Consider the following 115,343-nt stretch of genomic DNA (forward strand, 5'->3'; position numbering starts at 1 on the left):
GTGCGATCACCTAGAGCGTGCCCAGGTGCACAGGGCGTCGGGTGCTCCCCGCAGCGAAATAAAGGAGGAGGGCGAAGCCCGGGGGACATTCGCGGAGGGGAGTACCCGGCGGCCTGTGCACACGCCCTGAACAACGGCGCCAACAAGCGCCAACAAGCGCCAAAAAATTCAACGCGTACGCTGCGGACGAAATCGATACTGCCCGGCGGAAGGACCAACCTCGATCGTCACCCGCCGCAACTTGTCGTCATGCCCCGAATCCGCCTTCGCGGTGACCACGATCCCGCGAGGAGTTGCACGACACGTGAGGTCCGACAGCGAAATCTCCGCATGGTCGTTGTCCAGCTCGGCAATCGCGACCGTGTGCTCCGCGTTCAGGCCTCCGTTGGCATCGCGGGACATCCATTGCACGTACAGGAACGACTGCGCGTACCGCTCGGCATGCACCACACGGTACGTGCCCTGATGGTCCTTGCCCCACGTGCCGCAGAGTTGAACCCAACTGACCGCGTCGGGCGTCTTGAAAGTTTCGTAGCTGTAGTCGGCGCCCAGCGCCTGCGCGTTCGCGCCGCACAGTGCGAGCCATGCGGCACACACGGCACCGCGCGCGGTGGTCGTGAAGGTAAAGGTCATCGTCATCGTTCTCCCTTGCGGTACGGCTTCATCAGCGCCTGCGGATAGCTCGCCTTGCGCGCCACCAGCACCAGCGCCAGGATCGACAACAGGTACGGCAACATCAGGTACAGCTGATACGGCAACACAGCGTCGCCCGATTGTTGCAGCCGCAGTTGCAGCGCATCGAAAAAAGCGAACAGCAGCGCACCCAGCAACGCCTTGCCCGGCCGCCAAGACGCAAACACCACCAGCGCCACGCAGATCCAGCCGCGGCCGTTCACCATGTTGAAAAAGAAGGCGTTGAAGGCCGACAACGTGAGGAACGAGCCCGCCATGCCCATCAGCGCCGAGCCCGCGACGATGGCGCCCGTGCGCGTGGCCGCCACCGACACGCCCTGGCTTTCGGCCGCCTGCGGGTTTTCGCCGACCATGCGCAGCGCCAGGCCGAGCGGCGTGCGGTACAGCACCCAGCCGACGACGGGCACCAGCAGCAGCGCGAACAGGGTGAGCGCGGTCTGCGCGTTGAGCACGGGTATCGGCAACCAGTCCATCGGCGCGAAGGGCGTGATGGTGGGCGGCGTGTTCACCTTCGGAAAGCTCACGCGGTAACCGAAGTAGCTGAGCGCGGTGGCCAGCAGCGTGATGCCCAGGCCGGACACATGCTGCGACAGCGCCAGGCCCACGGTGAGAAAGGCGTGCAGCAGGCCGAACACCATGCCCGTGAGCGCGGCCACGCCCACGCCCACCCACAGCGGCGCGCCGGCGTACACCGCTAGCCAGCCGGTGAAGGCGCCCGCGACCATGATCCCCTCGATGCCGAGGTTGAGCACGCCCGCGCGCTCGCACAGCAGCACGCCCAGCGTGCCCAGGATGAGCGGCGTGGCAATGCGCAACACCGCGACCCAGAAGGAGGGGTTGGCGAGGATGTCGAGGAGGTCGGTCATGCGGTATTTCTCCCTCCCCTTCCGGGGGAGGGTTGGGGTGGGGGCTTGCGGCTTCCACCGCCGCGCAGCTTCGAAGGCCACGTGCCCGCATCCCAGCCTTCCCCCGGGAGGGGAAGGGGCAAGGCAGAAGAGGCAAAAGCGCTTGTCATTTCTTCACCCGCACGCGGTATTGCGTGAGCAACGTCGCCACCAGCACCGCGATCAGCGAGGCCGCGACGATCACGTCGGCGATGTACGTCGGCACGCCGACCGCGCGGCTCATGGTGTCCGCGCCGACCAGCACGCCCGCCACGAACACGCCAGCCGCAATCACGCCCAGCGGATGCAGCCCGGCCAGCATCGCGATCACGATGCCCGTGTAGCCATAGCCCGGCGACATGTCGAGCGTGACGTAGCTGGTGCGGCCCGCCACCTCGATGGCGCCCGCCAGCCCGGCCAGCGCGCCCGACAGCAGCGCCACCATGACGACCGTGCGCGTCACCGGCACGCCCGCGAAGGCGGCGGCGCGTGCGTTGGCGCCCACGGCGCGAATGTCGAAACCCAGCACGGTGTATTTGAAGACGGCCCACACCATCACCGCGAGCGACACCGCCCACAAGAGGCCGGTGTGCACGCGGGTCTGCGCGATGAGCTTGCCCAGCTCCAGGTCGGGCTGCAGCGACACGCTCTGCGGCCAGCCCATGGCGCTCGGGTCTTTCATGGGACCGTCGAGCAGCGCCGACACGCCCAGCAGCACGATGAAGTTGAACAGCAGCGTGGTCACGACCTCGTCGACGCCCAGCTTGTTCTTCATGAGCGCCGGGCCCAGCAGCATCAGCGCGCCGGCCACGGCGGCGGCCAGCATCATCAGCGGAAACAGCAGCCAGGGCGACAGTTCGAAGCCCGTGCCGCCATGCATGCCGCCCACCGCGACAGCCGCCAGGGCGCCCGCATAAAGCTGACCTTCGGCGCCGATGTTGAACAGCCGCGCCTTGAAGGCGACGGTGGCGGCCAGGCCGGTAAGGATCAGCGGAATCGCTCGGGTCAGCGTTTCGCTCCACGCGAACACCGAGCCGAAGCCGCCCTGCAGCAGCAGCGCGTAGGTGCGCGCTACCGGCGCGCCGGCCCACAGCACCAGCAGCGCGCTTACCGCCATGGTGAAGAGCACTGCGCCGATGGGCGCCAGCACCAGCGCGGCGCGCGATGTCTGGTGGCGTCGTTCGAGCCGCATCATGCCGCGCCCCCCTTGGCGTGCGGCGCGCTCGCGCCGGCCATGGCCAGGCCGATGGCTTCGCGCGTCCAGGCCGCGGCCGGGCGCGCGTCGCCCAGGTGGCCGCCGTGCATCACGGCCACGCGGTCGCCCAGCGTGAGCACTTCGTCGAGGTCGTCGGAAATCACCAGCACCGCCGCGCCGGCGTCGCGCGCGGCAATGAGCTGCTGCTGCACATAGGCCACCGCGCCAATGTCCAGGCCCCAGGTCGGCTGGTGCGCCACGATGAGGCGCGGCGTGCGGTTGGGGTACTTCTTGTGGTCGTCGCCCTTGGCCTGTTCAGGCTGCTCGGGCGCCAGCAGGGCGCGGCCCAGAATCAGTTTTTGCATGTTCCCACCGGAGAGCGAGCGGGCCGGCGCCATGAGGCCGGCGCCGCGCACGTCGAAGGCTTTTTCGATGCGCCTCGCGTGCAGGCGGGCGGCGGCGCGCTTCACGAAGAACGACCAGCGCGAGAACACCGGGCTGCGCAGCCGCTCCGACACCGCGTTCTCCCACACCGGCAAATCGCCGACCACGCCCACCGCATGCCGGTCTTCCGGAATGCGTGCCACGCCGCGCTGCACCAGCCGGGCGGGCGAGGGCGGCAGGGCGCGGCCCATCAGCTGCGCGGTGCCGGCGGTGGCGCGGCGCGTGCCGCAGAGCAGCTCGGCCAGCGCCACCTGGCCGTTGCCGGAGACGCCCGCGATGGCGGTGATTTCACCGGCGCGCAGCGTCAGCGACACCTCGCGCAGGCGGTCCTGCCCGCCGTTCTTCTCGGCCGTGGTGCTCACGTGGTCTAGCACGCAGACCGCGTCGCCGACCGATTTGGCGGGCCGGCGCCGCGGCGCTTCGAGCGCATGGCCGACCATCCACAGCGCCAGCTGCGCCTGCGTGGTGTCGGCGGTGCGTGCCTCGGCCACCAGCTTGCCGCCCCGCAGCACGGCCACGCGTTGCGACACGCGCAGCACCTCGCCGAGCTTGTGGCTGATGAAGATCACCGACAGGCCCTGCGCCACCATTTGCGCGAGCGTGGCGAACAGCGCCTCGCTTTCCTGCGGCGTGAGCACGGCCGTGGGTTCGTCCAGGATGAGGATGCGCGCGCCGCGGTACAGCGCCTTGAGAATTTCCACGCGCTGGCGTTCGCCGACCGACAGACTGCCGATCTTGGCGTCGGGCTGCACCGGCAGGCCGAAGCGCTGCGCCACCGCCAGCAGCCGCTCGCGCGCGGCGGCGCGGCGCGACACCAGGCGCCACAGCGGCTCGGTGCCCATCATCACGTTGTCGAGCACGCTGAGGTTGTCGGCCAGCGTGAAGTGCTGGTGCACCATGCCCACGCCGGCCGCCAGCGCGGCCTTGGGGTTGCCCGCGGGCAGCGGCGCGCCGAAGACTTCGATGCGGCCTTCGTCGGCGACGTAGTGGCCGAACAAAATGGACATGAGCGTAGATTTGCCCGCGCCGTTTTCACCGAGCAGCGCGAGCACCTCGCCGGACTGCAGGTCGAGGGAAATGGCATCGTTGGCCACCAGGCTGCCGAAGCGCTTGGTGATGCCTGCTAGGCGAAGCATGGTGGAGTTCATGGCATGGAGAACATGGAGGGCACGGGGTCGCCGGGCTCGTGGCAAGGAATGTCGATGAGGCTGTCGATGAAGGTCTGAATGACGTTGGCCGAGGCGACCGGTGCGGCCTGCAGCAGGCCGTGGGGGCCATCGAGCCGCACGACCTGCAGGCCAGGCAGCGCCTGCTGCAAAACGCGGAGCGCCTGCGGCGGAACCATGCGGTCCTGCAAGGCCTGCAGGTACATCGAGGGTATGCGCACCTGCGCCAGCTTGTCGACCACGTTCACCCGCTGCACCTCCTTCAAGCGGTGCGCCATGACCGCGCCCGACACCTTGCGCAGGGACCCGTGCAGCAGCGCGGCCAGTTGCGCATTGGCAAAGCGTCCCAGCAGCATGTGGCGCATGGGCGCGCGCATGGCGGTCAGGTGCAGCAACTTCATCGACAGTTCGAGCAGCCCGCCGCGCAGCAATGCCAGCGCCGGCGAAGGGCTGCGCGCAAAGCTGCAGCACAGGACAAGCCCACACAGGCCGGGCGGCGGCGCGGCCGCAATGGAGATGGCCAGCGGGCCGGAGAACGATTCGCCCAGCAGCACGAAGGGCTCGGTTGCAGGCAACTGCGCGCGAACCAGCGGCTCCAGTTCGGCATAGCCTTGCGGTTGGGTGCTGGAGTAGCGCACGACATCGATCGGTGCATCCGCGCCCATGGCTGCCGTCAGTGGCTCGAACATATCGCCCGTGCCGTCCATGCCCGGCAGCAAAACAAGGCGCACGGGCCTCGCGTGGCCAGCGTGCGCCGGCTTCACTTCCAGGCGGCGAGGAAGGCCAGCATGACCTTCGCGGAGTTGTCCGCCGCAATGCTCATGAAGGTGCCCATTTCGTTCTCGCCGTCGCCGCCGCCCGCCAGGTCGCTGAGCGAGCGAAAGGCGATGTAGGGCACGCCGTTGCTGTACGCGACCATGCCAACGGCCGCGGTTTCCATGTCGAGCACATTGGCCTGAAAGCTCTTGTAGGTGTATTCGCGGTAGGCCTTGTTGTCCATGAAGGCCTGGCCCGACACGCCGTTGCCGCCCACCACCAGCTGCGGCTTGCGCGGCAGGCACTTGCCGGCGCCGCAGTTGGCCAGCTCGACGTTGCGGATGCTGCGTGCCACCTCGAGCATCTTCGGGTCGGCCTCGAACCAGAACTTGCGCGCAATCTCCGGCCTGGCCGCCGAGCGCACCTCGACCGGTCGCGGAAACATCATGCCGAAATTGGGCAGCGTGGCGTCGGTGATGAAAGGCGGCACGCTGTATTTGCCCGGCGCGGTTTCGCGTGCCATCAGCACTTCGAGGTACTGGCCCCACTGCGCCGGCACCGTCACGTCGCCCACGTGCAGCTGCGGGTTCACGCCGCCCGCGATGCCGCTGAACACGATGTGGGTGATGCGAAAGCGGTTGAGCACCAGCTGGGTGTTCATGGTCGCGTTGGTCATGCTGATGCCCGACAGGAACACCACCACCGCCTTGCCTTCGAGCGTGCCGGTGGTGAACACCACGCCGTTCACGCTGTGCTTCACCGGGCCTTGCAGGCGCGCGAGCAGCAGCGTCAGCTCGGGCTCGAAGGCCGACATCACCGCGATGCGCGGCGTGTCGTCCAGCCGCGTGCTGCTGTTGATGCTGACCACGTCCGACCGGTACACGCCGGCGCAGCCCGCCAGCAAAGTGCCCAGCACCGCGGCAATGAAAGGACCGCGCAGGCGCTGGAGCAGTGAGGTGTTCATCATGAGTTGGTGGCCGGTAGTGGAGGGCGGTGCGCGGCGTCGGGCGTGGCAATCCACGCCTGCAGCGTTGCGGTGCGAGGGTGCTTCGGCGCCAGACCGACGAAGGTGGTGTAAGCCGCGAGCGCCTTGGCGTCGTTGCCGGCCTGCAGGTGCGCGTCGCCCAGGTTCAGGTAGGCCAGCGCACGGCTGCCGTCCATGTCGATCGCCTGTTCGAACCAGCGCGCCGCCTCCACCGGCTTGCCGCGCTTGAAGTACACGAAGCCGAGGTTGTTGGCGGCCAGCGCAAAGCGCGGCTGCAGCTTCAAGGCCTCGGTGAACGCGGCTTCGGCCTCGTCGTAGCGGCGCTCGCGGTACAGCTGCAGGCCGCGGTCGTTGGCGCGCTGCGCGGCCACGCGGGGCGTGAGCGGTGCGGCGGCCGGCAGGGTTAGCTTGGCGTCGGCGCCGTCGAGGTTCTTGACCATCACTTCGACGGCCGGGGCAGCGGCGGTAGAACCGGTCGACCCCGCTGCGCCTGCCTTGGGCGCGGCCGCGGCATGCACTGCCTGCTGGTTGGCCTCGTCGATGCGCTTGTTGACCTGGCTGGCGGCGGCGTCGAGCTGCAGGCTGTCGCCGCTCAGGCCTTCGCGCTCGGCGGGCAGCTCGAACACAAACTCGCCCCCCTCGGAGCCCGGCAGGCTGCCGAAGGCCGGCGTTTGCCGCGCAATGGCCGACACGGCGGGCGCCACGTAGGCCGCGAGCTCGGTGCCGGTGATGACGCCGTCACCGTTCAGATCGGCCTTGCCCGACAGCGCCTGCAGCATCGTCCAGGTGAACACCGAATGGCCGCCGGGGCCGTCGTCGGCCACCTGCTGGTCGGCGCCGCCGGCGGTGATCATCTGGCGGCCGATGCGACGTGCGTTGTCGCTCAGGAAGTTCTTGCTGCCGCGCGGCCCGCCGCCGCGCGTAAGGCCCAGGCCCGAGTAGCAGGCGTCCACCATGAACAGCACATGCTTGGCCGAAAGGGCCTCGGCCACTTCCTGAAGCTGCGGCATGGAAATGGCGTCGGCCGCCAGGTCGTCGAGCGCGGCGTCGACCGGAATGATGTAGCCCACGTCGCGCCCGCTTGCCAGCTTGCGGGTGCTGCCGTGGCCGGCGAAGAACACCAGCACGCGGTCGTCGCGCTTCACGCGCTTGGGGTCGGTGAGCTTGTCGTTCAGCACGCGCAGGATGTTGGTGCGCGTGGCCTGGCCGTCGTACAGCGCGGTCACGTTCTCGGGCTTGAAGCCCAGCCGCGTGACGAGCAACTGCTCCATCGCCTTGCCGTCGGTCACCGCATGGTGCAGGCCGGGCCACTGGGCGTATTTGTCGATGCCGATCACCAGCGCATGGCTTTCGCGGTAGAGCGTGTCGCCGGCGGTGGCGGCCACGCCGTCGTCGGCGGCAGGGCGCTTGGCCGCGTTCACGATGAACTTGCCCTCGCGCCAGGTGGCGAAGCGGTAGCCGTCGGCCACCAGCTGGTCGAGCACCGTGGGCAGGGCCTGCACGGTGCGGCCCTGGATGTCGTGGAACAGGATCACGCCGCGCTTGGCCTTGTCGACCTCGGCCAGCACGCGGTCGGCAATGGACTTGGGCACGGGGTCGGCCCAGTCCATGGAGTCGACGGTCCAGAGCATGGAGCGCAGCTTGAGCGCCTCCACCGTGCTGAGCTTGGCCTCGTTGCGCGCGCCATAGGGAAAGCGGAACAGCGTCGACTGCGGCCGGCCGGTGGCGTCGAGCAGGGCCTCGGTCTCTGTGGCCTCGGTGCGCACCGCGTCGTCGCTCATCTTGGCCATCATGCCGTGGCTGAAGCTGTGGTTGGCCAGCGTGTGGCCGGCGGCCAGCACGCGCTTGGCGACCGCGCCATTGGCGCCGAGCTGGGCCTTGCCTTGGGCATCGAGCTTGCCAAGGTTCTGGCCCAGCTCGAAGAAGATGGCGGGCGCGTCGTAGCGCTTCAATATTTCGAGAATTTCGTCGGTGTGCCTGGCGTGCGGGCCGTCGTCGAAGGTCAGCACCACGGTCTTGGGCGGCAGCGAGGTGCCGAAGATTTCGCGCGTGTCGGCGCCTTCCTTCTCCTTGGGCTCCTTGCCGCTGGCGGAGGCGGGTGCCTGGGTGTACGGCACGATGGCGCCGAAGTCTTTCAGGATCTGCTCGCGCGAGTACAGGCCCTGCAGCTTGGCCACGTAGTCGGCCCACTTCTCGCGCTTGGGCTCGATGCCGCGCTGCGCGAAGCGGCCGAAGACGTCTTTCAGCTCACGGTCGTAGGCCTGCTCTATGTCGGCCAGCACGGCCAGGTCTTCGCTGGCGCGGCGGCCCAGCTTCAGGCCGGACAGCGACTGCGCCTGGCTGTAGCGCGTGCTCAGCTCGCCCAGAAACTCCTTGAAGGCCAGCCGGTCGGCGTCGAACCAGCTCGGCTCGCTCTCGATGCGGTCCAGCAGCGCGTTCAGCGCCGGCACCGTGGCCGGGTCGGAGAGCTCGCCAGCCTGCGCGACCAGCGCGCGCTGGCGCTCCTGCATGTCGTGAAAGAGCTGCTGGCCGACCGCGCTCACGGCGCGCTTCTCGGCCGCGTCTAGCGCGCGCTCGCCGGTCATCAGCACGATCATCTGGCGGTGCGCGGCGAGCAGGGCGTCGGCGCGTTCCTGCAGCGCGGCCGGAATGCCGACCGGGGCCGCGGCCACGGTCGGTACGGGCGCTGAAGCTGCTGAAGCCGATGAAGCGGCTGAAACGGGTGCGGCAGGAGGCGCCGCCGCACCGGTAGGCGCCGTACCCTCCGCCGCGCGCTGGCAAGCCGCCAGCCCCATTGCCAACACCGCTGCGGCCACGGCATGGCCTGCGAATTGCCATCGCACACGCTTCATGAACATTCGGGCGCTTTTCTTTTATTTGGCAGTGGACTTGGGCTGCCCATCGTCCACCTTCACGGTGAACTTGCCCGCCAGGATGTCGGCCTGCCTGGCCTTCACCTTGGCGACGATGTCGGCGGGCACCTTCTTCTCGAAGGTGCCCAGCGGCGCCAGCTCGGAGCCCTTGTTCTTCATCTGCGCGTACACGCCGTAGTCTTCGGCCGCGAACTTGCCTTCCTTCACGAGCTTGATGGCGCGGTCGGCGGCGGGCTCGAAGTTCCATAGGGCCGAGGCCACCACCGTGTCGGGGTACTGGCTTTGCGTGTCGATCACGTTGCCGATGGCGAGCTTGCCCTTTTCCTTGGCCGCGTCGGACACGCCGAAGCGCTCTGCGTACATCACGTCGGCGCCCTTGTCGATCATGGCGAAGGCCGCTTCCTTGGCCTTGGGTGGGTCGAACCAGCTGTTGATGAAGCTCACGCTGAACTCCACCTTCGGGTTGGTTTCCTTGGCGCCGGCCATGAAAGCGTTCATCAGCCGGTTGACCTCCGGAATCGGAAAGCCGCCGACCATGCCGATGCGGTTGCTCTTGGTCATCCCGCCCGCCACCATGCCGCTCAGGTACGCCGGCTCCTGGATGTAGTTGTCGAACACGCTGAAGTTGGGCGCCTGCGGCTTGAGCGACGAGCCCATGAGGAAAGCGACCTTGGGAAAGTCCTTGGCCACCTTGCGCGCCGCCGCTTCCACGCCGAACACCTCGCCAAGAATGAGCTGGTTGCCGCCCGTGGCGTACTCGCGCATCACGCGCTCGTAGTCGGCGTTGCTCACGTTCTCGGTGGCCTTGTATTCGATCTCCCCGCGCGCCTCGGCCGCCTTCAGCGCCTTGTGGATGCGGCCCACCCATTGCTGCTCGAACGGCACGGTGTAAACCGCCGCCACCTTCAACTTGGCCTGCGCAAACGCCAGGCCCGGCGCGCCCGCCGCAAGTGCTGCGGCAATGGCTGCGGAACGAATGATCAACTGACGGCGTGCTGTCACGGTGCTTCTCCTCGGTTTATGGAAATCATCGGCTCGCAAAAAACGCGCCGCCCCTTCCAGAAACACCGAGGAACCGGCTTTGCCGGGCCTCAGGTGTTGCCCCCGGTAGGGGGAAGGAGAAGCGGACACGAAGTGCCGCGAAGCCTGGGGGCGAGCCTTACTTCGTGCCGAAGATGCGGTCGCCCGCGTCGCCCAGCCCGGGCAGGATGTAGCCGTGGCTGTCCAGCTCGCGGTCGATAGCGGCGGTGTAGATCGGCACATCGGGATGCGCCTTCTGCATGGTCGCCACACCTTCGGGGCAGGTCAGCAGGCAGACGAACTTGATCGACTTGGGGTTGAGCTCCTTCAGGCGCTCGACCGCGGCCACGGCCGAGTTGCCCGTGGCCAGCATCGGGTCGACCACGATCACGTCGCGGCTGTCCATTTCGCCGGGCATCTTGAAGTAGTACTCCACGGCCGTCAGCGTCTTGGGGTCGCGGTACAGGCCGATGTGGCCCACGCGCGCACCGGGCACCACGGTGAGCATGCCGTCCAGAATGCCCGTGCCGGCGCGAAGAATGGACACCAGCACCAGCTTCTTGCCGTCGATGACCTTGGCCTGCATGGTCTCCAGCGGGGTCTCGACCTCGATGTCCTGCATGGGCATGTCGCGCGTGACCTCGTAGGCCATCAGCATGCTGATTTCATTGAGGAGCCGGCGAAAGCTGTTGGTCGATGCGTCCTTGCGGCGCATCAGCGTGAGCTTGTGCTGGACGAGGGGGTGGCTGACGAGGTGGACGTTGCTCATTGGAATTGTGTGTAGCGTTGCTGGGAGAACCGGAGAGTCTAAAAGACGGTGCCGTCGCTCTCGATCATCAGAGGCGGCGCACCGTTGCGCAGGCGCTGTGCCAGTGCCCGGCCCGCGGCCCAGGTGCCGCCTTCGAGCACGCAGGCCAGCGGCAGCTCTTCGGCGCTGCGGTCGAGCACCTTGCGCACGCGCGGCGCCACTTCGTCGAGCAGCGCCACCGTGAGCGCGCGCCATTCGACGATGAATTCGTCGCTGGCCTTCCAGCGCCGGGTCAGAAAGGCCGGGTCGCGCGGCACGATCACTCCGCTGTCGATCAGCAGGCCGCCGTTGCGGTACTCGGGCAGGGCCGTGAGCGCGTCAAGATGGCGCACCTTCACGCCGGCCCACTCGAAGGGTTCGAGCAGCGAATAGGTGAGCCACTGCGACAGTTTGTGGAAGGGCATCCAGCCGTTGGTGAGGCCGGGGCCGCTCACCGCGCTGTGGCGCCAGCAGTCGCCCAGCGCGAGTGCCGGGTCGCCCGAGCCGATGCCGCCCGCGCTGTCGCTGCCGTCCGCCGCGATGCTGTCCACGGCATTGGCCGACGGCCAGATGCGCGAAAGCGACTCCAGCAGCAAAGACAGAATCTGGTGCGCCGTGACCTCCGCCGTGGGCGGCGCGGCCGGGCCGTAGGGGCCGACCAGCGCGTCGAACAGGCGCCCGGGGCGGCCGTCGTCGCCAAAGGTTTCGGGCTGCTCGTTCATGGCTTCGCCCAGGCGGCGCAGCAGCATGGCGCGCCCGGCCAGGCCGACCAGCGGGTTCACCTCGCTCACCTGAAAAGCGTCGCCCAGCCGGTCGGCCACCAGCCCGCGCAGGCCGGCCGCATCGACCTGGTAGGGGTGGTCGGGGTCGGACGAAAACAGCCCGCCCATGAACGCGTGGTAGCTCGCCACGCCCAGGCCTTCGGAGCGCGTGAAGCGCTCGCCGGTGGCCGACTCGGTGTAGTGCCAATCGGGCCCGGCGCCGGCGTCGAGCAGCACGCTGACCAGCACCAGGTCGATGTGCGCGCGGGCGCGCTGGCGGGCATCGCAGTCGCCGAGCAGGGTGTTCAGTTCTTCCAGCCGGTTGACGCCACCAGCCTCGAAATGGCGCCAGCGGCTGTGGTACGGAATGGTGTCCCACGGGTAGCGCTCGCGCGTGACCTCGGCCACGGTGCGCGCCGCGTCTTCCAGCGTGCTGTCGGCGCCGATGCGAAACCACTGCGATTCACCGCTGCGCGCGCGCGCCAGCAGGGCACTCGCGCGCTGGCGAATGGCCGCGGTGGTGCGCAGCAGCGTGGCGGCGCCGGCCGGGCGGCTGGTGTCGGCGGTGAATTCGATCGATGGGTCGACCTTGCCCGCGCCGCCGGGCGGCAGGCTGCCGGAGCCGTCGACGGGCATGTTGGGGTCGGTGTTGTGGCTGGTGGTCATTCAGTGAGTCCGCGGCCCTTGGCCTTCTTGAGTTCTTCGGCGTCCGGCACCGGGCCGGGTGTGAAGTAGCCGGCGGCCATCTTCGCGTCCATTTCGACGCGGGCGTCCGCCGGAATCAGTTCATCGGGAATGTTCACGCGCTCGCCAATCTCTATGCCCGAGCCGGTGATCGCGTCGAACTTCAGGTTGCTCATCGACACGAGGCGATGGATCTTTTTGATGCCGAGCCAGTGAAAGACGTCGGGCATCAGCTCCTGGAAGCGCATGTCCTGCACGCCGGCCACGCACTCGGTGCGCGCGAAATACTGGTCGGCCGTGTCGCCGCCCACCTGGCGCTTGCGCGCGTTGTAGACCAGAAACTTTGTCACCTCGCCGAGCGCGCGGCCCTCCTTGCGCGAATAGGCGATGAGGCCCACGCCGCCGCGCTGCGCCCCTTGAATGCACTCTTCGATGGCGTGCGTGAGGTAGGGGCGGCAGGTGCAGATGTCGGAGCCGAACACGTCGGAGCCGTTGCATTCGTCGTGGATGCGCGCGGTGAGTTCCACCTCTGGGTTGGCCAGGTCGCGCGGGTTGCCGAAGATGTAGAGCGTCTGGCCGCCGATGGGGGGCAGAAACACTTCCAGGTCGGAGCGCGTCACCAGCTCGGGGTACATGCCGCCGGTTTCCTCGAACAGGGTGCGGCGCAGGTCGGTTTCGGAGCAGCCGAAGCGGCGCGCCACTTCGGGCAGGTACCACACCGGCTCGATGGCTGCCTTGGTGACCATGGCCGCGCCGCCGGTCGTGAGGAAATGGCCGTCGGCCTTCAGGCGGCCGCTTTGCAGCGCCTCGATCACCTCGGGCAGGATCACGTGGGCCTTGGTGATGGCGATGGTGGGGCGAATGTCGTAGCCGGCCGCCAGCTCGGTGGAGAACACGTCGGCCACCAGCGCGCCCCACGGGTCGAGCGACACGATGCGCCCGGGCTCGCTCCACTGCGGGTAGGGGCCGATCACGTCGGTGGGCGCGGTGTTGGTGAGGTCTGCCTTGTGCTCGCGCTTGAGCGCCCCGGCCGCCACGGCCAGCGCGCGGTACACGCTGTAGGAGCCGCTGTGCGTGCCGATCACGTTGCGGTGCGCCCGCTTGGTGGTGGTGCCGACCACCGGGCCGCGCTCGGTGGCCGTGGCCGCGCCCCAGTGGATGGGCAGTGCGCCAAAGCCGCCGGCGTGCGAGGTCAGGCGGATGTGCCCGGTCGACGAGGAAGGGTGCAGTGGTGGAGCCAGGGGGAGGGGGGCGGAAGGGAGCGTTGTGCTGTCTGCAGACATTGGTGGCCCTCAAAAAACACAATGTACCGATGGCCTGTGCGGCTTGCAAGCGGACGGCTTCGGCACAATCGAGCGGAATCTTTTTTCGACGAGGCTGTAACCAGCCGACCGGATGGCACGAAACACCATAGGCAGCAGGACGAACTTGAGCGACGCGGAAGCGGCGCTGCGCAGCCTGTTCCTTCGCGGCCTGAACGGCGACGCGAAGGCCTACCGCGACTTCCTGCAGCAACTCAGCGCGCACCTGCGCGCCTTTCTGGGCAAGCGCCTCTTTGGCTGGCCCGATGAAGTGGAAGACCTCGTCCAGGAATGCCTGCTCGCCATGCACAACCAGCGCCACACCTACCAGAGCGACCAGCCGTTGACGGCCTGGGTGCACGCGATTGCGCGCTACAAGATGATCGATCTGCTGCGCGCCAAGTCGGTCCGCGAGGCCCTGCATGACCCGCTGGACGACGACCTGGCGGTGTTCGCGGCGTCGGCCGAAGAGGCCAGCGACGCCAGGCGCGACCTGGGCGGCCTGCTCGACACGCTGCCGGAGCGCCAGCGCTTGCCGATCGTGCACGTGAAGATCGAGGGCCTCTCGGTGGCCGAGACGGCCAGCCTCACGGGCATGTCGGAGTCGGCGGTGAAGGTGGGCATTCACCGGGGCCTGAAGGCGCTGGCCGCCCGCTTCGGTCATGCGTGGGGAGGTGCGGCATGAGAACGGACGATCTGGTGGCGATGCTGGCCACGGGCGACGTGTCGGTGCCGCGCCGCAGCGCGAGCCGGCGCATCGGGCTGGCGGTGCTGGCGGGGTTGCCGGTGTCGTTCCTTGTTCTGTTTTTCGAGTACGACGGCTTCAGGCGCGACATCGTGCAAGCGATGTTCTGGCCGATGTTCTGGGTCAAGGTGCTGTTCCCGTTGTGCATTGCGGGGGCCGGGTTCGTGGCGGTGCAGCGGCTTGCGCGGCCGGGTGTAGCGCCGCGCCAAGCGTGGGTGGGGGCGGCGGTGCCGGTGCTGGGCATCTGGGTGCTGGCGGTGGTGGCCTGGTTTGCCTCGCCAATGGAAGAGCGCATGCCTTCGTTGATGGGGCAGTCGTGGCAGATCTGCGCGTTCAGCATCTCGCTGATGGCGTTGCCGGTGTTCGTCACCACTTTGTTGGCGCTGAAGGGGCTGGCACCGACGCGGCCCGCGCTGGCGGGTGCGGCGGCGGGGGCGTTGGCGGGGGGCGTGGGGGCAGCTGTGTACGCGCTGCACTGCGCTGAACTTACCGCGCCGTTTTTGGCTGTCTGGTATGTGAGCGGGATCGCTGTTCCGGTGCTGGTGGGGGCTTTGTTGGGGCCTCGGCTGTTGCGCTGGTAACTCGTTTGTTCGTTTGTTCGTTTGTTCGGGGCGGGTGCACAGGCCGCCGGGTGCTCCCCTCCGCGAATGTCCCCCGCTTCGCTCCTCCTTTATTTCGCTGCGGGGAGCACCCGACGCCCTGTGCACCTGGGCACGCTCTGGGTGATCGCGCGATCAACCCCGGCTCTGAAAACGCTCACGTCGATGGGGTGCCTTGCGCAGCGAAATAAAGGAGGAGGGCGAAGCCCGGGGGACATTCGCGGAGCAAGGTACCCCGTCGGCGTGAGCGCCGCCCTGAATGAATCTGCCTCAGCGCTTTTTAGACCCGAAGATCCCACCCAGCACGCCGCGCAAGATCTCCTTGCCCACCGACGTGCCCATGGTGCGCACCGCCGACTTGGCCATGGTCTGGACCAGACCGTCGTGCTTCGCGCCTCTCGGTCCCGTGGTGCCGAACAGCATGTCGTTGAGCATGCCGCCCATGCCCGAGCCCGACGATTCCGCTGCCGGCTTGGTACCGGGGAGCGTGGTAGCTGGCGTACCCGGCGCGCTGTCGGCGCGGCCCTTGAGCTTTTCGTAGGCCGACTCGCGGTCGACGGTCTTCTCGTACACGCCCGCCACCAGCGAACCCTCGAGCAACGCCTTGCGCTGGTCGGGCGTGATGGGGCCCAGCTGGCTGCCCGGTGGCAGCACGAACACGCGCTCGGTCACGCTCGGGCGGCCCTTGTCGTCGAGCATGCTCACCAGCGCCTCGCCGACCGCAAGCTCGGTGATGGCCGTCTCTATGTCCAGGCCCGGCTTCTGGCGCATGGTGCTGGCCGCGGCCTTCACGGCCTTCTGGTCGCGCGGGGTGAACGCGCGCAGCGCGTGCTGCACGCGGTTGCCGAGCTGGGCCAGCACGGAATCGGGAATGTCCAGCGGGTTCTGCGTGACGAAATAAACGCCCACGCCCTTTGAACGCACCAGGCGCACCACCAACTCGATGCGCTCCACCAGCGCCTTGGGAGCTTCGTTGAACAGCAGGTGGGCCTCGTCGAAGAAGAAGACCAGCTTGGGCTGCTCGGGGTCGCCAATTTCAGGCAGTTGCTCGAACAGCTCCGACAGCATCCACAACAGAAAGGTGGCGTACAGCCGCGGCGAATTCATGAGCTTGTCGGCCGCCAGGATGTTGATGACACCCTTGCCGCCCACGGTCTGCATGAAGTCGGCGATGTTGAGCATCGGCTCGCCGAAAAATTTGTCGCCGCCCTGGGTCTCGATCTGCAGCAGACCGCGCTGGATGGCGCCCACGCTGGCGGCGCTGATGTTGCCGTACTGCGTGGTGAACTGGCTGCTGTTCTCGCCCACGTACTGCAGCATGGCGCGCAGGTCTTTCAGGTCGAGCAGCAGCAGGCCGTTGTCGTCGGCGATCTTGAACACCAGGTTCAGCACGCCGGCCTGCGTTTCGTTCAGGTCGAGCATGCGGCCCAGCAGCAGCGGGCCCATGTCCGAAATGGTGGCGCGCACCGGGTGGCCCTGCTCGCCGAACACGTCCCACAGGGTGACGGGGCAGGCCGAGGGCTCGGGCACGTCGATGCCGCGTTCCTTCAGGGTGGCGGCCAGCTTGACGCTGGTGGCGCCTTTCTGGCTGATGCCGGTCAGGTCGCCCTTCACGTCGGCCATGAACACCGGCACGCCGATGCTCGACAGCTTCTCGGCCATGGTCTGCAGCGTGACGGTCTTGCCCGTGCCCGTGGCGCCCGTGATGAGGCCGTGGCGGTTGGCCAGGGCGGGAAGAAGGGCACACTCGATGCTGTCGTGCCGTGCGATCAGGAGAGGGTCGGCCATAAGGGTGCTCCGGGTCGTATCGAAACGGGCAGTCTAATCAAGCGGCACTCCTATAATCCACGGCCGCACGATAGTTCCGGAAAAGTTTTCAGGAGGTTTTTTTGTCATCGACTGCTCAGCCCCCCATTCCCGCCACTGGCGATACCTCCGAACAGTCGCCCATTGAAAAAGAGCTGGCCGTGCTGCTCGTAAATGCGCTGAACCTCGAGGTCGCACCCGAGGCCATCGTGCCCACCGACCCGCTGTACGGCGACGGCCTGGGACTCGACTCCATCGACATCCTCGAAGTGGCGCTTGAAGTCTCTCGCCGCTACGGCTTTCAGCTGCGTTCGGACGACGAACGCAACCAGCAGATTTTTCAGTCGCTGCGCACGCTCGCGACCCACGTCGCCGAGCACCGCGTCGCCTCCTGAGCCCCATGTCGCGATGGCGAATAGCACTCCTGCTGGTGTCGGGGGTGGCTTATGCCGGTCTCTCTCACTGGATGACGCTGTTCCACCCCACGGCCCCCTGGGCGGTGGTGGTGTTGCTCGGTCCGCTGTGGCTGGCCGCCATGGGTTTTGCCGCCAGCTGGTTCGGCCGCTGGGGCTTTGCCGCCGCGGCCGCGCTGGGCGTGGGCGGCTTTGCGCTCGTCTTCCTCGGTGAAGCCGGCGACCCCAACCGCCTTTACGTGCTGCAGCATGTGGCCATCAACAGCGTGCTCTGCGGCTGGTTCGGCTCCACGTTGCGCGGCAAGGGCCTGCCGCTGATCACGCAGTTCGCGCAGCGCGTGCACCCGCTCAAGGGCGACATGCTGTCGTACACCACGCAACTGACGCGCATCTGGACCGCCTTCTTCGCACTGGTGGTGGCGGTGTCGGCGGCGCTTTATCTCACCCGGCCGTTTGCCGACTGGTCGCTGTTCGCGAACCTGCTGTGCCCCGTGCTGGTGGGCGTGCTGTTCGTGGGCGAGCACCTGTTGCGCTACCGGCTGCATCCCGAATTCGAACGCACCCGGCTGGTCGATGCCGTGCGTGCGTTCTACGGCACATCGTCGGTGGACTCCAACGCCGGCGGCCAATGACACAGGCGTGGCCCGCGTGACGACAGACACCCCAGACACCGACGGCTTGCTGCCGCTGCTCGCGCACCGCGACCTCGATGCCCCCCTGGCCTGGCGCGCCGGCGTGCCCGTCAGTGGGCGGCAGTTTCTGGCCGACGTGGCCCGCTTCGCGCCCACGCTGCCCGACGAAGGCCCCGCCGTGAACGTGTGCGGCGACCGCTACGCCTTTGCCGTGAGCCTGTGCGCGGCGCTGGTGCGCGGCCATGCCAGCCTGCTGCCGCCCGATGCGCGCGCCGACACGCTCGCGCGCCTGCTCGTGGCCGGCGGCCCACGGCTCTTTGCGCTGGCCGACGACGCGAGCCTGCAAACCCCCGGCATGCACCGCGTGCTGATCGAAGACCGCTCCAGCCCCGAAGGCGACGCCACCGCCGTGGTGCCGCGTGTCGACGGTGCGATGCACGCGGTCAGCCTGCTCACCTCCGGATCCACGGGCGTGCCGCAGCCGCATGCCAAGAGCTGGCGCACGCTGGTGGGCGACGTCGCGGTGGCCGTGCAGCGGCTGTGCCGCGTGCTCGGGCGCCCCACGCTGGAAGGCGTGACGCTGGTGGCCACGGTGCCGGTGCAGCACAGCTACGGGCTGGAATCGTCCGCGCTGCTGGCCATGCTGGGCGGCGCGGCGTTCGAGAGCGGCCGGCCGTTTTTTCCGGCCGACGTGGCGCAAACGCTGGCCTCCGTGCCGCGCCCGCGCGCGCTGGTGACCACGCCGTTCCATCTGAAAACCTTGCTGCTGTCGGGCATCGAACTGCCGCCAGTCGACCTCATTCTGTCGGCCACCGCGCCGCTGTCGCCCCAGCTCGCGCTGCAGGCGGAGCAGGCCATGGGCGGCGTGCTGCTCGAAATTTACGGCAGCACCGAGTCGGGCCAGGTGGCCACGCGCCGCACCACGGACAGCGAAATCTGGGAGACCTTCGGCGAGATCGAAGTGCATGCCGAGCCCGCCGCCAACGGCGGCCCCGAGCGCTTCATCTTCTCCGGCGACTTCATGCCCGAGCCCACGCCCATGGCCGACGTGCTCGAGCTGCTCGACACGCGCCGTTTCCGGCTGTTCGGCCGGGCCAACGACCTGATTCATGTGGCCGGCCGGCGCAGTTCGCTGGCGCACCTGAACTTTCACCTCAACAGCATTCCCGGCGTGGTCGACGGTGCGTTCTGGCTGCCCGACGAAGTGGCCGACGGCGTGGTGCGCCCGGTGGCCTTCGTGGTCGCCCCCACGCTGGCGGCCGGCGAGATCATTGCCGCGCTGCGACAGCGCCTCGAGCCCGTGTTCGTACCGCGCCGCGTGGTGCAGGTCGCGTCGTTCCCGCGCGAAGGCACGGGCAAGCTCACCGTGCGGGCGCTGCGCGAATTTGCGCTGGCCCAGCTCGCGGAAGACGACACGCCGGTGCAGATGGACCACGTGGTGCCGCCCGATCACCCCGCCTTTGCCGGCCATTTTCCGGGGCAGCCGCTGCTGCCGGGCGCGCTGGTGCTGGCCGAGGTGATGGAAGCCATTCGCCGCGTGCCGGCGCTGACGGCACGCCTGGGCGCCAGCCCCACGCTGGCCGCGGCCAAGTTCTTGTCGCCGGTGCGCCCGGGCAGCACGCTGTCGATCGGGCTGCACCCAGAAGCCGGCCCCGGTCGCGGCGTGCGCTTCGACGTGCGTTGCAACGGCGTGGTGGCTGTCACGGGCCGGTGGACGGCCGTGCAAGAGTCTGTGTGATGAAGCACACCGACGTCGAGGCGCGCGCCGTGAATGAGGCGGCCCGCACGGGGCAGGGCGGAGATGCGGGCCCCAAAAACGAAAAGTGCGAAAAGGGCGAGTGGGCTCACGCCCCCGAGCGCAGCAACATGCTCGCGCTGCGCTTCATCGTGTTCATGGCGCTGGTTTGCGGGCGCCACGTCACGCGGCTGCTGCTTCCGCCCATCGCGCTGTACTTCTTGCTGTTCGCGCCCACGCAACGCAGACACATCAAGCGCTACCTGTTCAGGGCCGTCGGGCCCAAGGCCGGCTGGATCGATGGCTTCAGGCTGCTCCACGCCTTTGCCTCGACCGTGCTCGACCGCGTGTACTTCCTGCGCGGTCGCATGAACCTGTTCGATATCACGGTGCAGGGCAACGAGCCGCTCGAAGGCGAAGCCATCGCGGGGCGCGGCGCTTTCATGCTGGGCGCCCATGTCGGCAGCTTCGAGGTGATGGGTGCCTGCAAGCAACACACATCGCAGCACCAGTTGCGCCTGGCGATGCTGATGTTCCCGGACAACGCGCAGCGCATCACCGCCATCCTCAATGCGATTGCGCTGCCCGAACTGCGCCCGCACGTCATTGCGCTGGGCCGGCCGCATTCCATGCTCGCGCTGCGCGACTGGCTCGACGGCGGCGGCCTGGGCGGCATGCTGGCCGACCGCACGCTGCCGGGCAGCGAAGACCAGCCCGCCTCGCAACGCGGCAACAGCATCGTGCTGCCTTTCCTGGGCCAGCCCGCCAGCTTCAACGACGGGCCGTTCCGGCTCGCGGCCCTGCTGCGTCGCAAGGTGTTCTTCATGGCCGGCCTCTACGGCGGAGGCGCGCGCTACGATATTCGGTTCGACCTGCTGGCCGACTTCGGCGAACGGCTCACCGACCCCGTGGAGCGGGAACGCCGCATTCGCGCCGCTGTCGAAGCCTATGTCGCGCGCCTTGAAGCCATCTGCCGCGCCTACCCCTACAACTGGTTCAACTTTCATGATTTCTGGCTCGAAGATGCGACTTGAATCGCTGCTCAAGGCATGCGTGCTGGCGCTGACGATGGCCTTGTGCGCCACACCGGCCTGGGCGGCCTTCGACCTGCCCGAACTGATGAGCCTGCTGGCCAAGCAGAAGAGCGGCGAGGCCCGCTTCACCGAACAACGCTTCGTGCACGGCCTTGAAGGCCCGCTCGACGCCAGCGGCACGCTGAGCTTTGATGCACCCGACAAGCTGGTGCGCCGCACGCTGTCGCCGCGCATCGAGACCATGGCGGTCGAAGGCAACACGTTGACGCTGTCGCGCGGCGGACGCAACCGCACGCTGGCGCTCGACAGCATGCCTGAGCTGCTGGGCCTGGTCGAGGCGATGCGCGGCACGCTGACCGGCGACGGCGCCACCCTGCAGCGCTACTTCAAGAACACGGTGACGGGCTCGGCGGCCAAGTGGACGCTCGACCTGGTTCCCATGGACAGCCGGCTGGCCGCACAGGTGCGCAGCATCCGCATCAGCGGCCGCGCGAGCGAGGTGCTGGGCGTGGACATGGAGTTTGTCGGCGGTGACCGCTCGTCGATGAATATCACCCCGGCCGCCCCAGGCGCCGCGGCCCCCGCGGCACCGGTCCCTCCGGCAGCCGCGGCCCCGTCCGGCGCCACCGGACGCACCGCGCCGTGACGACGCTGCGCACCGACGGCCCGCCGAGCTGGTCGCGCCGGGCGGTCGTGCTGCTGGCATGGCTGCTGATTCTTTTGTGCGGCGCGGTGGTCATTTCCCGCACGCAGATCGGCGCCGACCTGTCGGCGTTTTTGCCCAAGAGCCCGGATGCGCGCCAGCGCGTGCTCATCGAGCAGCTGCAAAGCGGCGTGGCGTCGCGCACGCTGATGCTGGGCATCGAGGGCGGCAGCGTGGAACAGCGCGCCGCCGTGTCGCGCGCCGTGGCCAAGGACATGCGCGAGAGCAAGCTGTTCGACCTGGTGCAGAACGGCGACGTGGGCGACTGGAGCGAAGCCGGTACCTGGGTGTTTCAGCACCGCTATCAGCTGTCGCCCGGCGTCACGCCCGGCCAGTTCACCGCCGCCGGGCTGCGCGACGCCATCATCGAAACCTTGTCGATGCTGGGCACGCCGGCCGGCAACGTCATCAAACCCTTGCTCGACCGCGACCCGACCGGCGAGACCCAGCGCATCGCCATGGAGCTGGTGCCCGCGAGCGCGCCGCGCAGCGAAGACGGCGTGTGGATGTCGCGCACCGCACCGCGCGCTCTCATGATTTCCACCACCCGTGCCGCCGGCAGCGACCTCGACGCGCAGGCCGTGGCCATCGCGCGCGTGCATGCCGCGTACGAAACCGCGGTACGAGAGATGGGTGCCACGGCGCCCAAGCTGCTGCTCAGCGGCCCGCCGGTGTTCTCGGTGATGAGCCGCGACAAGATCAAGTCGGAGGCCCTCCACCTCGCCGTGGTCGGCGGCATCGTGATGGGCGGGCTGCTGCTGCTGGCCTTCGCGTCGCCGCGCGCGCTGGTCATCGCCTTTTTGCCGGTGGCCACGGGCGTGGTGATCGGCACCGCGAGCGTGAGCCTGGTGTTCGGCTCGGTGCACGGGCTCACGCTGGGCTTCGGCAGCACGCTGATCGGCGAGACGGTGGACTACGCCATCTATTACCTCATTCAGGCGCGCGGCGCCACCGTGACAGGCACCGGCTGGCAGCGCTGGCGCGACCTGAACTGGCCGACCGTGCGGCTCGGTCTGCTGACTTCGGTGTGCGGCTTTGCGGCGCTGGTGTTCTCGGGCTTTCCGGGGCTGGCGCAGCTGGGCGTGTTCTCCATTGCCGGCCTGGTGTCCGCCGCGCTGGCCACGCGCTATGTGCTGCCGATGCTGGCCCCCGACGGTGCCACCGGCATGGGCATGCGCAAATACATGGCGCGGCTGGCCGGTGCGCTGGTGCGCGGCCTGCCGCGCCTGCGCTGGCCGCTGGCGGCGCTGGGCGTGGCCGCGCTGGTGCTGGTGCTGTGGCAGGGCGGCCATCTGTGGCGCGCCGACCTGGGCGCGATGAGCCCGGTGCCCAAGGCCGCGCAGCAGCTCGACGAAATGCTGCGCAACGACATCGGCACGGGTGACGGCGGCGTGCTGGTGGTCGCCTACGGCAACGACGAGCAGGCCGCTCTGCGCAACACCGAAGCCGCCGCGGCGCGGCTCGACGCGCTGGTCGACAAGGGCGAGCTGGTCGGCTACGAAGCCGTTACCCGCGTGCTGCCGAGCGTGGCGACGCAGGCCGCCCGCATCGCTAGCCTGCCGAGCGACGATGTGCTGCGCGCCAACCTGGCCGACGCCACCAAGGGCCTGGCACTTCCGGCCTCGCGCCTCGGCCCGTTCGTGGAAGACGTGGATGCGGCGCGCAAGCTGGTGCCCGTGCAACGCGCCGACTTGGCCGAGGGGCCGCTCGCGTCCGTCGTCAACACCCTGATGTACCAGCGCCCGGGCGGCGGCTGGGGCACGCTGGTGGTGCTGCACCCCGGCACCACCTTCGACCAGGGCCGCCTTGAAACCGCGCTCGCGGGCCTGCCTGAAGTGCAGGTGGTGGACGTGGGCCGCGAACTCGCGGGGCTGTACCAGCGCTACCTGCATGAAGCTTTCGTGCAGGTGCTGCTGGGCGCGCTGGCGGTGGTGGTGCTGCTGGGCGTCTACCTGCGCTCGTGGCGCCGCCTGCTGGCCGTGTGCCAGCCGCTGCTGTTCGCGGTGGTGCTCACGCTCGGCGGCATGGCCGTGCTGCAGTCGGCGCTGGGCATCCTGCACCTGGTGGGGCTGCTGCTGATCGTGGCGGTGGGCTCCAACTACGCGCTGTTCTTCGACCAGTTGCGCACCACGGGGCGGGCCGACGAGGACACGCTGGCGTCGCTGATGCTGGCCAACCTGACGACCGTGGTGTCGTTCGGGCTGATCGCGATCTCCGACATTCCCGCGCTGTCGTCCATCGGCCGCGTGGTGGCGCCGGGGGCGCTGCTGGCGCTGCTGCTGTCGGCGGCGTTTGCGCGCAGCGTGGCGCCGTCTTCCAAACCGTCCCCCGAGCCATCTGTCGAGCCGCCGGCCCCGCGCGGCTGATGGGAAAATTCGCCGCCATGTCTTCCGCACCCGTACCGACCACCGAATCCTGGCCCTGGCCGCCGGCCATCCGCGCCAGCGCGGCATGGCACGTGGCGGCCATCGGTGCAGGCGTGCTGGTGCCGGGCGCCTTGCCGTGGGCCATTGGCGCCATCGTGCTGAACCATGCGCTGATCACTGGTGCCGGCCTGACGCCGCGCAGCAACCTGCTCGGACCCAACGTCACGCGGCTGCCTGAGGCGTCCACGGCACGGCGGGAAGTGGCCATCACCATCGACGACGGGCCCGAGCCCGAGGTGACACCGCGCGTGCTCGACCTGCTGGACGCGCACGGCCAGCGCGCCACCTTCTTCTGCATTGCCGAGCGCGTGCTGACGCACCCCGAACTGGCGCGCGACATCGTGGCGCGCGGCCACAGCATCCAGAACCACACGTCGCGGCACCGGCACAATTTTTCGTTTCTGGGTCCGCGCGGTTTTGCGGCCGAGATCGCACGCGCGCAGGACATCGTGAGCGACGTCACCGGCCAGCGCCCCACCTGCTTTCGTGCGCCGGCCGGCCTGCGCAACCCGTTTCTGGAGCCGGTGCTGCACCGCCTGGGCCTGTCGCTCGTGAGCTGGACGCGCCGTGGCTTCGACACCCGCGAGGGCGACGCCACCAAGGTGATGGCGCGCCTGAGCCGCAACCTGCAGGCCCGCGACATCCTGTTGCTGCACGACGGCAACGCCGCGCGCACGGCCGAAGGACAACCCGTTTTGCTGGAGGTATTGCCCTTGTTGCTCGAACGCCTGCGCGCCGATGGACTGCGCGCCGTGACCCTGCCCGAAGGCCTCAAGCCATGAGCGCGACGATGCCGTCGACCGTAGCCGACAGGGCATGGCGCGAACTGCACGAGGCCGCTACCGCGCCCTACAAAAAGGGCGGCAGCTTCGCCTGGCACTTTGCGCGCGGCAAGCTCGGGCGCGACCCGGTGTTTCGCGGGCTGCTGGAACGCGGGCTGATCGAGGTCGAGCATGAGCGCGTGGTCGACATCGGTTGCGGGCAGGGCCTGTTCGCCAGCCTGCTGGCGTCGATGAGCGCCATGCAGAAGCAGGGCCGCTGGCCGTCGACGTGGTTTCCCACGGCGCCGCGCCCCGCGTACACCGGCATCGAGCTGATGCCCAAGGACGTGGCGCGTGCCCAGGCCTCCATCGGGCATCTGGAGCCCAAGCCCACGCTGCTCTGCGCAGACATGTGCTCCGCCGAGCTGCCCGACTGCGACCTGGTCGTGATCCTGGACGTGCTGCACTACGTCGACCTGCAGGCGCAGGAAGCCGTGCTGGTGCGCGTGCGCGATGCGCTGCGGCGCGGCGGCAACTTCAGGGCGCGGCTGCTGCTGCGCGTGGGCGATGCGTCGAGCCGACGCGGCTTTGCCATCAGCCAGTGGGTCGACCGCACGGTCACGCGCATTCGCGGCCACAAGGTCTCGCCGACCTGGGGCCGGCCGCTGTCGGAGTGGACCGCGCTGCTCGAGAGCCTGGGCTTTCGCGTGCGCAGCATGCCGATGAGCGAGGGCACGCCCTTTGCCAACGTGCTGCTGGTGGCCGACCTGGAACAGAACGAGGCCGCATGACCGCGCCGCAAACACTCGACCGCGCCGGCATTGCCCAGCGCATTCCGCACAGCGGCAGCATGTGCCTGCTGGAGCGGCTGGAAAGCTGGGACACCGAGGCCATCCACTGCAGCACCACCACGCATGCGCTGGCCGACAACCCGCTGCGCACTTACGGCGGCTTGCTCGCGCCCAATGCCATCGAATACGCCGCCCAAGCCATGGCGCTGCATGGCGGCCTGCTGGCCGCCGAGGGCAGCACGCCGTCGGCCGGTTTTTTGGCAAGCGCGCGCAACGTGAAGCTGGCCGTGGCCCGGCTCGACGATGTGCCCGGTGCGCTGCAGGTGCGCGCGCAGCGCCTGTCGGGCGACGAGCGCCAGGTTCTCTATGCGTTCACGGTGGCGGCCGACGACGGCCGCCTGCTGGCCGAAGGCCGCGCCGTGGTCGTTCTCAACACGCCGCTGGCCACAGAAAGCACCCCATCGCCATGAGTCTCGAAGGAAAACGCGCACTGATCACTGGCGCCAGCGGCGCGCTGGGCGCGGCCATGGCCGAACGCCTGGCGCGCGACGGCGCCACCGTGCTGCTGCATGCAAATTCGCGGCCCGAGGCGGTCGAGCAACTCGCCGCGTCGATCACGGCCGCGGGCGGCAAGGCCGAATGCCATGTGTTCGACCTGTGCAGCGACGAGGCCTGCGCGGCCGCGACCGCGCGCATCCTGGAAGCGGGGCCGGTGCAGATTCTGGTCAACAACGCGGGCGTGCACGACGACGCCGTGCTGCCGGGCATGCGCCCGGCGCAGTGGCACAAGGTGATCGACGTGTCGCTGAACGGCTTCTTCCGCGTCACCCAGCCCTTGCTGCTGCCGATGATGCGCACGCGCTGGGGGCGCATTCTGAACATTTCTTCGGTGGCCGCCATTGCGGGCAACAAGGGTCAGGTCAATTACGCCGCGGCCAAGGGTGCGCTGAACAGCGCCACCAAGGCGCTGTCGCTGGAAGTGGCCTCGCGCGGCGTCACGGTGAATGCGATTGCGCCCGGCATCATTGCGTCGCCGATGGCGGACGCGGTGTTCGAGCAGGCGGTCATCAACCAGATGGTGCCGGTGAAGCGCGCCGGCACGCCGCAGGAAGTGGCCGCGCTGGCCGCGTTTCTGGCGAGCAATGAAGCCGCCTACATCACGGGCCAGATCATTTCCATCAACGGCGGAATGATCTGAACTTCTCCCTCTCTCTCTCCGGGAGAGGGTTGGGGCGGGGGCCGACGGCATTAACTCGGCATTCACGCGGGCTTAGCGCCACATTGGCGCTAAGCCGCCCGTCGAAGACTCAAAGCGGCAAGGTGTCGAACGCCGCGTAAGCCGTGGCCAGCCACGACTTCACCCGCTGGCGCTCCAGCAGCCCCAGGGCATGCACGCCTTCCCTGTCGTTCACGGCCTTCCAGAAGCTCGTGTTCTGCGCGTCGATCTTGCGCATGCTTGCGTCATGCAGGCGGGGCAGGGCGATCACGCGGGCACCGTTGGCCGTTGCCTTGGAGAGCGACTGCGAAGCCAGCAACATGCCGAAGTCGCTGCCACGCCCGTAGTTCTGCACCACGATGTAGTTGGGTCGGTTGCCGAAGGTGTCGATCAGCGAGCCGAGCAGGTCGGTGGAGTCCTTGCCATCGTCCAGCACATGCCAGAAGTTGACGGTGACGCCGATCTCGGCGAACACGTCGAACAGGTCCGACTCCTTGATCCAGCGCGACAGCGGCGCCAGCGTTTGCGCCGCCAGGTCGACGATCACGCTTTGCTGCGGGTTGCTCTCGAAGCCGTTGACCACCGTGTCCAGGCCTTCGAAGCTGTCGACCACCACGGGCGAGGCAAAGCCTTCGTAGAAGCGGGTGAACGAGCTGTGCGAGCGGTCGGTGTCGAAGCCCACGAACGGGCGGCTGTGGTCGATGAAGTACTGCGCCAGCACGCGTGCCGTGACCGACTTGCCGACACCGCCTTTTTCGCCGCCGATGAAATTGATGGAGCTCATGAGTTGCTGCTGCCTCGGATGGGTTGAGGAGTGTGGGATGTGAAGGGCGGGTTCATTCTAGGGGCGCGATTTTGCGGTTACTTGGGCACCAGAGTGAAGAAAGGCATGACCACGCCCATGACCCAGTTCTGCCCGAAGTCGAGCGCCGCGCGGCGGTATTTCTCGTCGGCCTGGGCGGCCAGCAGGTCGAGCCGCGCCACCACCTTCGACAGTTCACGGTCGGCCACCAGGTTGCGGCCGCGCTCGCTGATTTCGGTGGCCAGCAGCAGCGGCTGGCCGTCGGGGCCGGTCTTGGAGGAAATGAGCCAGAGCGAAATTTCGAAGTTGCGCGCGGCGCGGAAGCTGTTCTCGGCGTTCACGCCGTCGATCATGGTCTGGCCCCAGGTGTCGCCGTTGGCCTGCTTGAGCAGGCTGGCCCAGCCCACCACCAGTGCCGCCACACGGTCGCCCTGGTAGCCCTGCGGGCCGGTGTCGAAGGCCAGGCGAATTGCATCGATGCCGGTGGCGCCCTTCAGCTCGGGCAGGGGCTGGCCCTTTAGCACGGCGTCCCAGGTGCGCTGGGTGGCGTCTTCCAGGCTGGCGGCCGACTTGTGCCATTCACGCGGGTTGCGCTTGTACAGCGTGCTCTGCACGCGGCGCACCGACTGCAGGTTGTCGCGCAGCGACAGGTTGGCAATGCGGTTGGCGCCGGACTGCAGCCATTCCTGGTTGCCGTAGGGTTCGGCGCGCTGGGTGTCGCGAACGGAGGAACAGCCTGAAAGACCGAGCACGCCAACGACCATGGCGGCAAGCACCGCGGGGTGCCAGCGTCGTCTGGCGGTCAGGGGGGAAACCGGGGAATCGCTCATGCCCTGACGTTATCATCCACGGCTGGGGCGGCGGCCTGCTGCAAGCTGCGGGCCCGTGCAATTTTCCTTACAAATCAATACCTTGGCGCTACAGCCAAGCCAGGCCGACAAGTCGTGCGTCTTAATTCCATCAAGCTCTCGGGCTTCAAGTCGTTCGCCGAACCCACCAACTTTCTGCTGCCGGGCCAACTGGTCGGCGTGGTCGGGCCCAACGGTTGCGGCAAGTCGAACATCATGGATGCGGTGCGCTGGGTGCTTGGCGAATCGCGTGCGTCGGAGCTGCGCGGCGAGTCGATGCAGGACGTGATCTTCAACGGCACGACCACCCGCAAGCAGGCGAGCCGTTCGAGCGTGGAGCTGGTGTTCGACAACGCCGACCACCGCGCCGGCGGCCAGTGGAACCAGTTCAGCGAAATCGCGGTGCGCCGCGTGCTCACGCGCGACGGCACCAGCAGCTACTACATCAACAACCAGCCGGTGCGCCGCCGCGACGTGCAGGACGTGTTCCTGGGCACCGGCCTGGGGCCGCGCGCCTACGCCATCATCGGCCAGGGCACGATCAGCCGGATCATCGAGTCCAAGCCCGAAGAGCTGCGCTTGTTTCTCGAAGAAGCCGCGGGCGTCTCCAAGTACAAGGAGCGCCGCCGCGAAACCGAAAACCGCTTGGGCGACACGCGCGAGAACCTCACGCGCGTGGAAGACATTCTTCGCGAGCTCAACGCCAACCTCGAAAAGCTGGAGAAGCAGGCCGAGGTGGCCGCGCGCTACAACACGCTGCAGGGCGACGCCACCAAGAAGCAGCACCAGCTGTGGTTTTTGAAGCGCAGCGAAAGCAACGCCGACCAGGCCAAGATCAAGACCGATTCCGAAAAGGCCATCAACGACCTGGAGTCGCGCACGGCCGACCTGCGCCACATCGAGGCAGAGCTGGAAACCGTGCGCCAGGCCCACTACGGCGCCGGCGACACCGTCAACCAGGCGCAGGGCAAGCTCTACGAGGCCAGCGCCGAAGTCGGCCGGCTCGAAGGCGAAATCCGCTTCGTGGTCGAAGGCCGACAGCGCGTCGAACAGCGCCTGGTGCAACTGCGCGAGCAAATGGGCCAGTGGGGACGGCGCCGCGAAGACGCCGAAGCCGAGATCGAGACGCTGGCCGGTGCAGGTGTCGATGCTGAAGAGCAGGCCATTCTGTTGGCCGCGCAGCTCGAGGAACACGACACGCGCCTGCCCGAGCTAGAAGATGCCGTGCAGCGCGCCCAGGAGCAGGCCAACACCCAGCGCACGACCGTGTCGCAGGTGCAGCAGCAGATTCAGGTGCTGGCCGCCGACCAGCGCAACATCGAAGAACAGAGCCGCCAGCTCACGCAGCGCAGCGAACGCCTGCGCGCCGACCAGAACGCGCTGGCCGCGCCCGACGAGGCCCGCCTGCTCGACATGCAGGAGCAGCACGCCGCCGCGCAAGAGGCCGCCAGCGAAGCCGATGCGCGCCTGCAGGAGCTGCAGGAAACCGTGCCACAGCTGGACGACGACCGCCGCACGAAGCAGCAGGCCGTCAACACCGAAGGCGCCCGCCACGCCGAGTTCTCGGCGCGCCTCGAGGCGCTGCGCGCGCTGCAGGAAAAGGTCAAGACCGACGGCAAGCTCGCGCCCTGGCTGGCCAAGCATGGCCTCGACGGTTTGCAGGGCCTGTGGAGCCGCATCCACATCGAGCAAGGCTGGGAGAACGCGCTCGAATCCGCCTTGCGCGAACGGCTGGGCGCGCTCGAAGTCAGCCGCCTGGAGATGGTGCGCGCCTTCGGCAACGACGCGCCGCCGGCCAAGCTCTCGTTCTACAGCCCACCGGCCGCCGGCGTGCCAGAACCCGCCGCGGCGCTGCCCCGGCTGTCGAGCCTGCTGCGCCTGAACGACGCCGGCCAGCAAGCGCTGCTGAACGGCTGGCTGCACGGCTGCTACACCGCCGCGAGCTTTGAAGAAGCGCTGGCCGCGCGTGCCACGCTGCAGCCCGGCGAGGTGGTGTACGTGCAGAGCGGCCATGCCGTGTCCGCGCACAGCGTCAATTTCTACGCACCCGATTCCGAGCAGGCCGGCCTGCTGGCGCGCCAGCAGGAAATGGAAAACCTGGAGCGCCAGCTGCGCGCCCAGACGCTCATCAACGAAGAAGCGCGCACCGCGCTGATTCGCGCCGAAGCCGCCTACGCCGACGCCGCCCAGCGCCTGGTGACCGCGCGCCGCGAAGCGGCCGAAACCCAGTCGCGCGCACACACGCTGCAGGTCGAGACGCTGCGCATGACGCAGCTCGCCGAGCAAACGCGTGCCCGCAGCGAACAGCTGGCCAACGACCTCGGCGAGGTCGATGCGCAGCTCGAAGAATTGCAGGAGCGGCGCATCGCCGCCGAGGGCCGTTTCGAAGAGCTCGACATGCAGCTGGCCGACAGCCAGGAGCGCCATGCGCAGCTGGACGAGCGCGTCATCGAAGCCGGCCGCGCGCTGAACGCCAGCCGCGAACAGCACCGCAGCCTCGAGCGCCAGGCGCAGGAAGCGACCTTCTCGCAGCGCACGCTGGAGGCCCGCCGCGGCGAGCTGAACCGCTCCATCGAAACCGCCGCGCAGCAGGTGGTGTCGCTCACCGACGAAGACGAGCGCGCCCGCGCCGAGCTGAGCCGCCTGTCCGACGCGGCGGCCCAAGCCGGCCTGCAGGACGCGCTGGCGCTCAAGCTCGAACGCGAAGTGGCGCTGGGCTCCTCGCGCAGCCAGTACGACGACCTCACGCTCAAGCTGCGCGCCAGCGACGAGCGCCGCCTGCAGCTCGAACGCGAGCTCGACCCGCTGCGCCAGCGCATCACCGAATTCCAGCTGAAGGAACAGGCCGCGCGCCTGGGCGTGGAGCAATACCAGCAACTGCTGGACGACGCCGGCGCCGACCTGGAGGCCATCGAGCAGTCGATCGAAACCGACAAGGTCAAGCTCACCGGCCTGCAAAGCGAAATCGACCGGCTCAATCGCGAAGTGGTGGCCCTGGGCGCGGTGAACCTGGCCGCGCTCGACGAACTGGCCATCGCCAGCGAGCGCAAGACCTTCCTGGACGCGCAATCTGCCGACCTGAACGAAGCCATCGGCACGCTGGAAGACGCCATTCGCAAGATCGACGCTGAAACGCGCGAGCTGCTCGGGGGCACCTTCAAGATCGTCAACGAGCACTTCAGCCGCATGTTCCCCGAGCTGTTCGGTGGCGGCAACGCCAAGCTGATGATGACCGGCGACGAAATTCTCGACTCCGGCGTGCAGGTGATGGCGCAGCCACCCGGCAAGAAGAACCAGACCATCCACCTGCTGTCGGGCGGGGAGAAGGCGCTCACGGCCATTGCGCTCGTGTTTGCGATCTTCCAGCTCAACCCGGCGCCTTTCTGTCTGCTGGACGAAGTGGACGCGCCGCTGGACGACGCCAACACCGAGCGCTATGCCAAACTCGTGACAGCCATGAGCCGCGAAACCCAGTTCCTCTTCATCAGCCACAACAAGATCGCCATGGAAATGGCCGAGCAACTGATCGGCGTGACGATGCAGGAGCAGGGCGTGTCGCGCATCGTGGCAGTCGACATGGAGTCCGCGGTCTCCATGGTCGAAGCCGCCTGAGGCGAGCGGCAAGCATGAGTAATCTCACTCTCGCCCTGGCCATCCTCGGTGGCCTCGTTCTAGCGGCCGTCGTTGCCTACAACACCCTGATGTCGCGCCGCAATGCGCCGCGCCAGCCCGACGCGGTCGACATTGCGCTGGACGAAGCCGAGCGCGCCTTGTCGGGCGCGCACGATGGCGATGCGCCGCACCTGCATGTGGACCCGAACCAGGTGTCGAGCGCGGACCGCCACGAACCCCTGTTCGACCCCGACCTGCCCGCGCCCAGCGGTGTGCCCGTGCCCACGGGCGACCGCCGCGGCGGGCTCGACCCGCTGATCGACGTGATCGCCCCGGTGTCGCTCGACGGCCTGGCCTCCGGCGACGCCGCCATCGCCGCCATGCCGCCGACGCGTCGCGCGGGCAGCAAGCCCGTGGCCATCGAGGGCCTGAACGAGCACAACGGCCAGTGGGAGCCGCCCGTCGCCGGCCAGCGCTACAGCGCGTTCCAGGTCGGCGTGCAGCTGGCCAACCGCACCGGCGCGCTCAACGAAATCGAATACTCCGAATTTGTGGTCAAGGCCCAGGCCTTTGCCGACGCCGTGAACGGGTCGCCCGAATTTCCCGAGATGCTGGACGAGGTGGCACGGGCCCGCGAGCTCGACCAGTTCGCCGGCGCGCACGACGCGCAACTGGGCTTCGTGCTGCGCGCGCTGCATGCGGCCTGGAGCCCGGGCTACGTGCAGCAGAACGCGGCGCGGCTGGGCTTCGTGGCTGGCATCATTCCTGGCCGCATGGTGCTGCCGACCGGCGAGGCCGGCCTGCCGCCGGTGCTGGGGCTGTCCTTCGACACGCAGGCCGCGCTGGCCGACGACCCGGCCCAGTCGGCCATTCGCGAGCTGAACCTGAGCCTGGACGTGCCGCAGGTCGACCGGGGCGAGGAGCCGTTTCGCCGCATGCGCGAAGCCGCAGCCACGCTGGCGCGCGAGATGGACGGCGTGGTCACCGACAGCGACGGCCAGTTGCTGCGCGACGAGACCATGGACGTGATCGGCAACGACCTCGAGCAGCTCTACGACACGCTCGATGCGCGCGACCTCGCGGCGGGCTCGCCGCTGGCGCGGCGCCTCTTCAGCTAACTCCGACCTTCGGGAGACTCCCCATGACGACGCGCGACGAAGCGGCACGCGAAGCCGCCGCACTGAGCGAACAGCTCCACCGGCACGCCCACCTCTACTACGTGCTGGACGCGCCCGCGCTTCCGGACGCCGAGTACGACAAGCTCTTTCAGCGCCTGCAGGCGCTGGAGGCCGAATACCCCGAGCTGCGCACGCCCGACTCGCCGACGCAGCGCGTGGGCGGCAAGGTGCTCGACGGCTTCACCAAGGTGCGCCACAAGGTGCCGATGCTGTCGATTCGCACCGAGACCGACATCACGCCCGGCGGCGCCAGCGCCTTCGACGCGCGCGTGCGCAAGGAGCTGGGGCTGGCCGAAGACGGCCCGCAGGTCGCGTATGTCTGCGAGCTCAAGTTCGACGGCCTGGCCATGAACCTGCGCTATGAGCACGGCGTGCTGGTGCAGGCCGCCACGCGCGGCGACGGCGAGGTGGGCGAAGAGGTGACGCAGAACATCCGCACCGTGCGCGAGATTCCGTTGCGCCTGAACGGCAAGGCGCCGCCTGTGGTCGAGGTGCGCGGCGAGGTCTACATGAAGCGCGCCGACTTCGACGCGCTGAACGAACGCCAGCGCCAGAAGATTGCCGACGGGCAGAAGAACGAGAAGGTGTTCGTCAATCCGCGCAATGCGGCGGCCGGCGCGGTGCGCCAGCTCGACCCGGCCATTGCCGCGGCGCGCCCGCTGAGCTTTTTTGCCTACGGTCTTGGCGAGGTCACGCCCGCGGCCGAAGGCGGGCTCGAATGCCCGACGCAGTTCGACTGGCTGCAGCAGTTCAGTGCCTGGGGGTTTCCGGTCGCCACGCAGACCGCGCGTGCGACAGGCGCCATTGAATTGATCGCTTTCCACGAGAACATCGGCCGGCAACGCGACACCTTGCCCTACGACATCGACGGCGTGGTCTACAAGGTGGACAGCATCGAACTGCAGCGGCAACTGGGCTTTGTCTCGCGCGAACCGCGCTGGGCCGTGGCCCATAAATATCCGGCGCAAGAGCAACTTACCGAGGTGCTGGGCATCGAGATTCAGGTCGGCCGCACCGGCAAGCTAACGCCGGTGGCCAAGCTGGCGCCGGTGTTCGTGGGCGGTGTCACCGTGACCAACGCCACGCTGCACAACGAGGACGAGGCGCGCCGCAAGGACGTGCGCGTGGGCGACACGGTGATCGTGCGCCGCGCCGGCGACGTGATTCCCGAAGTGGTGGGCGTGGTGCCCGAGAGCCTGGCCAAGCCCGAGGGCGAGCGCGGCGCGCAATTCACCATGCCGCACAAGTGCCCCGTGTGTGGCTCGGAAGCCGTTCGCGAGGAGGGCGAGGTCGACTACCGCTGCACCGGCGGCCTGTTCTGCGCGGCGCAGCGCAAGGAAGCCATCCTGCATTTCGCGGCCCGGCGCGCGGTCGAGGTCGAAGGGCTGGGCGACAAGCTGGTCGAGCAACTGGTCGATGCCAATCTGATCCGCACCTTGCCCGACCTGTACAAGCTCGGGTTTGTCACGCTGGCCAGGCTGGAGCGCATGGCCGAGAAGTCGGCGAAGAACCTGGTCGATGCGCTCGAAGCCTCGAAGAAGACCACGCTGCCACGCTTTTTGTTCGGCCTGGGCATTCGGCATATCGGCGAATCCACGGCGAAGGAACTGGCCAGGCATTTCGGCAAGCTCGACGCGATCATGGACGCGACCGAAGACCAACTGCTCGAGGTGAACGACGTCGGCCCCGTGGTGGCGCAAAGCCTGCGCACCTTCTTCGACCAGCCGCACAACCGCGAGGTGGTCGAGCAACTGCGTGCCTGCGGGTTGACGTGGGAAGAGGGCGAGCCCGCCGTTCGTGCGCCCAAGCCCTTGGCGGGCCTGACCTTCGTGATCACCGGAACCCTTCCTACGCTGGGGCGCGACGAGGCGAAGGATAAATTGGAAGCAGCCGGGGCCAAGGTGTCCGGCTCCGTCAGCAAGAAAACCCACTACCTGGTGGCCGGCGAAGATGCCGGCAGCAAGCTGGACAAGGCCCGTGTCAACGGGGTGGAGATCATCGACGAGGCGCGCATGCTGGAGATACTGACCAACGGTGTACCGCCGGCCGGCGAACCCTGAAGATTGGCGGAAGCCTCCTCTTTACCCGCCGTTACGCGACTTCATCGGCGCGCAGTCAACAGGGTCTACAACCTGACGTTGAAAGTTAACTGAAGGCCACAAGGAGAGTTCCCTCATGAAAACAATTCGAGTTCTTGGTGCCTGCGTTGCAGTCGGTGGCGTTGCGCTGCTGACGGGCTGCGTGGGTGTTCCTGGCGATCCGTACTACGCGGGTGGCTACAACCAGGGCTATGGCGGGGGCTATTCGTCCGGGCCTTATTACAGCGACCCGCCACCCGTGGTGGTGGCGCCTGCGCCGGTCTACATCAACGGTGGCGGCTACTACGAGCGCGATCGCCGTCCGTATTACGACGGTGGGCGTCCCTATTACGGCCGGCCGGGTTATCCGGCAGTGCGACCGGGTTATCCAGCTGTGCGGCCTGGTTATCCGGCGGTGCGACCGGGTTATCCGGCAGGTCGCCCGCCAGGCGCGAGCAGTGGACGTCCCAATCTCTCGCCGCAGGGCCCGGGGGCAGGTGCAGTTCCTCAGCAGCCGCGTGGCAACGCGCGTCTCTGGACCTCGCCCGACTCCAAGGGCCAAACGCCTCCCTGATCCCGAGGCCGGCAAAGGCCTAAGAGCAAACGCGTGAGGCTGTCGCGATAATTCCGCCATGGCCATCCACGAAATCCTCAAGATGGGCGACCCCCGGCTGTTGCGCATTGCGCAGCCGGTCACCGCCTTCGACACCGACGAGCTGCACCTGCTGGTGCGCGACATGTTCGAGACCATGCATGCGGTCAATGGCGCGGGCCTCGCAGCCCCGCAGATCGGCGTGGACCAGCAACTGGTCATTTTCGGCACCGATGTCGTCAACCCCCGCTACCCCGATGCGCCAGCGGTGCCCCGCACCGTGCTGCTCAACCCCGTCATCACGCCGCTGAACGACGACGAGGAAGAGGGCTGGGAAGGCTGCCTGTCGGTGCCGGGCCTGCGTGGCGTGGTGCCGCGCTTCGCCAACATCCGCTATACCGGGTTCGACCTGTACGGCGACCCGATCGACCGGGTGGCCACCGGTTTTCATGCGCGCGTGGTGCAGCATGAAGTCGATCACCTGCTGGGCAAGCTCTACCCGATGCGGGTGCGCGACTTTTCTCGTTTCGGCTACACCGAGGTCCTGTTTCCAGGCCTCGATGCAGCGGACGACGATTGAGCCGAATCAGTTGTACTTGCTGCTCAGCGCGAAGCGCCCGCCACCCATGAAGGCGAGGGCGATGGCCGCGAACAGGAACATGCCTTGCAGCTCCAGCGCCCAGCCGCCTTGCTTGCCGAGCGAGGTCAGGTCCTTGGCGTGAACCAGTGCAAATGCCACGAGCATGTTGATGGCCACGATCCACGCGGCGGGCCGCGTATACAGGCCGATGATCAGCAGCACGGGCGCCACCACCTCACCGATATAGACCAGGTAGGCCAGCGCGCCCGGCAGCCCGTGCTGGGCGAGCATGCCGGAGATGAAGCCGACGCCGCCCTGCAGCTTGGCAATGCCATGCAGCAGGATGAGGACGCCAAGCGAAACGCGCAGGATGAACTTGCCGGTGTCGTCGGATTTGACCATTTGTGTAGGTTCCAGTGGAAGTGATGAAAGGGCCGTATGGTAGTGAACCTGCGGCGCTTTTCGGCAGTTCTTGTGAGGCATATGCATCCAACCCGGAGTTCTTTGGCGCGGGCTGGTGTCGGCCCGTACACTGCCTTTTGCTTACTTGTGAGGAGAACACCCATGAACAAACCATTCCGCCCGGCCTTGCTCGCAGCCGCTTCCGTCCTCGCGCTGGCCGCAGCCGCGCCGGCCTTTGCCGGCAAGACGCTGGACGCCGTCAAGCAACGTGGCACCGTCAAATGCGGCGTGACCAACGGCGTGGCGGGCTTCTCCGCACCGGACACGCAGGGCAACTGGTCGGGCCTGGACGTCGACACCTGCCGCGCCATTGCCGCGGCCGTGCTGGGCGACGGCAAGAAGGTCGACTTTGTGCCGCTGAATTCGCAGCAGCGCTTCTCGGCCCTGCAGGCCGGTGAAATCGACATCCTGGCGCGCAACACCACCTGGACGCTCACGCGCGACGCCTCGCTGGGCTTCAACTTCACCACCATCACCTACTACGACGGCCAGGGCTTCCTGGTGCCGAAGAAGCTCAAGGTGACGAGCGCCAAGCAGCTGAAGAACGCGACCATCTGCACGCAGTCGGGCACCACCAACGAGAAGAACGTGTCGGACTACTTCCGCGCGCAAGGCATTCCGGTGAAGACCGTGGTGTTCGAGAGCTTCGAGGCCTCGTTCAAGGCCTTCTTCTCGGGCCGCTGCCAGGCCTTCACGACCGACGCCTCGGCGCTGGCCGGCCTGCGCAACAAGGAAGCGCCGAACCCCGACGACTACCTGATCCTGCCCGAGCTCATTTCTAAAGAGCCGCTGGCACCGCTGGTGCGCCGCGGCGACGACGAATGGTTTGCCATTGCCAAGTGGGTGCCCAACGCGCTCATCGAGGCCGAGGAAGCCGGCGTCACGCAGGCCAATGCCGACGAGCTCAAGGCCAACAGCAAGGACCCGGCGCAGCAGCGCCTGGTGGGCACGGGTGAAGACCTGGGCAAGCTGCTGGGCCTGGACAAGGACTGGTCGTTCCGCGCCATCAAGGCCGTGGGCAATTACGGCGAGATGTTCGAGCGCAACGTCGGGCCCAAGTCGGTGCTCAAGCTGCCGCGCGGCTCCAACAATCTCTGGAGCAAGGGCGGCCTGATCTACGCACCCCCGGTTCGATGAACGGCGGGGCCTCGCGCCGCGGGGTCTGGCTGGCGTGGGCCGTCCAGGCGGCGCTGGTGCTGGCCGTGGCGGCCGGCGCGGTGTGGGTGGTTCACCATGCGCTGGAAGTGCTGCGCGCGCGCGGCGTTCGCTCCGGCTTCGACTTTCTCACCGAGCCCGCGGGCTTTTCGATCAGCGAGGGCTGGCTCGACTTCGACGCGAGCCAGCCTTCGTGGCGCGCGTTTTTGGCGGGGCTGATCAACACGGTGCGCGCGGCGGTGCCGGCGGCCATTTTCTCGGTGGTGCTGGGCACGCTGATCGGCATCGGCCGGCTCGCGCCGCACGTGTTGCTGCGCGGCATCTGCACTGCGTATGTCGAGCTGCTGCGCAACGTGCCGCTGCTGGTGCAGTTGCTGATGCTGGCCTTCGCCATGGCCAACCTGTTGCCCGACCCCACCGAGCCCGTGCGGCTGCTGCCGGGCGTGTGGCTGAGCAAGGCCGGGCTGAGCGTGCCGTGGCCGGTGGCGGGCGAGGGCGGCTGGTGGCCCACGCATTTCGAATGGCCTGAGCGCGGCGACTTCGGCGTGACCGGCGGCGCGGCGCTGAGCCCGGAGTACGTGACCATCGTCGCGGGACTGAGCCTTTATTCGGCCGCCTTCGTGGCCGAGATCGTGCGCGCCGGCATTTTGTCGGTGTCGCAGGGGCAGGTGCTGGCGGGGCAGGCGCTGGGGCTGTCGTCGGCGCAGCAGCTGCGCATCGTGGTGCTGCCGCAGGCGCTGCGGGTGATCGTGCCTTCGCTGACCAACCAGCTGCTGAGCCTCACCAAGAATTCTTCGCTGGCGGTGGCCGTGGGCTATCCGGAGCTGGTATCGATTGCGAACACCACCATCGGCTCGAACGGGCGTGCCTTCGAGTGCATCGCCATCATCATGGCGATCTACCTGCTGCTGTCGCTGCTGATCTCCTTCGGCATGAACCGCTACAACGCGCGCGTCGCGCTGCGAGGCTGGCAATGAGAAACGTTGCGCAAGGCCCGATCGCGTGGCGCAGCGAGTTGTGGGGTTCGCCGCTGCGCGCGTTGGCCACGCTGCTGCTTCTGGCGCTGCTGGCGTGGGGCGGGTTCCATGCCATCGAGTGGGGCGTGGTGCATGCGGTGTTCCGGCCCGACGCCGAAGCCTGCCGCGCGGTGCAGCACGGCGCGTGCTGGGGCGTGGTTGCCGAGAAGTGGCGCCCGATGCTGTTCGGGCGCTTTCCGTACGAAGAGCAATGGCGCCCGGCCATCGCGGTGGTGGTGCTGTCCGCCGTGACGGTGCTCAGTGCGTGGCCGCGCAGCTGGCGCTGGTGGCTGGTGCCGCTGTGGGCGGTGGCGCTGCTGCTGTTCGTGCTGCTGATGCGCGGCGGCGTGCTCGGGCTCCCGCACGTGCCCACCAGCCGCTGGGGCGGCTTGCCGCTGACCATCGGGCTGGCGGTGGTGGGGCTGGCGCTGGCCTTTCCGCTCGCGCTGCTGCTGGCGCTGGGCCGGCGATCGGGCTGGCCGGTGGTGCGCACGCTGAGCGCGAGCTACATCGAGCTGGTGCGCGGCGTGCCGCTGATTTCTGTCCTGTTCATGGCGTCGTTTTTGTTGCCGCTGTTGTGGCCGGCCGGCTGGCAGCCCGATGTGCTGGTGCGCGTGCTGGCCGGGCTCACGCTGTTCGTGGCCGCGTACCTCGCGGAAATCATCCGTGGCGGCCTGCAGGCCGTGCCGCGCGGGCAGACCGAAGTGGCGATGGCGCTGGGCTTCGGCCGTTGGCCGGTGCAGCGCGACATCGTGCTGCCGCAGGCGCTGCGCCTGGTGGTGCCCGCGCTGACCAACAGCGTGGTCGGCACGCTGAAGGACACCTCGCTGGTCACGGTGGTCGGCCTGTTCGAGCTGACCGGTGCCCTGGGCCTGGCGCTGGGCGGCGACCCGACATGGCGGCCGTTCTACCTCGAGGGCTACCTCTTCATTGCGGCGGTGTACTGGGTGCTGTGCTTCGGGTTGTCGCGCTACAGCGTGTGGCTCGAAAAGCGGCTGTCGGCCGCGCCCTGAGCCGAACGCGGCCTTGCTCCTGTACACTCCGCGCCTCATGCCGAGCCCACACTTCCACCCCACATCCAGCGCAGCCCTGATGGCTTGCATGATGCCGCCTGCCTCCGTGCAGGCGATGGTTGTTGCTCGAATGATTACCACCATTACCACCGCGGCCACCTAGCTCGCGCAGGTGGCCGTTTCGGCAGCCACCTGGTGTATCGCTCTCTCCCCGAACGAATGAACCCAGCTCTGGCAGCTGGGTTTTCTTTTTTTCGTCAGGAGATGTCCCATGTACCGCGACCCCGTTGAATCCCTCGAGCCCCTGCACCGCCGCCCCGCGGTGAACCGCACCCTGCGCGTGGGGATGATCGGCATCGGCACCGTGGGCTCGGGCACCTTCAGGGTGCTGGCGCGCAACCAGGCGGACATTGCGGCGCGTGCCGGCCGTGCCATCGAACTGGTGATCGTGGCGGCGCGCAACCTTGAGCGCGCGGCGGGCATCGTGGGCGACAGCGTGGCGCTCACCGCCGACCCGATGCAGGTCGCCACGCACCCCGACGTCGACGTGGTGGTGGAAGTGGCCGGCGGCACCGGCGCTGCGCGCGACTGGGTTCTGGCCGCCATTGCGCACGGCAAGCATGTGGTAACGGCCAACAAGGCGCTGCTGGCCGTGCACGGCACCGAGATCTTTGCCGCCGCGCGCAAAAAAGGCTTGGCCGTGGCCTACGAAGGCGCCGTGGCCGTGAGCATTCCCATCATCAAGGCGCTGCGCGAAGGCCTGGCGGCCAACCGCATCGAATGGGTGGCCGGCATCATCAACGGCACCACCAATTTCATTCTCAGCAAGATGCGCGACGAGGGCCTGGACTTTGCCGCCGCCCTGGCCCAGGCCCAGGCGCTGGGCTATGCCGAGGCCGACCCCACCTTCGACATCGAAGGCATCGACGCCGCCCACAAGCTGGCCCTGCTGGCCGCCAACGCCTTCGGCATGCCGCTGCGCTTTGCCGATGCGCAGGTCGAGGGCATCACTGCATTGCAAGGGGCGGACGTGGCCTGCGCCGAGCAACTGGGCTTTCGCATCAAGCTGCTGGGCGTGGCGCGCCGACAGACAACGGGTGTCGAGCTGCGCGTGCAGCCCGTGCTGGTGCCGGCCGAGCACCTGATGGCCCATGTCAACGGCTCGATGAACGCGGTCATGGTCAAGAGCGATGCGGCCGGCCTCACGATGTACTACGGCGCGGGCGCCGGATCGGAGCAGACAGCCTCCGCGGTGATCGCCGACCTGGTCGACCTGGCCCGACTCGACAGCGTGGACGCCGCGCGCCATGTGCCGCACCTTGGCGTTCATGCCCATGCGACGAACGAGCTCGCCGTGCTGCCGCGCGCGGCCGTGCACACCTCGCATTACCTTCGTGTGCCGGTCTGCGCGATCAGCCACATCCAGGCGGTGACGGCCTGCCTTGCAGAGCAGAAGGTGCCGGTTCGGCAGGTTGCGCTGGCGGAAGAAAAACCGGGCATGAGCCCGCAGGTGCTGGTGCTGACCGGCCCGGTGGTGCAGGGCACGCTCGACCTGGCGGTTCATGCGCTGCAGGCGCGCGCTGAGGTGACGGGTGCGGTGACCACACTGCGCGTGGAGTCGCTCGAAGCCTGAGCCCGAGCCTTGACCTGCGGCTCAGCGCCGCTCGCGCGGCGCGAGTTCGGCGTAGCCGGTCAGCGGATCATGCGTGCGCGCAAATTGCCACTCTGGCAGCAGCGCAACCAGAATCTCGGCCGTGGTGCGCACCAAGCAGCCCGGCGCCGCATGCCCGCCGACGACCCGGCCTTGCGCATCCGACACGCTGATGTGAATGTGCGAGCCGTCCGGCGACAGACTGCCGGCCAGCGTAAGGATTTCCAGGTCGCCTTCGATGCGGGTCGGCGCCTCGGCACCTGCGAACCGCACGCTCGCCCCGTGCAGGCTGCCGATGCCCGACACCACGAAAGCGGCCTCGCCGCCGCTGTGCCGCAGCGCAAGATCGAGCGACGCACGCAGGTCGTCGCCCGGGTTCAGCCGCAGCACCAGCGTGTGCATTGCGCTCAACTGCCCGACAGCGCTCCGTCCACCACCTGCTGCGCCTCTTCGAGGATGCGCGCCAGGTGCTCCTTGCCCTTGAAGCTCTCGCCGTAGATCTTGTAGATGTTCTCGGTGCCCGAGGGCCGCGCCGCAAACCAGCCGTTGGCGGTAACCACCTTCACGCCGCCGATGGCCGCACCGTTGCCCGGCGCATGGCTCAGCACGTCGACGATCTTGTCGCCCGCCAGTTCGGTCGAGCGGATCTGCTCGGGCGACAGGCTCGACAGCCGCTTCTTCTGCTCGACCGTGGCCGCCGCGTCCACCCGGTCGGACACCGGCTGGCCCAGCGCCTGCGTCAGCTCGGCGTAGCGCTCGCCCGGGTCGCGCCCGGTGCGCGCGGCAATCTCGGCCGACAGCAGGGCGGGCACCATGCCGTCTTTATCGGTGGTCCACACGGAGCCGTCGTGGCGCAGGAATGTGGCGCCCGCGCTCTCTTCGCCGCCAAAGGCCAGCGAGGCGTCGACCAGCCCGTCGACAAACCACTTGAAGCCCACCGGCACCTCATACAGCTTGCGCCCGAGCCGCGCGGCGACGCGGTCGATCATCTGGCTGCTGACCACCGTCTTGCCCACGGCCGCCTGCGCGGGCCACTGCGGGCGGTGCGTGTACAGGTAGTCGATCATCACCGCGAGGTAGCTGTTGGGCTGCATCAGCCCGCTGCTGCCGGCCACGATGCCGTGGCGGTCGTGGTCGGTGTCGCAGGCGAAGGCGATGCCGAAGCGGTCTTTCAATTCGATCAGCTTGTGCATGGCGTCTGGCGAGGACGGGTCCATGCGGATGCGCCCGTCCCAGTCGAGCGACATGAAGCGGAAGGTCGGGTCGACCTCCTGGTTGAGCACGGTGAGCCGCGAGAGCTTGTAGCGCTCGGCAATGGCCGGCCAGTAGTGCACGCCCGCGCCGCCCAGCGGGTCGACACCCAGGTCGATGTTCACGCCGCGAATGGCGTCCATGTCGAGCACCTGGGCCAGGTCTTCGACGTAGGTGTTCAGGTAGTCGTGCCGGTGCGTGGTGGCTGCGTGCAGGGCCTGCGCGAGCGGCATGCGCTTCACGCCTTCGAGCTTGTTGGCCAGCATCTTGTTGGCCGCGGCCTCCACGGCCGATGTGATGTCGGTGCCGGCCGGTCCGCCGTTGGGCGGGTTGTACTTGAAGCCGCCGCTTTCGGGCGGGTTGTGCGAAGGCGTGATGACGATGCCGTCGGCCAGGCCACTGGTTCGGCCACGGTTGTAGACCAGGATGGCATGCGACACGGCCGGCGTGGGCGTGTATTCGTCGTCCTTGGAGAGCATCAGCTCCACGCCGTTTGCGGCCAGCACTTCCACCGTGGTGTTGAAGGCCGGCGTGGACAGCGCATGCGTGTCCATGCCCAGGAACAGCGGGCCGTCGATGCCCTTTTGCTTGCGGTAATCGCAGATGGCCTGGCTGATGGCCAGCACGTGCCATTCGTTGAACGCGTCGTCGAACGAGGAGCCCCGGTGGCCCGAGGTGCCGAACGCAACGCGCTGGCTGGGCACCGACGGGTCGGGCCGGCCTGTGTAGTAGGCAGAAATGAGGCGCGGCACGTTGACCAGCAGGTCGAGCGGGGCGGGCTGGCCCGCGAGAGGGTTGGTGGCTTGGCTCATGTCGATGGAAAGTCGAAGTTGATCAGGTCGCCGATGCGTTCGATGGTGATGTCGGCGGGTGCGTAGGCGGCAATGGCCTGCGTGTCGAGCGCATAGTGCCCCTGCCGCACGAAAACGGTCGTCAGACGCGGCCCCCAGATGGCCTTCATGGCCGACAGAATGCGCAGCTTGTCGTCCACCATCACATAGTGGTTGGCCGGATGACACTGGGCGATGGTGTCGAGCATCTGCTCCTTGTGCACGTAGATCAGCACGCGGCCCTCGGTGGCCTCCCACAGGCCCGAGCGCTGCACCTTGCGCGGCTGAAACACCACGTCGCCGTCCGACAAAATCACCGTGGGCCCGTGGCGGCGCAGGTGCTTCAAGGCCTCCAGCGCGCCGGGGTAGAGCCGCTCGGCAAAGGGGTAGTCGATGAGAAAGCTCGACATGAGCAGCAGGCGCGAGTCGCTCATGCCGCGGCTGCTTTCCTCGGCGCGGTAGCGCTGCAGGGCGCCCAGGTAGTCGACGTAGCCCAGTTCGCCGCGCAACTGCTCGAAGGCGCGCCAGTAGCGGTTGGCGCTGTCGGCGCCGAAGGCGTCCTCCAGATGGGTGCGAAGGTCGGCGATGACCCGGTCGTTGTCGAGCAGGGTGTTGTCGACGTCGATCAAGAAAACGGTGGAGGCAGGCTGCTGCTGTGTCATGAGGAATGCGGCGGGTGGGCCGGGTCTGCGAGCGTCGCTTTCAGCATACGCCTCGAACATGCAGCCAAGCCGCTGCGGCGTTAATTAGTTGATGCCGAGCGTGCCGCTGGCTTAACCTGCGCTCAGTTTCAAGGAGCAAGAACAATGCGCATGACGAACAGCCCAGCAAGCCGAAGACGGCGCCATCTTCGCGATCTGCGCTGGCCGTCGGCCGTGGCTCTGGTTCTAGCCCTGGCCCTGACCGGCCTGCTGGCCGCATGCCAGTCGCCTCCGAAAGACCGCCCGCTGACCTCCGAAGTGCCGGAGCCGCCCAGCTTCGAGTCGCCGCCCGACACCTGCAAGGCGGCCGCCGCGCGCTTTGGGCTGGGCCTGCGTGCCAGCGCGTCCCTGCTCGAAGAAATGCGCCAGCGCGCCGGTGCCAACGTTGCACGCAATGTGCTGGCCACCGACGCCGCCGATCCGTCCCAGGACAAGATGCGGCTCAATGTGCAGGTCGAGCCGTCGGGGCGGGTGGTGGGGGCCTACTGTGGCTAGCCTCGGAGGGCCTTTGCGAGGCATCATGCATGCACGAGTGTTGTGCGCATACCGCGCCTGTAACAATTCCGGGCGTCAAAGCGCAGAACGCCCCGAATTGGTAGAACAATAGTCCGCGACTTCCCGGAGCCACAGTCTTTTGTCGAACACGCAACCCCCAGTCTCATTGCCGTCCCACTACGACGGCTCGGCACGCCTTCCGCCGGACGAGGTGCTGCGCCCGTTGATGGCCGACTGGGCCCGCGCGGGCAAGCGCCTGGCGGCAGTCTGCTACATCGACATCGATCGCTTCGCCGAGCTCAACGATCGCCTGGGCATGGTCGCGGGCAACGCCGCACTCGAAGAGGTGGCACGCCGCGTCAAGGCGCAGTTGCCGCGCGAAAGCGTGATGGCCCGTGTGGGCGGCGACGAGTTTGCGGCTGTGTTTGCCGGCCTGGGCACCTCGCAATGCGCGCAGGTGCTCGAACGCATACAAACCGCGCTGGCCGAGCCCTGGGCCTGGCGCGACGAACCCGCCAGCATCGACGCCAGCATCGGCGCCATGATGCTCGACAGCAACGGCCCGCCGCCAGAAACCGCGCTGCGCCAGGCGCAGCACGCGGCCTTCTTCGCCAAGCGCGCGGCCGACGGCAAGGTGCATTACTTCGACGCACCGCAGGCGCGCGCCGACGAGCAGATCGTGCGCGAACGCCAGCGCATTCAAGAGGGGCTGCTGCAGGGCGAGTTCTTCCTTGTGTACCAGCCCAAGGTCGACATGCAGCGCGGCGTGGTGATCGGCGTGGAGGCGCTCATTCGCTGGCAGCACCCGGAGCGCGGCCTGCTGCCCCCCATTCAGTTCGTGCCGCTCATCGAAGACGATGCGCTGGTCGAGCAGGTGGGCGACTGGGCGATTGCCACGGCGCTGTGGCAGGCGCACCAGTGGCGCCAGGCGGGCCTGCACATTTCAGTGAGCGTGAACGTGGCGCCGCGCCACATGATGCGCTGGGACTTCGTCGACCGGCTGGCACGCCACCTGTCGCAGTTTCCCAAGCTGGGCGCCGGCATGCTGGAGCTGGAAATTCTGGAGACCACGGCCATCAGCCAGTTTGCCAACGTGGCGCTGTTCGTGGAGGCCTGCAAGGCGCTGGGCGTGGCCGTGACCATCGACGACTTCGGCACCGGCTATTCGTCGCTGACGTACCTGCGCCAGCTGCCGGTGTCGGCCGTGAAGATCGACCAGTCCTTCGTGCGCGGCATGCTCGACAACGAGCAGGACCGCGCCATCGTGCAGGGCATTCTGGCGCTGCTGAATGCGCTGGGCCTCACGGCGGTGGCCGAGGGTGTCGAAACGGTGAAGGTGGGCGACGCGCTGCTGGCCATGGGCTGCACGCTGGCGCAGGGCTACGGCATCGCCATGCCGATGGCGGCCAAGGACATCGTGCAGTGGGTGGCCCAGTTCGAGCAAGCGCCGCTGTGGGGCAACAACGCGCCTATCGGCACCGTGGCCCCGCCCGCAGCCGCGAGCTGAGCGGACTCCAGGGCACTCCAGGGCCACTGAGGTCCGTCCAGGCCACAGAGGCCAGCCAGGTCATCGAGGCACTGCGCCCCGATGCCCGTCTTGATCTGACGGGCCGCGCCCGTCCCCCCCATCAGAGCAGCGGCGTGTACGGCGAGGTCATCGGGTTCAGCGTGGTGCCGCTCCCGCTGCCATAGCCCGGCGCACCGATGTTGCTGGAGCCGCCGAACACATAGCGCAGGTACAGGCTGCCGGTGAACTGCCGGTAGTTCTGCGCGTTGTTGAAGCCCAGCGCGCCGCCCAGGAACATCTTGGGCGCCAGTTGGTACTCCACCACCCCGGCCAGGTTGTACGACAGGCCGGTCTTCGAGCTGCTGGCGTACGTGTTGTTGTACACGCTGCTGCTCAGGCCCAGCCCCAGCGCAATGGCGGCGGCGCGGGCGGCTTCGCCGTTGCGCGTGGCGTCGGTCGGGAAGTAGGGCGACGACTTCTGGGTGAACGACTGCACGCCCAGCGACGCGTTCAGGCGCCACGAGAGCCGATCGGCGCGGCCGGTCCAGTCGAGCGGAAACGCCACGCTCACAAAGCTCTGCGGGCTGAAGTAGCCGCCTTGCCCGAAGGTGTAGTAGCTCAGGTTCTTGTCGTAGCCCATCAGCCCGATGTTCATGCCCAGCGTGAGCTTGGAGCTGGCGCTGTTCATCAGGTGCAGGTAGGCGCCGCCGCCGGTCTCGAAGCGCGAGTTGCTCGCCACGTTCTTGCCGGTGATGCCGTGCGCCGACAGGTAGCTGTACACGCCGTAGGTGCCGTCGTCGTAGCCCAAGTCGCCGCGCGCCCCGGTGGCGACCACGCCGCCCCAGCGCGCGCCGGTGCGCTCATCCTTCGCGCCGGCAAACGACAGCACGCTGTCGGTCACCGCGCGGCGCGAAAAGTCGGCCTTGTAGTTCCAGGAGTCGCCGAAGCTGCCCTTCAGCGTGACGTTGCCCACCACGTTGGTGGTGGGAAAGCCCAGCGGCGTGGTGCCGATGCCCGCGTCCAGGTTCTTGCCTTCGTAGCCCACGTTCAGGCCGACGCCGCTGGCGTTCTGCTGGTTGATTTCCGTGCCGCTGCGCAGCGCGTTGATGGCCGCGGCAGGGCCGGCACCAAAGCGGCTGGCGGTGGCGTAGTCGCTGGTGGGCGTGCCGGCGTCGAGCACCGTGGGCGTGACGCCCACGACGATCTTGCCTTCGCCGACCGGAAAGCGTGCCTGCACCGGCAACTGAAAGTCCGACAGGCGGCTCAGGCCGGCCTCGCCCGCGCGGTTGCGGTAGACGGTGCCGGCGGTGAGGCTCACGGCGCGCTGCGATTCCAGGTCTTGCAGCTCGGAGACCAGCGGGTTGACCGGCGCGGTGCGCAACGGTGAGTTCCAGCTGGGCTCGCGGGGCGCATTGGCCTGGGCGTAAGCCGCATTGGCCTGCGGGTAAGCCGGGTAGCCGCCGCCCTGCGGTTGCCCCTGCGGGATGTAGACCGGCGCGACCTGCTGCGTACCGGGCACAGGGTATTGCTGCATCGGCTGCATCGAGGGTGCCACGTAGGCCGAGGCCTGCGGCACGTTGCCGTTCGCGTTGTTGCGCGCGGTGCGGGTGTTGGCCTTGGCGGTCGACGCGCGGCCCTTGGCGGCCGGAGCAGGTGCCGTGGAACCCCAGGGCATGGCGCCGGGCGGGTAGGCGTTGGGCGCGCCGGCCACGGGGTAGTTGGGGTAGGCCTGCTGCTGCGCGGCTGGGTAGCCAGCCACGGGGTAACCCGCCGGTGGGTACCCCTGCTGCGGGTAGCCCGGGTTCGCCACGGCCGCACCCGGGTACGACACCGGCTGCATGCGCGCCTGCGCGAATGGGTTGCCATTGGCTGGCGGGTAGCCCGCGGGCACGGCTGCGCCTGGTGCGCCCGGAGCGCCGCCCGTCATGCCGGCGAACGGGTTGCCCCCGCCCATCTGCATCGGCGCGCCGCCCGGCGCGAAGCCGCCCGACGCCACCTGGCGTTCGGCGTCCACCGCCGCGCGCAGGTACTGCTCGGCCTTGCGGCTGTCGCCGGCATTGCGGTACACGCGCCCCGCCGCGGCCAGCACGCGCGACTGGTCGGGCGCCTGCTTCAGCGCGGCCATCACGTAGTTCTCCGCCTCGCTGTGCTCGCGCTGCGCGCTGGCGCTGCCCGCGGCGGCCAGCAGGGTGTCGAGGTCGGTCGGGTTGCGCTGCAGGATGCGCTGGTACAGCGCCAGCGCCTGGGTCTCGTCGCGCGCGGCCGAGTACATGCGCGCCAATGCGCCCATGGCCTGCGGGTCGTTCGGGCGTTCGGCCAGCACCGGCGCCATGGCGTTGTAGGCGGCCTCCAGGTTGCCGGCCTCGCGCAGCGCGTCGGCCTGGCGCAGGGCAAAGGCCACGCGCAGGCTGTCGAAGTCGCTGCGCTGGCTGGCCGTCATGTTCACGCTGGCCAGTTGGCGCAGCACGGCGGACAGCTCGATGTCTTGCTTGGTCTTGAGCAGCACCGACGCATACAGCAGCCGGTCGGCGATGCTCGGCGTGGGCGAGCGCGCGAGCAGTTGGCGGCTCATGGCAAGCGCGCGGGGCGCATCGCCGATTTCCGCGTAGGCGCCGGCCAACTGGCCCCACAGCTCGGCCGGCATGTCGGCGCTCAGTGCCGACTCGGCCTGGGCCAGCACGCCGCGGGCGGCATCGACCTGGCCCTGGCGCGCCAAGGCCAGCGCACGCGCGGCCTGCGACTGGGCCCAGAGGCGGCGTTGCAGCCCGGACATTTCGCGCGTGCGCGAGCCGGCCGGAATGCGTTCGAGGTATTGAATGCCCGCTGCCGCATCACCCGTTTCGGAGGCGAGCAGCGCGCTGGCGAAGAGCGCGTCGGGCATGTCGGGCTGCGACATCAAGAGGCCTTCCATCACGCCGCGCGCTTCGGACACCATGCCTTGCTTGCGGTAGATGTTGGCCAGGTCCAGGCGCACCCAGGGGCTGTCGGGGGCGGCGAGCATCGCGTCTTCCAGCGTGCGTTGTGCGCCGGCGGCGTCACCGGCGTCCGCCTGCTGGCGGGCACGGTTGCGTGCCTGCTCGACCTGAATGTCGCGCAGCCCACCGAGCTGCGTCGCCTGCTCGGGCGTGAGGCGGCGTGCCACGGCCAGTGCTTCGTCGGGGCGGCCGCTCTGGCCGTAGACGGAGATCAGACCGCGCAGCGCCTGTGTGTTCTGCGGCTTGCTCTCGAGCACGCGCTTGTAGCCCTGCTCGGCCCCTGCGTAGTCGCCGGCGGCGGCGCGCAGGTCGGCCAGCGCGTTCTGGCCCACGGGTTCGCGGCCATCGATGCGCACGGCGCGTTCGTACAGGGCCTGCGCGCCGCGCAGGTCGTTCTTGCCCTGGGCGGCGCGGGCCTGGCCCACCAGCGTCCAGTAGGTGGCGCTTTGCAGCGCCGAATTCCATTTGCTGCCGCCGCTGCGCACCGCGCGCTCCAAGTAGTCCTGTGCTTCGGCAAAGCGTTCCTGGCGCAGCCGCACCAGGCCGAGGCCGCCGAGCGCCTCGCTGTCGTCGGACTTGGCGCGCAGCGCCTGCTGAAAGCGCTGCTCGGCGGTGCTGGCGTCGCCGCGTTCCAGCGCCTTGAAGCCTTCGCCCAGCGGCACGTCGGGCGAATTGGCGGCGGCGGTCTTGGCGGCGGTGAGCGTTTCAAGGCGCGCGGCCACGGCCGCGTCGGCCGGGTTGTTGGCCAGGTAGTCCTGGTAGAGCGGCACGTCGGGCTGCCGGCCGTCCAGCCAGATCAGCGCCTGGCGCCAGGCGGCGCGCGCGGCTCCGGCCACGGCGGGCTGCTTGGTCAGCTCGACCAGCTCGCGAATGCCCGCGCGGCGCGTGGGCTCGCTGTAGGTTTTCTGCTGGGCCAGCGCAAGGCGGTAGCTGGCGTTTTCCGGGTGGTCTTTCACCAGCTGCTCGAGGCCCTTGCGGCCTTCTTCGGCGCCTTGGGGCGTGCTGGCCAGCACCTGATAGAACTCCAGCGCCTGCGCTTCGGGCGGCGGGCGGTTGTCGAACTGGCTGCGGTACAGCTCCACGGCCTCGGCGGCACGGCCGGCGCGCGCGGCGGCGCGGGCGCGCTGCAGCGCGCTCTGCTGGCCGGCCGGCTGCTGCGACTGCTGCTGCAGGCGGGCCAAACGCGGGTCGTTCGGGTTGGCGGTGCGCAGCCGGGCGATCCAGGCGCGCGCGGGCTCGGCGTTGTTGCGCGACAGCTCGACCTGCGCCATGCCGTACATCGCGTCGGCGGAGCGCGGGTCGACCGTCAGCAGCTTCTTCCAGCTTTCTTCGGCCAGGTCGGCGCGGCCCTGGGCCTGCCAGTAGTTGCCTTGCTCGATGAGCGCGGCGGCCGCATCGGCCTGCGCGTGCGCGGGGTTGCCGGTGCACAGCGCGGCCAGCATGCCCAGGCAGGCCATCCATTGCTGGGTCTGCGAAGACAGGCGCGCCGGAACCAATGGCGAGCGGAACGCGCGCAAAGAGCGACGCTGCGGCTTCACGCCGGTCGATTGGGACGGCATAGCGTTCTCCATGAGGTTTGCAGCTGGCCGTTGCGGCCGAATTCATACCGGCCGTCGAGCCAGGCCTGGCCGAACAGCAACAGGCACTGCTCGTAATAAGGCAAGGGCGCCACCGGCGGCGCGCCGGGGTTGGGTGCCACGGGCACCACGCGGCCGCCCGGCACCCGGGCCACTTGCGCGGCCAAGGCGTCGGTGTCGTTGGTCGCCTTCAGGTAGGGCAGCATCGCGCCCGCAAAACCGAGCGGCGCCATGCCGCGCACGGCACCGCTCACGGTGTCGACGTACTCGGGCACCGGCTGGTGGTCGGCCAGCAGCACGCGCGGGCCGCGCAGGTTCAGCAGCAGCATCTTGCGGGCCGGATCCTTGTCGGACAGCATGCCCGCCCAGAGGTAGCAGCGAATGGCGTCGTAGCTGCCGGTCACACCCTTCAGCGGGTCGGCCACGAAGGCGCGATCGGCGGGCGACCAGGCGCACCAGTCGGGCGCAAAGCCCTTGGGCGTGACGCCACCGAACATGCGCAGCGTGTTCTCCGTGACCTCGTGCCACGGGCCGGCCGGGTCGGCCTGTTGAAAGTAGCGCAGCAACTGCAGCGGCATGTAGCTCGGGTTGAGCCGCCACTGCGCGCCGCTGGCCACCGACTTGGGCCAGGGCAGCAGCATGCGGCCCAGGCCCGACAGCGAAACCACCTCGTCGCGCACCACCATGGCCAGCACGCTGCGGCCCAGCGCACGGTAGTTGGCGTCGTTCCACAGCCGGCCGGCTTCCATCAGCGAATAGGCGATCCACAGGTCGGCGTCCGACGCGGCGTTGGGGTCGAGCACGCCCCAGCCGCTTTCGGGCTTGCGGCCCCATTGCCAGGCCGGCAGTTGCTTGGCCAGGCTGCCGCCGGCAAGGTTGGCCTCGGTCCAGGCCAGCACGCGCGCGAAGACGGCGCGGTCGTTGTGCACCAGCGAAAAGAACAGGCCGTAAGACTGCCCTTCGGAGGTCGACTGCTGCTGCGCGGTGTTGAAGTCGATCACCCGGCCGTCGGGCTGGATGTGGCGCGACGAAAAGGCGACCCAGTCGGTGGCTGGGTGGCAGGGCGGGGTGACTGGAGCGGGAGCGGGCGCGGCCACGGGTGTGGCGGGCGGCACCGTGGCCGCGGAGGCCGCAGTTGCCGTCGCGGACGCGGCAGGCTTGGCCGGCACCGCGGATGCAGCGGACGCAGATCCAGATGCCGGCGCGGCAGCCGGCGCCGCGCCGGCCAGCTTCGGCAGCGTCAGCGCAAGGCCGGCAGCCGTCAGCAGGGCGCGTCGGCTCGCCAGTCGTTCGGAGGGGGGCAGTATCGGCAAACGTCGCATGAACAGATTATTTGGCCTTGTTGACCGACAGGCGACGGCGCGCCCGCAGTTGGAGGCCCGCATAGGACACCGCCGCGCCCAGCAGGGCCAGCACGATGACCAGCGCACCCAGCATCAGCGGGCTGCGCGACAGGTTCCATTGCACCCAGGCAAAGGGCGGCAGGCGGCCCACGTAGTAGGTGTCGCCACCCAGCACGCTGTTGACCTGCGTGTCGCGCACGATGGTCATGCTGCCCTGCACGCTCTTGAGCAGGTCGGGCGTCATGAGCGCATTGAGCAGCGACTCCCTGGAGCCCGCGTTGGTGACGGCGGCGATCACGCTGCGCCCGCTGCGCAGCGGCGACTCGAAGCCCGCCAGCACCGCGTCGCGGCCGTCGTCGCTTACCGCGATCTGCATGGCGCCGGGCAAGTCCTGGCGGGTGCGCGCGCCAATCACGAAGTCCACCGCGTTGTCGATCCAGCTGTTCAGCTTGAGCTCTGGCGCGTTGCCGTTGCGCTTGAGCGGCATCTTGTCGGCCCACTGCGTGAACAGCGGCTGGCTCTGCAGGTTGCCGATGACCAGCAGGTCCTTGTCGGCCCACTGCGCGGCTTCGCTGGAGCGGCCCACCTTCACGCGCAGCGCGGGGTAGCCGGTGGCACGGCCGATCTGGCCGAGCAGGCCGAGGTAGGTTTCGGTGTCGCTGTTGTCGGGCTGCTCGGGCAGGATCACGGCGGTGTCCGACAGGTCGGCCATGCGCGAGAACGGGAAGCCGCCGTTGGCATAGGCCGCGAGCTCGGGCATTGCAATGAAGTGCGGGAAGCCCGACACGTCGATCTTGGAGGTTGGGTCGATCGAGCCGCGCACGTTGTCCAGCTGCGGCACGCAGCGCCCGCCCACGGGCTCGAAGTAGTAGTGCATGCGCAGCTGGCTGCGCGGGCCCATGGCCAACGGCGGCAAGATGACTTCCTTGCGCTCGGACATGGTGCCGTCGGGCATCAGCTTCACGGCCAGCGGGTTCCACCAGCGGTCGCCGGCCGGGTTGGCCGAGCGCAGCGGCAGCCCGCCGATGAAGTTGTCGTTGACGTTGACGTTCAGCGTCGACTGGTCGGGCCGCACGCGCGGCGTGTAGCGGTACTGCAGGTCCAGCGGAATGCCGCGGCTGCGCCATGTGAACAGGTCGGGCGGCAGCTGCAGGTTGATGCGCACCACGTCGGGGTTGTAGCCGGTCACCGACAGGTCGGGGGCGGCGGCCAGTTCGCCCAGCTGCAAGGCGCGGTCGCTGGGCACCCAGCGCGGGGCGTCGTAGGGCTTGCGCGCCGGCGGCTCCTGGAACGCGGTGACCGCGGCCTGGGCACCGGAAAAAGCCTTGCTGTTCAGCGCCAGCGCGGCGGCGGCGGTGCGCAGGTCGGCCGGGGTGCGGCCCATCACCAGCAGCAGCTTGCCGTTGACGTCTTGCGGGTTGTCGACCACGGCCAGCGCCGGGCCCTGGATGGCGGGCAGCGTGAGGCCGGGAATGTTCGACTCCGGCGTGACGAACACCACGGCATGGCCGGTGGGCAGTTCGCCGTTGGACACCGGAAAGGTTGCGCCACGGTAGTCGGCCAGTCCGCCGAACCACGACGACACCACGCCGGCCGCTTCGAGCACCGGGCCTGCCGCAGGCGCGCCGAACACGAAGGGAATGCGCGCACGTCGCACGTCGCGCCGGTCGAAGAACGGCTGCGGCAGTGCCGCCAGGTCGTTCGTGAGCTTGAGCGGCGCCACCGTCAGCTTCAGCGTGCTGGTGGCGTCGATGCGCGCCCACAGGCTGGTGTGCGACGGGTCTTCGCACTCGCGCGTGTAGTGGCCGATGAGCTCCACGTTGATGCGGTTGAACTCGGTGATCAGGCGCCGGTCGATCGGAATGTCGGCCGTCTGGGGCTTGCCCGCGTCGGCGCGGTTCACGGCCAGCGTGGCGACCAGCACATCGTTCACCGTGACCTTCAGGTGCGACAGCTCGGGGATGAGCGAGGGCGAGTAGGCGTAGTTCAGCTTGAACGATGCGGCCGTGACCAGCTCGTCGGCGCGCACGTTGAACGGAATGCCCACCGTGCCGCTGATACCGCGCAGTTGCACCGCGTAGTCGATGCCCAGTTGCGTGAGGTTGAGCTCGCGCACCGTGCCGGCGACCGGCGTGGCGGCGGGTGCACCGGCGCCGGCAAACGCGGACGTGTGCACGACCGGCACGGCCGGCGCAGCCTGGGCCGGGGCTGCGGCAGCGGCGCCGCCCGGCCCTTGCTGGCTGGTCGAAGGCGGCGGCCCCAACGGACGAGGCTGGGCCTGGGCGCCGAGGGGGGACACAGCGAAGGCAGTGAAGGCGGCGGCCAGCGCCACTGTCAGCAGCGTGGCGTTGATCTGCGAGAGGGAGGGCGAGGGCAGGGCCACGCGAGCAGAGGGCACGACGCGGCGGTGCGTGCGCAGGGTGGTCGTCACGTGGATTCCTTCGTTTTGGCAGGACGCAGCCGCGCGGCGGCGGTACGGTAGTAATGGCTGAACATGTCGCGAAACCCGGTGCCGCTGATGCTGATGATGTGGCCCAGCACGCGGTGGATCGGCACGCGCGGATGGTTGCCCCAGCGGGCGGCCCAGATGTCGGCGCGCGCCGTCGTGCACTGCACCAGCGCGCGCTCTTGAGCGAAGCTCATGGGCGCAAAGCGCAGCCCCAGCCGCTTGCCGCTGCTGAAGCGCACGGTGGAGGAGAAGCGCGACTCCTGGTCGTTGCGGTACAGCGCCACCTCGACCGGGGTTTCCAGGTCGAGCTTCATGTCCTGGGGCAGTTCCACGCCCAGGCCGCCGCTGGAAAAGTCGAAGGTGTGGCAGCGCAGCGAGCGGCCGTCGCCAAAGTACAGCGTGGCAGGCACGTCCAGTTCCACCCGGTGCGCGCCGCGCAGCTGGCGCGACTCGTTGGCCGCCGCCACGCAGGCGCCCAGGATCATCAGGTTGTAGATGGTCCAGGCCAGGTTCAGCCACACGGTGGCAATGTTCTGCGGGTCGACCCAGGTCAGGCGCCACACGCCCAGGCACACGCCCAGGAAGTTCAGCGCCAGCAGCACCAGGCTGGCCTTGGCGATGGTGCTGTCGAAATATTCCTTCTCGATCAGGCCGCCCTTGGCCGTCACGTTGAAGCTGCCCAGCTTGGGGTTGATCAGCGCCACCAGCGTGGGGCGGAAGATGTACCAGGCCAGCACGGCCTCGTAGACCTCGTTCCACAGCAGGTAGCGAAAGCGCCCCTGAATGCGGCTGTTGGTCAGGTTGGCGTGCAGGATGTGCGGCAGCGCAAAGGCGAAGATCATCGACGCCGACGCATGGATCACGCTCGCGCCGAAGTACAGGTACGCCAGTGGCGCCGTCAGGTAGATGAGCCGCGGCAGGCCGTACAAGAAGTGCAGCATCGCGTTCACGTAGCACAGGCGCTGGGCCCAGTGCAGGCCGCGCCCGAACAGCGGGTTGTCGATGCGAAAGATCTGCGCCATGCCGCGCGCCCAGCGAATCCGCTGGCCCACGTGGCCCGACAGGCTTTCGGTGGCCAGCCCGGCGGCCTGCGGCAGCGCCAGGTAGGCGGTGCTGTAGCCGCGGCGGTGCATCTTCAGCGCGGTGTGGGCGTCTTCGGTCACGGTTTCGACCGCGATGCCGCCCACTTCTTCCACGATGGTCCGGCGCAGCACCGCGCAGGAGCCACAGAAGAAGGTGGCGTTCCACAGGTCGTTGCCGTCCTGGATCAGGCCGTAGAACAGCTCGCCCTCATTGGGCACCGTGCCAAAGGTGTCCAGGTTGCGCTCGAATGGGTCGGCCGAGAAGAAATAGTGGGGCAGCTGAACCATGCCCAGCTTCGGGTCGCGCCCGAACCAGCCCATGGCGATCTGCATGAACGAGCGCGTGGGAATGTGGTCGCAGTCGAAGATGGCGACGAACTCGCCCGTGGTGTTCTTCAGCGCGGCATTGATGTTGCCGGCCTTGGCGTGACGGTTGTTGTCGCGAACGACGTGGGTCACGCCCACGTCCTCGCAGAACACGCGGAATTCTTCGCGCCGGCCGTCGTCCAGCACGAAGATCTTGATCTTGTCGCGCGGCCAGTCGATCGACTGCGCCGCCAGCACGGTGGAACGCACCACCGACAGCGCCTCGTTGTAGGTGGGAATGAACAGGTCGATGGTGGGCCACTCGGCCGGGTCTTCCGGCAGCGGCACCGGCTTGCGCTCCAGCGGCCAGGCGGTCTGGATGTAGCCCAGCAGCAGCACGATGAACGCGTACACCTCGGCCATCAGCAGGCCGATGCCCAGCATCAGGTCGACCGGGTTGTCCATGAACATGGTTTCGGTCACGCGCCAGTAGGTGTAGCGCGAGGACACGACAACCGACAGAAAGATCAGCACCAGGCCCGCAAAGCGGCCCTTCACGCGGTTGGTGATCAGCGCCGCCGCGAAGATGCCCACCGACAGCACGATCTGCTGCTCGAAGGTCATGGGCGCGATGATCACGGCCGGCAGGATCACCAGGGCCGCGATCCAGCCCAGGATGCGCACCGGCAGCAGGCGCATGAAGGCGGGGGCGGGGCGCGGGGCGGGCTGCTCCTGCGGGGCGGACGGGTCGCTTTTCATCGGGTCGGTTCCATCCGCGGAGAAAGGTGGTTCTGCAACTGCTGCTGGCCGAGGGCGATGCGCTCCAGCAGGCGCTGGGCGCAGGCTGCTATGTCTTGCGTGGCCTGGCTCATGGGGGCGTAGCGCTGCACCGGCACCGCCGAGGCCAGCGCCTCCGGCACGGCCTGGTCCAGGTGCAGCACGCCCAGCAGGTCGGGCCGCAGCCGCTGGCGCAGCGCATCGAACACGTCATGGTTCAGGCGCTTGCCGGGGTCGATCTGGTTCACCACGTAGCCGGTGCCGAAGTAGTCGGGCCGCGAGCGGGCGTACTTGTCGAGCATGCGCTCGATGATGGGCAGGGTGGCGAAGGAGCCGGCATCGGCCAGCACCGCCACCACGCTGAAATGCGCCGCGCGCAGCGCCTGCTGCAGGTAGACCGTGGGGCCGGGCGGGGTGTCGAGCACCACCAGCATGTCGCTGGGCAGCCCGAAGCGCGTCAGCGTCTCGGCCAGCCAGTTGGGGCTGTGGGCCAGTTGCTGCTCGAACGCGATCTGCCGCTCGTCGTCGACGTCGCCGAAGGGCAGCAGCATCACGCCGCCATGGGCGGAGCGAATGGCGCGTGCCCAGGGCATCTGGCCGGTGGCGGCCTCCACCAGGCCGGTGTCGCAAGCCTGCGGCTCGCTGGCAATGTGAAAGCGCAGCGCGTTCTGCGGATCGAGGTCAATGGCCAGCACCTGGCGGCCACGCTGGGCCAGCTCGGTACAGAGATTGGCCGTGACCGTGGTCTTGCCGACGCCGCCCTTGGAGGAGATGACAGGAATGACGACCATCGTCACGTCGGCCTTCGCCAGCGGGACATGGGGCCGGGCGGCGGGGCTGGCGGCTGCGGCGTGACGAGCCGCTCGAAGAGCTGCGCGAGCGGCGTCTGGGCGGCAGCGGCGCTGTCGACCGGCGTGCCTGGGGCCGACCGGAGGGGCGGCGGCGGTGCCAGCGCGGGAGCGGGTGCGAAGGCGCGTGCAAACAGGGGAGCAGGTGCAGGTACAGGCGCAGGTGCGGGCGTCAGCATCGCCGGGCGCAGCACCGGCTCGATGCGCGCTTGCGGCGCGGCCACAGGCGCCGCCATCGGCGCGGTGAAAGGCAGCGGAGCGGCGACCGGGGCGAAGTAGGGCGCTGGAGCCGGGGCCGGGGCAGGCGCCAGGTGCACTGGGTTTTGAACCGGCGCGGTAACCGGCACCGGCGGATGGGAGATTTTCTCGCCGGTGATCAGCGGCCAGGCGCGGGGCGCTTCGGCCTCGCTGTCGGGCGGCGCGAATTCCTTGTAGCCATGGGCATCACCGCCGAACTTTCGGAACAGCCCGGCAATGTCTTCGGGGGTGGGTTCGTCGGCGTTGCTCAATGGGTAACCTCTTCACGGCACTTGGCGGTGCGTGCTTGCTGGGGGCAGTTGGCAAAGGCGCTCATGGCAGCGCCTTTTTCAACCGCAGGTCGATGCGCGGGCCGGCCTCCGCGTCGGGCTGCAGCGCCTGCACGCGAAGCTCAGCGGGCATGTGCTGTGCGTCGAACCAGGCCTGGTAGACGCCTTCGAAAAAGCCGACGCTCCAGTTGGTGGTTGCGGGCCCAAAGGCCGCGGCAATCGGGCTGCAGGCGTGGGCAATGGCGACACCCTCGGCGTCTTCGCTCAGCACGGTAAAGCCCCAGTGGATGCCGTTCCAGCGGGCGTTGAACTGCTCTTGAAGCTCATCGAGGGTGGCGCACGGCGGGTTGGGCAGGGCCTGTGCGAAGCGCTGGCCGACACGGAAGAACAGCTGCCGCAGGTCCTCGGGCGGCAGGCCGGCGCTCAGCTCGAGGGCCATGCCACGATTGAATTCCAGCCACTGGGAACTGCAGGAGTTCCTCTCGTAATACTCAATGAAGGCGCCTGTTTCCATGTCGAAGCATTCTCTGGGATCGATTAACCGTTGACAACAAATGTGAACTTATAGATGCACTTTGCGCCGCCTACTGTCTGAATTCGGGGACGGGTTAGCGTGCATTCCCGCGCTTTGATGACGGAATGCACAAATCCTACGCTTTTGATACGGCCCGACACACTTTTCGGATTCGAAATCAGTCGTCGGTGCTGTCGGCTGTCTCGCTCGAATCGGCGGAATCAGCGGAATTGGCCGCGCGGGCGGGGGTGGGCGCGCGGGGCGCGAGGGGTGCGAGCGGGGCGCGGCCGGCGCGCACCACGCCGCGCCCGGCCGCCTTGGCCGCATAGCAGGCCGCGTCGGCCGCCGAGATCCAGTCTTCCACCGAATCGATCTCGTCCGACAGGCTCGCCACGCCAATGCTCGCGCCTACATGCAGACTGCCCGACAGCCAGGGCAGGGCAATGGCGGAAATGGAGGCCACGATGTCCTCGGCCACCCGCACCGCCGCCTCGTGCGTGCACTGCTCCAGCAGCAGCGCAAACTCGTCGCCGCCGATGCGCGCGGCCAGGTCGTTGGAGCGCACGCGCGACATGATGGCCGCGGCCGCGGCCCGCAGCATGGCGTCGCCCGAGAGGTGACCGGCGGTGTCGTTCACTTCCTTGAAGTGGTCCAGGTCGATGAACACCATGGCCGCCGGCAGCGATGCCGGGCGCGCCTCGATCAGCCGGCGCGCGTGCTGATCGAAGCGCTGGCGGTTGGCCAGCCCGGTCAGGCCGTCATGGGCGGCAGACCATTCGAGCGCCTTGCGGGCGCTGCGCTGCTCGTCGATGTTGAGCACCGTCCAGATGGAGCCGAAGTCGGTGTGCGCCAGGTCGACCGGCCGGCTGCGCAGCCGGGCCCAGAAGCGGGTGCCGTCGCCGCGCTGCATGCGGCACTCGCCCACATACGAATTGCTGGTGGCAAAGGCTTCTTTTTCGAGTGCGGCCAGCGCCGGCTGGTCGTCTTCCGGCGGCACCACGATCAGGTCGACCGGCTGGCCCAGCAGGTCGCTGTCGTCGTAGGCGAGCAGGCGGCACAGCTCGTCGCTCACCAGTTCGAAGCGCCGGTCCCGGATGAATGCGATGCCGATGGGCGCCGAGCGCATCACCGAGCGCAGCTTGCTGATCATTTCGCCGTTCAGGCGCTCCAGCTCGGCGCGCTGCACGCCCACGTCGCGCAGCACATTGGCGAGGTGGCCGATTTCGCCGTCGGCCTTGGGCCAGCCGTCTTCGGGGCGCATGACGCCGTCGAACATGTGGTGCGCGCGCCGCTCCAGCAGCATGAGCGGCTGCAGCAGCCACCACAGGGTGAGGAACATGCCGGCCGACACCACGGCCACCAGGCTGCCGGCCCACAGCATGGCCTGCCTGCGCGCCGACTTGACCGGTGCGAGCACTTCGATTTCAGGGCGCGTGCGCCACACCATCCAGTCGGGCCCCGGCACGCCGGCGGCGCTGGTGATCTCGTGCGGCTGGGGGAGCATCAGGCCCTGCGGCTCCACCGGGCTGCCGTCGGCCTTCCATGCAAGGAACGCCTGCGCCAGCCGCGGCTCCTCGGAAATCGGCTGCAGCAGGCGGCGGCGGTCGGGGTGGGTGAGCATGCGGCCTTGCGCATCGGTAACGACCATCAGCGCGCCGGTGTCGGTCTCTTTCAGGTCGGCCACGCCGGCCAGCAGGTTGCGGCTGGACAGCCGCAGCGTGCCGCCGAGCACCGCATAGATGCCCGTGGCATTGCGCACCGGCTGGGTGAACGCAACGATCGGCTCACCGGTGAGCGGGCCCATGAGCGGGTCGCTGATGATGGGGCGGCCCTCGGCCATCGCGCGGCGGAAGTTGGGGCCTTCGGCAATGTTCAGCTCGGGCCGGTAGACGCCTTTTTCGTCGTACATCACCAGCACGCGCCCGTCGGGGGCGGCCACGTAGATGCTGGCGAAAAAGGTCTGCAGCAGCGGCTTGGTGCGCATGAACTCGTGCAGCGCCACCGGGTCGGCCAGCATGGGCGCGTCCAGCACCTCGCCCACCGATGCCAGGCCGCGCTGCAGAAGAATCACCTTGTGCCCGAGCAGCGAGGCGGTGCGCACCGCCTCGCTCAGCTCGTGCTGCTGCTGCGACTCAAGCAGGTCATGCTCGGTGCGCCCCACCAGGATGGTGGTGATGACGCCGATGCCCAGCACCAGCGCCATGATTCCCCCCATCGTGATGCGCGCCTTGAGCGAACCCAGGGCGTTTTCAAGGCGCAGCAGCCGGTTGTTCATTCAGGCGGAAGACCCTTGCGCGACGCCGGCCGCGCTCTGGCGGTTGCGTTTGACGGCGTACATGGCGTCGTCGGCCAGGCGCAGGGCTTCCTCGGCGGAGGTGGTGGTGGCGTCGACGGCCACCACGCCCACGCTGGCGCCGCCGTAGTCGAGCGTGGTGTGGTTCAGCCGCAGCTCGCCGATGGTGCTTTCGCCGAGGCGGTCCGCCAGGGCGCGCGCGGCGGTGCGCGGCGATTCTTCGTGCGGCGGGCCCAGGCCGACCGCCACGAACTCGTCGCCGCCGAAGCGCGCCAGCACGTCGCTCGCGCGCAGCGAGGCCGACAGCCGCCCGGCCATGGCCGACAGAAACTCGTCGCCGATGTCGTGGCCGTGCAGGTCGTTGATCTTCTTGAAGCCGTCCATGTCGATAAAGCCGACCAGCACGCTGCGGCCCTCGCGCTCGCCCTGGGCAAGCAGGCGGCGCAGGGTGTCCAGCAGCGAGCGGCGGTTGGGCAGGCCGGTGAGGGCGTCGGTAGAAGCGCGGGCGGCCAGCTCGGCGTTGGCCTTGCGCAGCTCCACGACCAGCAGCTCGCGCTCCACCTGCTGGCCGATCAGCCGCGCGAACAGGTGCAACACCGCTTCCGCATGGGGCGCCAGCGGGCGCTTGGTGCCGCTGGCGGCGCACAGGGTGCCGAAGAGGCCGCTGCCGTCGGTTCGGACCGCCGTGCTCACATAGGTCTGTATGCCCAGCGCGCGGGCCGCCTCGGAGTCGCCCCAGCAGTTGGCGACGTCGTCGGTGAAGGTGCGGCCTTCTTCCAGGGCGCGCCGGCACAGCGTGTCGGTCCAGCGCACCGAGGCGCCTTCGGGCACCGTCATGGCGCCGGCATTGCGGGCAAACAGAACGTGCTGCAGGCCCTTGTCCAGGTCGATGGTCGTGAGGTAGGTCGACTCCAGGCCCGTTACCACCTCCAGCATTTCGAGCATTGGGCGGGCGAGGTCTTCCAGGGTCTTGGCCGAGGAAACCGAGTCGGAAAGCCGTTCAATCAAAGAATCCATGGCCCCCATTTTGACGGCGATAGCACGAAAGTTTGGTCTTTCGTTGCACGAAACACGGGATGAGCCCCGGCCAAGCACTGAAATTGGCGGCTCAGGATGCCAGCGCCTCCATCAGCTCCGTTTCGATGGCCAGCTGTGTTTTCTGGCCCTGGAGCTCCGGACCGCTGATAAGAAAGGTGTCTTCCACCCGTTCGCCCAGCGTCGTCACCTTGGCCAGTTGCAGGTTCAGGTGGTGGCGCGCCAGCACCCGGGCCACCGAATACAGCAGGCCGGCCCGGTCGCTGGCCGAAATGTTGAGCAGCCAGCGCTGGGCCTTGTCGTCGGGCAGCAGGCTGATGCGCGGCTTGATCGGAAAGCTGCGCACCCGCCGCGACACGCGGCCCATGCTGGGCGGGGGCAGGGCGCCGGCTTCGGTGAGCGTGTGGCCCAGGCCCGACTCCACCATGCTGATCAGGTCGCGGTAGTGGTCCGGCAGAAAGGTGGTGACCACCTGGAAGGTGTCCAGCGCATAGCCGTTGCTGGTGGTGTGCACCTTGGCGTCAAGAATGCTGAAGGACGACTGGTCGAAGTAGCCGCAGATGCGCGCGAACAGGTCGGGCTGGTCGGGCGTGTACACCACCACCTGCAGCCCTTCGCCCACGGGCGACAGGTGTGCGCGCACCACCGGCGCCGCCTTCGGGTCGATCGGCACGCCCTTGTGCGGCACGAAGCGCGACAGCTGCTTGGCGTGCCAGGCGATCTCGGTGGCGTCGTGGCGCATGAAGTAGCCCACGTCCAGCGTGTCCCACAGCGCCTTGTGCGCCTCGAAGCGCTGGGCGTGCAGGGCCAGCAGCACCAGCGCCTCTCGCTTGCGCGACTCGACCTCTGCGTCCGGGTCGGGCATGCGCCCGCCCAGGGCGCGCAGGGTGAAGCGGTACAGGTCCTCGAGCAGCTTGCCCTTCCACGCATTCCACACACGCGGGGAGGTGCCGCGAATGTCGGCGATGGTCAGCAGGTAGAGGGCGGTGAGGTAGCGCTCGTTGCCCACACGCTTGGCGAATGCGCCGATCACCTCGGGGTCGCTCAGGTCCTGCTTCTGGGCGACCTGGCTCATCACCAGGTGCTCGGCCACCAGAAATTCGATCAGCTTGCCGTCTTCGCGGGCAATGCCGTGCTGCTTGCAGAAGCGCTGCACGTCGCGCGCGCCCAGCGTGGAATGGTCGCCGCCGCGGCCCTTGGCAATGTCGTGGAACAGGGCGGCCACATACAGAATCCAGGGCTTGTCCCAGCCGGCCGCCAGTTGCGAGCAGAACGGGTATTCGTGCGCATGCTCGGCAATGAAGAAGCGCCGCACGTTGCGCAGCACCATCAATATGTGCTGGTCCACCGTGTACACGTGGAACAGGTCGTGCTGCATCTGCCCCACGATGCTGCGGAACACCCGCAGGTAGCGCCCCAGCACCGAGGTCTGGTTCATCAGCCTGAACGCATGCGTGATGCCATAGGGCTGCATCAGGATGCGCATGAAGGTCTGGTGGTTGACCGGGTCGTTGCGAAACTTGCTGTCCATGACGTGGCGCGCGTTGTACAGCGCGCGCAGCGTGCGCGCCGACAGGCCCTGCACGCCAATGGTCTTCTGGTAAAGCAGAAAGGTTTCGAGCACCGCATGCGGCTCGCGCTCGTAGAGGTCGTCGCTGGCAATCTCGATCAGGCCGGCGCGTTCGTAGAAGCGCTCGTTGATGGGCGTGGGCTGCTCGTCGCTGGGCTGCAGGCGCTCCGAAATATTGAGCAGCAGGATCTGGTTGAGCTGCGACACCGCCTTGGCCGCCCAGTAATAGCGGCGCATCAGCGCCTCGCTCGACTTGCGCTGCGACTCTCCCTCGTAGCCGAAGCTGGCCGCCACGGCGGTCTGCAGGTCGAACACCAGGCGGTCTTCGCGGCGGTTGGCAATCACGTGCAGCCGGGCGCGAATGAGCGAAAGCAGCGCTTCGTTGCGCTTGATCTGCTGCGCCTCGAACGAGGTGGCCAGGCCGTTCTTGGCCAGATCGTCCCAGCGGCTGCCGAAGCCGGCGGCCTTGGTCATCCACAAGATGGTCTGCAGGTCGCGCAGGCCGCCGGGCGATTCCTTGCAGTTGGGTTCCAGCGCGTAGGGCGTGTTGTCGAACTTCTGGTGGCGGTGGCGCATTTCCTGCGACTTGGCCACGAAGAAAGCCTGCGGGTCGATGGCGCGGGTGAAGCGGCGGCGAAACGCCGTGAACAGCTTCTTGTCTCCCACGATCAGGCGCGCCTCGAGCAGCGAGGTCTGCACGGTGACGTCTTTTTCGGCCTCGGCCAGGCACTCTTCGACGGTGCGCACGCTGGAGCCTATTTCGAGGCCCGCGTCCCAGCAATGGCCGATGAAGGCCTCGATGCGGGCGGGCTCGACCGCGTTCTCGTGGCCTTCGGGCGGCAGCAGCAGCAGCACGTCGACGTCGGAGTACGGAAACAGCTCCCCGCGCCCGAAGCCGCCCACCGCCGCCAGGCTCAGCGCCTCGCCAAAGCCGGCCTCCTGCCACAGGGCACTGAGCGTTTCGTCGGCCAGCGCCGAGAGCTGGCGCAGCACCGTGTGCACGCTGCGGGTGGGGGCCCGCGCAAAACGCAGGGTGTCGAACAGGGCGAGCTTCTTGGCGCGATAGGCTTCGCGCAGCGTCGCCACGTCGATCTTGGCTGCTTCGATCACGTGCGGGGAACGCGTGGACGCGTCAGGTTTTGGTGGAGGTAACGAAGGACGGCAGCGGGGGGCTGCCGGCGGACAGGGTCAGCACTTCGTAGCCGGTCTCGGTGACCAGCACCGTGTGCTCCCACTGGGCCGACAGCGAATGGTCGCGCGTGACGATGGTCCAGCCGTCGTACTGGCCGCCCTTGAAGTCTTCCTTCACCTCGCGCTTGCCGGCGTTGATCATGGGCTCGATCGTGAAGATCATGCCGGGCTTGAGCTCTTCCAGCGTGCCCGGGCGGCCGTAGTGCAGCACCTGGGGTTCTTCATGAAAGCGCTGGCCCACGCCGTGGCCGCAGAACTCGCGCACGATCGTGAAACCCAGGCCTTCGGCGAACTTCTGAATCGCATGGCCCACGTCGCCCAGGTGCGCGCCGGGGCGCACCTGCAGGATGCCGTGCCACATGGCCTCGAAGGTGATGCTGCACAGGCGCTTGGCGGCAATGGAGGCGTCGCCGATCACATACATGCGGCTGTTGTCGCCGAACCAGCCGTCCTTGATGACGGTCACGTCGACGTTCATGATGTCGCCCTTTTTCAGGGGCTTGTCATTGGGAATGCCGTGGCAGACCACGTGGTTGACCGAGGTGCACAGCGACTTGGGAAAGGGCACGCTGCTGGCGCCCATGTAGCCCACCGTCGCCGAGGTGGTGCCCTGCTTGACCATGTACTCGGCGGCGAGCCGGTCGACATCGTTGGTCGTGATGCCGGGCTTGATCAGGGGCGTGAGGTAATCCAGCACCTCTGAGGCAAGGCGGCAGGCGACCCGCATGGCTTCGATGCCCGCAGCGTCTTTGTAGTTAATGCTCATCCCGGAATTATCCCATCGGCTGGATGAACCTGCCCCCAACGCGGGCCATCGTGTCCCCGCCGCATCCCGAAGGGCGCGGCCATCCCGGCAAGGCCCGGCGATGGCCTAAAATTCCGGGTTAACGCGGATGCCCCCAGTCAGCGGCCATCCGCCTCGATTCCTTGATTCCCAACGCGGCCCCCGAGGCCCCATCGACCGTGACGCAGCCCGCACTTCAAGCCCTTCCTGTCGTAACCATGTTCGAGGGCGGCAGCGCGCTCAGCGACTTCCGCGCGCGCCAGCTGCTGCCCAGGCTGCAGGCCATCGAGCCGCGCATCGAGGGCATTTCGGCCCGTTTCGTGCACCTCGTGGTGACCGATGCCTCGCTTGACGCCACCGACCGCGCGCGTTTTGCCGCGCTGCTGACCTACGGTGAGTCCTTTGAGGCGCCGGCCAAGGCAACCACCTCGGTTATGGTCACACCCCGCCTGGGCACCGTGTCGCCCTGGGCCTCCAAGGCCACCGACATCGCCCACAACTGCGGTCTGGCGCTGCGCCGGGTCGAGCGCGTCACGCAGTACCACCTGAAGCTCAAGGCCCCGCTGATCGGCAAGGCCCCGGTGCTCGAAGGTGACGCGCTGGCCGCCGCGGCCGGCCCGCTGCACGACCGCATGACCGAATCGGTGCTGGCCACCGTGGAGCAGGCGGCCAGCCTGTTCAGCGAACTGCCGGCCCAGCCGATGGCGCAGGTTGACGTGCTCACCGGCGGGCGCACGGCGCTGGTGGCGGCCAACACCGGCTTTGGCCTGGCGCTGGCGGAAGACGAAATCGACTACCTGGTGGACGCCTTCACGCGGCTGGGCCGCAACCCCAGCGACGTCGAACTCATGATGTTCGCGCAGGCCAACAGCGAGCACTGCCGCCACAAGATCTTCAACGCCGACTTCACCATCGACGGCAAGGTGCAGCCGCAAAGCCTGTTCTCGATGATTCGCCACACCGAGAAGCAGAACCCGCAGCACACCGTCATCGCCTATGCCGACAACGCATCGGTGATGGAAGGCGCGACCATCGAGCGCTTCATTCCGGCCAATGGCTCGCAGAGCTACCAGAAAGACAGCGCGCTGACCCACGTGCTGATGAAGGTAGAAACGCACAACCACCCGACCGCCATTTCCCCGTTCCCGGGCGCCTCCACCGGCGCGGGCGGCGAAATTCGCGACGAAGGCGCTACCGGCCGCGGCTCCAAGCCCAAGGCCGGCCTGACCGGTTTCACCGTGTCCAGGCTGTGGCCCGAAGACGGCCACTACGGCAAGCCCGAGCACATTGCCAGCCCGCTGCAGATCATGACCGAGGGCCCGCTGGGCGGCGCCGCGTTCAACAACGAGTTTGGCCGTCCCAACCTGCTGGGCTACTTCCGCGAGTACGAGCAGGCCGTGGCAAGCGACATCGACACCGTGCAGCGCGGCTACCACAAGCCCATCATGATCGCCGGCGGCCTGGGCAGCATCGACGCCACGCAGACCAAGAAAATTCTGTTCCCGGCCGGATCTTTGCTGATCCAGCTCGGCGGCCCCGGCATGCGCATCGGCATGGGCGGCAGCGCCGCCAGCTCCATGGCCACCGGCGCCAACGCGGCCGAGCTCGACTTCGACTCCGTGCAGCGCGGCAACCCCGAAATCGAACGCCGTGCGCAAGAGGTCATCAACCACTGCTGGCAGCAGGGCGCGGCCAACCCCATCCTGGCGATCCACGACGTGGGCGCTGGCGGCCTGAGCAATGCCTTCCCCGAGCTGACCAACGACGCCGGCCGTGGCGCGCGCTTCGACCTGCGCGCTGTGCCGCTCGAAGAGTCGGGCATGGCGCCCAAGGAAATCTGGTGCAACGAGAGCCAGGAGCGCTACGTGCTGGCCATCGCGCCCGAGTCGCTCGAACAGTTCAAGGCCTTCTGCGAGCGCGAGCGCTGCCCGTTCTCGGTGGTCGGCGTGGCGACCGAAGAGCGCCAGCTGCTGGTGTCCGACGAAGGCGCCAACGTGCAGCCCGTCGACATGCCCATGGACGTGCTGCTCGGCAAGCCGCCCAAGATGCACCGCGACGTGAAGGCGGTTGCCCGCACCTTCAAGCCGCTCGACCTGACCGGCGTCGACCTGCGCAAGGCCGCCATCGATGTGCTTGCGCACCCGACCGTCGCGTCCAAGCGCTTCCTCATCACCATCGGCGATCGCACCGTGGGCGGCATGAGCCACCGCGACCAGATGGTCGGCCCGTGGCAGGTGCCCGTGGCCGACTGCGCCGTGACGCTGGCCGACTACACCGGCTTTGCCGGCGAAGCCATGAGCATGGGCGAGCGCACGCCGCTGGCCGCGCTGGACGCGCCGGCCTCCGGCCGCATGGCCGTGGCCGAGGCCATCACCAACCTGCTGGCCGCGCCCATCGAACTCTCGCGCGTCAAGCTGTCGGCCAACTGGATGGCCGCTTGCGGCGAGCCCGGTGAAGACGCCGCGTTGTACGAAACCGTGAAGGCCGTGGGCCTGGAGCTGTGCCCGGCGCTGGGCGTGTCGATTCCGGTCGGCAAGGATTCGCTCTCCATGCGCACCCAGTGGAAGGACGACGGCCAGGCCAAGAAGGTCACCTCGCCCGTGAGCCTGATCGTCACCGCCTTCGCCTCGCTGGCCGACGTGCGCGGCACGCTCACGCCGCAGCTGAACGCCGAAGAAGCCGACACCACGCTCGTGCTGATCGACCTGGGCCGTGGCCAGCACCGCATGGCCGGCAGCATCCTTGCGCAAACGCTCAATCAGACCGGCGACACCGTGCCCGACCTGGACGACCCGGCGCAACTGGTGGCGCTGGTCAATGCGGTGAACGCGCTGCGCGCCGAAGGCAAGATCCTGGCCATGCACGACCGCAGCGACGGCGGCCTGTTTGCCACCGCGTGCGAGATGGCCTTTGCCGGCCACGTGGGCGTGGCGCTGAATGTGGACATGCTGGTCACCGAAGGCGACGGCATTTCCGACAGCCGCATGGAAACCGGCGACGCCAAGAACTGGGCGCAGCAAGTCAGCGCGCGGCGCGAGGAGCTCACGCTCAAGGCGCTGTTCAACGAAGAGCTGGGCATGGTGCTGCAGGTGCGCACGTCGGAGCGCAACGAAGTCATGCAACTGCTGCGCACCCACGGCCTGAGCGCACACAGCCACTTTGTCGGCAAGACGCGACCGGCCAGCTCGGCCATGGACGCGGGCAAGGGCAAGCTCGAAGTGTGGCGCGACGCCAAGTCGGTGTTCAGCGCCAGCCTGCACGACCTGCACCAGGTGTGGGACTCGGTCAGCTGGAAGATCGCCCGCGAGCGCGACAACCCCGCCTGCGCCGACGCCGAGCACACCGCGGCGGGCTTGCCTTCGGACCCCGGCATGCATGTCTTTCTCCCCAATACGCAGACGCAGCCTGCAGCCCCGGCCATCCTCCAGTCGCGCCCCAAGGTCGCGATCCTGCGCGAGCAGGGCGTCAACTCGCACGTCGAGATGGCCTACGCCTTCACCGAAGCCGGCTTCGAGGCCTTCGACGTCCACATGACCGATCTGCAGACGGGCAGGGCGGACCTTGCCAACTTCAAGGGCGTGGTGGCCTGCGGCGGCTTCAGCTACGGCGACACGCTGGGCGCGGGCATCGGCTGGGCGCGCAGCATCACCTTCAACCCGAAGCTGGCCGAGCAGTTCAAGACCTTCTTCGGCCGCGCCGACACCTTCGGCCTGGGCGTGTGCAACGGCTGCCAGATGTTCGCCGAGCTGGCCGACATCATTCCGGGCGCCGACGCCTGGCCGCGCTTCACCACCAACCAGAGCGAGCGCTTCGAGGCCCGCCTGTCGATGGTCGAAGTGCTCGAGTCGCCCAGCCTCTTCTTCGCGGGCTTGGCCGGCAGCCGCCTGCCGATTGCGGTGGCGCACGGCGAGGGCTATGCCAACTTCAAGCACCGCGGCGACGCGGCCAAGGCCATCGGCGCCATGCGCTTCGTGGACAACCACGGCCAGCCGACCGAGCAGTACCCGTTCAACCCGAACGGCAGCGCGGGTGGCCTGACCTCTGTGACCACGCCGGATGGGCGGTTCACCGCGGTGATGCCGCACCCGGAGCGGGTGTTTCGCAACATTCAGATGAGCTGGACGCCAGGGGACAGGAGCGAATTGAGCCCTTGGATGCAGATCTGGCGCAATGCGCGCAAGTGGGTGGGGTGAACGGTCCATGCTCGACCTCGATCACCCGCGAAGCCGGCATGTGCTGGAAGCGGCCCGGATCGAGTACTTGATTCGCAAGCTGTTGCTGGCGTGGCGCAAGGACGAGGCCACGGCTTCATCCGCGCGCAGCGAGATCCTGCAAGTGCTGCTACCGCAGCTCGAAGCACTCAACGCCGCGCACTTCGGCGCTTCAACGGACATCTACCGCACGCTCGATGCGCTGGGCAGGTCGGTGCAAGGCGGCGACGCCGGCAAGGCCTGGCAAGCGTTCGCAGCGCTCGAAGCTCCGGGGGGCAACTTTGGCACCTGGGCCATCTGAAGCCCAAGTGCAGCGCGCTCAGCGCCTCAGCATCGCCCGCACCAGATAACCCGCGATCTGCGGGTTCTCCTTGATGCGCCGCGTGCTGTAGCCGTACCAGTCCTTGCCATAAGGCACGTAGATGCGGACCCGAAAGCCGGCTTGCAGCAGGCGGTCGCGCAACGGCTCGCACACACCCAGCAGCATCTGAAATTCAAAGCGCGATCTATCGATGTTTCGGTGGCGCGCCAGCGCCATCACGCTGTCGATCAATTCCGCGTCGTGCGTGGCGATGCCGACGAAAGTGTCCGTGTCGAAACACCGGCCCACGTGATGCAGAAAGTGCGCGTTGATGGCGCGCCTGTCTTGCCATGCACCGTCCACCAGATGCCGGCGGTCTTCGACATAGATGCCCTTGCACAGCCGCAAGTTTTGCCCCGGCCCGAGCAGTGGCTCTATATCGCGGTAGGTGCGCTGAAGGTACGCCTGCAGCACAAGACCGACGTTCGCGTGCCGCAGCCGCAGCCTCAGCCTCAGCCGACCGAACAGATCGATCTCCCTTTGCGTGCAGCTTGCGTCTTCCATGTCGATGCGAACGAAGTTGCCGTGGCGCGCTGCTGCATCGACGATGCGCAATAGGCTTTGCTCGCAACGCGCTTCGTCCAGCAGCAGGCCCAGCGCGGAAGGTTTGACCGACACGTTGGCAGCGAGCCCGTGGGCATGAAGCGCATCGAGCACTTCGACGTATTCATCGGCCGTGCGCTCGGCCTGCCGCAGGTCCGCCACGAGTTCGCCAAGTACATCGACGGTGGCAGTGCAGCCCAGTGCATTGAGCTCGCGGATGCGCGCGACAGCCTCGCCGACGCTGCTGCCGGCAATGTAGCGACGAGATGCTTTTTGAACGAGCGCGCGCGGAACCAGGGGGATGGCGAGCGCCATCAGTGCGTTGAATGTGAGCACAGGAATTTCCCAAAACGAAAGAACGACGACGGCCCCGCCAAGTTGCGGCGGGGCAGGGCAACGCCACCAGGGCTGTGCATTCGTGAAGGAGCACAGCGCCAGAGGGCGGTCAGTTCTTTGCGGAGGGAGGCCAGGCTGCGGCTTGCATTCGGATGGGCTTGGCGTGGGTGTGCGTGAAGGCCGCGAGTGTCGCAGATGGCAAAGGTGACGCGGCCAGGCAATGCCAGCCCCAAAAGAAAAGCGACCCGAAGGTCGCTTGTCCTTTGCGCTGAGACCGAGTTACTCGACCTTCGCCTTCGCGCGCAGGTCTTCCTGGTACTTCTGCAGGCGCTGCTGCTGCAGCTGCTGCGTGATCTGCGGCTTGACTTCTTCCATCTTCGGCAGCTGTGCCTGGCGGATGTCGTCCACGCGGATGATGTGATAACCGAACTGGGTCTTCACCGGGGCGGGGGTGGTTTCGCCCTTCTTGAGCTTGATCATCGCTTCCGAGAACTCGGGCACGAAGTTGGCGGGGTTGGCCCAGTCGAGGTCGCCGCCGTTGGCGCCCGAACCCGGGTCCTTGCTCTGCTTCTTGGCGATGTCTTCGAACTTGGCGCCCTTCTTCAGGTCGGCCATGATCTTCTTGGCCTGGTCTTCGGTTTCCACCAGGATGTGGCGCGCCTTGTATTCCTTGCCGCCATTGGCCGCCACGAACTTGTCGTACTCGGCCTTCACGTCGGCGTCGGTCACCGGGTTGGTCTTGCGGTAGTTCTCGAACAGCGCGCGAATCAGGATGGCCTGGCGGGCGAGTTCGAGCTGGTTCTTGTAGTCCTCGCCGGTGTCCAGGCCTTGATTCTGGGCTTCCTGCATGAACACTTCGCGTGCCACGATTTCCTCGCGCAGCTGGCTTTGCATTTCAGGCGTCACCGGGCGGCCGGCGGCTGCCAGTTGCTGGGCCAGAACGTCCATGCGGGCCTTGGGCACCGGCTTGCCGTTCACGATGGCTGCGTTCTGCGCCAGTGCCGACGTGGACATGGCACCGAGCAGCACTGCGGCCGCGACGGCCTGCAAGATTTGTTTTTTCATGGAATGAATATCAAGCTGGGAAGGAAATGCGCGTGTAGGAAAAAGCGCGTGAAGGAAAGCAGAGAGAGGCGGGAAGCACAGAAGGGGCCGGTGGCCGCAGCGCGCATTCAGCGTGCGACCGATCGACTCAGAGCACCTCGATGGCGATGGCGTGCAGACCCTGTGCGATAAAAACCTGGAGGGCATCATACACAAGCCGATGCCGCGCCACGCGGGGCTTTCCGTCGAACAGGGGGGAGGCGATGCGCACCCTGAAATGGGTGCCGTGGCCCTCTGCATTGGCGCCCGAATGGCCCGCGTGCGCGGCGCTTTCGTCGATCACCTCGAGCTGCGTGGGCGCCAGCGCTTCGCGCAGCGCCGCCTCCAGGGCGGCCACGGTGGGCAGTGGAATGGTGGTGCCGGTCATGCCGCTGGCTTGTCTTCGTTCTTCAGGTGCGGCGCAATGTACAGGCCTTGTGCCACCAGAAAGACGATGGGGAACACATAGCCCCAGAGCTTGAAGTTGACCCAGGCCTCGGTCGTGAAGTACGCCGCCACGTAGGCATTGATGAGCGCCATGAACAGGCAATAACCGATCCACGCCACATTGAGCCGGCCCCAGATGCGCTCCGGCAGCTCCAGCTGCTGGCCCAGCAGCATCTTCAGAAAGTTCTTCTTCAGGGCCCACACGGCCACGGCCAGCGCGATGGCCATGGCGCCGTACAGCACGGTGGGCTTCCACTTGATGAAGCGGTCGTCGTGCAGCACCAGCGTGAGCGTGCCGAACAGCAGGATCAGCACCAGCGTGGCCTTCTGCATGGCCTGCAGCTTGCGCTCCATGGCGTAGATGATCGCCATCTGCACCACGGTGGCGGCCATCAGCACGCCGGTGGCGGTGTAGATGTCGCCCAGCTTGTAGGCGCCGAAGAACAGCAGGATGGGAAAGAAGTCGAGGAGCAGTTTCATTTTTTCTGGAAGTCGAGCGACGCGGAATTCATGCAGTAGCGCAGGCCGGTTTCGGTCGGGCCGTCGGGGAACACGTGGCCCAGATGGGCGCCGCAACCGGCGCACACGTTCTCGGTGCGCACCATGCCGTGCGTGCGGTCCACGATGTTGCGAATGGCGCCCGGCACCGCCTCTTGCGAGAAGCTGGGCCAGCCGCAGCCGGCGTCGAACTTGGTGGCGGCGTCGAACAGCTTGGCGCCGCAGCACACGCAGTGGTAGGTGCCGTCGTCCCAATGCGCTTCGTATTTGCCGGTGAAGGGGCGTTCGGTGGCGGCGTGGCGGGTTACTTCGAACGCGGCCGGTTCGGCGCCTTTTTCAGCGAGCAGCGCTTTCCATTCGGCGTCGGTTTTCTGTACGGGCGTGGTCATGAGGAGCAGCTGATTTCGATGGTGGAGGCCCAGTCGGGCGGGAAGCCGGCGTACGCGTCGGCGCCGGGGTGTTCGTCAAAGGGGGTTTCCAGCAGGGCCAGCAAGGTTGCCACACCCGAGTGGTCTTTTTGCTGACTTGATTCGATGGCTTGCTGCCCCAGGTGGTTCCGCAGCACGAACTTGGGGTTGGATTTGAGCATCAAGTCGGCCGCTTGCGCGCGCTCGCCGGTCTTGTGCCGCTCTGAAAACAATAGCATCCAGGCGTCGAAGCCTTCGCGGTCAAGGAACAGGTCGCGCACTGGTTCGGCGTTGCCGTCGGCCATGAAGTGCGACAGGCGCCGCCAGAAGATCGTGTAGTCGACCTTGCCCGCGGCCAGCAGCTTGAGCACGCCTTCTATCAGCGCGCGGTCGCCTTCGGCCGCATCCGCAAGGCCCAGCTTGGCGCGCATGCGGCCTTCGAACGCGGCGGGGAACACGGTCTTGTAAGACTCCAGCGCGGCCACGGCCACCTCTTGCTCGCCGATCAGCGGCAGCAGCGCCTGCGCCAGGCAGAACAGGTTCCAGTACGCGACGTTGGGTTGCTGGTTGAAGGCGTAGCGACCGCTGGTGTCGCTGTGGTTGCAGATGTGGCCCGGGTCGAAGCCGTCCAGAAACTGGAACGGGCCGTAGTCGATGGTGAGCCCCAGGATGCTCATGTTGTCGGTGTTCATCACCCCGTGGCAGAAGCCCACGGCCTGCCATTGGGCAAGCAGGGCGGCGGTGCGTTCGCTCACGGCCTCCAGGAACGCCGCGTACGCGTTGCCGCCGAAGCGATCGGTGCTGCGGCAGGCCGGGTAGTAGCGGTCGATGACGTAGTCGGCCAGGGCGCGCAACTCGTCGTCGCGCTGGTTGGCGGCAAAGTGTTCGAAGTGGCCGAAGCGCACGAAGCTCGGCGCCACGCGAGTGACGACGGCCGCGCTTTCCAGCTCTTCGCGCCGCACGCGGGCGTCGGAGCCCGTGACGCACAGCGCGCGGGTGGTCGGAATGCCGAGGCCGTGCATGGCTTCGCTGCACAAAAATTCGCGGATGCTGGAGCGCAGCACCGCGCGGCCGTCGCCACCGCGCGAATAGGGCGTGCGGCCGGCGCCTTTCATCTGCACTTCGAGCTTGCCCTGGCTCCCGAGGTCGGCCTCGCCGACAAGGATGGCGCGGCCGTCGCCCAGTTGCCCCGCCCACACGCCGAACTGGTGGCCGCTGTAGACGGTGGCCAGGGGCTGTGTGCCGGCGATGGGCAGGCTGCCCGTGAGGGCGGCGAGGGTGGTGGGGGAGGCGTGCCAGTCGGGCGGCAAGCCCAGGTCGCGCGCAACGGCTTCGCTGCGGCCCACCCAGTAAGGGTCGGGCAGGGGCGTGGGTCGCAATTCAGTAAAAAACGCGGGCCCGAGGGTCGCGAATCCGGGTTTCCAGCGCAATCCAAGGTCGGCGACCTCTGTGTCTTCGGCAAGCAGGCTCATGAGGCGGATTGTCCGGCAGAGCGCGTAACCCCTGGCCTGGCGGGCCATCGGGCCCCCGGTGCTCTTCAGGTGCTCAGGCCGCCAGCGGCGCCGCGCCGTCCCAGATGCGCGCCCGGTACTGCGCCGGTGGCACGCCGAACCAGCGCTTGCACGCGCGAAAGAAGTTGCTGCTGTCCACGAAGCCCAGCATGTCGGCCACGGCCGTGAGCGTGTGGCGCTCTTCGGCCAGGTACTGCTGCGCCAGCTCGCGGCGGGTGCGGTCGAGCAGGCCCTGGAAAGACTCCGACTCTTCCTGCAGCCGGCGCTGCAAGGTGCGCTCGGCCAGCCCCAGGCCCGACGCCACGTCCTGGCGGCGAGGCTCGCCGTGTTGGAGCCGGCGCGCAATTTCCGCGCACACCAGGCTGCTGGTGGTGGTCTGACCCAGCAGGTCGAGCTGGTCGTCGAGCAGGTGCTCCTGCATCTCGCCCAGCGTGGCGTGGTGGGTGGGCAGCGGCATGGCAAGGTCGGCGGCCGAAATCAGCATGCGGTTGGCCGCCGCATTGAAGCGCACGTCGCAGCCGAAGGCTTCGCGGTGGCGGTGGTCGTCGGCCGGCGCGGCATAGACGAACTCCATGGCCAGCGGATGCAGCTCGCGCCGCGTGAGCCACTGGCATTGCACGAGCGTGGTGAGCAGCGCGTATTCCACGCGCTGGCGCGGAATGGGCAGGCTGCCGCCGGTGTGTTCCATCACCAGCCAGCGCCCGCGCGCGTCGTGCTCCAGCGAGAAGGCGGTGGCGTCGGAGATCACAGCCATGTAGCGGGCCAGCCGCGTGAGCGACGCGCCCAGGTCGGGGCTGCAGGCCATGGCATGGCCGACCGTGCCCAGCTTGCTGTGGGTAGAGGCGAAGTCGCGGTGCAGGCCCAGCGTGGCGCGGCCGGCGCGTGCCACCGCCAGCTGCCACAGCACGGTGATTTCGTCGACCGGAATGCGCGCGTTCTGCCGGTGCAGCGAGTCGGGGTCGAAGCCGGCGTCGCGCAGCAGACAGGGCACGTCCAGCCCCTCGGCTTCGAACATCGACAGCACGCCTTCGAGCCATGCGGCCGAGCTGGTGCGCAGCTCCGGCTGCGTGCAGCCAGGGCGGCGCGACGGCCTGCGCGAATGGTGCGGGAGGAAGGCTCCTGAAGTCATTGAATTGGCTCGCTTGCGATAGCGGTGAAACCGGCGCCTGTTTCTAGAATTTTTTGTGCGCGGCGGCCGGACGAACGAAACGGCCCGAAGTATGGCCGCCGCGCACCAAGCCAGGAATTCCGATTAACCCGGTGTGGAGACAAAACATGAAGACAAAGCCAACAACACAAAACCAGGGTGTGGCAACGAAGAGCGCGAAGGCCAGGGCCAAGGCCATCGCCATGGTGTCGACCGCGGCCGCCGCTGCGGCCCTGGCCTCGCTCGCGGCCTGCGGCGGCGGATCGTCCGGCGGGGCCGGCTTCGCTTTCTTGCCGAGCGCGCCCGCGCCGGCACCCGCGCCCCCACCACCGGCGCCCGACGGCCCCATGGTGCGCCAGACCACCGCCGGCAAGATCGAAGGCGTGGACGACAGCGCCGCGTCGGGCACCTATTTCTGGAAGGGTGTTCCTTTTGCCAAGGCGCCGGTCGGCGACCTGCGCTGGCGCGCGCCGGCCGAGCCCGAGGCCTGGAGCGGCATTCGCCCGGCCAAGACCTTCGGCGCCGCCTGCCTGCAGATCGGCCGCATCTTCGGGCCCGGCACCAACAACACCTACGACGCCACCATCGCCGCCACGCTGGGCCAGCCGCTGGGCAGCGAAGACTGCCTGTTCGTCAACGTGTGGCGCCCGGCCAGCACCGACAAGAACCTGCCGGTGCTGCTGTTCGTGCACGGCGGCAGCAATGTTTCTGGCTATACGGCCGACCCGCTGTACGACGGCGCCAAGCTGGCCAAGGCCACCAACGCGGTGGTCATCACCGCCAGCTACCGGCTGGGCGTGCTCGGCTTCCTGAACGTGCCGCAGCTGCGCCCCGGCGGCAACGCGGGCGACGACTCGGGCAACTTCGCGCTGCTCGACAACATGGCCGCGCTGCGCTACATCCAGAACAACGTGGCCACCTTCGGCGGCGACCCAGGCAACGTCACGCTGTCGGGCGAGTCGGCCGGCGCCACCAACCTGCTGGCCGTCATGACCTCGCCGATGGCCAAGGGCCTGTTCCACAAGGTCATCGAAATGAGCGGCGGCATCTCGCTGGCTAGCAACCTGGCGGGCAAGCCGGGCGCTTCGCCGGCGCTGTACCCGGCGGCGGTGTCGCTGGCGCAGGGCGACGGCATTCTGAAGAGCCTACTGGTTGCCGACGGCACCGCGGCCAACTCTGGCGCCGCTGCCACCTATATCGCCTCGCGCACGCCGGCGCAAATTGCCGAGTACATGCGCTCGAAGGAGGGCGGGGCCTTGCTGACGACGGTGCTCAAGGCCGGGCTGGGCAGCGTCGCGCCCATTCCCGACGGCACGGTGCTTCCCCTGAACCCGATCGACGCCATTGCCGCCGACCAGTATGTGAAGGTGCCGACCCTTGCGGGCAACACGCGTGAAGAAGGCAAGCTCTTCGCCTCGCTGCTGACCACGCCCCCGGGCTGGAAGATCGACGACGCGAAGCGCCTCACGCTGATGATGAACTTCGACCCCGACGCTTCCACGCAGACGCTCACCACGGGCGACATCGTCGATGCGTCCTACCTGCCGGTAGCAACGCCGGGCACGGGCTTCAACGACCGCACCCAGCTCTTCACCAAGCTGCTGTTCGAGGCCAACCGCGACAACCTGCTCGACACCATGAAGACGCGGCAGTCCAACCTGTGGAGCTACCGGCTCGACTGGGCGCAGGAGGCCTACCCCTGGAACGAGGTGTACGGCGCCGCGCATGCGTTCGATCTGCCGTTCGTGTTCGGCAATTTCGGGCCGTCGGTGCTGTCGAACGTCGTTGGCGGCAAGGCCAACGAGAAGGGGCGCCTGGCCCTGTCGGCCGCCGTCATGGCCAGCGTGGGCGCGTTCATGCGCAAGGGCGATCCGAACACGGCCGAACTGGGCGCCACCTGGGCGGCATGGCCGTCGCAGTTGCGCTTCGACGCGACGCTGACGGAATCGAAGATCAGCGTGGCCCCCTGAGGCCCGGGCCGGCCTGCGCGTGCACCCAGCCGCACCAACGTGGTGACAGTGCACGCGGGAACCGGCCTGAGCGCGCCGGCCTGGCGCCGACTTGAGCCCGGCTCGAGCCGCTTCGTTCCATCGTGCAGTGCGGGTTTGTGTCATTGTGGAAGTGGCCGAAGCTTGCGTGAATCCTTCGATCGCCAAGTTTTAATGAAGTCATTTCTTTTAGGAGTCTGTAGATGCTGGGTTTGATGCAAGACCAACCGCTTTTGATCTCGTCGCTGATCGAGTTCGTCGAGCGCCACAACGGTGACGGCGAGATCGTCTCGCGCCGCGTGGAGGGCGACATTCACCGCTGCACGTGGCGCGACATCGCATCGCGCGCCAAGCAGGTGGCCAATGCGCTGGACGGCGAGCAACTGCTGTTCAGCGACCGCATTGCCACCCTGGCCTGGAACGGCTACCGCCACCTGGAGCTGTACTACGGCGTGAGCGGCAGCGGCCGGGTGCTGCACACCATCAACCCGCGCCTGCACCCTGACCAGATCGCGTGGATCGCCAACCACGCCGAAGACCAGATCCTGTGCTTCGACCTGAGCTTTCTGCCGCTGGTGCAGGCGGTGCACGCCCGGTGCCCCACCATCCGCAAGTGGGTGGCGCTGTGCGACGCCGACAAGCTGCCCGTCGACAGCGGCGTGCCCAACCTGGTGAGCTACGAAAGCTGGATGGGCACGCAGCCCACCGACTACGAATGGCCCAGCTTCGACGAGAACTCGGCCTCCAGCATGTGCTACACGAGCGGCACCACGGGCAACCCGAAGGCCGCGCTGTACAGCCACCGCTCCACGCTGCTGCATGCGTACGCCGCCGCGCTGCCCGACGTCATGCGCCTGTCGGCGCAAGACTCTGTGCTGCCGGTGGTGCCCATGTTCCACGTCAATGCCTGGGGCATTCCGTATTCGGCGGCGCTGGTGGGCTGCAAACTGGTGTTCCCTGGGCCGGCGCTGGACGGCAAGTCGGTGTACGAGCTGATCGAGGCCGAAGGCGTTACCTTCGCGGCCGGTGTGCCGACCGTTTGGCAGATGCTGCTGGGCCACATGCAGGCCAACGACCTGAAGTTCAGCAAGCTCAACCGCACCGTGATCGGTGGCTCGGCCTGCCCGCCGGCCATGATCACGGCCTTTGGCACGCTGTACAACGTGGAGGTGCTGCATGCCTGGGGCATGACCGAGATGAGCCCGCTGGGCACGCTGTGCACGCTGAAGAACAAGCACCTGTCGCTGCCGGCCGATGCGCAGCTGCAGATCCGCATGAAGCAGGGTCGCGCCATCTTCGGCGTCGACATGAAGATCGTCGATGGCCAGGGCAACGAGCTGCCCTGGGACGGCAAGGCCTACGGCGACCTGCTGGTCAAGGGCCCGTGGATCGTCAAGGAATACTTCAAGGGCGAGGGCGGCAACCCGCTGATTCCCGATGCGCGCAACCGCGGCTGGTTTCCCACCGGCGACGTGGCCACCATCGACGCCGAGGGCTACCTGCAGATCACCGACCGCAGCAAGGACGTGATCAAGTCCGGCGGCGAGTGGATCAGCTCCATCGAGATCGAGAACATTGCCGTGGCGCACCCCGCCGTGGCCATGGCCGCCTGCATCGGCGTGTTCCACCCCAAGTGGGACGAGCGCCCGATCATCGCCGTGGCGAAGAAGCCCGGCGGCGAGGTCAGCCGCGAAGAGCTGCTGAAGTTCTACGAAGGCAAGACCGCCAAGTGGCAGATCCCCGATGACGTGGTGTTCGTCGAGGCCATTCCCATCGGTGCCACCGGGAAGATTCTGAAGACCAAGCTGCGCGAGCTGCTCAAGGACTACAAGCTGCCCACCCCCTGAACCCACAGGCAGAGCCCTGCCGCACTGTCGCGCACGCGATAGGAAAGCCGCCCCGGCGGCATTCCTTGCGGGCAATCCCTGTGCGGTGAAAAAAAGGGCGCTTGTACGCTGCGATTCCGCCAATCAAAAACTGGAGACTCTTCATGCAATTTGCTATCAAGTCAGTAGCTGCCTGCGCAATGTTGGTGGCCGCTGCCGCCGCATCCGCTCAAAAGGGCGAGACCGTCAAGGTCGCCTGGCTCGACCCGCTTTCGGGCCTCATGGCCGCGGTCGGCACCAACCAGCTCAAGACCACGCAATTCCTTGCTGAAGAGTTCAACAAGAAGAACCAGTCGGGCGTGAAGTTCGAGATCATCGGCATCGACAACAAGCTCAGCCCGCAGGAGACCACCGCGGCGCTGCGTTCCGCGCAGGACCAGGGCGCGCGCTACATCATGCAGGGCAACGGCTCGGGCCCGGCGCTGGCGATCATCGACGCCATCGAGAAGAACAACTCGCGCAACCCCGGCAAAGAGCTGCTGTTCATGAACTACGCGGCGGTCGACCCCGACCTGACCAACAGCAAGTGCAGCTACTGGCACTTTCGGGTGGACGCCGACACCTCCATGAAGATGGAGGCGCTCACCGCCTGGATGAAGGACCAGCCCGACATCAAGAAGGTGTACCTGCTCGGCCAGAACTATGCGCACGGCGTGCAGGTGGCCAAGTACGCCAAGGAAGACCTGAAGGTCAAGCGCCCCGACATCCAGATCGTGGGCGAAGACCTGCACCCGCTCGCGCAGGTGCGCGACTTCTCTCCCTACATCGCCAAGATCAAGGCCTCGGGCGCGGACACCGTCATTACCGGCAACTGGGGCTCCGACCTGTCGCTGCTGATCAAGGCGGCCAACGACTCGGGCCTGAACGTCAAGTTTCTGACCTACTATGCGCCGGGCGCCGGCACCCCCACGGCCATGGGCGCCACGTCGGACGGCAAGGTCTACACCGTGGCCTACGCCCACTACAACATGGGCGGGGAAATTCAGCAGCTGCTCAACGGCTACAAGAAGCGCATGAACGACGACCTGACGCAGGCCTCGATCTATCACGTGTTCGCGCTGCTCGACGCCGCCTTCGCCAAGACCAAGTCGACCGACCCGGTGAAGGTGGCCGCGGCGCTGGAAGGCATGAAGATCAAGAGCTTCAACGGCGAGGTCGAGATGCGCAAGACCGACCACCAGCTGCAGCAGGGCCTCTATATCTCGCGCTGGGAAAAGGCCAGCGCCAAGTACCCGTACGACGCGGAGAACACCGGCTACACCAACGTGCCGGTGAAGTACTACGAGTCGTACGTGGCAAGCACGCCCACCACCTGCCAGATGAAGCGCCCCTGAGGGGGAGCGGCGCGCGCTTTTTGCACTGTTTCTACCCACCGGTAGCAAAAACCTACCCACCGGTAGAAAGCAAGCGAAAAGCGTGTCGCATGCGCGATAGAAACGGGCCTTTGCGGCACCCCCCTTACGGGCATTCCCTGAGGGGAGGGGCTTCAAACGCTTGTACGCTCGTACAGCGTTTTGATTCGGTTCTGAATCGGTTTGACCAGGAGATATAGATTGAAGTTCGCTCTGAAAATCGCAGCCGCAGCCGTCCTTGCGGCCACCGCCACCGGTGCCCTTGCCCAAAAGGGCGAAACCGTCAAGATCGCCTGGCTCGACCCGCTCTCCGGCCTGATGGCCGCGGTCGGCACCAACCAGCTCAAGACCTTCCAGTTCTTCGCTGAAGAGTTCAACAAGAAGAACGCCGCGGGCGTGAAGTTCGAGATCATCGGCATCGACAACAAGCTCAGCCCGCAGGAGACCACCAGCGCGCTGCGCTCGGCCCTGGACCAGGGCGCGCGCTACATCGTGCAGGGCAACGGCTCCGGTCCTGCGCTGGCCATCATCGATGCGCTGGAGAAGAACAACGCACGCAACCCCGGCAAGGAAGCGCTGTACCTGAACTACGCCGCGGTCGACCCCGAGCTGACCAACTCCAAGTGCAGCTACTGGCAGTTCCGCTTCGACGCCGACACGTCTATGAAGATGGAAGCGCTGACCACCTACATGAAGGACCAGCCGGAGATCAAGAAGGTCTACATCATTGGCCAGAACTATGCGCACGGCCAGCAGGTGTCCAAGTACGCCAAGGAAGACCTGAAGGTCAAGCGCCCCGACATCCAGATCGTGGGCGACGACCTGCATCCGCTGGCCCAGGTGCGCGACTTTGCACCGTACATCGCCAAGATCAAGGCATCGGGTGCCGACACCGTCATTACCGGCAACTGGGGCTCCGACCTCGCGCTGCTCATCAAGGCGGCCAACGACTCTGGCCTGAACGTCAAGTTCTACACCTACTACGCCGTGACCACCGGCACGCCGACGGCCATGGGCGCGGCCTCCGACGGCAAGGTGTACCAGGTGAGCTATGCCCACTACAACATGGGCGGCGACATGCAGAAGTACGCGGACGACTTCAAGAAGAAGTTCAACGACGACCTCTACACCACCGACGTGTACACCGTGTTCCAGGCGCTCACCGAGGCCTTCGTGAAGACCAAGTCGACCGACCCCGTGAAGGTGGCCGCCGCTATGGAAGGCATGAAGTTCAAGAGCTTCAACGGTGACGTCGAGTTGCGCAAGACCGACCACCAGCTGCAGCAGGGCCTGTACATCAGCAAGTGGGAAAAGGCCAGCGCGAAGTACCCGTACAGCCCCGAGAACACGGGCTACACCCTGGCCCCGGTGAAGTTCTACGACGCCTACGTGGCGAGCACGCCCACCTCCTGCCAGATGAAGCGGCCTTCCTGATCCGGGAACGCGAGAACGCGCAAAAGCGCAAAAGCGCCAAAGCGGTCGAGGCCCGACTTCAACACTCGGGCCTTTTTCTTTTTTTACCGACACGAAAGACCGATGAACGTCGAATTCTTCGTCATCTCGCTGCTCAACGGCGTGAGCTACGGCTTGCTGTTGTTCATGCTGAGCTCTGGCCTCACGCTGATCTTCAGCATGATGGGTGTGCTCAATTTTGCGCACGCCAGTTTCTACATGCTGGGCGCCTACTTCGCCTACACGATCTCGGGCGTGCTGGGCTTCTGGCCGGCGCTGTTCCTGGCGCCGCTGCTGGTGTTTGCCTTGGGCGCTGCCTTCGAGCGCTACTGCCTGCGCCGCGTGCACAAGTTCGGCCATGTGCCCGAGCTGCTGGTGACCTTCGGTCTCTCGTACCTCATCCTGGAGCTGGTGCAACTGGTGTGGGGCCGCTCCACGGTGCCCTACGGCCTGCCGCAGGCGCTGCAGGGCCCGCTCTTCACGCTCTACGGCACGCAGTTTCCCAAGTCGCGCTCGTTCATCATGCTGGTGGCGGTGCTGATGCTGGTGTCGGTGTGGCTGCTGCTCACGCGCACGCGCATCGGCCTGGTCATTCAGGCGGCGCTGAAGCACCCCGACATGGTCGAGGCGCTGGGCCACAACGTGCCGCGCGTGTTCATGCTGGTGTTCGGCGGCGGTGCCGCGCTGGCGGGGCTGGCGGGCGTGGTGGGTGGCAACACCTACGTCACCGAGCCGGCCATGGCGGGTTCGGTCGGCTCCATCATCTTCGTGGTGGTGGTGGTCGGCGGCATGGGCTCGCTGGCGGGGGCGTTCCTGGCCTCTTTGATCATCGGCGTGGTGCAGACCTTTGCCGTGGCCATGGACCAGTCGCTGGCCACCGGGCTGCAGGCGCTGGGCATGGCGGTGACGGAGCAGACCTTCGGCTACGAGCTGCTCAAGCTCACCATCTCGCAGGTCGCGCCCATCCTGCCGTACCTGTTTCTGGTGCTGATCCTCATCTTCCGACCCAAGGGTCTTCTTGGAACCCGGGAGGACTGACGCCATGACCACTGCAACCACCACCACGCCGGCCGTGCCGGCCAAGGCGCGCACCGGCTACTACCGCTTCAAGCCGCTGAACATCGGCCGCATCCTGACCTGGTCGCTGTTCGCGCTGCTGCTGGTCGTGGCGCCGTTGCTCTTCAAGAGCAGCCTGGCGCTGACCATGCTGTCGCAGATCGGCTACCTGATCATCATCTGCCTGAGCTACAACATCCTGCTGGGGCAGGGCGGCATGCTGAGCTTTGGGCATGCGGTGTATGTGGGGCTGGGCTCGTTCATTGCCATTCATGCAATGAACATGGCCAGCGCCGGCCAGCTGCCGATTCCGCTGGTGCTCATTCCGCTCGTGGGCGGGCTGGGCGGCCTGTTCTTTGCCGTTGTGTTCGGCTATGTGTCGACCAAGAAGTCGGGCACCACCTTTGCCATGATCACGCTCGGCCTGGGCGAGCTGGTCGCGGCCATGGCGCTGATGTTCCCGACCTTCTTCGGCGGCGAAGGCGGCATTACCACCAACCGCGTGTACGGCACCTCGTTCTTCGGCATCACCTTCGGGCCGCAGAACCAGGTGTACTACCTGATTGCGGTGTACTGCTTCATCTGCACGGCGCTGATGTTCGCCTTCACCGGCACCCCGCTGGGCCGCATGCTGAACGCGGTGCGCGACAACCCGGAGCGGGTGGAGTTCATTGGCTACAACACGCAGCGCGTGCGCTACTTCGCCTTCATCATCGCGGGCTTCTTTGCCGGCATTGGTGGCGGCCTGGCGGCCATCAACTTCGAGATCGTGAACGCGGCCGACAGCCTGAACGGGCTGCGCTCGGGCAGCTACCTGCTGTTCACCTTCCTGGGGGGCGCCACCTTCTTCTTCGGGCCGATCATCGGCGCGGCGTTGCTGGTGTTCGCGCTGGTGCTGCTGTCGGAGCTCAGCAAGGCTTGGCTGCTGTACGTGGGCCTGGTGTTTTTGCTGATGGTGATGTTCGCGCCTGGTGGCGTGGCCAGCCTGATCATGATGAACGTGCGCGTGGCGCTGTTCGGCAAGATCAAGCGCTTCTACCTGCTGTACGTGGGCCTGTTCATCGGCGCGGCCATCATGCTGGCCGGCGCGGCGGCCATCGTCGAGATGATCTATCACATGCAGCTGAACGCAGCGCTCGGCCCCATGGTGCCGTTCGCGGGCCTGCAGCTCGACACCTCGGCGCCCACGAGCTGGACGGTGGCGGTGGCCTTGCTGGCGGTGGGCCTGGCCATCTTCGAGGTGGTGCGCAGGCGCTTTGCCAAGGCATGGGGCCATGCACAGGAAGAAATTGAAGTCGAGATCAAGCGGCGGGAGACGGCATGACCTATTCACTCGAACTCAAGGGTCTGCGCAAGAGCTTCGGCAAGACCGACATCATTCGCGGGGTCGACCTGGCGGTGAACACGGGCGAGCGCATCGCCATCATCGGCCCGAACGGCGCGGGCAAGTCGACGCTGTTCAACCTGATCAGCGGGCGCCTGGCGCCCACCAGCGGCGAGGTGCTGCTGAACGGGCAGCGCATCGACGGCAAGCAGCCCTATGAAATCAACCGCATGGGGTTGTCGCGCAGCTTTCAGATCACCAACATCTTTCCGAAGCTGAGCGTGTTCGAGAACCTGCGCTGCGGGGTGCTGTGGAGCCTGGGCTACAAGTACACCTTTCTGCGTTTTCTGTCGAACCTGGACGACGCCAACGAGCGCACGGAAGAGCTGATCAAGCAGATCGGTCTGGAGAAGAAGCGCGACGTGTATGCGGTGAACCTCACATACGCCGAGCAGCGGGCACTCGAAATTGGCGTGACCATTGCGGGGGGCGCCAACGTCATCCTGCTGGACGAGCCGACGGCGGGCATGAGCAAGACGGAGACGTCGCACTTCATCTCGCTGATCAAGCATGTCACTGTCGGCAAGACGCTGTTGACTGTCGAGCACGACATGGGTGTTGTGTTTGGGCTGGCCGACAAGATTGCGGTGGTGGTTTACGGCGAGGTCATCGCCTTCGATACGCCTGCCGCGGTGCGCGCCAATGCGCGTGTGCAGGAGGCCTATCTGGGCTCTTCTGTTGCCGACGCGCAAGGGGCGGGGCATTGATGGCGGACTTTGGCGGTCGCGATTTTGGGAGCGCTGCTGGCCAGTTACGCGCTGCCGTTCAGGGCGTCGCCCACGCCGACGGGGTGCCTTGCTCCGCGAATGTCCCCCGCTTCGCTCCTCCTTTATTTCGCTGCGCAAGGCACCCCATCGGCGTGAGCGTTGTCAGAGCCTGGGTTGAACGGCGAGCACCCAGAGCGTGCCCCAGTGCACAGGGCGTCGGGTGCTCCCCGCAGCGAAATAAAGGGGGAGGCCGCAGGCCGGAGGACATTCGCGGAGGGGAGTACCCGGCGGCCTGTGCACGCGCCCTGAACAACCCCACGCTGAACAAAACAACCCCGAACAAAAGCGCCGACACAAAAGGCAACGAGCAACACAACGCGCGGCGGAGCCACTGACATGCTGAAGCTTCAAGACATCCACGCCTACTACGGCAAGAGCCATGTGCTGCATGGCGTTTCGTTCGACGTGAACCCCGGCGAAATCGTCGCGCTGCTGGGCCGCAACGGCTCCGGCCGCTCGACCACCGCCAAGGCCATCATGGGCCTGGTGCATGCCGAAGGCGGCCTGCACTGGAAGGGGCAAGACATCCTGCGCCGCAAGGCCTACGAAATTGCGCACTTCGGCATTGGGTACGTGCCCGAGAACCGCGACATCTTTCCCAAGCTCACGGTCCACCAGAACCTGCTGCTGGGACAGAAGGGCACCGGCAAAGGCAGCCGCTGGCAGTTCGACGACATGTACACCATGTTCCCGCGCCTGAAGGAACGCCAACACACCGAAGCCGGCGTGCTGTCGGGCGGCGAGCAGCAGATGCTCACGCTGTGCCGCACGCTCATGGGCGACCCCGACCTCATCATCATCGACGAGCCGACCGAAGGCCTCGCGCCCAAGATCGTCGAGCTGGTGGGGCAGTACCTGCGCACGCTGAAAGACAAGGGCATCTCGGTGCTGCTGATCGAGCAGAAGCTCACCATCGCGATGCAGATATCGGACCGCGCGCTCGTCATGGGCCACGGCAGCATCGTGTTCGACGGCACGCCCGACAGCCTGCGCGCCGACGCGACCACGCGCAAAGAGTGGCTCGAAGTCTGAGCCTGCGCAACACGGCCCCGAACGGTATCGGGGCCTTGTCCCCGCAGCGACTGCGTGCCATTGTTGCGTCGCGGCAAACGCCTAGAATCCCTCGAAAAAGAACACTCGTGCTTTTTCTTCTTTTTCTTCACACACCAAGGAACGCAGCATGACGGCTGAATACAAAGTGCTCGGCGATGTCGCCGTGATCACCATGACCAACCCGCCGGTCAACGGTCTCGGCTTCTCGACGCGCATCGGCATCACCGACGGCCTCGCCAAGGCCAATGCCGACGACGCCGTCAAGGCCATCGTCATCACCGGCGCCGGCAAGGCGTTCTCGGGTGGTGCGGACATCAAGGAGTTCGGCACGCCCAAGGCGCTGCAGGAGCCCAACCTGCTCAGCGTGATCCTCGCGCTCGAAGCCTCGCCCAAGCCCATCGTTGCCGCCATCCATTCGGTGTGCATGGGCGGTGGCCTGGAGCTGGCTCTGGGTTGCCACTACCGCATTGCCGCACCGGGCACCAGCATCGCGCTGCCCGAAGTCAAGCTGGGCCTCATCCCCGGCGCCGGCGGCACGCAGCGCCTGCCGCGCGTGCTGGGCGTGGAAACCGCACTGAACATGATCGTGAGCGGTGAGCCCGTGAAGAGCGAACTGCTCGCCAGCCTGCCCGGCCAGAAGCTGTTCGACCGCCTGGCCGCGTCGCCTGAATCGGTGTTCGAAGAAGCCGTGGCCTTCGCCAAGAGCGTGGGCGGCAAGACCGGTGAAGCGCTGCCGCTGGTGCGCAACCTGCCGTGCAAGCACCCGCAGGGCGATGCCTACTTTCAGTTCGCCAAGAACATGGTGGGCGGCATGTCGAAGAACTACCCGGCACCGCTGCAATGCGTGGACGCCGTGCAGGCCGCCACCACGATGAAGTTCGACGCCGGCATGGCCGAAGAACGCCGCATCTTCACCTCGCTGATGTTCACGCCCGAATCGCTGGCCCTGCGCCACCTGTTCATGGCAGAGCGCGCCGCCAGCAAGATCCCCGACGTGGCCGACGACACGCCCAAGCGCGACATCAAGGCCGTGGGCGTCATCGGTGCCGGCACCATGGGCGGCGGCATCTCGATGAACTTTTTGAACGCGGGCATTCCCGTGAAGATCCTCGAGATGAAGCAGGACGCGCTCGACCGCGGCGTGGCCACCATCAAGAAGAACTACGAAGCCCAGGTGAAGAAGGGCAAGCTCAAGCAGGACAAGTACGAGCAACGCATGGCGCTGTTGAGCACCACGCTGAGCTACGACGACCTGAAGGACGCCGACCTGATCATCGAAGCCGTGTTCGAAGAACTCGGCGTGAAGGAAAAGGTGTTCAAGGAGCTCGACCGCGTCGCCAAGAAGGGCGCGATTCTGGCCTCGAACACCTCCACGCTGGACGTCGACAAGATCGCCGCGTTCACCGAGCGTCCGCAGGACGTGGTCGGCATGCACTTCTTCAGCCCCGCCAACGTGATGAAGCTGCTTGAAGTGGTGCGCGGCAAGGCCACGGGCAAGGACGTGCTGGCCACGGTCATGGCCATTGGCAAGAAGATCAAGAAGACGGCAGTGGTCTCGGGCGTGTGCGATGGCTTCATCGGCAACCGCATGATCGAGCAGTACTCGCGCCAGGCAGGCTTTCTGCTGGACGAAGGCGCCACGCCGCAGCAGGTCGACAAGGCGGTCGAGAAGTTCGGCTTTGCCATGGGCCCGTTCCGCATGGGCGACCTGGCCGGCAACGACATTGGCTGGGCGATTCGCAAGCGCCGCGCCACCGAGCGCGCCGACATGAAGTACAGCCGCACGGCCGACAAGCTCTGCGAGCTGGGCCGCTTCGGTCAGAAGACCGGGGCAGGGTGGTACGACTACCAGGCCGGCAAGCGCGACGCGATTCCGTCGGAGCTGGTCAACAAGATGATCGAAGACCACCGCAAGGAACTGGGCATCACGCCGCGCAAGATTTCCGATGAAGAAATCGTGCAGCGCCTGGTGTATGCGCTGGTCAACGAAGGCGCGCACATTCTGGAGGACGGCATTGCGTCCAAGTCGGGCGACATCGACATGGTGTACCTCACCGGCTACGGCTTCCCGATCTGGCGCGGCGGCCCGATGCACTACGCATCGCAAGTCGGCCTGTACAACGTGGCCGAGACGATGAAGCGCTTTGCCAAGAACCCGCGCGACGACGCCGAGTTCTGGCAGCCCGCGCCGCTGATCCAGAAGCTGGTGGCCGAAGGCAAGTCCTTCAGCTGAGACCGGACCCGGAACAGGACTTGGACCGAGACAGAGACCGCCCATGTTGAAACGCATTTTCCTCGGGCTGCTGCTGGCCATCGTGCTGCTGGTGGCCGCGGTGGCGGTCAAGACCTGGACCACGCCTTCGCAGCAACTCGCGGTGGCGCCCGCACCCAAGCTGAACATCGACCTGGAGGCCGCCGCCAAGCGGCTCTCCACGGCGATCACGTTCCGTACGGTGTCGGGGCTGGACGATCCGGCCGCCAACGCGGCCGAGTTCGACAAGCTGCACGCCTATCTGACGCAGCAGTTCCCCAAGGTGCACGCCACCCTGAAGAAGGAAGTGGTCGGCAACAAGGCGCTGCTCTACACCTGGGCCGGCACCGATCCCGCGGCCAAGCCCATTGCGCTGATGGCGCACCAGGACATGGTGCCCATCGCCCCCGGCACCGAGAAGGCCTGGACGGTCGACCCCTTCGCGGGCGAGATCAAGGACGGCTTCGTCTGGGGCCGCGGCACGCTCGACAACAAGAGCAATCTTTTCGCGCAGATGGAAGCCATCGAGCTGCTCATCGGCGCCGGCTTCAAGCCGAAGCAAACCGTCTACCTTGTGATGGGCGACGACGAAGAGGTGAGCGGCCTGCGCGGTGCGCTGCCCATTGCCGAGCTGCTCAAGTCGCGCAACGTACGGCTGGACTGGGTGCTCGACGAAGGCCTGCTGGTGCTCGACGGCGTGCTGCCGGGCCTGAGCAAACCCGCGGCCCTCATCGGCCTGGCGGAGAAGGGCTACGGCACCTTCTTTCTGTCGCTCGACACGGCCCCCGGCCATTCGTCGATGCCTCCGCTGCACAGCGCCATCGGCAGCATGAGCACGGCGCTCGCACGGCTCGAAGCCAACCCCATGCCCGGCGCCATCAAGGGCGTGGCCGGCCAGATGTTCGGCGCGCTCGCGCCCGAGATGAGCGGCGTCAACCGCGTGATGCTGTCCAACCTGTGGCTCACCGAGCCGCTGGTGCGTGGCCAGCTCGAGAAGAGCCCGAGCAGCAACGCCATGCTGCGCACGACCACCGCGCTGACCATTGTTCGCGCCGGCAACAAGGACAACGTGCTGCCCGGCCGCGCCGAGGCCGCCGTCAACTTCCGCATCCTGCCGGGCGACTCCATCGACAGCGTCGAGGCGCACCTGCGAAAGACGCTGGCCAACGACGAGATCAAGATCAAGCGCTACCCGGGCAACTCCGAGCCCTCGCCGGTGTCGCCGACCGACAGCACCGGCTACCGCGCCATCCAGCAGGCGGTGCGCCAGTCGTTCCCCGATGTGGTCGTGGCACCCGGCCTCATGACCGCCGCCACCGATTCGCGCCACTTCAGCATCGTGAGCGACGCCGTCTTCCGCTTCTCGCCGTTCCGCATGAAGAGCGAAGACCTCGCGCGCTTTCACGGCAACAACGAACGCCTGGCCATCTCGAACTACGGCGAGATGATCGGCTTCTATCACCAGCTCCTGAGCAACACCAACGCTGCTCCGGCGCCATGACAACCCCCTCTTTTCCCTTCCATCTTCAAAGGACCTCACCATGACCAGCGCCGTCATCGTTTCCACCGCCCGCACGCCGCTCGCGAAGAGCTGGAAGGGTGCCTTCAACATGACGCACGGCGCCACGCTCGGCGGCCACGCGGTGCAGCACGCGGTGCAGCGCGCCGGCATCGACCCTGCCTCGGTGGACGACGTCATCATGGGTTGCGCCACGCCCGAAGGCGCCACCGGCTCCAACATTGCGCGCCAGATCGCGCTGCGCGCCGGGCTACCGATCACCACGTCGGGCATGACCATCAACCGTTTCTGCTCGTCGGGCCTGCAGACCATTGCCACCGCCGCCCAGCGCATCATTGCGGGCGAGGGCGACGTGTATGTGGCCGGCGGCGTCGAGAGCATCTCGTGCGTGCAGAACGAAGCCAACAAGCACATGCTGGCCGACCCGTGGCTCGTGAAGCACAAGCCCGAGATCTACTGGAACATGCTGCAAACGGCCGAGCAGGTCGCCAAGCGCTACAACATCGGCCGTGACGCCATGGACGAATACGGCGCGATGAGCCAGCAGAAAGCCACTGCCGCGCTTGAAGCCGGCCGCTTCAAGGAAGAGATTGCCCCCATCACCGTGCTGGCCGGCGTGGCCGACCCGGTGCTGGGCCTGCGCACCAAGGAAGTGACCATCGAGAACGACGAAGGCATCCGCGCCGGCACCACCAAGGAAGGCATCAGCGGCATTCGCTCGGCCATGCCCGGCGGCCTGATCTCGGCCGGCAACGCCAGCCAGTTCTCCGACGGCGGCGGCGCCTGCGTGGTGGTCGACGAAAAGTACGCGCAGCAGAAGGGCCTGAAGCCCATCGGCCGTTTCCTCGGCTTTGCAGTGGCCGGTTGCGAGCCTGACGAAATGGGCATCGGCCCGGTCTTCGCAATTCCGAAAGTGCTCAAGCGCCTGGGCCTCACGGTCAACGACATCGACCTGTGGGAGCTGAACGAAGCCTTTGCCGTGCAGGTGATCTACTGCCGCGACAAGCTGGGCATTCCGGCCGACCGCCTGAACGTGGACGGCGGCGCCATCGCCGTGGGCCACCCCTACGGCGTGAGCGGCCAGCGCCTCACGGGCCACGCGCTCATCGAAGGCAAGCGCCGTGGCGCCAAGCGTGTGGTGGTGACGATGTGCATCGGCGGCGGCATGGGTGCCGCGGGCGTGTTCGAGGTGCTCTGAGCTTCTCCCTGAGCCGCTGAAATCGGACTTCCGAACGCAGAAGTCGCAAAGGTTACGCAGAAGTCGCAGAAGAGAAACCAGAATTTCATTGGTTTCTCTCTGCGACTTTTTTGCGCAGTTTTCGTATCTCTTGCGCGTTTGGGCGTCCTGGCCCGATCCCGTTCCTCTGGAAAAAACATGAGCCTGCGTTCCACCCTCGACTTTCTGCTCTACGACTGGCTCGATGCCGAGTCGCTCAACCAGCGCGAACGCTTTGCCGACCACTCGCGCGAAACCTTCGACGCGGTGCTCGACACCTGCGAGCGCATCGCGCGTGAAAAGTACGCGCCGTTCAACCGCACGGTGGACACGCGGGAGCCGCATTTCGACGGCGAGAAGGTCATCCTGCCGCAGGCCACGCACGACGCGCACAAGGCCTTCGTCGATTCGGGAATGATGAGCGCCGCGCAGGACTACGACATTGGCGGCATGCAGCTGCCCTACACGCTCTCGGCCGCGGCCAACAGTTTCTTTGCGATGGCTTCGGTGAGCATCGGCTCTAACATGCTCACCAGCGGCAACGCCAACCTGCTGATGGTGCATGGCACCGACATGCAGAAAGAGGTGTTCGCCAAGAACGAGTTTTCGGGCCGCTGGGCCGGCACCATGTGCCTGTCGGAGCCGCAGGCGGGTTCGTCGCTGAGCGACGTGGCCACGCGCGCCGTGCCCGATGGCGACGACTTTCAGGCCGACCCGCTCGGCCCGCGCTACCGGCTCACGGGCAACAAGATGTGGATCTCGTCGGGCGACCACGAGCTGACCGAGAACATCGTGCACATCGTGCTGGCCAAGATTCCCGACGAGAACGGCAAGCTGGTGCCGGGCACGCGCGGCATCTCGCTGTTCATCGTGCCGAAATGGCTGGTGAATGTGCAGAGCCCTCACCCCGGCCCTCTCCCGCGCGCGGGAGAGGGAGCGAGCGGCAGCGTGACAGTCACGCTGGGCAGCAGGAACGATGTGGCGTTGGCGGGCCTGAACCACAAGCTCGGCTGGCGCGGCACCACCAACACGCTGCTGAACTTCGGCGAGGGCAAGTACCCCGTCGGCGGCAAGGCCGGCGCGGTGGGCTACCTGGTGGGCGAGGTCGGCAAGGGCCTGCACTGCATGTTCCACATGATGAACGAGGCGCGCATCGGCGTGGGCACGGCCGCCACCATGCTGGGCATGGCGGGCTACCACGCGTCGCTGGACTACGCCAGGAGCCGCCCGCAGGGCCGGCTGGTGAAGAAGCCGCAGGCGGCGGGCGCCGCGGTGGTGAAGGACTCGGCCGCGCCGCAGGTGCGCATCATCGAACACGCCGACGTGCGCCGCATGCTGCTCGCGCAAAAGGCGTACTGCGAAGGCGCGCTGGCGCTGGAGCTTTACTGCGCGCGGCTGGTCGACGAGCAGAAGACCGGCAATGTGCAGGACGCGGACGACGCGCGCCTGCTGCTGGAGGTGCTCACGCCCATTGCCAAGAGCTGGCCCAGCGAGTGGTGCCTGGAGGCCAATTCGCTGGCCATTCAGGTGCACGGCGGCTACGGCTACACGCGCGACTTTCCGGTGGAGCAGTACTGGCGCGACAACCGCCTGAACATGATTCACGAGGGCACGCACGGCATCCAGGCGGCCGACCTGCTGGGGCGCAAGGTGCTGATGGAAAAGGGCCGCGGCCTGCAACTGCTGGCCGCTCGCATGACCGACACCATCACACGCGCCACCCCGGTGCCGGCGCTGGCCGCGCATGCCAAGGCGCTGGGCGCCGCGCTGCAGCGCATCGGCAGCGCCACCGAGGCCGCCTGGTCCACCGGCGACCCGGCGGACGCGCTGGCCAATGCGGTGCCGTACATGCAGGCCTTCGGCCACACGGTGCTGGCCTGGATCTGGCTCGACGTGGCACAGCGCGCGCTGGTGCTGGACGGTGAAAAGGCGAGGGCGGTAACAGCTGGCAAGATTGGCGCCACGGACTATTTCTTCCACTACGAGCTGCCGAAAATCGGTGCCTGGCTCCAAGTGGTCGAAACCCGCGACCCGACCTGTACCGCTTTGCCCGAGGACGCCTTTTGATGGCCATCAACAATCCGCCTGACTCCAACCCAAACCCGAACCCAAGTTCCGGCAGCACGCCGCCTGTCGCCAAGCCGCCCAAGCCGCATGCACGGCTCGAGAAGTGGATCTGGATCCTGATCTACGGCGGCCTGTTCGTCTTCATCCTGGGCATCGCCACCGCCCGCACCGACGCCACGCTCGGCTGGACGATTGCCACGCCCGGCGGCATCGTCGCCCTCGTGGGCTTCGCGCTGATCTACGTGCGCTCGCGGCTGCCGAACAAGTAAGCCCAACGAAGCAAAGAAGGCCCGCCATGCTCAAGCACATCGTGATGTGGAAGTTCAAGGAACATGCCGAAGGCGCCGACAGGGCCACCAACCTGCGCAAGGCCAAGGCCTTGCTCGATGCGTGCGCCAAGCTGTCGCCCGGCACGCACCGCTTCGAGGTGGCCATTGCCCAGCCCGGGCTGGAGGCTACCTACGACCTGGTGCTGTACTCGGAATTCACCGACGCCGCCGCACTGGCTGCCTATGCGGACCATCCGCAGCATGTGGCGCTGAAGCCTTTCATCGGCGCCGTGCGCGAAGCCCGCCAGTGCATGGACTACGAGATCTGACAGCCCAAATAACCAGATACCCCGACAACCCGACACCCGGAGACAACGCATGACCCCCCGCACCGTTCAAAAGCTGTTCGACCTCACCGGCAAGACCGCCCTCATCACCGGTGGCTCGCGCGGCCTGGGCCTGCAGATGGCCCATGCGCTGGGCGAAGCCGGCGCCAGGATCATGCTGAGCTCACGCAAGGCCGAAGACCTGGAGCAGGCCGCCGCCGAGCTGCAGGCCGCGGGCATCGACGCGCGCTGGATCGCCGCCGACTGCGCCAAGGAAGAAGACACCCGCCGCCTGGCTGACGAAACGCTGGAGCGCATGGGCGCGGTCGACATCCTCATCAACAACGCGGGCGCGAGCTGGGGTGCACCGGCCGAGAGCCACCCGGTCGAGGCGTGGGACAAGGTAATGAACCTGAATGTGCGCGGCTATTTCATCCTGGCCCAGCACGTCGCCAACGGCTACATGATTCCGAAGAAGACGGGCCGCATCATCAACATTGCGTCGATCGCGGGCCTGAACGGCAACGGCCCGGCCATGCAGACGCTGGCCTACAACACGTCGAAGACGGCGGTGATCGGTTTCACGAAGACGCTGGCCGCCGAATGGGGCAAGTACGGCATCAACGTGAATGCGATCTGCCCGGGCTTCTTCATGACCAAGATGGCCGCGGGCCTGATCAAGTCGCTCGGCGAGGACAAGATGGCCGCTGCTGCGCCGTTGGGCCGCCTGGGCGACGAGGAAGACCTGAAGGGCATCACGCTGCTGTACGCGAGCGACGCCGGCAAGCACATCACGGGTCAGTGGATGGCTGTGGACGGTGGGGTCAGCGTGGTGCTTGGGGCCTGAGTGGGCCTGCGTTTGTTCGTGGCTTCACTTGGTGCGGAGGACTTCGTTCAGGGCGGCGCCCACGCCGACGGGGTACTCTGCTCCGCGAATGTCCCCCGGCCTGCGGCCTCCTCCTTTATTTCGCTGCGCAGAGCACCCCATCGGCGTGAGCGTTGTTCGCAGTGGTCGTTGATCGAGCGGATCAACCGCGGCGCCTCTTGTGCAAAGGGCATCGGGTGTCCCCCGCAGCGAAATAAAGGAGGAGGCCGCAGGCCGGGGGACATTCGCGGAGGGGGACACCCGATGTCCTTCGCACGCACCCCGAACAATCATGACCCCGCAACCCAACAAGCAAAGCAACACTGAGATGTCTTCCCCCGACACCACCGACATCAACATCGTCTCGTACACGAGCCAGATCCCCTTCGCACGTCACCTCGGTTTCGAGCTGACGAAGTTCGAAGGCGGCGAGTCCGAGATCGTCTACACCGCCAAACCCGAACACCTCAACACCTTCGACGTGACCCACGGCGGCGCGTGCATGACCCTGCTCGACATCACCATGGCCGCCGCCGCACGCAGCGTGTCGCCCGAGACCGGCGTGGTCACCATCGAGATGAAGACCAGCTTCATGCAGCCCTCCGTCGGGCGGCTGCACGCGCGCGGCACGCTCATTCACCGCACCGCCACGCTGGCCTTCACCGAAGCCAAGATCTACGACGAGCAGGAACGCATCTGCGCCCATGCCACCGGCACCTTCAAGTACGTGAAGCGCCGCTTGCCCACCGGGCCGACGAGCGTGAACGAAATGCGCCCGCCCTCGACGGACTGACCCGCCGACCGACACCCCGACCAACCCACCAATTTCCTCAAGGACCCACCATGCCCACCAACAAGCAGATTCACCTCGACAACCGCCCCGACGGCGAAGCCGTTGCCAGCAACTTCAAGCTCGTGACCGCCGAAACCCCCGCGCTCACCGACAACCAGGTGCTGGTGCGCCACCACTACATGAGCCTGGATCCGTACATGCGCGGGCGCATGAACGACTCCAAGAGCTACGCGCAACCGCAACCCGTGGGCCAGACCATGCAGGGCGGTACCGTCGGCGAAGTGGTCGAGAGCAAGCACCCCAAATACGCCGTGGGCGACAAGGTGGTGGGCTTCGGCGGCTGGCAGGAATACAGCGTGGTCGATGCATCGCAGCCCGGCGCACTGAAGAAGGTCGACACCACGCACGTGGCGCTGTCGCACTACCTGGGCGCCGTCGGCATGCCCGGCGTGACCGCCTGGTACGGCCTGGTGAAGATCATTGCGCCCAAGGCCGGTGAAACCGTGGTCATCACCGCCGCCAGCGGCGCAGTGGGCAGTGCCTTTGGCGCGCTGGCCAAGGCACGCGGCTGCCGCGTGGTCGGCATTGCCGGCGGTCCCGACAAGTGCAAGTACGTGACCGACGAGCTTGGCTTCGACGCCTGCATCGACTACCGCCAGCACCCCGACGTCAAGAGCATGAGCGCCGCGCTGAAGGAAGCCTGCCCCAACGGCATCGACGGCTACTTCGAGAACGTGGGCGGCTACATCTTCGACGCCGTGCTGTTGCGCACCAACGCCTTCGCGCGCGTGGCGCTGTGCGGAATGATCGCGGGCTACGACGGCGCGCCGCTGCCGCTGGCCAACCCGGCGCTGATTCTCATCAACCGCCTGAAGATCGAAGGTTTCATCGTCAGCGAGCACATGGAAGTGTGGCCCGAGGCGCTGGCCGAACTGGGCGCGCTGGTGGGCAGCGGCAAGCTCAAGCCGCGCGAGTCGGTGGCTCAAGGCGTGGAAGCCGCGCCCGAGGCCTTCCTGGGGCTGCTGAAGGGCAAGAACTTCGGCAAGCAGCTGGTCAAGCTGATCTGATCGATCCGATCCAACCGATCCGATCCAACGCTTTCAAAAAAACTCACCTCACGGGAACGACCATGGCAGACCTCATCCTTCATCACTACCTGACATCGCCGTTCTCGGAGAAGGTGCGCCTGATCCTCGGCGCCAAGAAGCTCGCGTGGAAGTCGGTCTTCATTCCGCCGATCATGCCCAAGCCCGACGTCGAAGTGCTCACCGGCGGCTACCGCAAGACGCCGTTTCTGCAGATAGGCGCGGACATGTACTGCGACAGCGCGCTCATTGCCGACGTGCTGGAGCACCTGCAGCCCGAACCCACGCTCTACCCGGAGCCGGAGAAGGGCATGTCGCGCATCCTCGCGCAGTGGGCCGACACCACGCTGTTCTGGGCCGCCATGGCGTGGAACCTGCAGCCCAAGGGCGCGGCGGAAGTGTTTGCCAAGGCCCCGCCCGAAGCACTGAAAGCCTTCGGCGAAGACCGCGGCAAGATGAGCGCTGGCAACATGACGCGGCTGCGTCCGGCCGATGCCACCAGCGCCTACAAGTCGTACCTGCGCCGCCTGTCGGACATGCTCGACGACAAGCCTTTTCTGCTGGGCGAGGTGCCCAGCATTGCCGACTTTTCTGCGTACCACCCGCTCTGGTACACGCGCCGCATCGAGGCGGTGCGCGGCATTCTGGAGCTGACGCCCGCGGTGGTCGACTGGATGGACCGCATGGCCGCCATCGGCCACGGCACGTCCGAAAAGTTCAGCAGCGACGAGGCCATTGCCGTGGCCAAGGCGGCCACGCCGCACACGCTGCTGACCGACAGCACCTTCCAGGACGACCATGGCATTGCGCTGGGCACGGCGGTAACGCTGCGCGCCGAGAGCTTCGGCCTCGAAGAGACGCCCGGCACGCTGGTGGCCGCCACGCGCACGCACTACACGCTGGCGCGCAGCGACGAGCGCGTGGGCACGGTGCATGTGCACTTTCCGCGCATTGGCTATGTGCTGAAAAAAGCAGACGCCTGAATTTCGACAGGCCCAAAAAACAAGCCCGGCCGGGGCACCTTCGTGACTGCGCTGGCGCTCGTTCCGTATTTCAATGGCAGCTCCAACGTCAGAGACATCAACACAAGGACACCGGCAAATGATTCAGGACTTCAAGGGCAAGACGGCCGTACTCACCGGCGCGGGCTCGGGCTTCGGCCTGGAGTGCGCGCGCATCGGCGCGGCACGCGGCATGAACCTGGTGCTGGTCGACGTGCAGCAGGACGCACTCGACAAGGCCCAGGCAGAAATGGAAGCCGCCGGCGCGCAGGTGCTGGCGCGCAAGGTCGATGTGTCCGACGCCGCGCAAATGGAGGCGCTGGCCGCCGCCGTGAAAGAGCGCTTTGGCGCGCCGCACTTCGTGTTCAACAACGCGGGCGTGGGGGCCGGTGGCCTCGTGTGGGAAAACACCGTGGCCGACTGGGAGTGGGTGCTGGGCGTGGACCTGTGGGGCGTGATTCATGGCGTGCGCCTGTTCACGCCCATGATGCTCGAGGCCGCCGCCAAAGACCCGAGCTACCGCGGCCACATCACCAACACCGCCAGCATGGCCGGCCTGCTCACGCCGCCGAACATGGGCATCTACAACGCCGCCAAGGCGGCCGTGGTGAGCCTTACCGAAACGATGTACCAGGACCTGAACCTTGTCACCGACCAGATCGGCGCGAGCCTGCTGTGCCCGTACTTCGTGCCCACCGGCATCACCAGCAGCGAGCGCAACCGCCCCAATGCGCCCAAGGACAGCGAACTCACCAAGAGCCAGCTCATCGGCCAGGCCATGAGCAACAAGGCGGTGAGCAGCGGCAAGATCACCGCGGCCGAAGTGGCGGCCAAGGTGTTCGAGGCCATCACCGCCAACCAGTTCTACGTGTACAGCCACCCCAAGGCGCTGGGCAATGTGCGCAGCCGCATGGAGAACATCGTGTCGGGCACGAACCCGGCCGACCCGTTTCTGGAGCGGCCTGAAATTGGCCAGAAGCTGCGCGAGCAGCTGCGCTCTGCCTGATCGCGCCAGGCGCGTTGTGTTGCTTTGCTAGGATGCGCCTCATGTTCGCCCTCGCGTCCCTGACGATCCGCTCCCTCGACGCATGCTGTTCCAGCGCGCCATGGGGTGCCTGCGGCTAGCGATCCAGTTTCAGTCCGCATCCTCGATGGCCACCCGTTGCAAGACCGGTGGCCTTTTTGTTGGCCTCGTTTTTTTCGACCTCAGAAAGATGCCCATGTCCCTTGCCCTGTACGACACCTGGTCGCGCACCGTGCGGCCTTTCGTTCCCTTGCAGCCCGGCCATGTGGGCCTGTACTGCTGCGGACCGACGGTGTACGACCACGCGCACATCGGCAACCTGCGCACCTACGTCTTCGAGGACGTGCTGCGCCGCGCACTCGAGCTGAACGGCTACACGGTGCGGCACGTGGTCAACATCACCGACGTGGGGCACCTGGTGTCCGACGCCGACGAGGGCGAGGACAAGATGGAGAAGGGCAGCCGGCGCACCGGTGAGTCCGCATGGGACATTGCGCAGCGCTACACCGCCGCGTTTCAGGCCGACTGGCGCGCGCTGAACCTGCGCGAGCCCACCGCGTGGCCGCGCGCCACCGACCACATTCCCGAGCAACTGGCGTTCATCGACGAACTGGTGCGCAAGGGCTTCACCTACCGCACCGCCGACGGCATCTACTTCGACACGACCCGCCAGCACGACTACGGCCATCTCGCGCGCCTGGACCGCGCCGGCCTGCGCGCCGGCACGCGCGTGGCGATGGGGGAGAAGCGCGACGTGTCGGACTTCGCGCTCTGGAAGTTCAGCCCGCCCGGCTCACGCCGTCAGATGGAGTGGGACAGCCCCTGGGGCCGGGGCTTTCCCGGTTGGCACATCGAGTGCTCTGCCATGTCGGCCAAGTTGCTGGGCCCGTGGTTCGACATCCATTGCGGCGGCGAAGACCACGTGGCCGTGCACCACAGCAACGAGATCGCCCAGACGCAGGCCTGCCACGGCACGCGGCTCGCCAACTTCTGGATGCACGGCCACTTCCTGACGCTGGACGACCGCAAGATGGCCAAGTCGGGCGGCGACTTCTTGCGGCTGCAGACGCTGGTCGACCAGGGCATCGAGCCGATGGCCTATCGCCTGCTGTGCCTGAGCGCGCATTACCGCAGCAGCTTGCGCTACACCGACGAGGCCATTCGCGCGGCGCAGTCCGCGCTGGACCGGCTGCGCAAGGCTTTTGCGAGCTGGCCGCGCGGTGGCGTTGCGCACGACGGCTTCGTGGCGCGCTTCAACGCGGAGGTCAACCAGGACCTGAACCTGCCGCGCGCATTGGCCGTGCTGTGGGAGCTGGTGCGCAGCGACCTGCCGCCCGCGGTGCGGCGCGCCACGGTCGTCCATTTCGATGCCGTGCTGGGCCTGCAATTGAGCGAGTGGGTGGCCCCCGCGCACGAGATGCCCGCGGAAGTTGCCGCCTTGCTCGCGCAGCGCCAGGCGGCGCGCGATGCCAAAGACTGGGCTCTGGCAGACCGTCTTCGCGACGCGCTGAAAGCGCTGGGCTGGCAGGTGGACGACGGCCCGACAGGCCAGCGGCTCAGCCCGTCAAGTGGTGCACCTGCAACACCTCGGAAGGATTCCACCGGTGCCGATGACAAAGTCACAAAATTATCTGATTCCGTCTGGGCGCCATAGGCACCTTGAAACAAATTTGCGAGCCTTTTGAGTACCTAAAGATTACTATCCAGGGAACTAAAGAAGACAAGGATTCCTATGGAGACGTACCCGACCCTGCGCCAGGCCACAGGCGTTGCCCGCACCCTCAGCAAGCACTCGTCTTGCACCATGGTGGTCTATCGGATGGGAGAAGAAAAGTACGTGGCGGCGCATTCCACCGACCGCGTCGAAGGCGGCACGATCGAGGGTGTGTACCGTGACGGTTACGTCGTGAACACCTTGCTGACCAAGAAGACCTGACCTCACGCGCTAGTCGCACCAAGCCTCCTTCAAGAGGCTTTTTCCGTACCAAGCCTCCTTCGGGAGGCTTTTTCATAGGGCCGGCAAAACCCTGCTGCCAGTGCAGCCGCTGTCACAAGGTTGATGCAAGCGGGCCTCTAGAATCGCCGCTCCCTTGGGGAGTAGCCGGCTTCCGGACTTCGGAAGCGTTCACGTCAACATACTCGGCGCGCAGTTTGCGGCCGTGGCGTGAGCAACCGACAGGTTGGCGAGACCGAGCGGTGCGCGAACGCGGCTTTGGCCGGCGGGTTTGCGTGCCGCGGCGTCTTGAACCGGCCTGCTTGCACTCTCCAAAAATGAACATTGCCTCCACGATCCTTCTTGCATTCGCCATGTCCACGGATGCTTTCGCTGCTGCTGTCGGCAAAGGCGCTGCGCTGCGCAAACCCTCCTGGCGCGAAGCCTTGCGCACCGGGCTCATCTTTGGCGTCATCGAGGCGCTGACCCCTGTCATCGGCTGGGCCGTGGGCCTGGCCGCCGCGAGCTATGTGGCGCAGTGGGACCACTGGATTGCCTTCACGCTGCTCGGCGCGCTGGGCCTGCGCATGGTCTGGGCGGGCTGTGGCGCGCCCGACGACGTTGACGACAAGCCCAGCCGCAACACCTTTCGAACCCTGGCCCTGACCGGCTTCGCCACCAGCATCGATGCCATGGCGGTGGGCGTCGGGCTGGCGTTCATCAATGTCAACATTGTGTGGACCGCGCTGGCCATCGGCCTGGCCACCATGACGATGGTGACGCTGGGCGTGATGGTTGGGCGCGTGCTGGGCGCGGTGATCGGCAAGCGCGCGGAAATTCTTGGTGGGGTGGTGCTGATCGGGATCGGCTGCTTCATCCTCTACGAACACCTGAACGGAATGGCCTGAGCCACGACCGAATGAACGCCTCTCCCTGGCCCTTTGCAGAACCACCGAATGCCGCCTGCTTCACGGTGCGCGGCATCGTCGACGAGGGCAAACCCATCCTGATGGTGTCGCGCGACGAGGAAGACGGCGCCTGGCAATGCCTGACCGGCGACGCCTTCGAGATGCGCGACACCATGCTGGTGACGTTGCTCAGCCTGGTCGAGCGCGATGCCAGCCTGCGCGAGCTTGCCGACCTGCGCCCCGGGTGGATGGCATGGCGCGAAAGCAGGGCGGCGGCGTGGAGCCGGCAGGCGCAGAGCCATCAGACAGACGACTGAGCGGGCGGCCGTGGCTGGCGTTCAGGCCTCGGCCTGCGAAGCCATCCAGTCCCACACCGCGTGAACCGCCGGTTCGTTCTCTCGCCCCTTCGCCGTTGCAAGAAAATAGCTGCCCGTACCCAGCACGGGTCCGAAGGGTTGCACCAATGCACCGCTGCGCAGTTCTTCCGCGCACAGCGTGAGGCTCAGCAGCGCCACGCCATGGCCTGCAAGCGCCGCGAGCGTGGCGTGCGTTTCATCAGAAAAGGCAAGGCCCGCGGCCTTCATCGCTCGGCCTCTTGGCGGCGCAAGGCCCGCCTCGCGAAACCAGCGCGTCCACACCGCGGGCGCAAGGGCGTGTGGTTGCCAGTCGCAATGAATCAACTGGTGCCTGGGCAGGTCCGCGGCGCACTTCAACTTCAGCATGGGGCTGCACATCGGCGCATAGCGTTCGGCCATGAGCGCGCGGGACACCAGGCCCGGCCACTGCCCGTTGCCGGAGCGCACCGCGATGTCGGCGTCGCCGCGCGCCAGGTCGACCAACGTGTCGCTCGCATGCAGGCGCAGTTCGACACCAGGGCATGCGCTGCGAAACGCCGCCATGCGCGGCAGCACCCAGCGCGCGGCAAAGGCGGTGTTGGTGGTCAGCGTCACGGCCTGCGATGCGCTCGGGCGTCGCAGCTTGTCGACACCGGCCTCCAGCACGTCGAAGCCGGTGCGCAGGTCGTCGAAGAGCCGCTGGCCCGCATGCGTGAGCGCGAGCTGCCGCGTGAGACGCCGAAACAGCGGCTGGCCCAGCGTGTCTTCGAGCGCGCGCACCTGGTGGCTGATTGCCGACGGCGTCACCGAGAGTTCGAGCGCCGCGCGCTGAAAGCTCAGGTGCGCCGCGGCGGCCTCGAAGGCGCGCAGGGACTGCAGCGGCGGCAGCCTTCGCGCAAGGCGACCTGCGAGCCGAGCGTGAACAGATGAATCTGATTCTTCCATTGGTGCAGAAACGATCGTTTGTGATCCGAGGACTTGATAAATAGATTCAAGCCCTTCGCGGCCATTTTGGCAGCGCAATACGGAAAAGATGAATTCACCCATGAAGACCATGAACCTGCTCCACATCGACACCAGCGCGCGCTCGGGTCGCTCCGACATCGACCCGCACGGCTCGCACACGCGGCGCCTCTCCGCACGCTTCGTCGCGCGTTGGCACAGCGCTCGGCCGGGCGACATCATCGACCACCTCGACGTAGGCCAGCACCCGCCCGCGCACGTCAGCGGCCGGTGGATCCATGCGGCCTTCACGCCGCATGCCGCACGCGAACCCTGGATGGCCGAGGCCCTTGCAGAAAGCGACCGCCTGGTCGATCAGCTCATCGCTGCGGACCTCGTCGTGATCGGCCTTCCCATGTACAACTTCAGCGTGCCGGCGCAGTTCAAGGCGTGGATCGACAACGTCGTGCGCGTGGGCCGCACCTTCGGCTTCGAGCGTTCGCGCGGTGCGGTGCCTTACTGGCCGCTGCTGGCGGACGCGGGCAAGCGCGTGGTGCTGCTCGGCGCACGCGGCGACCATGGCTATGACAAAGGCGGGCGCGTCGCGCACCTGAACCACACGGAGGACAGCGTGCGTTCCGCGCTGGGCTACATCGGCATCACCGAGGTGTTCGAAGCGGCGGTGGAGTCCGACGAGTTCGGCGGCGAGGCGCTGGCGCTGTCGCTGCGGCAGGCGGAGGCGCGCGTGGACAACCTGGTCGATGCGCTGCTCGCGTCGGGTCCGCAGTCGGGTCTGAAAGGCGTTGCTGTCGGCACTGCGACATCGGCGGCCACGGACTAGGGCGCAGTGCTTCGCTCAGCGCCACCGCCCACGCAGCGGCGCCACCGCCGCCTGCATCAGCACGACCACCAGGCACACGCAGGCAAAGGCCGCTACCAGCGCGAAGTAGTCCAGCGCGGCCATGAACGTGGCCTCCTGCACCACCCACTGCCCCAGCTGCGCGAGCGCCATGCGCGGCGCCACGCCGGGGTCGCCGTGGGTGGCGAAGTACTGCGTGAGCCCGTCGAGCGTCTGCTGCGCGACCGGGTTCGCGGCCGCCAGGCTTTCGCCAAGGCCGGTGGCGCGCACGCTGCCGCGCCACTGCAGGCACAGCGTGGCCAGGGCCATGCCGGCCGCCACGCCAAACTGGGCCAGCATGTTCTTCACCTGGTTGGCGTGCGAGAAGGTGGCCTCGTCCTGCGGCACCGTCTGAAAGGTCTGCATGGCCGTGGTGGCCAGCACCAGGATCACGAACGCGCCGTTGCACAGCAGCGCGGGCATGGCGCTAGACCACGGGTTGGCCGACTCGCTCAGGCGCGCGAGCTGCACACCGCACAGCAGCAGCGCGCCAAAGCCGGCCAGGTAGTAGCGCGTGGGGCCGGGGTGGCGCGGCAGCAGGCGCGACAGCACGATCCACGTCAGCACGCTGCCCAGGGCGCCCAGCGCCAGGAAGCGGCCGACAATTTCCAGCGGCACGCCCAGCGCGCGTTGCAGCAGCACCGGCAGCATCAGGTTGTTGGCGCCCAGCACCATATAGGCCACGGTGAACACGGCCAGCCCCACGAGGTAGCGCGACTGCACCAGCGCCTGAAAGCGAATCAACGGGCGCACCACGCCTCTGCCATGCATCAGCACGGAGGCCGACAGCACGCCCACGCCGAGCACGACGCCGGTCCACAGAACGGCCGGCCTGTCGAAGTAATCGAAGCCTGACTGCTGCAACCCGTGCAGCAGCAAAAAGCTGCCGCCCATCAGCGCGAGCAGGCCGACGGGGTGCGACTGCGAACGCGCCGTGTGTTCGAGCGACAGCTGGTCGTCGAGCACGCAAATCGCCAACGAGGCAATGGCCACCGCCGGCACCAGCAGCGCAAGGAACGACGCGCGCCAGCCGTACAGCGCCAGGGCCTGCGCGGCCAGCAGCGGCCCGGCCACCAGCCCCCACGCCAGCCCGGCCGCGAAGAACTTGATGCCCGTGAAGCGCCGTGGCGAAGGCGGAATGTGCTGCACCAGCACGCGCCCGGCCGTCATGAACGACGCGCAGCCCAGCGCCATCGTCACCCGGCCCAGGCCGAACGCGAGCAGGCTGCCGCTGAAGGCGCAGACCAGCGCCCCCAACGCCAAGGCAATGGCCGAAGCCGCCATCAGCGTGCGCCAGCCCAGCCGCTCGAGCAGCCAGCGGTGGTTGGCGATGACGCCGATGGCCACCACCGCATAGGCCGTGGCCACGAGGCTGTAGTCCTGCGGGCTCGCGCCAAGCTCGCCCATGATGGGCGCGGCACCGAAGGCCACCAGCCCGGTCTGCAGGAAGTCGGTGAAGGGCAGGGCGGCAATGAGCGCGTACAGGCCCAGCCGTGCGCTGTTGCCTGCGGGGGCGGCCTGGGCGGTCATGCGCGGGGCCTCAGGCGCTCAGCGTCTTGCGGAACGCAATCGACAGCCGGTTCCAGCTGTTGATGGTGTTGACGGCCATCGTCAGGTTGACCTGCTCGGCCTCGCTGAACTGGGCGGCCAGCGCCTCGTAGGCGGCGTCGGGCACATGCGTTTGCGACACCTGCGTCACGGCCTCGGTCCAGGCCAGCGCGGCGCACTCGCGCTCGGTGAAGAAGGGGGTTTCGTGCCACACGCTCACGGTGGCCAGGCGGCGGTCGGTCTCGCCGGCCTTGCGCAGGTCGGCGGTGTGCAGGTCGATGCAGTAGGCGCAGCCGTTGATCTGCGAGGCGCGCAGCTTCACCAGGTCGAGCAGCTTGGGGTCGAGGCCGAGCTTGCCGATGGCCACTTCGAGCGCAATCAGCGCCTTCAGGGCGTCGGGGGAGGCTTTGTAGAAATCAAGACGGGCTTGCATGGTGCGGTTCCTTCAATGGGCAGTGGTTGAATGTGGCCTCGATGCTAGGAGCGGGGCGTGCTGCCGCAGGCGGCCAATCGCAGGCATTCGCAGGAGACCAATCCCATGGAATTGCACGTCGTCATCGAAGGCGACAAGGACCTGACGGGGCAGCTGTACCGCCAGCTGAAGGAAGCCATTCGCAGCGGCCGGCTGGCCGCGGGCGAAAAGCTGCCCCCGTCGCGGCTGTTCGCCGAGCAACTGGGCCTGTCGCGCAAGACGGTGTCCGAGGCCTATGCAAGGCTGACCTTCGACCGGTTGCTCACGGGCCGCGTAGGCAGCGGCACCTTCGTCGCTGATGGCACGTCACGCCCCCTTGCGGCCGATGCCGCGCCTGCGCGGGCGCTGGCCGGCGCCGCCATGGCCGAGCACTGGCGCGGCATGAGCACGCCGCTGCGCCACCCTGCGCCGGCCGGCAGCGCGCGCTATGAATACATTGGCGGCGCACCGGCGCGCAACCTGTTTCCGCATGCGGACTGGCGCCGTTGCGTGCTGCATGCGCTGCGCCAGGGCGCGCGGTCGCGCGGGCTCTATGGCGACGCCGAAGGCCTGCACGAACTGCGCGAGGGCATTGCGCGGCATGTGAGCTTTTCGCGCGGCGTGCGCTGCGGCGCGGCCGACATTCTGGTGACCAACGGCGCGCAGCAGGCGCTCGACCTGATCGCGCGCGTGCTGGTCGAGCCCGGCAGCACCGTGGCCATGGAAGACCCGGGCTACCCGCCCGCGCGCCTGCTGCTGAGTGCGCAAGGCGCCAACGTGGTCGGCGTGCCGGTGGACGAGGAAGGGCTGGTGGTCGAGCGCATTCCCGACGGCACGCGCCTGATCTACGTGACGCCCGCGCACCAGTTTCCACTGGGCATGCCGATGAGCGAGCGCCGCCGCAAGGCGCTGCTGGCGCGCGCGGCCGAACTGGGCGCGGTGGTGATCGAGGACGACTACGACAGCGAGTTCCGCTACGAAGGCCGCCCCGCCGATTCGCTGCAGAGCATGGACACGCACGGCCGCGTGGCCTTTGTCGGCAGCTTCTCCAAGACGCTGTCGCCCGAGCTCCGGCTGGGCTACCTGATTGCGCCGCCGGCCGTGCTGGAGGCGGTGGGCACGGCCAAGCACCTGAGCGACTGGCACACCTCCACGCCGGCGCAATGGGCGCTGGCCAAGTTCATTTCAGACGGCGACCTGAACAAGCACATTCGCCGCTGCCACGCGGCCTATGCGGCGCGGCGCGAGCGCATCGTGCGGCGCTTTGCCGACGACCTGGCGCCCTGGTTCGAGCTGGTGCCGGTGACCGCGGGCATTCACATGGCGGCGCTGTGCCAGCGCGAGATCGACGTGGCGCAGCTCATTGCGCTGTCGCGCCGCGTGGACGTGGGGCTGTACCCGCTGGCACCGTTCTTCCACTTCTCGGCCCCGCGCCAGGGGCTGATGCTGGGCTACGGCGCGATCGACGAGACCGATATCGACCCCTCGCTCGACCGCGTGAGGGACGTGTTGCAGCAGATGACGTCCTGAGCCTGCGCCGGGGCCTGAGCCGGGCCTTGATCCCGCGCAGCATGGGCGGCCGCAACGGGCATGTCGTCCCACCCGCCGCCAAGCGCCTTGTACAGGTTGACGGTGTTCACGGCCTGCTTGAGCTGCAGCTCGATAGCCTGGCGCTGCTCCAGGTACAGCTCGCGCTGTGCGTCGGCGCCGGCAAAGTAGTCTTCCAGCCCGTTGCGAAAGCGCGTGCGCGAAATGGACGCCACCTTGTCCAGCGCCTGCACGCGCGCCTGCTGCGCGGCAATCTGCGGACGCAGGTGGCTGTCGGCGATGAGCGCGTTGGCGGTTTCGCGCAGCGCCTGCTGCACCGCGTATTCGTAGCTGGCCATGGCGGCGGCCAGGCGCTCTTCATTCGCGCTCAGGTTGGCCGAGCGGCGGCCCCAGTCGAAGATGGGCAGCGACACGCCCAGCACCGTGGCCCAGCTGCGGTTGCCCGAGCTCAGCAGGCTGGAGAACTCGGTGCTCAGCCCGCCCGCCACGGCCGTGAGCGAAAAGCTCGGATAGAACGCCGCCTTGGCCGCGCCCACGCCGGAGTTGGCGGCCTCCACTCGGGCATAGGCGGCCAGCAGGTCGGGACGGCGCTGCAGCAGGCTGGCGGGCAGGCCCACCGGCACGTCGGCCACCGAGCGCTCGGGCCACGGGCGCTGCATGCCGAGCGTGGCCGGCACCGGCTGGCCGACCAGCACGGCCAGCCATTGCAGGTCTTGCCCCACGCGCATGCGGAACTCTTCGCGCTGCACGTTGGCGCGCTCCACCAGCGACTGCGAGCGCAGCACGTTCAGGTCAGACGTGCCGCCCACGGTGCGGGCGCGCTGCATCACGCGGGTGCTTTCGCTCTGGCCTGTGAGATCGTTCTCGGCCAGCGCCAGCAGGGCGCGGTCGGCGCGCAGCGTGAGGTAAGCGTTCGACACCTCGCCCACCAGGTTCATGCGCGCGGCGGCCAGGTCGCGCTCGCTGGCCAGGGCCTGCGAGCCGGCCTGCTTCACGCCGGCATCGACGCGGCCGAAGAAGTCGAGCTCGTAGGCGGTGATGCCGGCCTGCACCGCATAAGTGGTGGCCACGCTGCCCACCGCCTGGTTGTTGGTGACGATGCCGTCCGGCCCCAGCGACGTGGTCACGTTGCCGCGGCCCACGGAGCCGGCCAGGCCAATTTCAGGGAACAGCCCGGAGCGCGTGCCTCCGTACACGGCGCGCGCCTCGCGGGCCTTGGCCGCGTACACGCGCAGGTCGCGGTTCTGCAGCAGCGCAGTGGCGATGAGGCCGCGCAATTCTTCGTCGCGCACGAACATGTGCCAGGCCATGGGCGGCGTGGCCGCGCCGACCCGGCCGTCGCCCCATTGCGCGGGCACCACCACGTCGGCCTCTTTCAGGGGCGGCGTGAGGTTGCAGCCCGACAGCACCAGCACGCCGAGCACCAGCATGGTCATCAAGGGCAGTGGCACCGCCACCGCACGCACCCAGGTCGCTGGAAACCAGGTCGCAGGCATGCGCGGCCATTGCCAACCGGCGCTGCCCATGAACGCCAGCGCCGCGCGACCCGGCTTCACCTGCGTGGCCACATGGCTCGGCGGCAGGCTGAACACATGGCGGATCAGGTGGTCGTGCAGCACCTCGTCGTGCTCGAAGGCCAGCTCCACGCCGCGGGGCGAGCGCGCCTTCAGCAGGGCCGACACCCAGCCCACGTGATCGACATGCACGTCGAGCCGCTCGCCCACCGGCATGCGCCGCAGCAGGGCGCTTTCGCGCAGCAACGCACCGTCGACCGCAATCTCCACAAAGCGCGTGGCGCCCACGCCGGTGGTGCTGCGCAGGGTGGTCTCGGCGCTGTACGGAAAGCGCTCGTCGTGGTCGGGCCGCGGGCGGTCGATGCAGGCGATGAGCGCGGCCAGGCAGTACAGCGTGGTGACGATGGTCCACAGCACGTTGAGCAGGTCGCCAGTGGTCATGGCGCCACCGATGGAGCCCACGGCCGCCGCCTCCATGGCCGCGATGAGCCCGCCGAAGACGAGCACCAGGTTCCAGTGCACCACCGTCTTCGTGCGGTCCTGCCCCTTGGCCGTGACCTTGAACGGCCGCCCGAACGGCCGCACCAGCGACGTGACGATGGTGCGCGTCACGGCCATGGCGGCCACGATCTGCGTGACCTCCGTGAACACCGGCAGGCAGCGGCGCTGGCTGATCCAGTAGGTGTAGCCCCAGAACATGACCAGCGGCGGCAGGCCGTACAGGGCAAAGGCGCGCGGCGTGGCATGGAAGGCCGACACGCCCGTGTACCAGTACAGCGCGGGCGCGGCCAGCATCAGCAAGATGAAGGGCTTGGTCAGCCAGTGCAGCAGGCCGTGCACGTAATGCACGCGCGCCGCAAAGCTGTAGCCCCGCCCGCGCAGCGGGCCGTCCCGCAGCAGCGCCACCTGAATGGTGCCCAGGCACCAGCGGCTGCGCTGGTTGATGTAGTCGACGATGCTGTCCGCCGACAGCCCGTTGGAGAGCCGCTCGTTGAGCCAGCGCGTGACCCAGCCGAAGCGCATCAGCGTGTAGGTGGTGTAGATGTCTTCGCACACGCTGCCCGTGGGAAAGCCGCCCGCGTCGGTGATGGCGTCGCGCCGGATCACGAACGACGTGCCCACGCAGAAGGCCACGTCGGCCGCGTCCTTGGCAGGCTGCAGCACGTCGAAGAACACGCGCTGCTCGTCCACCCAGCTGTCGGTGGCGCGCAGGTTGTGCTGGATGGGGTCGGCGTTGTAATAGAACTGCGGCGTCTGCACCAGCCCCACCTTGGGCTCGTCGAACAGGCCCAGCGTGCGGTAGACGATGTTGCGGTGGGGCGTGAAGTCTGCGTCCAGCACCAGGATGTACGGCGCGTTGGTGGCCGCGGCCGATTGGCGCAGGCCGTTGTTCAGGTTGCCCGCCTTGGCGTGCGTGTTGTCGGCGCGCCGCGTGTAGTGCACGCCCTTGCGTTCGCAGTAGTCGCGCAGCCAGTCGCGCCGGGTGTCGTCGAGCACCCACACGTTCACATGCGGGTAGTCGATGGCCTGCGCGGCCAGAATGGTTTTTTCGAGCACGCCAAGCTCTTCGTTGTAGGTGCAGATGAACACGTCGACCGGTGGCACGTTGTGGCCGCGCGCACGAAGAGAAGCCTCGCCCCGGTCGGCCTGCGCGTGGTTGTCGCGCCGGCGCGTGAGCATCTGGATCGACAGCAGCGTGTAGACGATGGCAATCATCTCGAAGCTCAGAAACACCCACGACACCAGCGTGCCAAAGCCCAGGTCGGCCGGCGGCAGCGTTTCCGACAGCCGCCACGCCACATAGCGCACCAGCACCAGCGCGGTGAGAAAACCGAACAGCACCCGGTGCGAGGCGCGGTCCGCGCGGGCATGGAAGACCATGATCAGGGCCAGCGCCGCGACCATCAGATTGACCCTGAACTCGGGCGTATCGATCAGTTCGAACATGGCTTTTCTCCTGAGGCTGCGGCTGCGGTAACAACGGTTCCGGTGAACGGGTTCCAGCCCGTGGCGGCCAGCGCGATCCAGGCGGTCGCGCCCAGGTGGGGCCAGCGGTAATAGAAAAAGTCGGCCCCCACCGAGTCGGGCCCAATGGCCAGGCCGGTGGAGATGCGCGGGCTGGGTGTGGCGTAGTAAAGGCCGTTGTCGGCGCGTTGCGCGGCCAGCAGCTGCCACAGCGCCTCGGGTGCGGCGCCCTTCACGGCCACCAGCGTGGCGGCGGCCTGCGCGCTGCCTTCGGTCCAGATGCCGTCGGGCTGCTGCGAAAAGCCGTAGCCGTCGCCGAAGCGGTGATTGCGCTCGACCCAGGCCAGGCCCGCGCGCCAGGCGCAAGAGCCCGGCGGCGCGGCCAGCAGCGGCCACAGTTGGGCGTCCAGGCCGGAGCCGGTGGTGGCGAGCGTGCTGCCGTCTGTCTTGGTGCCGATGAAAAAGCGCTGCTCCTGCGCGCTCCACATGCGCGACAGGAAGGCCAGCGCCACGGCGGCCTGGCGCGCCTGCTCGGGCCTTGCACCTCCTTCTTGCGCGCGGGCAGCCCAGGCGGCGGCCATGGCGATGTCGATGTGGTGCTCGGTCGACTTCCAGGTCTGCGCGGTCTGGGCGTTGTCCCAGCCGTACCAGCCGCCTTGGTAGCCGTCGGGGTCGATGGTGGCGCGGGTGCGTTGCTCGGTCCACGCGAGCAGCTTGGCCGTGGCATCTGTGTAGCGCGGGGAGGGCGCCACCTGGTTCACGTTCAGCAGCAGCAGCGCGGCCCATGCCACGTTGCCCGTGGCGGTGCTCACCTGGTAGGCGTCGGCCATCCACTGGTTCTTGCCGGTGTCCCAGTAGCCGGGCAGCACCGGCTTGCCGTCGGCCAGGGGGCCGGCGCGGTAGGCGTTGCGAATGCGCCCATCGGTGTACAGCGGGTCGCTCGCCACGGCCAGCGCCACGGCGTCGGCAATGCGCTGGGCGGAGGCGGTGTCGCCGCAGGCCAGCAGCGCGATGCCGGCGAGCGCGTTGTCGTACACGAAGGCCACGTTCGCCAGGCTCGGCGCAAGCTCCGGCACGCCATCGATCTGCCGTTCGGTGCGGTAGCTGGCCAGCCACAGCGGCGATGCGGTGTCGCCGCGCGCGTCGTTGGCGACCGCGCGGCGCAGGCCGTCGCAGCTTTGCTGGGCCAGCGTGTGCTGCACTTCACCGGCCGTCATTTTTGGGGCCGCGCCCAGCGCCAGCGCGGCGGCGGCCAGCAGCGCGGCGCGTCGAACGAAGTGGGAGGCTGGATGGTCCATGGTCGGCCTTTTCGGGCTGCTCTGGCTTCCTGGGCAAGCCCGCCGCTACGAGGCCAGCCGCGCCGACACCACCTTGCCCGGCGCACACAGCCCGCGCTGCTCCAGCCATTCCGGAGAGCTCGATTCGACATGTGCCACCGCGTACACCGAGCCCTGTTCCGCGAACGGAAAGGGCACGGCGTAGCGGCTCTGAAAGTCTTCCGGCGCCACCGGCAGTATTTGCGTGACGCGCGCCGACACCTCTGGCCGGTCGTCGTCCGTCTTCACCGCAATGGTCGAGCCCATGTTCAGGCGCTTGGCCACGCGCGGCGGAAACACCGCCACCACCTCCACGCGGCTGCAGTCGATCATGCGCACCAGCGTGGCACCCTGCGGCACGTAGCTGCCTTGCGGCATGAGCACGGTGTGCACCTGGCCGGGCTGCAGCGCGCGCACCTCGAACGCCGCCATCTTCTCGATGCGGCGGCGCTCGTCGGTTTCCAGCGCGCTCACGTCGCGCAGTTGCAGTTGCAGGGCTTCGCTGTCGTGCTGCGCGCGCTGCATGTCGCTGGTCAGTGTTTCGCGCCGGTTCGCCAAGCTCTGGTACACGTTGCCGCCGCTCCCACCCACGAACACGCCGCGGCTGGCGCTGGCCACGCTCTGGCCCAGGCCCGCATAGGCCTGGTCGGCCACCGCCGCACTGGCGCGCGAGATGCTCAGCTGCGCCTGCGCGGCGTCCATGGCCTGCGGGCTCACCGCGCCTTCGTCCAGCATGGCGGCGGTGTGGCGCACCTTCAGCTCCTGTTCGGCCACGCTGCTCTGCGCCACGTCGCGCTGGCGTTGCGCCACCTGCCAGGCGTCGCGGGTCTGCGCCATGGAGGCGGTGCGGTACAGCTTGACCTGCTGGTCCACAAACTGCAGTTCTTCGCCGGAGGCCGAAAGCTGGTTGCCCAGTTGCGCCACCTGGCTCTGCAGCGCCAGGCGCTGCGTGGTGAGCGTGGTGAGAATGTCGCGGTTGATGGTCGGGTTCTGCACGGTGGCCACCACCGAGCCGGCCTCCACCTTGTCGAGTGCGCGCACCGTCAACTGCGTGACCACGCCGCTGATGGGCGAGGTCACCAGCAGCACCGGCGCCTGCAGCACCGAGCGCGTGGCCTGGCGCGACACCAGCGGCTGAATCAGCGTGGTCACCACCAGCCACAGCACGAAGGCCAGCAGCGCATAGCCGGCCAGGCGCGGCACTATGGACTCCGTGCTCTGCGGGCCGCCCCCGCCGCCCTTGCCCCTGAGGCGCTGAAACCAGCTGGCGGCTTCGGCCTGCGCGATTTCGTTCGATTCCTGGACAGTGCTTGCGTTCATGTGCGCCTTGCAATAGATGACGTGGTGACCTGGTGAGCCGTCTCGTCTCCGCTGTCGCGGCACATCTTTGGGGCGTGCCATCTGCTGTTGCTGCATTGCAGCAATACACATGCCAAAAGTTAACAATTTATGCTTACATGAGCAACAGGATGTACGGGTTTCCGTAGATCGACTTCGGCTCCTGAAAGAGCCCGCCTGCGCGCGCAAAACATCCAGACACTTACCTGGTGCGTAGAACACACCGATACTCGACCGGCAACTTTCGCCGGCAAGGTTTCGGCCCCCTCAAGATTCAATGAACGCTCCCGGTCTTTCGAAATACCGCCTCGGCCTGCACACCCGCCTCAGCCTGGGCGTGGCCGCCCTGGTGCTTGCCGCCACCTTTGCCATTGCCACCTACGCGCTGCAGCTGGTCAAGAGCAGCATGCAGGCATCGATTGCGGCCGAACAGCTGGCCCGCGTGAGCGGCATCTCCGACGCCATCGACCAGAAGCTGGGCAGCCGCCGCATCCTGCTGCAGACCTTTGCCGAGAGCGTGCAGGCGCAGGCCTTCCCAGACGCCGAGCCGCTGCAGGCCTTTCTGGAAAAGCATGCTTCGCTGCGCCAGGCCTTCGACAACGTGGCCTTCCTCGACAGCGACGGCAACCTGGTGGCCAACCTGACCCGCTCGCTGACCAACGGCAGCGTGAACGTGAAAGACCGCGACTACTTCCAGCAGACCGTGGCCACCAAGACCGGGCTGGTGTCGCAGCCCTATCGCAACCGGCTGAACGGGCTGGCGCAGGTGGCCATCACCCAGCCGGTGCTGGACGCCGCGGGGCAGGTCAAGTTCGTGATTTCGGGCGCCATCAACCTGAAGGACCGCAACATTCTGGGCGCGCTCGGCGACCTGAAGTTCGGCAAGAACGGCTACCTGTTCATCACCACCTCCGGCGGCGTGATGGTCGATCACCCTGACATGGCGCGCATTCTGAGCGTGGTGAAGCCGCAGGGCGGCAACCCGGAAATCCTGCGTGCCATGGCCGGCTTCGAGGGCACGGGCGAGGGCATCGACGAGGCCGGCGTGCCCAGCCTCTACGCCTTCGACCGCACCGAGCAGACCAACTGGATCGTCGGCGCCATGTACCCGCGTGCCGAGGCCTTTGCGCGCATCGAGGCCATCGAGCACAACGCATGGCTGGGCGCGCTGGTGCTCGCGCTGTCGGCGGGGCTGCTGGCCTTCGTGGTGGTGCGCCGCCGCCTGATGCCGCTGGCCGAGCTGCACGGCCACATGCACTCGGCGCGCGAGATGCCCGCCGGTGCCCAGGCGCCGCAA

At 67.5% G+C, this 115,343-nt stretch carries 93 protein-coding genes (1 of these 93 only partly in view); 51 read left to right on the plus strand and 42 right to left on the minus strand.

Annotated features, from left to right (window positions below; translation table 11 throughout):
- Window positions 1–168 precede the first annotated feature (168 nt).
- The 11 genes from VLK31_RS08085 to VLK31_RS08135 all read right to left on the minus strand — a co-directional run bounded on the left by VLK31_RS08085 (window position 169) and on the right by VLK31_RS08135 (window position 13,531).
- Window positions 169–639 (minus strand): hypothetical protein, encoded by a 471-nt coding sequence (locus VLK31_RS08085; RefSeq protein ID WP_409167857.1) that lies wholly within the window; start codon window positions 637–639, stop codon window positions 169–171.
- Window positions 636–1,559, minus strand: coding sequence for an ABC transporter permease (locus VLK31_RS08090; RefSeq protein ID WP_409167858.1), 924 nt, complete (start codon window positions 1,557–1,559; stop codon window positions 636–638). Before VLK31_RS08090 ends, VLK31_RS08085 begins: the two co-directional genes overlap by 4 nt.
- A 145-nt stretch (window positions 1,560–1,704) precedes the next feature.
- Window positions 1,705–2,769, minus strand: a complete 1,065-nt coding sequence (locus tag VLK31_RS08095) for an ABC transporter permease (protein WP_409168048.1) — start codon at window positions 2,767–2,769, stop codon at window positions 1,705–1,707.
- Complete coding sequence (locus VLK31_RS08100) at window positions 2,769–4,364, minus strand: ABC transporter ATP-binding protein (protein WP_409167859.1); 1,596 nt, start codon at window positions 4,362–4,364, stop codon at window positions 2,769–2,771. The genes VLK31_RS08095 and VLK31_RS08100 overlap by 1 nt, the downstream gene beginning before the upstream one ends.
- Entirely contained in the window at window positions 4,361–5,113 is a 753-nt protein-coding gene (locus VLK31_RS08105; protein ID WP_409167860.1) for an alpha/beta fold hydrolase, read from the minus strand. The genes VLK31_RS08100 and VLK31_RS08105 overlap by 4 nt, the downstream gene beginning before the upstream one ends.
- A gap of 29 nt (window positions 5,114–5,142) precedes the next feature.
- A complete protein-coding gene (locus tag VLK31_RS08110) occupies window positions 5,143–6,102 on the minus strand; it encodes a 5'-methylthioadenosine/S-adenosylhomocysteine nucleosidase (protein WP_409168049.1) in 960 nt (319 codons plus the stop codon).
- A complete protein-coding gene (locus VLK31_RS08115; protein WP_409167861.1) occupies window positions 6,102–8,795 on the minus strand; it encodes a polysaccharide deacetylase family protein in 2,694 nt (897 codons plus the stop codon). The genes VLK31_RS08110 and VLK31_RS08115 overlap by 1 nt, the downstream gene beginning before the upstream one ends.
- A gap of 201 nt (window positions 8,796–8,996) precedes the next feature.
- Window positions 8,997–9,998: a BMP family protein gene (locus tag VLK31_RS08120; RefSeq protein ID WP_409167862.1), complete on the minus strand. Its 1,002-nt coding sequence runs from the start codon at window positions 9,996–9,998 to the stop codon at window positions 8,997–8,999.
- 157 nt (window positions 9,999–10,155) lie between these two features.
- On the minus strand, window positions 10,156–10,785 hold the full coding sequence (gene upp / locus VLK31_RS08125; protein ID WP_409167863.1) for a uracil phosphoribosyltransferase: 630 nt from the start codon (window positions 10,783–10,785) through the stop codon (window positions 10,156–10,158).
- Between the two features lie 38 nt (window positions 10,786–10,823).
- Window positions 10,824–12,230 (minus strand): URC4/urg3 family protein, encoded by a 1,407-nt coding sequence (locus VLK31_RS08130; RefSeq protein ID WP_409167864.1) that lies wholly within the window; start codon window positions 12,228–12,230, stop codon window positions 10,824–10,826.
- Window positions 12,227–13,531 (minus strand): GTP cyclohydrolase II, encoded by a 1,305-nt coding sequence (locus tag VLK31_RS08135; protein ID WP_409167865.1) that lies wholly within the window; start codon window positions 13,529–13,531, stop codon window positions 12,227–12,229. Before VLK31_RS08135 ends, VLK31_RS08130 begins: the two co-directional genes overlap by 4 nt.
- Window positions 13,532–13,643: 112 nt before the next feature.
- Between VLK31_RS08135 and VLK31_RS08140 the strand changes: the two genes are divergently transcribed.
- Together VLK31_RS08140 and VLK31_RS08145 are read left to right on the plus strand one after the other, a co-directional pair.
- On the plus strand, window positions 13,644–14,234 hold the full coding sequence (locus VLK31_RS08140) for a sigma-70 family RNA polymerase sigma factor (RefSeq protein ID WP_409167866.1): 591 nt from the start codon (window positions 13,644–13,646) through the stop codon (window positions 14,232–14,234).
- Window positions 14,231–14,875: a DUF1109 domain-containing protein gene (locus tag VLK31_RS08145; RefSeq protein WP_409167867.1), complete on the plus strand. Its 645-nt coding sequence runs from the start codon at window positions 14,231–14,233 to the stop codon at window positions 14,873–14,875. The genes VLK31_RS08140 and VLK31_RS08145 overlap by 4 nt, the downstream gene beginning before the upstream one ends.
- Before the next feature lie 288 nt (window positions 14,876–15,163).
- On the opposite strand, the gene VLK31_RS08150 is transcribed toward VLK31_RS08145, so the two are convergent.
- A complete protein-coding gene (locus VLK31_RS08150; protein WP_409167868.1) occupies window positions 15,164–16,681 on the minus strand; it encodes a helicase HerA-like domain-containing protein in 1,518 nt (505 codons plus the stop codon).
- A gap of 101 nt (window positions 16,682–16,782) precedes the next feature.
- On the opposite strand from VLK31_RS08150, the gene VLK31_RS08155 reads away from it, so the two are divergent.
- Genes VLK31_RS08155 through fabG form a run of 10 tightly spaced genes read left to right on the plus strand, consistent with a single transcriptional unit; the run spans window position 16,783 to window position 26,392 of the window.
- Window positions 16,783–17,094, plus strand: a complete 312-nt coding sequence (locus tag VLK31_RS08155; protein WP_409167869.1) for a phosphopantetheine-binding protein — start codon at window positions 16,783–16,785, stop codon at window positions 17,092–17,094.
- Window positions 17,095–17,099: 5 nt separating this feature from the next.
- Window positions 17,100–17,744, plus strand: a complete 645-nt coding sequence (locus tag VLK31_RS08160) for a hypothetical protein (protein ID WP_409167870.1) — start codon at window positions 17,100–17,102, stop codon at window positions 17,742–17,744.
- Between the two features lie 16 nt (window positions 17,745–17,760).
- Window positions 17,761–19,482, plus strand: a complete 1,722-nt coding sequence (locus VLK31_RS08165; RefSeq protein ID WP_409167871.1) for an AMP-binding protein — start codon at window positions 17,761–17,763, stop codon at window positions 19,480–19,482.
- Entirely contained in the window at window positions 19,482–20,513 is a 1,032-nt protein-coding gene (locus VLK31_RS08170) for an acyl-CoA synthetase (RefSeq protein ID WP_409167872.1), read from the plus strand. The genes VLK31_RS08165 and VLK31_RS08170 overlap by 1 nt, the downstream gene beginning before the upstream one ends.
- A complete protein-coding gene (locus tag VLK31_RS08175) occupies window positions 20,485–21,159 on the plus strand; it encodes a LolA-related protein (protein ID WP_409167873.1) in 675 nt (224 codons plus the stop codon). The genes VLK31_RS08170 and VLK31_RS08175 overlap by 29 nt, the downstream gene beginning before the upstream one ends.
- On the plus strand, window positions 21,156–23,582 hold the full coding sequence (locus tag VLK31_RS08180; protein WP_409167874.1) for an MMPL family transporter: 2,427 nt from the start codon (window positions 21,156–21,158) through the stop codon (window positions 23,580–23,582). The genes VLK31_RS08175 and VLK31_RS08180 overlap by 4 nt, the downstream gene beginning before the upstream one ends.
- Window positions 23,582–24,424 carry a polysaccharide deacetylase family protein gene (locus tag VLK31_RS08185; protein WP_409167875.1) on the plus strand — a complete coding sequence of 281 codons (843 nt, stop codon included), beginning with the start codon at window positions 23,582–23,584 and terminating at the stop codon, window positions 24,422–24,424. The genes VLK31_RS08180 and VLK31_RS08185 overlap by 1 nt, the downstream gene beginning before the upstream one ends.
- Entirely contained in the window at window positions 24,421–25,194 is a 774-nt protein-coding gene (locus tag VLK31_RS08190; RefSeq protein ID WP_409167876.1) for a class I SAM-dependent methyltransferase, read from the plus strand. Before VLK31_RS08185 ends, VLK31_RS08190 begins: the two co-directional genes overlap by 4 nt.
- Window positions 25,191–25,664, plus strand: coding sequence for a hydroxymyristoyl-ACP dehydratase (locus tag VLK31_RS08195; RefSeq protein WP_409167877.1), 474 nt, complete (start codon window positions 25,191–25,193; stop codon window positions 25,662–25,664). The genes VLK31_RS08190 and VLK31_RS08195 overlap by 4 nt, the downstream gene beginning before the upstream one ends.
- Window positions 25,661–26,392, plus strand: a complete 732-nt coding sequence (gene fabG / locus VLK31_RS08200) for a 3-oxoacyl-ACP reductase FabG (protein ID WP_409167878.1) — start codon at window positions 25,661–25,663, stop codon at window positions 26,390–26,392. The genes VLK31_RS08195 and fabG overlap by 4 nt, the downstream gene beginning before the upstream one ends.
- Before the next feature lie 109 nt (window positions 26,393–26,501).
- On the opposite strand, the gene VLK31_RS08205 is transcribed toward fabG, so the two are convergent.
- Both VLK31_RS08205 and VLK31_RS08210 read right to left on the minus strand, forming a co-directional pair.
- Window positions 26,502–27,194, minus strand: coding sequence for a mobilization protein (locus tag VLK31_RS08205; RefSeq protein ID WP_409167879.1), 693 nt, complete (start codon window positions 27,192–27,194; stop codon window positions 26,502–26,504).
- A gap of 77 nt (window positions 27,195–27,271) precedes the next feature.
- Window positions 27,272–28,042, minus strand: coding sequence for a hypothetical protein (locus VLK31_RS08210; protein WP_409167880.1), 771 nt, complete (start codon window positions 28,040–28,042; stop codon window positions 27,272–27,274).
- 114 nt (window positions 28,043–28,156) lie between these two features.
- Here VLK31_RS08210 and smc point away from each other — a divergent pair, with 114 nt between their 5' ends.
- The 5 genes from smc to def all read left to right on the plus strand — a co-directional run bounded on the left by smc (window position 28,157) and on the right by def (window position 36,100).
- A complete protein-coding gene (gene smc / locus VLK31_RS08215) occupies window positions 28,157–31,672 on the plus strand; it encodes a chromosome segregation protein SMC (protein ID WP_409167881.1) in 3,516 nt (1,171 codons plus the stop codon).
- Between the two features lie 14 nt (window positions 31,673–31,686).
- Window positions 31,687–32,790 carry a cell division protein ZipA C-terminal FtsZ-binding domain-containing protein gene (locus tag VLK31_RS08220; RefSeq protein ID WP_409167882.1) on the plus strand — a complete coding sequence of 368 codons (1,104 nt, stop codon included), beginning with the start codon at window positions 31,687–31,689 and terminating at the stop codon, window positions 32,788–32,790.
- Between the two features lie 23 nt (window positions 32,791–32,813).
- A complete protein-coding gene (gene ligA, locus VLK31_RS08225; RefSeq protein WP_409167883.1) occupies window positions 32,814–34,910 on the plus strand; it encodes an NAD-dependent DNA ligase LigA in 2,097 nt (698 codons plus the stop codon).
- 115 nt (window positions 34,911–35,025) lie between these two features.
- A complete protein-coding gene (locus VLK31_RS08230; RefSeq protein WP_409167884.1) occupies window positions 35,026–35,502 on the plus strand; it encodes a hypothetical protein in 477 nt (158 codons plus the stop codon).
- 58 nt (window positions 35,503–35,560) lie between these two features.
- Window positions 35,561–36,100 carry a peptide deformylase gene (gene def / locus VLK31_RS08235; RefSeq protein ID WP_409167885.1) on the plus strand — a complete coding sequence of 180 codons (540 nt, stop codon included), beginning with the start codon at window positions 35,561–35,563 and terminating at the stop codon, window positions 36,098–36,100.
- Between the two features lie 6 nt (window positions 36,101–36,106).
- On the opposite strand, the gene VLK31_RS08240 is transcribed toward def, so the two are convergent.
- Window positions 36,107–36,502, minus strand: coding sequence for a DoxX family protein (locus VLK31_RS08240; protein WP_409167886.1), 396 nt, complete (start codon window positions 36,500–36,502; stop codon window positions 36,107–36,109).
- 162 nt (window positions 36,503–36,664) lie between these two features.
- Here VLK31_RS08240 and VLK31_RS08245 point away from each other — a divergent pair, with 162 nt between their 5' ends.
- The 4 genes from VLK31_RS08245 (at window position 36,665) to VLK31_RS08260 (ending at window position 41,379) form a co-directional block, all read left to right on the plus strand.
- Window positions 36,665–37,699: an amino acid ABC transporter substrate-binding protein gene (locus VLK31_RS08245; protein WP_409167887.1), complete on the plus strand. Its 1,035-nt coding sequence runs from the start codon at window positions 36,665–36,667 to the stop codon at window positions 37,697–37,699.
- On the plus strand, window positions 37,696–38,694 hold the full coding sequence (locus tag VLK31_RS08250; RefSeq protein ID WP_409167888.1) for an ABC transporter permease subunit: 999 nt from the start codon (window positions 37,696–37,698) through the stop codon (window positions 38,692–38,694). The genes VLK31_RS08245 and VLK31_RS08250 overlap by 4 nt, the downstream gene beginning before the upstream one ends.
- Complete coding sequence (locus VLK31_RS08255; protein WP_409167889.1) at window positions 38,691–39,746, plus strand: amino acid ABC transporter permease; 1,056 nt, start codon at window positions 38,691–38,693, stop codon at window positions 39,744–39,746. The genes VLK31_RS08250 and VLK31_RS08255 overlap by 4 nt, the downstream gene beginning before the upstream one ends.
- A 271-nt stretch (window positions 39,747–40,017) precedes the next feature.
- Complete coding sequence (locus tag VLK31_RS08260) at window positions 40,018–41,379, plus strand: homoserine dehydrogenase (protein WP_409167890.1); 1,362 nt, start codon at window positions 40,018–40,020, stop codon at window positions 41,377–41,379.
- Window positions 41,380–41,400: 21 nt separating this feature from the next.
- On the opposite strand, the gene VLK31_RS08265 is transcribed toward VLK31_RS08260, so the two are convergent.
- The 3 genes from VLK31_RS08265 to VLK31_RS08275 are packed head-to-tail and all read right to left on the minus strand — an operon-like array spanning window position 41,401 to window position 44,140.
- On the minus strand, window positions 41,401–41,799 hold the full coding sequence (locus tag VLK31_RS08265) for a PPC domain-containing DNA-binding protein (RefSeq protein ID WP_409168050.1): 399 nt from the start codon (window positions 41,797–41,799) through the stop codon (window positions 41,401–41,403).
- 5 nt (window positions 41,800–41,804) lie between these two features.
- On the minus strand, window positions 41,805–43,460 hold the full coding sequence (pgm, locus tag VLK31_RS08270) for a phosphoglucomutase (alpha-D-glucose-1,6-bisphosphate-dependent) (protein ID WP_409167891.1): 1,656 nt from the start codon (window positions 43,458–43,460) through the stop codon (window positions 41,805–41,807).
- Window positions 43,457–44,140, minus strand: a complete 684-nt coding sequence (locus tag VLK31_RS08275; protein WP_409167892.1) for an HAD family hydrolase — start codon at window positions 44,138–44,140, stop codon at window positions 43,457–43,459. Before VLK31_RS08275 ends, pgm begins: the two co-directional genes overlap by 4 nt.
- Window positions 44,141–44,290: 150 nt before the next feature.
- Between VLK31_RS08275 and VLK31_RS08280 the strand changes: the two genes are divergently transcribed.
- Entirely contained in the window at window positions 44,291–44,674 is a 384-nt protein-coding gene (locus tag VLK31_RS08280; RefSeq protein ID WP_409167893.1) for a hypothetical protein, read from the plus strand.
- A gap of 166 nt (window positions 44,675–44,840) precedes the next feature.
- Entirely contained in the window at window positions 44,841–46,181 is a 1,341-nt protein-coding gene (locus VLK31_RS08285) for a putative bifunctional diguanylate cyclase/phosphodiesterase (RefSeq protein WP_409167894.1), read from the plus strand.
- Between the two features lie 121 nt (window positions 46,182–46,302).
- Here VLK31_RS08285 and VLK31_RS08290 read toward each other — a convergent pair whose 3' ends face one another.
- The 11 genes from VLK31_RS08290 to map form a co-directional block, all read right to left on the minus strand.
- Window positions 46,303–50,715 (minus strand): cellulose synthase subunit BcsC-related outer membrane protein, encoded by a 4,413-nt coding sequence (locus VLK31_RS08290; protein WP_409167895.1) that lies wholly within the window; start codon window positions 50,713–50,715, stop codon window positions 46,303–46,305.
- On the minus strand, window positions 50,691–52,055 hold the full coding sequence (gene bcsZ / locus VLK31_RS08295) for a cellulose synthase complex periplasmic endoglucanase BcsZ (RefSeq protein ID WP_409167896.1): 1,365 nt from the start codon (window positions 52,053–52,055) through the stop codon (window positions 50,691–50,693). The genes VLK31_RS08290 and bcsZ overlap by 25 nt, the downstream gene beginning before the upstream one ends.
- Window positions 52,056–52,062: 7 nt before the next feature.
- On the minus strand, window positions 52,063–54,507 hold the full coding sequence (gene bcsB / locus VLK31_RS08300) for a cellulose biosynthesis cyclic di-GMP-binding regulatory protein BcsB (RefSeq protein ID WP_409167897.1): 2,445 nt from the start codon (window positions 54,505–54,507) through the stop codon (window positions 52,063–52,065).
- Window positions 54,504–56,672, minus strand: coding sequence for a UDP-forming cellulose synthase catalytic subunit (bcsA, locus tag VLK31_RS08305; RefSeq protein ID WP_409167898.1), 2,169 nt, complete (start codon window positions 56,670–56,672; stop codon window positions 54,504–54,506). The genes bcsB and bcsA overlap by 4 nt, the downstream gene beginning before the upstream one ends.
- The gene (gene bcsQ / locus VLK31_RS08310; RefSeq protein WP_409167899.1) at window positions 56,669–57,481 is read right to left on the minus strand and encodes a cellulose biosynthesis protein BcsQ; all 813 of its coding nucleotides are present in this window, start codon (window positions 57,479–57,481) and stop codon (window positions 56,669–56,671) included. Before bcsQ ends, bcsA begins: the two co-directional genes overlap by 4 nt.
- A gap of 2 nt (window positions 57,482–57,483) precedes the next feature.
- Window positions 57,484–58,047, minus strand: a complete 564-nt coding sequence (bcsR, locus tag VLK31_RS08315; protein WP_409167900.1) for a BcsR/BcsP family cellulose biosynthesis protein — start codon at window positions 58,045–58,047, stop codon at window positions 57,484–57,486.
- 61 nt (window positions 58,048–58,108) lie between these two features.
- Window positions 58,109–58,579, minus strand: a complete 471-nt coding sequence (gene bcsD, locus VLK31_RS08320; protein ID WP_409167901.1) for a cellulose biosynthesis protein BcsD — start codon at window positions 58,577–58,579, stop codon at window positions 58,109–58,111.
- 178 nt (window positions 58,580–58,757) lie between these two features.
- A complete protein-coding gene (locus tag VLK31_RS08325; protein WP_409167902.1) occupies window positions 58,758–60,854 on the minus strand; it encodes a diguanylate cyclase in 2,097 nt (698 codons plus the stop codon).
- Window positions 60,855–61,889, minus strand: a complete 1,035-nt coding sequence (locus VLK31_RS08330; protein ID WP_409167903.1) for a diguanylate cyclase — start codon at window positions 61,887–61,889, stop codon at window positions 60,855–60,857.
- 91 nt (window positions 61,890–61,980) lie between these two features.
- The gene (locus VLK31_RS08335) at window positions 61,981–64,587 is read right to left on the minus strand and encodes a [protein-PII] uridylyltransferase (protein WP_409167904.1); all 2,607 of its coding nucleotides are present in this window, start codon (window positions 64,585–64,587) and stop codon (window positions 61,981–61,983) included.
- A 22-nt stretch (window positions 64,588–64,609) separates the two neighbouring features.
- Entirely contained in the window at window positions 64,610–65,434 is an 825-nt protein-coding gene (gene map / locus VLK31_RS08340; RefSeq protein WP_409167905.1) for a type I methionyl aminopeptidase, read from the minus strand.
- A 236-nt stretch (window positions 65,435–65,670) separates the two neighbouring features.
- Here map and purL point away from each other — a divergent pair, with 236 nt between their 5' ends.
- Together purL and VLK31_RS08350 are read left to right on the plus strand one after the other, a co-directional pair.
- On the plus strand, window positions 65,671–69,645 hold the full coding sequence (gene purL, locus VLK31_RS08345; protein WP_409168051.1) for a phosphoribosylformylglycinamidine synthase: 3,975 nt from the start codon (window positions 65,671–65,673) through the stop codon (window positions 69,643–69,645).
- 7 nt (window positions 69,646–69,652) lie between these two features.
- Window positions 69,653–69,964, plus strand: coding sequence for a hypothetical protein (locus VLK31_RS08350; RefSeq protein WP_409167906.1), 312 nt, complete (start codon window positions 69,653–69,655; stop codon window positions 69,962–69,964).
- Window positions 69,965–69,982: 18 nt separating this feature from the next.
- On the opposite strand, the gene VLK31_RS08355 is transcribed toward VLK31_RS08350, so the two are convergent.
- From VLK31_RS08355 to VLK31_RS08385, 7 genes are all read right to left on the minus strand, one after another.
- Window positions 69,983–70,903, minus strand: coding sequence for a proline dehydrogenase family protein (locus VLK31_RS08355; protein ID WP_409167907.1), 921 nt, complete (start codon window positions 70,901–70,903; stop codon window positions 69,983–69,985).
- 279 nt (window positions 70,904–71,182) lie between these two features.
- Entirely contained in the window at window positions 71,183–71,968 is a 786-nt protein-coding gene (locus VLK31_RS08360; protein WP_409167908.1) for a peptidylprolyl isomerase, read from the minus strand.
- Between the two features lie 127 nt (window positions 71,969–72,095).
- A complete protein-coding gene (locus VLK31_RS08365; protein ID WP_409167909.1) occupies window positions 72,096–72,374 on the minus strand; it encodes a BolA family protein in 279 nt (92 codons plus the stop codon).
- Window positions 72,371–72,913: a septation protein A gene (locus VLK31_RS08370; protein WP_409167910.1), complete on the minus strand. Its 543-nt coding sequence runs from the start codon at window positions 72,911–72,913 to the stop codon at window positions 72,371–72,373. Before VLK31_RS08370 ends, VLK31_RS08365 begins: the two co-directional genes overlap by 4 nt.
- The gene (gene msrB / locus VLK31_RS08375) at window positions 72,910–73,320 is read right to left on the minus strand and encodes a peptide-methionine (R)-S-oxide reductase MsrB (RefSeq protein ID WP_409167911.1); all 411 of its coding nucleotides are present in this window, start codon (window positions 73,318–73,320) and stop codon (window positions 72,910–72,912) included. The genes VLK31_RS08370 and msrB overlap by 4 nt, the downstream gene beginning before the upstream one ends.
- The gene (locus tag VLK31_RS08380) at window positions 73,317–74,810 is read right to left on the minus strand and encodes a protein adenylyltransferase SelO (RefSeq protein ID WP_409167912.1); all 1,494 of its coding nucleotides are present in this window, start codon (window positions 74,808–74,810) and stop codon (window positions 73,317–73,319) included. Before VLK31_RS08380 ends, msrB begins: the two co-directional genes overlap by 4 nt.
- Window positions 74,811–74,883: 73 nt before the next feature.
- Window positions 74,884–75,978 (minus strand): AraC family transcriptional regulator, encoded by a 1,095-nt coding sequence (locus VLK31_RS08385; protein WP_409167913.1) that lies wholly within the window; start codon window positions 75,976–75,978, stop codon window positions 74,884–74,886.
- 221 nt (window positions 75,979–76,199) lie between these two features.
- Here VLK31_RS08385 and VLK31_RS08390 point away from each other — a divergent pair, with 221 nt between their 5' ends.
- From VLK31_RS08390 to VLK31_RS08500, 23 genes are all read left to right on the plus strand, one after another.
- Entirely contained in the window at window positions 76,200–77,966 is a 1,767-nt protein-coding gene (locus tag VLK31_RS08390; RefSeq protein ID WP_409168052.1) for a carboxylesterase/lipase family protein, read from the plus strand.
- 221 nt (window positions 77,967–78,187) lie between these two features.
- The gene (locus VLK31_RS08395) at window positions 78,188–79,831 is read left to right on the plus strand and encodes a 3-(methylthio)propionyl-CoA ligase (protein ID WP_409167914.1); all 1,644 of its coding nucleotides are present in this window, start codon (window positions 78,188–78,190) and stop codon (window positions 79,829–79,831) included.
- A 143-nt stretch (window positions 79,832–79,974) separates the two neighbouring features.
- Entirely contained in the window at window positions 79,975–81,204 is a 1,230-nt protein-coding gene (locus VLK31_RS08400; RefSeq protein ID WP_409167915.1) for a branched-chain amino acid ABC transporter substrate-binding protein, read from the plus strand.
- Window positions 81,205–81,423: 219 nt separating this feature from the next.
- The gene (locus VLK31_RS08405) at window positions 81,424–82,656 is read left to right on the plus strand and encodes a branched-chain amino acid ABC transporter substrate-binding protein (RefSeq protein ID WP_409167916.1); all 1,233 of its coding nucleotides are present in this window, start codon (window positions 81,424–81,426) and stop codon (window positions 82,654–82,656) included.
- A 102-nt stretch (window positions 82,657–82,758) separates the two neighbouring features.
- Window positions 82,759–83,712: a branched-chain amino acid ABC transporter permease gene (locus VLK31_RS08410; protein WP_409167917.1), complete on the plus strand. Its 954-nt coding sequence runs from the start codon at window positions 82,759–82,761 to the stop codon at window positions 83,710–83,712.
- 4 nt (window positions 83,713–83,716) lie between these two features.
- On the plus strand, window positions 83,717–85,054 hold the full coding sequence (locus VLK31_RS08415; protein ID WP_409167918.1) for a branched-chain amino acid ABC transporter permease: 1,338 nt from the start codon (window positions 83,717–83,719) through the stop codon (window positions 85,052–85,054).
- Window positions 85,051–85,821 carry an ABC transporter ATP-binding protein gene (locus VLK31_RS08420; protein WP_409167919.1) on the plus strand — a complete coding sequence of 257 codons (771 nt, stop codon included), beginning with the start codon at window positions 85,051–85,053 and terminating at the stop codon, window positions 85,819–85,821. The genes VLK31_RS08415 and VLK31_RS08420 overlap by 4 nt, the downstream gene beginning before the upstream one ends.
- 396 nt (window positions 85,822–86,217) lie before the next feature.
- On the plus strand, window positions 86,218–86,913 hold the full coding sequence (locus VLK31_RS08425; RefSeq protein ID WP_409167920.1) for an ABC transporter ATP-binding protein: 696 nt from the start codon (window positions 86,218–86,220) through the stop codon (window positions 86,911–86,913).
- A gap of 148 nt (window positions 86,914–87,061) precedes the next feature.
- Complete coding sequence (locus VLK31_RS08430) at window positions 87,062–89,167, plus strand: 3-hydroxyacyl-CoA dehydrogenase NAD-binding domain-containing protein (protein ID WP_409167921.1); 2,106 nt, start codon at window positions 87,062–87,064, stop codon at window positions 89,165–89,167.
- 43 nt (window positions 89,168–89,210) lie between these two features.
- On the plus strand, window positions 89,211–90,686 hold the full coding sequence (locus VLK31_RS08435; protein ID WP_409167922.1) for a M20 family peptidase: 1,476 nt from the start codon (window positions 89,211–89,213) through the stop codon (window positions 90,684–90,686).
- A gap of 40 nt (window positions 90,687–90,726) precedes the next feature.
- Window positions 90,727–91,902 carry an acetyl-CoA C-acyltransferase gene (locus tag VLK31_RS08440; RefSeq protein ID WP_409167923.1) on the plus strand — a complete coding sequence of 392 codons (1,176 nt, stop codon included), beginning with the start codon at window positions 90,727–90,729 and terminating at the stop codon, window positions 91,900–91,902.
- A gap of 177 nt (window positions 91,903–92,079) precedes the next feature.
- Window positions 92,080–93,987: an acyl-CoA dehydrogenase gene (locus VLK31_RS08445; protein WP_409167924.1), complete on the plus strand. Its 1,908-nt coding sequence runs from the start codon at window positions 92,080–92,082 to the stop codon at window positions 93,985–93,987.
- Window positions 93,987–94,256, plus strand: coding sequence for a hypothetical protein (locus VLK31_RS08450; protein ID WP_409167925.1), 270 nt, complete (start codon window positions 93,987–93,989; stop codon window positions 94,254–94,256). Before VLK31_RS08445 ends, VLK31_RS08450 begins: the two co-directional genes overlap by 1 nt.
- A 26-nt stretch (window positions 94,257–94,282) precedes the next feature.
- Window positions 94,283–94,585: a Dabb family protein gene (locus VLK31_RS08455; RefSeq protein WP_409167926.1), complete on the plus strand. Its 303-nt coding sequence runs from the start codon at window positions 94,283–94,285 to the stop codon at window positions 94,583–94,585.
- 49 nt (window positions 94,586–94,634) lie between these two features.
- Window positions 94,635–95,429: an SDR family oxidoreductase gene (locus tag VLK31_RS08460; protein WP_409167927.1), complete on the plus strand. Its 795-nt coding sequence runs from the start codon at window positions 94,635–94,637 to the stop codon at window positions 95,427–95,429.
- A 346-nt stretch (window positions 95,430–95,775) separates the two neighbouring features.
- Complete coding sequence (locus VLK31_RS08465) at window positions 95,776–96,240, plus strand: PaaI family thioesterase (RefSeq protein WP_409167928.1); 465 nt, start codon at window positions 95,776–95,778, stop codon at window positions 96,238–96,240.
- Between the two features lie 50 nt (window positions 96,241–96,290).
- Window positions 96,291–97,307, plus strand: a complete 1,017-nt coding sequence (locus tag VLK31_RS08470; protein ID WP_409167929.1) for an NADP-dependent oxidoreductase — start codon at window positions 96,291–96,293, stop codon at window positions 97,305–97,307.
- A 62-nt stretch (window positions 97,308–97,369) separates the two neighbouring features.
- Window positions 97,370–98,308 carry a glutathione S-transferase family protein gene (locus tag VLK31_RS08475; RefSeq protein WP_409167930.1) on the plus strand — a complete coding sequence of 313 codons (939 nt, stop codon included), beginning with the start codon at window positions 97,370–97,372 and terminating at the stop codon, window positions 98,306–98,308.
- 118 nt (window positions 98,309–98,426) lie between these two features.
- On the plus strand, window positions 98,427–99,332 hold the full coding sequence (locus tag VLK31_RS08480) for an SDR family oxidoreductase (RefSeq protein WP_409167931.1): 906 nt from the start codon (window positions 98,427–98,429) through the stop codon (window positions 99,330–99,332).
- 214 nt (window positions 99,333–99,546) lie between these two features.
- Complete coding sequence (gene cysS, locus VLK31_RS08485) at window positions 99,547–101,004, plus strand: cysteine--tRNA ligase (RefSeq protein ID WP_409167932.1); 1,458 nt, start codon at window positions 99,547–99,549, stop codon at window positions 101,002–101,004.
- Window positions 101,005–101,082: 78 nt separating this feature from the next.
- Complete coding sequence (locus tag VLK31_RS08490; RefSeq protein WP_409167933.1) at window positions 101,083–101,286, plus strand: hypothetical protein; 204 nt, start codon at window positions 101,083–101,085, stop codon at window positions 101,284–101,286.
- 335 nt (window positions 101,287–101,621) lie between these two features.
- Complete coding sequence (gene mntP, locus VLK31_RS08495) at window positions 101,622–102,191, plus strand: manganese efflux pump MntP (RefSeq protein ID WP_409167934.1); 570 nt, start codon at window positions 101,622–101,624, stop codon at window positions 102,189–102,191.
- Between the two features lie 11 nt (window positions 102,192–102,202).
- Window positions 102,203–102,508: a hypothetical protein gene (locus VLK31_RS08500; protein WP_409167935.1), complete on the plus strand. Its 306-nt coding sequence runs from the start codon at window positions 102,203–102,205 to the stop codon at window positions 102,506–102,508.
- Between the two features lie 21 nt (window positions 102,509–102,529).
- Here VLK31_RS08500 and VLK31_RS08505 read toward each other — a convergent pair whose 3' ends face one another.
- Complete coding sequence (locus VLK31_RS08505) at window positions 102,530–103,471, minus strand: LysR substrate-binding domain-containing protein (protein ID WP_409167936.1); 942 nt, start codon at window positions 103,469–103,471, stop codon at window positions 102,530–102,532.
- Between the two features lie 100 nt (window positions 103,472–103,571).
- On the opposite strand from VLK31_RS08505, the gene VLK31_RS08510 reads away from it, so the two are divergent.
- Window positions 103,572–104,309 (plus strand): FMN-dependent NADH-azoreductase, encoded by a 738-nt coding sequence (locus VLK31_RS08510; protein WP_409167937.1) that lies wholly within the window; start codon window positions 103,572–103,574, stop codon window positions 104,307–104,309.
- Window positions 104,310–104,324: 15 nt separating this feature from the next.
- Here VLK31_RS08510 and VLK31_RS08515 read toward each other — a convergent pair whose 3' ends face one another.
- Both VLK31_RS08515 and VLK31_RS08520 read right to left on the minus strand, forming a co-directional pair.
- A complete protein-coding gene (locus VLK31_RS08515; RefSeq protein WP_409167938.1) occupies window positions 104,325–105,896 on the minus strand; it encodes an MFS transporter in 1,572 nt (523 codons plus the stop codon).
- 10 nt (window positions 105,897–105,906) lie between these two features.
- Entirely contained in the window at window positions 105,907–106,347 is a 441-nt protein-coding gene (locus VLK31_RS08520) for a carboxymuconolactone decarboxylase family protein (RefSeq protein ID WP_409167939.1), read from the minus strand.
- A gap of 105 nt (window positions 106,348–106,452) precedes the next feature.
- Between VLK31_RS08520 and VLK31_RS08525 the strand changes: the two genes are divergently transcribed.
- Window positions 106,453–107,895: a PLP-dependent aminotransferase family protein gene (locus VLK31_RS08525; RefSeq protein ID WP_409167940.1), complete on the plus strand. Its 1,443-nt coding sequence runs from the start codon at window positions 106,453–106,455 to the stop codon at window positions 107,893–107,895.
- Here VLK31_RS08525 and VLK31_RS08530 read toward each other — a convergent pair.
- Genes VLK31_RS08530 through VLK31_RS08540 form a run of 3 tightly spaced genes read right to left on the minus strand, consistent with a single transcriptional unit; the run spans window position 107,817 to window position 114,028 of the window.
- A complete protein-coding gene (locus tag VLK31_RS08530; RefSeq protein WP_409167941.1) occupies window positions 107,817–111,374 on the minus strand; it encodes an efflux transporter outer membrane subunit in 3,558 nt (1,185 codons plus the stop codon). The two genes, VLK31_RS08525 and VLK31_RS08530, sit on opposite strands and share 79 nt — an antisense overlap.
- Entirely contained in the window at window positions 111,362–112,690 is a 1,329-nt protein-coding gene (locus tag VLK31_RS08535; RefSeq protein WP_409167942.1) for a hypothetical protein, read from the minus strand. Before VLK31_RS08535 ends, VLK31_RS08530 begins: the two co-directional genes overlap by 13 nt.
- Before the next feature lie 45 nt (window positions 112,691–112,735).
- On the minus strand, window positions 112,736–114,028 hold the full coding sequence (locus VLK31_RS08540) for an HlyD family secretion protein (RefSeq protein WP_409167943.1): 1,293 nt from the start codon (window positions 114,026–114,028) through the stop codon (window positions 112,736–112,738).
- A 295-nt stretch (window positions 114,029–114,323) separates the two neighbouring features.
- Between VLK31_RS08540 and VLK31_RS08545 the strand changes: the two genes are divergently transcribed.
- Window positions 114,324–115,343, plus strand: partial view of a diguanylate cyclase domain-containing protein gene (locus tag VLK31_RS08545; protein ID WP_409167944.1) — the start only. Its footprint extends 1,800 nt past the window's final position; only the first 1,020 of its 2,820 coding nucleotides appear in the window; the start codon lies at window positions 114,324–114,326; the stop codon falls past the right edge of the window.

The sequence above is a fragment of the Variovorax sp. H27-G14 genome, assembly GCF_046156345.1.
Lineage (GTDB): Bacteria > Pseudomonadota > Gammaproteobacteria > Burkholderiales > Burkholderiaceae_C > Variovorax.

What these genes read in the sequence shown, in the direction of transcription:
- VLK31_RS08360 (WP_409167908.1), bottom strand. Translation starts at nt 71,968, where the DNA reads ATGAAAAAACAAATCTTGCAGGCCGTCGCGGCCGCAGTGCTGCTCGGT.
- VLK31_RS08420 (WP_409167919.1), top strand. Translation starts at nt 85,051, where the DNA reads ATGACCTATTCACTCGAACTCAAGGGTCTGCGCAAGAGCTTCGGCAAG.
- VLK31_RS08470 (WP_409167929.1), top strand. Translation starts at nt 96,291, where the DNA reads ATGCCCACCAACAAGCAGATTCACCTCGACAACCGCCCCGACGGCGAA.
- VLK31_RS08280 (WP_409167893.1), top strand. Translation starts at nt 44,291, where the DNA reads ATGACGAACAGCCCAGCAAGCCGAAGACGGCGCCATCTTCGCGATCTG.
- VLK31_RS08520 (WP_409167939.1), bottom strand. Translation starts at nt 106,347, where the DNA reads ATGCAAGCCCGTCTTGATTTCTACAAAGCCTCCCCCGACGCCCTGAAG.
- VLK31_RS08130 (WP_409167864.1), bottom strand. Translation starts at nt 12,230, where the DNA reads ATGACCACCAGCCACAACACCGACCCCAACATGCCCGTCGACGGCTCC.
- VLK31_RS08525 (WP_409167940.1), top strand. Translation starts at nt 106,453, where the DNA reads ATGGAATTGCACGTCGTCATCGAAGGCGACAAGGACCTGACGGGGCAG.
- VLK31_RS08265 (WP_409168050.1), bottom strand. Translation starts at nt 41,799, where the DNA reads ATGCACACGCTGGTGCTGCGGCTGAACCCGGGCGACGACCTGCGTGCG.
- VLK31_RS08260 (WP_409167890.1), top strand. Translation starts at nt 40,018, where the DNA reads ATGTACCGCGACCCCGTTGAATCCCTCGAGCCCCTGCACCGCCGCCCC.
- ligA (WP_409167883.1), top strand. Translation starts at nt 32,814, where the DNA reads ATGACGACGCGCGACGAAGCGGCACGCGAAGCCGCCGCACTGAGCGAA.
- VLK31_RS08490 (WP_409167933.1), top strand. Translation starts at nt 101,083, where the DNA reads ATGGAGACGTACCCGACCCTGCGCCAGGCCACAGGCGTTGCCCGCACC.
- VLK31_RS08135 (WP_409167865.1), bottom strand. Translation starts at nt 13,531, where the DNA reads ATGTCTGCAGACAGCACAACGCTCCCTTCCGCCCCCCTCCCCCTGGCT.
- VLK31_RS08390 (WP_409168052.1), top strand. Translation starts at nt 76,200, where the DNA reads ATGGTGTCGACCGCGGCCGCCGCTGCGGCCCTGGCCTCGCTCGCGGCC.
- VLK31_RS08380 (WP_409167912.1), bottom strand. Translation starts at nt 74,810, where the DNA reads ATGAGCCTGCTTGCCGAAGACACAGAGGTCGCCGACCTTGGATTGCGC.
- bcsD (WP_409167901.1), bottom strand. Translation starts at nt 58,579, where the DNA reads ATGGAAACAGGCGCCTTCATTGAGTATTACGAGAGGAACTCCTGCAGT.
- VLK31_RS08480 (WP_409167931.1), top strand. Translation starts at nt 98,427, where the DNA reads ATGATTCAGGACTTCAAGGGCAAGACGGCCGTACTCACCGGCGCGGGC.
- VLK31_RS08110 (WP_409168049.1), bottom strand. Translation starts at nt 6,102, where the DNA reads ATGAACACCTCACTGCTCCAGCGCCTGCGCGGTCCTTTCATTGCCGCG.
- VLK31_RS08175 (WP_409167873.1), top strand. Translation starts at nt 20,485, where the DNA reads ATGATTTCTGGCTCGAAGATGCGACTTGAATCGCTGCTCAAGGCATGC.
- VLK31_RS08400 (WP_409167915.1), top strand. Translation starts at nt 79,975, where the DNA reads ATGCAATTTGCTATCAAGTCAGTAGCTGCCTGCGCAATGTTGGTGGCC.
- VLK31_RS08210 (WP_409167880.1), bottom strand. Translation starts at nt 28,042, where the DNA reads ATGAGCGATTCCCCGGTTTCCCCCCTGACCGCCAGACGACGCTGGCAC.
- VLK31_RS08395 (WP_409167914.1), top strand. Translation starts at nt 78,188, where the DNA reads ATGCTGGGTTTGATGCAAGACCAACCGCTTTTGATCTCGTCGCTGATC.
- VLK31_RS08460 (WP_409167927.1), top strand. Translation starts at nt 94,635, where the DNA reads ATGACCCCCCGCACCGTTCAAAAGCTGTTCGACCTCACCGGCAAGACC.
- VLK31_RS08090 (WP_409167858.1), bottom strand. Translation starts at nt 1,559, where the DNA reads ATGACCGACCTCCTCGACATCCTCGCCAACCCCTCCTTCTGGGTCGCG.
- VLK31_RS08195 (WP_409167877.1), top strand. Translation starts at nt 25,191, where the DNA reads ATGACCGCGCCGCAAACACTCGACCGCGCCGGCATTGCCCAGCGCATT.
- VLK31_RS08290 (WP_409167895.1), bottom strand. Translation starts at nt 50,715, where the DNA reads ATGCCGTCCCAATCGACCGGCGTGAAGCCGCAGCGTCGCTCTTTGCGC.
- VLK31_RS08475 (WP_409167930.1), top strand. Translation starts at nt 97,370, where the DNA reads ATGGCAGACCTCATCCTTCATCACTACCTGACATCGCCGTTCTCGGAG.
- fabG (WP_409167878.1), top strand. Translation starts at nt 25,661, where the DNA reads ATGAGTCTCGAAGGAAAACGCGCACTGATCACTGGCGCCAGCGGCGCG.
- VLK31_RS08465 (WP_409167928.1), top strand. Translation starts at nt 95,776, where the DNA reads ATGTCTTCCCCCGACACCACCGACATCAACATCGTCTCGTACACGAGC.
- VLK31_RS08435 (WP_409167922.1), top strand. Translation starts at nt 89,211, where the DNA reads ATGTTGAAACGCATTTTCCTCGGGCTGCTGCTGGCCATCGTGCTGCTG.
- cysS (WP_409167932.1), top strand. Translation starts at nt 99,547, where the DNA reads ATGTCCCTTGCCCTGTACGACACCTGGTCGCGCACCGTGCGGCCTTTC.
- VLK31_RS08500 (WP_409167935.1), top strand. Translation starts at nt 102,203, where the DNA reads ATGAACGCCTCTCCCTGGCCCTTTGCAGAACCACCGAATGCCGCCTGC.
- VLK31_RS08190 (WP_409167876.1), top strand. Translation starts at nt 24,421, where the DNA reads ATGAGCGCGACGATGCCGTCGACCGTAGCCGACAGGGCATGGCGCGAA.
- VLK31_RS08240 (WP_409167886.1), bottom strand. Translation starts at nt 36,502, where the DNA reads ATGGTCAAATCCGACGACACCGGCAAGTTCATCCTGCGCGTTTCGCTT.
- purL (WP_409168051.1), top strand. Translation starts at nt 65,671, where the DNA reads ATGTTCGAGGGCGGCAGCGCGCTCAGCGACTTCCGCGCGCGCCAGCTG.
- VLK31_RS08530 (WP_409167941.1), bottom strand. Translation starts at nt 111,374, where the DNA reads ATGTTCGAACTGATCGATACGCCCGAGTTCAGGGTCAATCTGATGGTC.
- VLK31_RS08410 (WP_409167917.1), top strand. Translation starts at nt 82,759, where the DNA reads ATGAACGTCGAATTCTTCGTCATCTCGCTGCTCAACGGCGTGAGCTAC.
- VLK31_RS08455 (WP_409167926.1), top strand. Translation starts at nt 94,283, where the DNA reads ATGCTCAAGCACATCGTGATGTGGAAGTTCAAGGAACATGCCGAAGGC.
- VLK31_RS08095 (WP_409168048.1), bottom strand. Translation starts at nt 2,769, where the DNA reads ATGCGGCTCGAACGACGCCACCAGACATCGCGCGCCGCGCTGGTGCTG.
- VLK31_RS08230 (WP_409167884.1), top strand. Translation starts at nt 35,026, where the DNA reads ATGAAAACAATTCGAGTTCTTGGTGCCTGCGTTGCAGTCGGTGGCGTT.
- VLK31_RS08325 (WP_409167902.1), bottom strand. Translation starts at nt 60,854, where the DNA reads ATGAACAACCGGCTGCTGCGCCTTGAAAACGCCCTGGGTTCGCTCAAG.
- VLK31_RS08085 (WP_409167857.1), bottom strand. Translation starts at nt 639, where the DNA reads ATGACGATGACCTTTACCTTCACGACCACCGCGCGCGGTGCCGTGTGT.
- VLK31_RS08515 (WP_409167938.1), bottom strand. Translation starts at nt 105,896, where the DNA reads ATGACCGCCCAGGCCGCCCCCGCAGGCAACAGCGCACGGCTGGGCCTG.
- msrB (WP_409167911.1), bottom strand. Translation starts at nt 73,320, where the DNA reads ATGACCACGCCCGTACAGAAAACCGACGCCGAATGGAAAGCGCTGCTC.
- VLK31_RS08250 (WP_409167888.1), top strand. Translation starts at nt 37,696, where the DNA reads ATGAACGGCGGGGCCTCGCGCCGCGGGGTCTGGCTGGCGTGGGCCGTC.
- VLK31_RS08245 (WP_409167887.1), top strand. Translation starts at nt 36,665, where the DNA reads ATGAACAAACCATTCCGCCCGGCCTTGCTCGCAGCCGCTTCCGTCCTC.
- pgm (WP_409167891.1), bottom strand. Translation starts at nt 43,460, where the DNA reads ATGAGCCAAGCCACCAACCCTCTCGCGGGCCAGCCCGCCCCGCTCGAC.
- bcsQ (WP_409167899.1), bottom strand. Translation starts at nt 57,481, where the DNA reads ATGGTCGTCATTCCTGTCATCTCCTCCAAGGGCGGCGTCGGCAAGACC.
- VLK31_RS08100 (WP_409167859.1), bottom strand. Translation starts at nt 4,364, where the DNA reads ATGAACTCCACCATGCTTCGCCTAGCAGGCATCACCAAGCGCTTCGGC.
- VLK31_RS08150 (WP_409167868.1), bottom strand. Translation starts at nt 16,681, where the DNA reads ATGGCCGACCCTCTCCTGATCGCACGGCACGACAGCATCGAGTGTGCC.
- VLK31_RS08440 (WP_409167923.1), top strand. Translation starts at nt 90,727, where the DNA reads ATGACCAGCGCCGTCATCGTTTCCACCGCCCGCACGCCGCTCGCGAAG.
- VLK31_RS08275 (WP_409167892.1), bottom strand. Translation starts at nt 44,140, where the DNA reads ATGACACAGCAGCAGCCTGCCTCCACCGTTTTCTTGATCGACGTCGAC.
- VLK31_RS08425 (WP_409167920.1), top strand. Translation starts at nt 86,218, where the DNA reads ATGCTGAAGCTTCAAGACATCCACGCCTACTACGGCAAGAGCCATGTG.
- VLK31_RS08415 (WP_409167918.1), top strand. Translation starts at nt 83,717, where the DNA reads ATGACCACTGCAACCACCACCACGCCGGCCGTGCCGGCCAAGGCGCGC.
- def (WP_409167885.1), top strand. Translation starts at nt 35,561, where the DNA reads ATGGCCATCCACGAAATCCTCAAGATGGGCGACCCCCGGCTGTTGCGC.
- VLK31_RS08450 (WP_409167925.1), top strand. Translation starts at nt 93,987, where the DNA reads ATGGCCATCAACAATCCGCCTGACTCCAACCCAAACCCGAACCCAAGT.
- VLK31_RS08330 (WP_409167903.1), bottom strand. Translation starts at nt 61,889, where the DNA reads ATGGATTCTTTGATTGAACGGCTTTCCGACTCGGTTTCCTCGGCCAAG.
- mntP (WP_409167934.1), top strand. Translation starts at nt 101,622, where the DNA reads ATGAACATTGCCTCCACGATCCTTCTTGCATTCGCCATGTCCACGGAT.
- VLK31_RS08140 (WP_409167866.1), top strand. Translation starts at nt 13,644, where the DNA reads ATGGCACGAAACACCATAGGCAGCAGGACGAACTTGAGCGACGCGGAA.
- VLK31_RS08255 (WP_409167889.1), top strand. Translation starts at nt 38,691, where the DNA reads ATGAGAAACGTTGCGCAAGGCCCGATCGCGTGGCGCAGCGAGTTGTGG.
- bcsA (WP_409167898.1), bottom strand. Translation starts at nt 56,672, where the DNA reads ATGAAAAGCGACCCGTCCGCCCCGCAGGAGCAGCCCGCCCCGCGCCCC.
- VLK31_RS08370 (WP_409167910.1), bottom strand. Translation starts at nt 72,913, where the DNA reads ATGAAACTGCTCCTCGACTTCTTTCCCATCCTGCTGTTCTTCGGCGCC.
- upp (WP_409167863.1), bottom strand. Translation starts at nt 10,785, where the DNA reads ATGAGCAACGTCCACCTCGTCAGCCACCCCCTCGTCCAGCACAAGCTC.
- VLK31_RS08505 (WP_409167936.1), bottom strand. Translation starts at nt 103,471, where the DNA reads ATGGAAGAATCAGATTCATCTGTTCACGCTCGGCTCGCAGGTCGCCTT.
- VLK31_RS08350 (WP_409167906.1), top strand. Translation starts at nt 69,653, where the DNA reads ATGCTCGACCTCGATCACCCGCGAAGCCGGCATGTGCTGGAAGCGGCC.
- VLK31_RS08160 (WP_409167870.1), top strand. Translation starts at nt 17,100, where the DNA reads ATGTCGCGATGGCGAATAGCACTCCTGCTGGTGTCGGGGGTGGCTTAT.
- VLK31_RS08535 (WP_409167942.1), bottom strand. Translation starts at nt 112,690, where the DNA reads ATGGACCATCCAGCCTCCCACTTCGTTCGACGCGCCGCGCTGCTGGCC.
- VLK31_RS08170 (WP_409167872.1), top strand. Translation starts at nt 19,482, where the DNA reads ATGAAGCACACCGACGTCGAGGCGCGCGCCGTGAATGAGGCGGCCCGC.
- VLK31_RS08385 (WP_409167913.1), bottom strand. Translation starts at nt 75,978, where the DNA reads ATGACTTCAGGAGCCTTCCTCCCGCACCATTCGCGCAGGCCGTCGCGC.
- VLK31_RS08145 (WP_409167867.1), top strand. Translation starts at nt 14,231, where the DNA reads ATGAGAACGGACGATCTGGTGGCGATGCTGGCCACGGGCGACGTGTCG.
- map (WP_409167905.1), bottom strand. Translation starts at nt 65,434, where the DNA reads ATGAGCATTAACTACAAAGACGCTGCGGGCATCGAAGCCATGCGGGTC.
- VLK31_RS08510 (WP_409167937.1), top strand. Translation starts at nt 103,572, where the DNA reads ATGAAGACCATGAACCTGCTCCACATCGACACCAGCGCGCGCTCGGGT.
- VLK31_RS08445 (WP_409167924.1), top strand. Translation starts at nt 92,080, where the DNA reads ATGAGCCTGCGTTCCACCCTCGACTTTCTGCTCTACGACTGGCTCGAT.
- VLK31_RS08205 (WP_409167879.1), bottom strand. Translation starts at nt 27,194, where the DNA reads ATGAGCTCCATCAATTTCATCGGCGGCGAAAAAGGCGGTGTCGGCAAG.
- VLK31_RS08365 (WP_409167909.1), bottom strand. Translation starts at nt 72,374, where the DNA reads ATGACCGGCACCACCATTCCACTGCCCACCGTGGCCGCCCTGGAGGCG.
- VLK31_RS08220 (WP_409167882.1), top strand. Translation starts at nt 31,687, where the DNA reads ATGAGTAATCTCACTCTCGCCCTGGCCATCCTCGGTGGCCTCGTTCTA.
- bcsZ (WP_409167896.1), bottom strand. Translation starts at nt 52,055, where the DNA reads ATGCGACGTTTGCCGATACTGCCCCCCTCCGAACGACTGGCGAGCCGA.
- VLK31_RS08540 (WP_409167943.1), bottom strand. Translation starts at nt 114,028, where the DNA reads ATGAACGCAAGCACTGTCCAGGAATCGAACGAAATCGCGCAGGCCGAA.
- VLK31_RS08185 (WP_409167875.1), top strand. Translation starts at nt 23,582, where the DNA reads ATGGGAAAATTCGCCGCCATGTCTTCCGCACCCGTACCGACCACCGAA.
- VLK31_RS08430 (WP_409167921.1), top strand. Translation starts at nt 87,062, where the DNA reads ATGACGGCTGAATACAAAGTGCTCGGCGATGTCGCCGTGATCACCATG.